This is a genomic window from Streptacidiphilus jeojiensis, assembly GCF_042510965.1.
Lineage (GTDB): Bacteria > Actinomycetota > Actinomycetes > Streptomycetales > Streptomycetaceae > Streptacidiphilus > Streptacidiphilus jeojiensis.
The window spans coordinates 115,344-229,299 of sequence record NZ_JBEUKS010000010.1 but is presented as its reverse complement, the minus strand read 5'-3'; the positions used below and the strand labels follow the sequence as shown (position 1 = coordinate 229,299).

Here is a 113,956-nt window from a genome sequence, read left to right as displayed (position 1 = left end):
AGGCCGAGGCGGCGGCGGGCCTGGAGGTCGGCGGTGAACTTGAAGACCGGCGCCGGCAGCAGGTGCACCTCGTCGTAGACGATCAGGCCCCAGTCGCGGGAGTCGAAGACCTCCAGGTGCGAGTAGACGCCTTTCCGCTTGGTCGTCATCACCTGGTAGGTGGCGATGGTGACCGGGCGGATCTCCTTCCTGGTCCCGCTGTACTCGCCGATCTCGTCCTCGGTCAGCGAGGTGCGCTTGACCAGCTCGTGCTTCCACTGGCGGGCCGAGACGGTGTTGGTGACCAGGATCAGCGTGGTCGCCTTGGCGGTGGCCATCGCCGCCGCGCCGACCAGGGTCTTGCCGGCCCCGCAGGGGAGCACCACCACGCCGGAGCCGCCGTGCCAGAAGCCCTCGACCGCCTGCTGCTGGTAGGGGCGCAGCGACCAGCCGCTCTGGTCCAGCTCGATCGGGTGCGCCTCGCCGTCCACGTAGCCGGCCAGGTCCTCGGCCGGCCAGCCGAGCTTCAGCAGCACCTGCTTGATCTGCCCGCGCTCGGAGGGGTGCACCGCGACGGTGTCCGGGTCCAGCCGCGCGCCGACCAGCGGGACGATCTTCTTGGAGCGCAGCACCTCCTCCAGCACCGGACGGTCGGTGCTGGTCAGCACCAGTCCGTGGACCGGGTGCTTGGACAGCGTGAGCCGTCCGTAGCGGGCCATGGTGTCGGCCACGTCCACCAGCAGCGCGTGCGGCACCGGGTAGCGCGAGTAGGTCACCAGCGCGTCCACGACCTGCTCGGCGTCGTGCCCGGCGGCCCGGGCGTTCCACAGCCCCAGCGGGGTGACCCGGTAGGTGTGGACGTGCTCGGGCGCCCGCTCCAGCTCGGCGAAGGGCGCGATCACCCGGCGGCACTCGTCGGCCAGCGGGTGGGCGGTCTCCAGCAGCAGGGTCTTGTCGGACTGGACGATGAGCGGGCCATCGGACACGGGTGGGCCTCCGGAGTACCGGGAAGAAGGGCAGACCCTCCAGTGTGCCAGGCCCGTGCGGTCGCCCGGGCGGGTCAGCCCGCGGTGGGCGGCAGCAGGTGCTGGGTGAAGAACTCCAGGGTCATCGGGATCACCTTCTTGAAGTCGGAGGTGAGGTGGTCGCCGTGCGGGAGCTCGTAGTAGCTGAGGTGCAGCGGCTTGTTCTTCCTGGCGACGTCCATGAAGGCGGCCACGACCTGCTTGCCGTAGGCCTCCTTGCTGCCGATGGTCACCAGCATGTCGATGTCGGCGGTGTTCCTGGCCACCATCAGCTGGGGGTCGTTGGCCTGCTGCTCCTTGCTGTGGCCGCGCCAGTAGTACGAGTCGGGGATGAAGTAGCCGTCGACCGGGACCGCGGCCCGGAAGGTCTGCGGGAACTGCAGGGCCAGCTTGGCGCTGCAGAAGCCGCCGGTGGAGGCGCCGGTGACGCCCCAGCCGTCGCGGCTGCGCAGGGTGCGGAAGTTGGCCCGGACGAAGGCCGGGATGTCCACGCCCATCCAGGTCCCCATCTTGGGCTGGCCGGGGATGTCGCTGCAGTCCTGGAGGTACCAGTCGCTGTCGTGGAAGTTCTGGATCGGCATGATCATGATGAAGGGGCTGGCCTTGCCCTGCTTCGCCAGTGCCACGTCCATCGCCTGGACGCCCAGCTGCCGCTGGTCGGTGTAGGTGTTGTAGCCGGCGCTGGAGCCGCCCGAGTAGAGGGTGATCACCGGGAAGCCGTAGTCCTTGTACTTCGGGTCGTTGTACTGCGGCGGCAGCCACACCCAGACCTTGCCGCTCACGCCGGACTTCGCGCCCTTGAGGGTGGTGACGTAGATCGGGCCGACCGAGGTCTGCTGGGAGACCGTCAGCTCGGTCCGCGGCCCGGTCGGCAGCGAGACGACCGTGCTGCTGGGGCTGGGGGCCGGGCTCGGCGGTGTGGACGCGGGAGCGGTGGCGGTCGCTGAGCCGGTGCCGGCGTCCTGCGAGCGGGAGGCGTCGTGGTGCGCGGAGGCACCGCAGCCGGTGAGCGCCGTGAGCGCGGCCGCTGCCAGAGCGGTGAGGGTGAGCAGGCGGCGGGTGGTGCGTGGGCGCATGGCGGGGCTTCTCCGGCGTCAGGGGGGCGCGAGTCCGTCGCCTCGCACCCCTGATGACATGAGAAAACCGTGAAAAGGTTGCAGGGGTGACGGCCGTGGTCCGATCAGGTCCCGGCTAGGAGCCCGCTGCGGCGTCCCGGGTGAGCTCCGCCACACCGGTGATCCGGTGCAGGCTGAACGTCCGCACCTCCTCGCGCAGGTGGTCGTAGGCGGTGACGAAGCCGCCGCCCACCTGCTTGGGCTCCACCACGCGCTGGCTGGCGGCGCCGTCCGCGTTGACGTAGCCGATCCAGACCCGGTCGCCGATCAGGGTGGCCGCCTGGAGCGCGGCCAGGGTCTCGGCGGCGGTGGTGCGCGGGAGTGCGGCTGGCGCGGGCGGGGCATCGGTCGGTGCGGAGGCCGGCTGCACCGCCGTGGCCGCCCGGTCGCCGGCCCTGACCGCCTTCACCGCCGCCGCCAGCAGCCCCTCCGGCACCGCCGGCGGCCCGTCGGTCACCGGGACCGGGGCGCTGCGCGGGGGTGTCCGCAGCGCGTCGGTGCGGGCGATCAGCACATCGCCCTCGGCGGACTCGGCCGCGGGCGCGAAGCCCATCGCCCGCAGCTGGGTGAGCAGCGTGCCGGGGTCGACCTGCGCCGCCAGCACGGTCGGGGCGAGCCGGCGCAGCCGCAGCTGGACCGCCCTGCGGTCGGCCAGCAGCTCGTTCAGCAGCGAGTCGTCGTCGCAGCGCAGGTAGGACGAGGCGGCGCCGACCCGGAGCACGCCGTGCCGCCGGGCCACGTCGTCGACCAGGTAGCTCAGCGGCTGCGGGACCGGGGTGCGGGAGTGCCGGGCCAGGAAGGCGTGCAGCTCGTCGGCGCTGCGGCCGGCGTCCAGGGCGCGGCGCACCGAGGCCGGGGTGAAGCGGTAGACGGTCGCGCCGCCCTTGGACTCGATGTCGGCGGCGACGGCGAGGGTCTGCGCCAGCGCGGTGTGCAGCGGGCCGGGGGCGATGGCGGTGAGGTCGGGCTGCAGGATGACGTGGTCCAGCGGCTCCGGCAGCAGCGGCGCCAGCTCCGGCAGCGGGTCGCCGCCGTCCAGCAGCCGGCGGGCGTGGCCGGCCAGCGCGCCGCGGCCGGTGAGGCCGAGCTGCTCGGCCTCGGGCAGGGTCCAGTCGACCAGCCGGTCCCGCAGCGAGGCCCCGCGCAGCGGGGAGCGCCAGCGCAGGTGCTCGCGCAGCGCGGCGGGGTCGGCCGCGGACCCGGCCGGGAGCCCGGCCAGCAGCTCCAGGACGGCCTGGCGCAGCTCGGGGGCGACCGGGCGGTCCAGGTCGTTGCCGAGGGCGGCCAGCACCTTGTCCTTGGCGTCGCGGCTGCCGACCAGGGCGGAGACCCGGGTGGACGCCAGCCAGGAGCGGACCAGCAGCAGCCAGCGCTCGGGGACGGGCTGCCGCAGCCACTCGTCGAAGAGCGGGGTGGGGGCCCAGCGCTCAGCGGTTTCGCCGTCGGCGGCGAGCAGCCCCGCGCCGTAGGCGAGTTCCAGCCAGAAGGCGGCCTCCTGCTCGGTGCGCTCCAGCGCGACCGCGGTGCGGCGCAGCTCGCGCACGCCCAGGCCGCCGGTGCGCAGCACGCCCGGGGCCTCGGTGCTCCACAGGTCGAGGACCTCCTCGACGGTGCGGACCGCGGTGAAGGCCTGGGCCGCGGCGGTGCGGTCGGTCTGCCCGGGGTCGTGGACCGTGGCGGCGGTGACCGCGGGCGGCAGCGGCTCGACGGCGCGGTGCGCGCGCCCGCCGCGCAGGTGGAGCGCCACCTCGCGCGGCAGCACCACGTTCTCGCGGCTGGCGGGGAGCAGGATGCCGCGCGCCTGCAGCCACTCCACCGGGGTGCGGGCGTCGGCGGCCCGGACCGGGCGCGGCGGTGACGCACCGTAGGGCGGGCCCCACATGAGTCGGCGCAGCACGTCCTTGACCCCGGGCGGGGCCCCGGCCAGCAGTGCGGTGGCCCGGGGGCGGTCCTGGAACAGCGCGGCGAGCGCCGCGACGGCGCTGACCGGGTCGTGGGTGGCCGGCAGTCCGGCGTCGGCGAGGATCTCCTGGAGCCGTCCGGGCGAGAGCGGGGCGCCGCCGCCCGAGGAGGCGGAGGTGGCCTCGGCGTAGGTCGGGCCGAGGCCGGTCGGTCCTGGCGCCCCGTTGGTCGGCGCGAGCACGTCGCGGGCGGTGCGCACCAGCCGCAGCTGGTCGGCGCCGCCCCAGACCAGCGCCTGGGCGCGCAGCGCGGCCAGCGCGCCGGGCAGGGCCGCGGTGACGGCCTGCACCGGGGTGTCCTGGTCGGCGGTGTCCCCGGCCGGGGTGTCGTGGTTCGGGACGGTGCCGGTGAGCAGGTCCAGCAGGGTGGCGTAGGAGCAGGCGTCGGGGGCGACCGCCAGGGCCTCGGCGGTCTGCAGGGTGAACTGGTCCAGCCGCTCCAGCGCCCGTACCACCGAGGCGCGGGTGGACAGCCGGGTCGACAGCTGGGTGAGGTCGCTGGGGACCGGGTGCAGCAGATCGGGCCGGGCCCGCAGCAGCTCGGCCAAGCCCTCGTCGGGCCGGGCCCGCAGCTCCTCGGCCAGGGTGCGCGGCACCGGTGCGGTTGCTCTGGCCCCGCCGTTCCTTCGACTGCTCATCCGACCCAGGCTAGTCGGTCCCGGCGACGGCGGGCACTGTCCGGCGGCCGGGAGGTGGATCCGCCGGCTCCGGCGGGCCCGGCCCGGGTGGGCGTGCCGGGGTGGTTCTCCGGGTACGGGAGTGGCAAGTATCTGGCCACCCCTAAGCTCTGAAGCGCGCGCAGTGGGTGTTCGACCGGGGAGGGCGACCGCAGGTATGGGCATCGAGAGCGAGCAGCTCGTCTACGACTACCTCAGCCGGGTCGGCGACCTGGCCCAGGCGACCGCGCTCACCGCCGCTGAGCGGGCCCGGCTGGTCTCCGGGCTGCGCGAGACCATCGACAGCAGGCGGCCGGGCAGCGGTACGGCGGCCACCCGGACCGGCAGCCGCGAGGCCGCGGCGATGAAGAAGGTGCTCGACGGGATCGGCCGTCCGGACGAGGTGGTGCGCAGGGCTGTGCACGCCGGAGTGCCGGAGGCGCGTGAGACGCAGGGAGGCGCGCGGAGGCGTACCGGGGCGGAAGCCGGCCCGGCCGCGCCCCCGGCGCCGTCCGTGCCGGTGCAGGGCGGACCCCCGGCCGCCGAGAGCGACTGGTGGCGCTTCGGACGCGGCAGCGCCGACCGGGGCGGCAGGGGCGCAGCGGGAGGAGGCGGCCGGGGCGAGAGCGTCTACGCGGACCGCGACCGCTACGACGACGGCTTCGAGGGCCTGGGCGGCGGGGCGGGCTTCGGTGGCGCGGCGCTGCCCGGGTCGGAGTACGGGGACCAGGGCGAGCTGCCGGGCTGGCGGGCCAGCTACGAGCCGGACTTCCTGGACCCCGACTACGTCGACCCCCGGACCGTGAAGGTGCCGGAGCAGCGCCGGCCGGAGCAGGCCGAGCCCGAGCCGGAGCCGCCCGCGCCCCCGCCGCGTCCCGGCCTGCTGCGCCGGGCGTTCGCCCGTCCGGCCCCGGCCCGGCCGGCCCCCGAGCCGGTCGAACCGGTGGCGGCGGCCCCACTAGGGCCGCTGCCGCTGGTGGAGTCGCTGGCGGTGCTGGTGCTGGCGAGCGGCGCGGTACTGGCGCTCTGGTACGTGGCCGTGCTCGGCTGGTTCCTGGCCTACTCGGCGCGTCGGCTGGGGCGCGGCGCCGCCCGGTTCGCCGGGCTGTGGGTGCCGGTGCTGGTCGCCGCGGTCTGCGGGTTCTGGTTCTACGGGCACACCCACGGCAGGCCGCCGGGACAGCAGTTGACGGACGCTCAGTTCAAGGCCGTGCTCAGGTCCACCATCGCGGTGTGGCTGCGCGCGGCCGCGGCCTGCTCGGCGCTGTTCCTGGCCTGGCGGATCGCGGTGTGGCGGCGGCGCTGAGCCCGGCCCTCATCCGGGCGCTCGGATCCGGCCCGCTCAGATCCTGGTCGCGGTGGTGTAGCGGATCGTCGAACGGCGGGTCAGGCCGCCGTCGCCGGAGAGGGACTCCAGCTCGGCGAAGGCCGCCTTCCTGGCGTCCTCGCGCCGCTCGGGCGGGATCAGCTCCAGCAGGGCGGCCCGGCGTCCGCTGTTCCAGATCGCGGTCCACCACTGCTCCGGGTCCCGGTAGCGGGCGGTGTCCTCCTCGTCCGCGATCTCGACGCCGCCGAAGCCGGCCTGCTCCAGCAGGGCGGCGATCTGCTCGGGGGTGTCCAGCAGGCCGTTGCCGCCCTTGTTGGTGGTCCACTCGCGGACCGACTGCTGCGGTTCGGCGAAGGCCAGGGCGGCGCGCACCGGCCCGTCCCAGGCCGGGTCGGCGGGGCCGAAGCTGCTCATCGCGAACCGGCCGCCCGGTGCCAGCAGCCGGTGCACGGAGGACAGGACGGCGGCCGGGTCCGGGGTGATGAACAGCATCAGGCCGGCCAGCACCGCCTCGAAGGAGCCGGTCGGGAAGCCGGGGTCCTCGGCGTCGTCGACCCTGACCACCAGGTTCCGCCAGCGCCGGGCGGCGATCTCGGCGGCGGTGGCCTGCACCATGGCCGGGGAGAGGTCGATCCCGACCGCGTAGCCGTCGGGTCCGACCGCCTCGGCCGCGGCGAACAGCACCGCGCCCCGGCCGCAGCCGAGGTCGAGCACCCGGTCCCCGGGGCGCAGCCGGGCGCGGCGGACCAGTTCCGCCCCCAGCCGGTGTACGGATCCGCCCGAGTCCGGGGTCCCGTACACCTCGGCGACCAGGTCGAATCCATGGGCGATGGCTGCCTTGCGCTTTGCTGACTGCTTGGCCTGCTCTGCTGTCGTCGGCATCCTGCCATGGTGGAACGGGGTGACGTGGGTCACAAGAGGCGTAACGCAATCAGCTCCTGAGGAACCGTTGGAGTTGCGAGAGCACCAGGTTGGCGCCGGTGTAGCCGCTGCCCTGGAACCACAGTTCGTCGTCGACGGCGAAGGCCCGGTGCGCCTTGACGGCTCCCAGGGCCTGCCAGGCACTGCTTCCCACCACCTTGGCGGTGCCGGCCTTCGCGGCGTCCCCGTAGGTGGCGTGGAAGATCGCGGTGCCGTCGAGGGCGCCGAGCTGGGCGGGGTCGGTGAGGGCGGTGTCGAAGACCGCGCCGGACTGCGCGGCGGGCCGCCCCAGGTCGAGGTCGGCGAGGACCACGCCGAGGAAGTTCCGGGTCGCGTAGAGCCGGGGGTCCTCGCCCTGGACGAAGCGCACCAGGCTGATCTGCTGCTTCTTCGCGGCGTCGGTGCCGCCCAGGGACTGGATCACCTGCGAGACGTGCTGGGCGTAGCCGGTGGTGACCGGGGCGACCGAGGCCTGCTGGTTGAGCGCGTCGGCGTGGGTGCGGAAGTTCTGCTTCCAGGGGTAGCCGGTGGTCTCGGTGAGCACCGTCGGTGCGATCGCGGACAGGCTCTCGTAGCGGGAGCCGTCCCTGGTCCGGTTGGAGAGGATCAGGTCGGGGTCGAGCCTGGAGATGGCCTCCAGGTCGGGGTCGCCGATGACGCCGGTCGAGGTGATGCCGGCGAGCCTGGCGCTGCCCCAGTAGTCGGGCAGCGAGGCGTCCGCGGCGGCCCGGGAGGCGCCGACCGGTGTGAAGCCCAGGGTCAGCACCGAGTCCAGCTCGGCGGTGTCCAGGACGACCACGCGCCGAGGGGCGGAGGGGACCTCGACGGTCCCGGTGGCGGTCTGCACCGAGCGGGTCGGGGTGGCCGAGGCACTGCCGGGGGCGGTGCCCGACGCGCTCCCCGAGGCGCTCCCCGAAGCGCCGCCGGAACCGCTGCCGCCGCTGCTGCAGCCGGTCAGGGCGCCCGCACCCACCAGGCCCATTCCGGCGAGCAGGCTGCGGCGCGGAATCTGACGGGGCATGACTTCCTCCGGTGATGGCTTTTGTCACCTTTGGGAAGTATGTCCCCATGCCGCGCCCCGTAGGGTGATCGACATGACTGGACGTAGCGCTCCCACCGTCGGCTTCGACCTCGACATGACCCTGATCGACTCCCGTCCCGGGATCAAGGCGGTCTACGACCTGCTCGCCGCCGAGACCGGCACCGACATCGACAGCGATCTCGTGGTCAGCCGGCTCGGGCCGCCGGTCGAGCAGGAGCTGGTCAACTGGTTCCCGGCCGAGGCCGTCCAGGCCGCCGCTGACCGGTACCGGGCGCTCTACGCCGAGCACGGGGTCCAGGACTGCCTGGCCCTGCCAGGCGCGTACGAGGCGCTCGCGGCGGTGCGCGCCCACGGCGGACGCTCGCTGGTGGTCACCGGCAAGCACACGCCCAACGCCAAGCTCAACCTGGACGCGCTCGGCCTGGTGGTGGACGGGCTGTACGGCTCGGTCTTCGGGGCGGAGAAGGGCACGGTGCTGCGCGAGGAGGGCGCCTCGGTCTACGTCGGCGACCACCTGGCCGACGTGGTCGGGGCGCGAGCCGCCGACGCCGTGGCGGTCGCCGTCGCCACCGGCCCCTACGGCGAGCGGGAACTCGCGGAGGCCGGCGCCGACATCGTGCTGGCCGACCTGACCGGCTTCCCGGCCTGGCTGGATTCCTACTGTCGCGCTTAGCGCCGTGTCAGGCGGCGCTGCGCCGCTGGGCGCGGGCCGCACGTAGCAGCCCCACCAGCGCGACGGCGAAGCCGACCGGCATCACCATGCTCACGAAGTACGCGGCCGAGGGCAGCGGCGTCAGGCCCAGGAACAGCGGGGCCACCGTGACGACCGTGGCCACCGCGCCGATGACGAACAGGATCGCGCCGACCCGGACCAGGGCGTCGCCGGGGTGCTGAGTTTCAGTAGTCACCCCTCAAGGGTATGCACGTCACGCACGGGGATTGCGCCGAGACCGTCCGGAAGCAGCCTCGTCGAGGGATCGGGGGTGTGTCATGGCAGCGGCGAAACCGTGGGAGAAACAGCCGGCGAGATCGCGCCGCCGGACCTCGGATCCCGGCAGGCCGTCAGCCGCATCCGGGGAATGGACTCGATCTGCACACGGCCGACCTGGAACAATGGCCCGGCACTGATGTGAACAGCCCAAGTGTCGACGGGGCTGCTTGACGCAGCGTCGGCACCACCCCCGCCACACCGTCTCCGCCGCAGGCACCGTCCTGCTCCCAGCTTCTGCCTGTTCTCTCCCTCAACCCATCTCTCACCAGCGACGAGGTCTCCGATGCCCACGGGCAAGGTCAAGTGGTTCAACACCGAGAAAGGCTTCGGCTTTCTCTCCAGCGACGACGGCGGCGACGTCTTTGTGCACTCCAAGGCGCTTCCCAGCGGGGTCGAGGCGCTGAAGCCGGGACAGCGGGTCGAGTTCGAGATCATCGCGGGACACCGCGGTGATCAGGCCCAGAAGGTGACCGTGCTGGACGACCTGCCCTCCCTCGCGGCCGCCAACCGGCGCAAGCCGGACGACCTCGCGCCCATCGTGCAGGACCTCACCACCCTGCTCGAACGCATCCTGCCCGGCCTGCAGCGCGGGCGGTACCCGGAGAAGCAGGCCGGACACCAGGTGGCGACCCTGCTGCGGGCGGTCGCCGACCAGCTGGACGTCTGAGCGGTCGTCAGCGAAGGCGAGTCGCGCCGGGGAAGGCCAGGGCCTCCGGCGCGACCGCCGGGACCAGGCCGGCCGCGGCGGCCCGGTCCAGCAGGCCGTGCACGGCGGCGTAGCCGGCCTCGCCGAGGTCGGCGGTGAACTCGTTGACGTAGAGCGCGATGTGCTGGTCGGCCACGGCCGGGTCCATCTCCTGGGAGTGCGCCAGCACATACTCCCGGCTGGCATCGGGGCTGGCCCAGGCGTACTCCACGCTGGCCCGGATCGCCGCGGCGAGCTCGGCCAGCTTCTCGGCGCCGAGCGAGCGGCGGGCGATGATCGCGCCCAGCGGGATCGGCAGACCGGTCGCGGCCTCCCACGCCTCGCCCATGTCGGCCAGGGAGCGCAGCCCGTACTGCTGGTAGGTGAACCGGGCCTCGTGGATCACCAGGCCGGCGTCCACCTTGCCGTCCCGCACCGCGGGCATGATCTCGTGGAACGGCAGCACCACGATCTCGCCGAGACCGCCGGGGACCGCCTCGGCCGCCCACAGCCGGAACAGCAGGTACGCGGTGGAGCGCTCGCTGGGGACGGCGACGGTCCTGCCGGCGAGGTCCGCCGGGTCGGCCGAGGCGTCGGGGCCGGTGAGGACGAGCGGGCCGCAGCCGCGGCCCAGCGCGCCGCCGCAGGGCAGCAGGGCGTACTCGTCCAGCACCCAGGGCAGCGCGGCGAAGGAGATCTTCAGCAGGTCCAGCTCGCCGCGCTCCGCCAGGCCGTTGGTGATGTCGATGTCGGCGAAGGTCACCTCGGGCGCGAACGGCGCCGGGACCAGGCCGTGGGCCAGGGCGTGGAAGACGAAGGTGTCGTTGGGGCAGGGCGAGTACGCGGTGGAGAGAGTCGCGGCGGTCATGCCTTCGACCTTAACCCTCGTGCTGTGCGCGGTGGTGAAGCCGGTCGTAGGGCAGCAGCGCGAAGGCCCGTTCCAGGGCGGCGAAGGCCTCGCCGATGCGCCAGGCGGCGCGGTCGCGCGGGCCGACGGCATTGGAGACGGTGCGCAGTTCCAGCACCGGGACGCCGTGCGCGGCGGCGGCCTCGGCCACGCCGAAGCCCTCCATGGCCTCGGCCACGGCGCCGGGGTGGCGGTCCGTCAGCTCGGCGGCGCGGGCGGCGCTGCCGGTGACGGTGGAGACGGTCAGCACCGGACCGACGGCGGTCGGCAGCCCGGCGGCCCGCAGCGCGGCGGCCACCGGCGCGGAGTGCGCGGTCCGGTGCCGCACCCGGCCGAAGCCCAGCTCGGTGACGGTGGCGAAGCCCTCGGGGGTCTCCGCGCCCAGGTCGGCGGCGACGATCAGCTCGGCGACCACGGCGCAGCCCAGCGGCGCGAGCGGGGCGAAGCCCCCGGCGATGCCGGCCGAGACGACCAGGTCGTAGTCGGCCAGGGTGAGTGCGGTGGCCGTTCCGGCAGCGGCGGCCGCGGGGCCGACCCCGGCGGCCAGGACGTCCACCGGGCCGCAGCGCTCCAGGGCGTAGCCGCCGGGCAGCTCGTGGGGTACAGGACCGCTGTGCGGGATCGCGGTCTGCACGCCGCGCAGCACCGCCGCCGCCTCGGGGGCGACGGCGGTGACGACGAGCAGGCGGGGGAGGGGGGCGCTCACCGGGTGGGTCGGGTCAGCTCTTGACGGCGACCTGGAACAGCCACTCCCCGTACACGGTGCTGGTGCCGTCGCCCTCGACGACGAGCACCGGGGCGCTGGTGGGGGTGGAGCCGGTGGTCGTGTCGGTGACCATCAGCGCGGACACCGACAGCGGGCCCTGGTACTGCTTCTTGGTCGGCGAGACCGGGGCGATGCTGGTGCTGCGGGCGAACCAGCCCTTGTCCTTGACGTCCTTGCCGACGTCGATCGCGTAGGTGCCGTTGGGGCTGACGTTCAGGGTGGGGATGTTGCCCTTGGTCAGCTGGGCCGTGATGACGGCGCCACAGGCGGTCTGCTGCGCCTTGGTCAGCGCCTTGCCGCCGTTGTAGCAGGAGTCGGCCGCGGGGGCGATCTGCTTCCAGGTCGAGCCGGACACCACCTGGATGCTGGGCACGGGCTTGCCCTGGCTGTGGGCGTACGGGATGGCGAAGCCGAGCGTGCCGACGCCCACGACGGCGACGGCTCCGAGGGCGAGGACGGCGCGGTTGATGCTCATGGTGCATGAGGCTACCGTCCGTCCGCTCGCCCGGTGCGTTGGGGGCGGCCAAGGCGGGTCCCCGCCTGCGGCTCCTGCCTGGTTCGTCGCGCAGTTCCCCGCGCCCCTGAGGGGCTGCAACTGGCTCAGTTGCAATCGCCAGGGGCCGCTACGCCAGGTGGGGACGGCCCACCCGGGTGGGGAGGCGGACCAGGCCGCGCAGGGCGAAGGCCAGGGACAGCAGCAGCAGGCCCGCGGCGGTGCCCATGCCGACCTGGCCGACCAGCGGCAGCACGATCCCCAGGCCGCCGCCGACCACCCAGGTGAGCTGCATCAGGGTCTCGGAGCGGGCGAAGGCGGAGGTCCTGACCTGTTCCGGGACGTCCCGCTGGATCAGTGCGTCCAGAGCGACCTTGCCCAGCGACTGGGTGATCCCGGCGGTGCCGGCCAGCAGGGTCACCGTCAGCATGCCGTAGGCGAGGGTGGCCGCCAGCGCCGCGGCGGCGGCGAAGGTGAGCATCAACGTGACGAGGATCTCAGGGGCGCGGGAGCGCAGCCAGGAGCCGAGCGCCGTCCCCAGCGCGTTGCCGATGCCCAGTGCCCCGGCGGCGATGCCCAGGGCCTCGGTGGGGTGCAGGCCGGCCAGCGGGTGCTCGCGGAGCAGGAAGGCCAGGAAGAAGGTCAGGAAGCCGGAGAGGCCGCGCAGGGTGCCCTCGGCGGACAGGGCCAGGACCACGGCGGGGCCGACGGTGCGCAGCCCGACCTTGGCGGCCGGTGCGGTGGTGACCCCCGGCGGTGGCTCCTCGGGCTCGGCGGCGGACCGGTCCCTGTGCAGCGACTCCTTGTCCAGCGACACGGGTTCCGGCCCGGCCGTTCCGGCAGCCGCGGGGCCGTGCAGCAGCGCCCGCGCCTCGCCCTTGGCCAGGTCCACCTGGTGCGGCAGCGAGAAGGCCAGGAAGGCCCCGCCCAGGTACACCAGGAAGGCCCCGCGCAGCGGCCAGGTGGGGCCGATCAGGTGCAGCCCGCCGCCGATCGCACCGGCCACACCGGTGGCCAGCAGCCCGGCGAGGGTCACCCGCGAGTTGGCCTTCACCAGCGTCACCCGCTCCGGCACCAGCCGGGGCACCACCACGCTGCGGACCACCCCGTAGGCCTTGGACGCCACCAGCACGCCCAGCGCCTCCGGGTAGACGGTGAGGCCGCCGCCCGCGATGGAGCTGGTCATCATCCACGCGATGGCGGCCCTGACCAGCATCGACAGCGCCATCGCGGAGCGCCGACCGCTGGGCAGCCGGTCCAGCAGCGGACCGATCACCGGGGCCAGCAGCACGAACGGCGCCATGGTGATCAGCAGGTAGAGGGCGACCCGGCCGCGGGCCTCGCCGGTGGGCACCGAGAAGAAGATGGTGGAGGCCAGCGCGACGGTGATCATCATGTCGCCGGCCGAGTTGACCGCGTGCAGCTCGATCAGCTTGGCCAGCCCGGACTCGCCCGCGCCCTCGGCCGAGGTGGCCCGGCGGATCCGCCGGCCCGTTCCGTGCAGGGCGTGGCCGAGGCCGCGGGCGGTGGCGGAGGCCCCGCGGTGCAGGGCGGCGGCGGTGCGGCGGGCGCGGCCGGGGTGACCGGGGTGATCAGCCGGGTGCGACCCCGTCGCCGTCGTCTGCCGTTCGCTCGGCCCGGACGGGGAGGGGCTGTCGGTGCCTCGGGGGGCGGAGGACCCCACGGGCGCGTCGTCGGCCACGTCGCCATCCTGCCCGACCGATCGGCTGTCATGCTGGCTTTCTGCTATGAGCCGATCAGTGTGGCGCGGACCCGAGTGGTCACAAGTGGTAAGGGACTGTCCCCTCCGGCCGCGCGACCGGTACCGTGCACCCAGTGGCATTCCGCCGTTTCCGGCGGGGACGCCGCGCCAATACCTTTTCGCACCGCCCAGCAGTACCGCGTGACCGTCCTGCGGCGGTCCGGCCGCGCCGCCCTCGGCGCAGCGGGACCGGCCCGCGGAGTCGCGCAGCAACGCAGAAATGGGGACGTCTGTCGACGCCCGCGGCAGGCGTACCACGCCATGCCGCCGGAGACGGTGGCGTACCGGAGACAGTCTTTGGGAGAGAATCGATCCTGTGATGAGTGCTGCGACGACGCGAAGCCGTACCCCTGACCGGCTCTGTGCGGAAGCTGTGGACTTCGCCCGGGCTGCCGCCGTGGAGGCGGCCGGCGAGGCCGCCGTCGGCGAGCACCTGGGCGTGGAGGTCGACGGCGAGCGCGTCGTTACGCACTACTTCGCGACCAACGAGTGGGCCTACCGGGGCTGGCGCTGGGCCGTCACGGTCACCCGCGCCTCCCGCAGCAAGCAGGTCACCCTTGACGAAACGGTGCTGCTGCCGGGTGCCGACGCGCTGATCGCGCCGCAGTGGGTGCCCTGGAGCGAGCGGCTGCGCCCGGGCGACATGGGCCCGGGCGACCTGCTGCCGACCGACGAGGACGACCTGCGGCTGGAGCCCGGCTGGTCCGGCGAGGACGAGCCGGCGCCCAACTCCGCCCTGGCCGACGCGGCCGCCGCGGAGGCGGCCGTCGCCGCGGACATGGAGCTGGCCACCCCGACCGAGCGCGGCTCCATCGCCTCGGTCGCGCTGGAGCTGGGCCTGGGCCGGGCCCGGGTGCTGTCCCGGCTGGGTCTGCACCTGGCCGCGGACCGCTGGGAGAAGCAGTTCGGCGCGCACACACCGATGGCCCAGGCCGCCCCGGCCAACTGCAACTCCTGCGGCTTCCTGATCCCGGTCGCCGGGACGCTCAGCCAGACCTTCGGCATCTGCGCCAACGAGTTCGGTCCGGCCGACGGCCATGTGGTGGCGCTGGACTTCGGCTGCGGGGGCCACTCCGAGGCCGCGGTGATGCCGGCCCCGCCGCAGCCTCCGCCGCCTGTTCTGGACGAGTTCAGCGTGGAGAGCTTCCCGCTGCACCCCGACCCGCACGGCGGTTCGGTCGGCGCCGACGACCCGGCCGAGGAGCTCGGCCACAGCTGATCCGCGGACACAGCTGATCCGCTGTCAGCCCACGCTGATGGCCTCCAGCTTGGCCCTGAGGTAGGCGGAGGAGTCCACCGGCTCGTACGCCACCGGGCCTCCGACCGGGGCGACGGTGGTGTGCGGGTCGCACTCGTAGAAGTAGACCAGCGACATCAGGTCCTCCTCCGGGGCCTCCGGCGACGGCGGCAGCACCTGGTGCCGGCCGGACTTCCAGCGGTCGCCGGTCCAGCGCGCCATCAGGTCGCCGATGTTCACCGTCAGCGCGTCCGGGTCGTACGGGGCGTCCTCCCAGCCCACGCCGCCGTCCGCCGGGTCGATGTAGACCTGCAGGCCTCCCTTGCCCTGCTGCCGGTCCAGCAGCGTGACCGTGCCGAAGTCGGTGTGCGGGCCGATCCGGAACTGGCCCGGCTGCGGTTCGCCGACGACGCCGGTGCCCGGGTACCAGTTGATGTTCAGGGTGTAGGTGGGGTGCGCGGTGTGGTCGGTGAAGAAGGTGGTCTGCTGCCCGAGCGCCGCGCCCAGCAGCCGCAGCACCTCGTCGGCGACCGAGCGCATCGTGGTCATGTACTCCTCGACGGTCTTCTGCAGCGCCGGGGCCTCGGCCTCCGGCCAGCGGTTCGGCTGGAACCAGAAGTCGTCGATCTCGGCGTCGCCGGAGGGGCGGTCGGCGCCGACCGTCCAGGACTCCTTGAGGTCCGGCGGGGTCTCGGTGCCCTCCGAGTAGCCGTTGGCCTCGGCGCCCTTCGCCAGCCAGCCCCGGCCGCCGACGCTCACCCCGTACCGCTGCTTGACTGCCGTCGGCAGCGCGAAGAACGCCCGGGCGGCCTCGCGCACGCCCTCGCGCTGCTCGCGGCTCACGCCGTGTCCGGTGATCAGCAGGAAGCCGGCCTGGCTCAGCGCGGCGTCCACGGCGGCCGCGGTACGGGCCCGGGCGTCGGGGTCGCCGGACAGCCAGGGGGCCAGGTCGATCACGGGGATACGGGGGGACATGCTGTACCTGCCTTCGTCTGTTCTCGTCATTCGCCGATGTCCTCGAACCAAAGCTCGGGCTTGGCCCCAATGAAGTCGCGCATCAGCGCCGTGCATTCCGGGTCGTCCAGCAGCACGACCTCGACACCGTGCTCGGCCAGCCAGTCGTGGCCGCCGTGGAAGGTGGCTGCCTCGCCGATGACGACCCGGCCGATGCCGAACTGCCGGACCAGGCCCGAGCAGTACCAGCACGGCGACAGCGTGGTCACCATCGTGGTCCGGCCGTAGCCGCGCAGCCGTCCCGCGTTGCGGAAGGCCGCGGTCTCCGCGTGCATCGACGGGTCGCCGTCCTGCACCCGGCGGTTGTGCCCGCGGCCCAGCAGTTCGCCGTCCGGGCCGAAGAGCGCGGCGCCGATCGGGATGCCGCCCTCGGCCAGGCCCGCCCTGGCCTCCTCGACGGCGACCGCCAGCAGATGTGAGGTGTCTGTCATGGGTCCACTTTCCCGTTCCCGAAACACCGGGGCAACGTGCGGAAAGTACGCTCCAGGCCACCTCGCCGCTGACGCCGTGTCGTCCCTGCCTTTCCCCTGTGAACGATCTGCCCCGGGAGTCGCCTTGGCCGCACTCACACTCCGCGAGATCCTCTCCTTCGACGTCCTCGGCGATGCCGCCCCCGAGATCCTGTGCGGCGGCAAGGGCCTGGACCGGCCGGTGCGCTGGGTGCACTCCAGCGAGATCTACGAGATCGGCCCGCTGCTGTCCGGCGGCGAACTGCTGCTCACCACCGGCCTCGGCCTGGCCGGGGCGGACGCCGGCGCGCGTCGCCACTACGTCCGCGAGCTGGCCGAGCGCGGGGTCGCCGGCATCGCCGTCGAACTCGGGCGCACCCTCACCGAGATGCCGTACGAGCTGGTGGACGAGAGCCGCAGGCGCGGTCTGCCGCTGGTCGCGCTGCGGGCGGTGGTGCCCTTCATCCGCATCGCTGAGGCCGCCAACACGGCCATCGTCACCCAGTCGCTGACGGACCGTCCGCACCCCGCCCACGACCGGGACGGACGGGTCTCCGCCCTGCTGGTGGAACTCGCCGAGGGCACGGCGCTGAGCCAGTCGGACGTACTGGCCCGGGCCAGGGCCCTGGACTTCGCCGTGGACCGGACGCACCGTCTGGTCGGCGCGGCGGCGACTGGGCCCGGCGCGGCGGCGGTCGCGGTGCTGGACCGTGCCGCCGAACTGCTCGGCGGACGGCTGCTGCGGGCCGCGGGGGCGGACGGTGTGGTCGCCGCGCTGGTGAGCGTTCCGGCGCGGGTGAGCGGCAGCGGCGACGCGGTCCGCGCGGTGCAGGGCGCGGTCGTCGCGGCGGCGGGGGAGGCTCCTGCGGGGGCGGCGCTGACGGTCGCGTTGGGGCCTGCGGCGCCGGGGGAGGCGGCGTGGAGCCGCTGGGGCGAGTCGCTGCGCGAGGCGCGCACCGCACTGACGCTGGCGCTGAGCGTTCCGGCCGCGGAGCCGCAGTGCTGCGACGGCGCGCTGGTGACCTCGTCCAGGGCGCTGGCTCTGGAGCGGCAGCTCGTCGGCGACGGGCTCACCCCGGCCTCACGGGACCGGCTCGCCCAGCTGGTCAGCCGGGCGCTGGGGCCACTGCTGGAATGGGAGGCGGCGCACCCCAGCGACCTGGTCCGCACCCTGGAGGTGCACCTGCGGAACGGCTGCAGTCCGACCCGTACGGCAGCGATTCTGCATGTGGGGCGGCAGTCGCTGTACCAGCGGTTGGAGCGGATCGAGTCCCTGCTGGGACTTCCCGTCGGCGAGGCCGACGCCCATGCGGAGCTGCTGCTGGCCTGCTGCGCGCAGAGGTTGCTGCGGGCGGGGGATTGACCGTGCGGGTGGGTGCATGGTTGGCAGCGCAGTTCCCCGCGCCCCTAGGGGTCTGCAACCGAGCCAGTTGCAACACCTCAGGGGCGCGGGGAACTGCGCGAACGGTAACCACCCGCGACGGAGGGGTTGCAACCGGGGCCAGTTGCACTTGCTAGGGGCGCGGGGAACTGCGCGGACAGGAACCGTCGCTGACGGTCAGGCTTCCGCCGGCTCCGGCGCCGACGCCGGGATGTCCTTGGTGGAGCCGGTGACCGGGCCGAGGCCCGGGACCAGGCGGAGGAGCAGGTACAGCGCGCCGGCGATGACGAACCCGCCGGCGAAGGCGATGTCGCCGAGTGCGGGGACGTGCTTGGGGAGGACGCCGGTGTAGTCGGTCTGGTTGGAGAAGAGCCAGACGCCGAGCCCGGTGCCGGCCGCCATCGCGATCGGCGCAGCCCAGTTGCTGAAGGCCTTGTTGCCCAGGACCGAGGCGATCTCCTCGTCGGACTGCCCGCGCCGCAGCACCCGGTCGGTGAAGACGATGGCCAGCCAGGGGCCGATCCAGTAGGTGATGACCAGCAGGAAGTTCTCGTACTTCGTGCCCGAGTCGTGCAGGCCGGACCAGGCGACCAGGGTGCCGGCCACGCCGAAGACCAGCGCCACCGTCGCACGGCGTACCGCCGCCGGGAGCTTGATGCCCATGGCGACGAAGGAGAGCGAGCCCGAGTAGATGTTGAGGGCGTTGGCGGCGATGCCGCCGACCGCGATGGCCAGCAGGGTGAGGTCCGCGAGCCAGGTCGGCAGGGCGTGGGTGAAGGCGGCGGTGGGGGAGAGGTCGGTGGGTGCGGCGATCGTCGCCGATGCCGCGCCGACGATCTCCAGCAGCACGCAGGAGAGGAAGACGCCCAACGCCGGCCACAGCCCGACCGCCCACTTGGGTGCGGACTTGGGCAGGTAGCGGGTGTAGTCGGAGCCGTACGGCGTCCACCCGGCGGCGTAGCCGAAGGTCGCGCCGGCGGTCAGCAGGAACGCGCCGGGGAAGGCGTGCGCACCGGTCGCCGCGGAGACGTCCGACTTGCTGAGGATGACCCCGGCGGCGATCAGGAAGACCACGGCCAGCAGCGGGAAGGTGTACTTCTCGGCGCTCTGGATGAAGTTGTGGCCGAAGTAGGCGATGCCGACCTGCAGCACCACCACGATGAACAGGCACAGCAGCGCGGGCCAGCCGAGCAGCGTGTTCAGCGCGTACGCCGCGCTGACGCTGTTGACGGCGAACCAGCCGATGCCCGCGGTGAGGGCGTTGAGGCCGGCCGGCAGGGCGTTGCCCCAGTAGCCGAAGGCGCTGCGGCCCGCGACCATCTGCGGCACACCGTGGCGCGGGCCGCTGAGGCCGAGGAAGCCGTGGGCGACGGCGCCCAGGCCGGTGCCCAGCACGATCGCCAGCACGGCCTGCCAGAAGCCGAGACCGAAGACGCCGACGGCCAGGACGCCGACGAAGACGGTGGCGAACTCCATGTTGGGGGAGGTCCAGGTCCAGAGCAGTCCGAGCGGTCGGCCGTGTCTGGCGGCCTCGGGCACGGGCTCTGCACCGGTGGGTTCGACGGCGAGTACGTGGTCGCCGTACTCGGATATCTCTGTGGGGGCGGCGGTCATAGGGTCAGTGTCGGCGCCCGTAAGGAACCCGTAAACGGTCGGAACGACGGGTCTACGCGGGGTTACTGCGTACGTTCTGTACGTCGGCCCGTGCGTTACCGGCGGTGTCCGTGCGGGGCAGCCTAGCCCGTGGACGATACTGGCACGTATGGCATACGACGATCTTCGGTCCTTTCTTCGGGCGCTGGAACGGGAGGGCGACCTCCGGCGGATCAAGGTGGAGGTCGACCCGTACCTGGAGATCGGGGAGATCGTCGACCGGGTGCAGAAGGCCAAGGGCCCCGCGCTGCTCTTCGAGAACGTCAAGGGCGCGGCGATGCCGCTGGCGATGAACGTCTTCGGGACCGAGCGGCGGCTGGCCAAGGCGCTGGGCCTGAAGTCGGCGGAGGACATCTCGGAGAAGATCGCCGGCCTGCTGAAGCCGGAACTGCCGCACGGCTTCACCGGGGTGCGGGACGCCTTCGGCAAGCTGGCCGGGATGACCCACGTCCCGCCGAGGAAGGTGAAGCAGGGCGACGCGCCGGTGCAGCAGGTGGTGCTGACCGGCGACCAGGTGGACCTGGACGCGCTGCCGGCGCTGTTCACCTGGCCCGGCGACGGCGGCTCCTTCTTCAACCTGGGCCTCACCCACACCAAGGACCCGGACAGCGGCATCCGCAATCTGGGCCTCTACCGGCTGCAGCGCCACGACCGGCGCACCATCGGCATGCACTGGCAGATCCACAAGGACAGCCGCAACCACGCCGCCGTCGCGGCCAGGCGCGGCGAGCGGCTGCCGGTCGCGATCGCCTTCGGCTGCCCGCCGGCGGTGACCTACGCGGCCACCGCGCCGCTGCCCGGTGACATCGACGAGTACCTGTTCGCCGGCTTCGTCGCGGGCGAGCGGGTGCGGATGGTGGACTGCAGGACCGTTCCGCTGCAGGTCCCGGCCGACGCCGAGGTGGTGCTCGAAGGCTGGCTGGAGCCCGGGGTGACGCTGCCGGAGGGCCCGTTCGGCGACCACACCGGCTTCTACACCCCGCAGGAGCCGTTCCCGGCGCTGACCATCGACTGCGTGACGATGCGGTCCCGACCGCTGCTGCAGTCGATCGTGGTCGGCCGGCCGCCGACCGAGGACGGCCCGCTGGGGAAGTTCACCGAGCGCTTCTTCCTGCCGCTGCTGAAGATCATCGTCCCGGACATCGTCGACTACGACCTGCCCGAGGCCGGCGGCTTCCACAACTGCGTGATCGTCTCGATCGACAAGAAGTACCCGAAGCACGCCCAGAAGGTGATGCACGCCATCTGGGGGGCGCACATGATGTCGCTCACCAAGCTGATCGTGGTGGTGGACGCGGACTGCGACGTCCACGACTACCAGGAGGTGGCCTGGCGGGCCCTGGGCAACGTCGACTACAGCCGCGACCTGAGCGTGGTCGAGGGTCCGGTGGACCATCTGGACCACGCCTCGTACCAGCAGTTCTGGGGTGGCAAGGCCGGGATCGACGCAACCCGTAAGCTCCCCGAGGAGGGGTACACCAGGGACGGGGGCTGGCCGGAGATGGTCGCCTCGGACCCTGAAACGGCCGCGACGGTCTCCCGTCGCTGGAAGGAGTACGGGCTGTGAGCGCCACCGCCGCCGTCCCGGTCGTCGAGACACCGGGCAGGACCAAGGCCTTTCTGCGGCTGGTGATGATCGAGCACTCGGTCTTCGCCCTGCCCTTCGCCTACATCGCCGCCCTCACCGCCATGTTCCTGGACAACGGGACGGTGCACTGGCTGCAACTGCTGCTGGTGACCCTGGCCATGGTCGGGCTGCGCACCTTCGCGATGGCCGCGAACCGAATCATCGACCGCGAGATCGACGCCCGCAATCCGCGCACCGCCGGGCGCGAACTGGTCACCGGCGCGGTGTCGCTGCGCACCGCCTACGCGGGCTCCGCGGTGGCGCTGGTGGTCTTCCTGGGCGCCGCCGCGCTGCTCAACCCGCTCTGCCTGGCGCTGGCCCCGATCGCGGTCATCCCGATGGTGGTCTACCCCTACGGCAAGCGGTTCACCGACTTCCCGCACGCCATCCTGGGCCTGGCCCAGGCCATGGGCCCGATCGGGGCCTGGTTGGCCGTCACCGGGGCCTGGTCCTGGGACGCATTGGTCCTCGGCCTGGCGGTGGGAGTCTGGATCGGCGGCTTCGACCTGATCTTCGGCTGCCAGGACGTCGCCGCCGACCGCGCGGACGGCGTGCGCTCGGTCCCGGCCCGCTTCGGCGTGGACGCCGCGCTCCGGGGTGCGCGCGGGGCGCACCTGGTGACGGTGCTGCTGCTGGGCTGGTTCGCGGTGCTCACCGACGCAGGGTGGGCCTTCTGGCTGGGCCTGGTCGTGGTCTGCTGCGCCTTCGTCTACGAGCACTCCATCGTCAAGCCCGGCGACCTGTCCCGGCTCAACCGGGCCTTCTTCCAGGTCAACGGCTTCGTCGGGATCTCGCTCTTCGCCTTCGCCCTGCTGGACCTGGTACTCCGCGGCCTCGGCGCCTGAGCGCAGCAGCAGCACCCGTGCCCCCGGGTAGGGTCGGACAGGTGGAACGACAGCGAGAGCCGTGGGTGGTCGGGGTTTCCGGGGCGTCCGGGACGGCGTACGCCGCGGCGGTGGTGCGTGGGCTGCTGGCGGCGGGGGAGGCCGTGGACCTGGTGGTGAGCCGGGCGGCGCGGCTGACGGTGCTGGACGAGACCGGGATCGCGTTCCGGGACGGGCACTGGCAGGAGGACCTCCGGGAGTGGCTGGAGCAGCCGCTCGACGCCGGGAAGCCGCAGCTGGGGAGCCTGGACGGGGTGCGCTACTGGGCCGCCGGCGATCTGGCGGCCGGGCCCTCCAGCGGGTCCTACCCGGCCCGGGGGATGCTGGTGGTGCCGTGCAGCACGGCCTCGGTGGCCGGGATCGCGCTGGGGCTGTCGAAGGACCTGCTGCAGCGCGCCGCGAGCGTCACGCTCAAGGAGCGGCGGCGGTTGGTGGTGTGCGTCCGGGAGACGCCGCTGAGCGGCCAGACGCTGCGTCAACTGGTGGCGCTGGACGACGCCGGGGCCGTGGTGCTGCCCGCCTCGCCCGGGTTCTACGCCGGGACGCGGAGCGCCCAGCAGCTGGTGGACTTCGTCGCGGGGCGGGTGCTGGACGCGGCCGGAGTGCCGCACGACCTCTACCGGCGCTGGGTCGGCGAGCTGGGTACGGCCAGGCGGGCCGATGCCTGAGTGAGGCAGCTCACGTTCCCGGGGTATTGTCGTTGGGATGTCAGGGTCGACAGCTCGGGAGTCTTCGATTCCGGATAATGTCGGCTGGTTGCCCAACGATCGGAAGGCGCGGGATTCCAGCATGGACGCGGTGGACAGACAGCTCATCCAGGCGCTGCGCGAGAACGGCCGGGCGTCCTACGCCGAGCTGGGGCGGCTGGTCGGCCTTTCCGGCCCCAGCGTCACCGACCGCATCAACCGCCTGGAGCAGGCGGGCATCATCACCGGCTACCGGGCGACGGTGAACCCAGCCTCGCTGGGGCTGGGCGTGACCGCGCTGATCGGCCTTCAGTTGTCGGACGCCGCCGACCACGAGGACGTGGCGCACCGGCTGCGCGACCTCTCCGAGGTCGAGGACTGCTGGTTCATCGCCGGCGACGACTCCTACATGCTCAAGGTGCGGATGCCGGACGTGGACGGGCTGGAGTCCATCGTGAAGCGGCTCTCCGGGACCAAGGGCGTCGCCAGGACCCGGACCACGGTGGTGCTGTCCACCAAGTGGGAGAACCGGGCGACCGAACTGCCCGACACCGATGCCCTGACCGACCGGAAGGCGTGAGCCGCAGATGGCCCTGGTGACCCTGGACGACCTCCGCGACGCGCAGAAGCGGATCGCCGGCGTGGCGGTGCGCACCCCGCTGATGCCCTGTCCGTGGGCGCAGACCGACACGCACACGCTGCACCTCAAGCCGGAGGGGCTGCAGCCGACCGGTGCCTTCAAGATCCGGGGCGCCTACAACCGGCTCGCCGCGCTGACCGCGGAGGAGCGGGCCCGCGGCGTGGTCGCGCAGTCCAGCGGCAACCACGCGCAGGCGGTCGCCTACGCGGCGCGGGAGCTGGGGATCAAGGCCGTCATCGTGATGCCGGACACCGCGCCGGCGGTGAAGGTCGAGAGCACCCTGTCGTTCGGCGCCGAGGTGGTCCTGGTCCACATGAGCGAGCGCGACACCACCCCGGCCGAGCTGGTCGCCGAGCACGGCTACGTGTGGGTGCCGCCGTACGACGACCCGTTCATCATCGCCGGTCAGGGCACGGTCGGCCTGGAGATCGCGGAGGACGCGACCGCGCTGGACCTGGACCTGCGCACGGTGCTGGTGCCGGTCAGCGGCGGCGGGCTGATCGGCGGGACCGCGGCCGCGCTGAAGCTGACCATGCCCGGGGTGCGGATCGTCGGCGTCGAGCCCGAACTGGCGGGGGACGCCGCCGAGAGCTTCCGCACCGGCGAGCGCAAGGTCTGGCCGTTCGAGCAGACCCACCGCACCATCGCCGACGGCCTGCGCACCAACTCGCTGGGGCTGCTGCCCTGGGAGCACGTCCAGGCCTATGTGGACGACATCATCACGGTGACCGAGGACGAGATCCGCTCGACCGTCGCGGTGCTGGCCCGGCGCGGGCGGCTGGTCGCCGAACCCTCGGGAGCGGTCAGCACGGCGGCGTACCTGCACCACGCGGATCAGCTGCCGCAGGGGCGGAGCATCGCGGCGGTGGTGAGCGGGGGGAACGTGGACCCGTCCCTGCTGGCGGATTTGCTGGCGTAGGCTCGTGCAGGTCGTACGTGGCGCAGTTATGCAGGTTGCGAAAGGGCTGAGGGCCGGATGGACGCAGGACTGAAGCGGGAGCTCGAGGCGAAGGTCTACGCCGGGGAGCGGCTGTCCCGCGAGGACGGCATCGCCCTCTACGAGACCGACGACCTGGCCTGGCTGGGCGGCCTCGCCCACCATGTGCGGACGCAGAAGAACGGCGACGTCGTCCACTTCAACGTCAACCGCCACCTCAACATGACCAATGTCTGCACGGCCTCGTGCGCCTACTGCTCGTTCCAGCGCAAGCCGGGTGAGAAGGACGCGTACACCATGCGCATCGAGGAGGCCGTGCGGCTGGCCAAGGCGATGGAGAACGACCAGCTCACCGAGCTGCACATCGTCAACGGCCTGCACCCGACGCTGCCCTGGCGCTACTACCCGAGGTCGCTGCGCGAGCTCAAGGCGGCGCTGCCGGACGTGGCGCTGAAGTGCTTCACCGCCACCGAGATCCACCACTTCGAGAAGATCTCCGGGCTGTCCGCCAGCGAGATCCTGGACGAGCTGATCGACGCCGGCCTGGAGTCGCTGACCGGCGGCGGCGCCGAGATCTTCGACTGGGAGGTGCGCCAGCACATCGTCGACCACGACACCCACTGGGAGGACTGGTCGCGGATCCACCGCCTGGCGCACGCCAAGGGCCTGAAGACCCCGTGCACCATGCTCTACGGGCACATCGAGGAGCCCAGGCACCGGGTGGACCACGTGCTGCGGCTGCGCGAGCTGCAGGACGAGACCGGCGGCTTCCAGGTCTTCATCCCGCTGCGCTACCAGCACGACTTCCACGACTCCAAGGACGGCATCGTCCGCAACCGGCTGCAGGCCCGGACCACCATGGCCACCGGCGCGGACATGATCAAGACCTTCGCGGTGTCGCGGCTGCTGTTCGACAACGTCCCGCACGTCAAGGTGTTCTGGGTGATGCACGGCCTGGACGGCGCGCAGCTGATGCTCAACCACGGCGCGGACGACATGGACGGCTCGGTGGTCGAGTACAAGATCACCCACGACGCGGACGGCTTCGGCACGCCCAACAAGCTCAGCCGCGACAACCTGCTCGACCTGATCCGCGACGCCGGCTTCCGCCCGGTGGAGCGCAACACCCGCTACGAGATCATCCGCGAGTACGACGGCCCGGTCGCCGACCGCCGCGAGACCCCGCAGCCGATGCGCTTCTAGTCACCCAGGAACCTCCCGCACCATGGCACTTGTCTTCACCCTCGACCCGGAGCTGACCCCGCGGCTCCGGGCCGGGATCATCGACCTCTGGACCGACGTCAGCAACGCCGGCGGGGCCGTCGGCTTCGTCGCGCCGGTCAGCACCGAGCGGGTCCGGCCCACCGCGGAGAAGCAGTTCGCGGGAGTCGCGGACGGTCCGGACCGGCTGCTGATCGCCCGTGAGGCGGACACCGGCGAGCTCGCCGCCTGCCTGTTCTTCGAGGACCAGCGCTTCGAGCTGATGACGCACTGGCAGCTGCTCAAGCGGGTCATGGTGCACCCCCGGTTCCAGGGCTCCGGCTACGGCGCCGAGCTGCTGGCCGAGGCCGAGCGGATCGCCAGGGGCTGGGGCCTGTCCGGGCTGAAGCTGACCCTGCGCGGGGGCCGCGGCCTGGAGACCTTCTACGGCCGCAGCGGCTACAAGGAGGTCGGCCGGGTGCCCGGCGCCATCCGGGTCGCGCCGGGCGAGGAGTACGACGACGTCCTGATGTGGCTCGACCTCAGGTGAAGCGGAGTGACGGCGGCCTCTTCAGGGGGGCGTTGAAGATCCGCCCCGACCGCGTGCTGTACTGGACAGGTCGTCCGGAATCGCTCGGAAGAGAGAACCCAGCGCCGTGAGCAGCAAGTCACACGCCACCCTCCGCTACACCTCCATGCGGTTCAGCATGTTCGGCGCCGTCTTCGTGGTCGTCCTGGTGCTGGCCCACTTCAAGCTGATGCCGGTGATGGCCGGAGCCTCCGGCGTCCTGCTGCTGCTGATCATCTCCCTGCTGGTGTCGGGGCTGCTCAGCTATGTGCTGCTGAGCCGTCAGCGGGACGAGGTGTCCGCGCAGATCACCGAGACCATCGAGGGACGCCGCAAGCGCGGCGCCGGGCTGAAGCAGCGCATCGCCGCGCAGACCGCCGCCGAGGACGCCCTCGACGACGCCGTCCGCGCGGACGCCCAGTAGCAGCAGCTCCTGAGGGACCGAGGGACACCCCGCTGAACACCCCCGCCGACCTGCCCCACCGCCCGACCGGGCGCGATGTGGCACGCCTCGCGGGGGTCTCCCAGGCGACCGTCTCGCTGGTCTTCTCGACCGGCGAGACCGCCCGGGCCAGGGTCTCCGCCGCCACCCGGGACCGGGTCAGGGCGGCCGCGGCCCAGCTCGGCTACCAGCCCCAGGCCGCCGGACGGCAGCTGCGCCTGGGCCGCACCGGGCTGGTCCACCTCGCCGTGCCCAATATGCTCGGCCCCTTCTTCGCCCGGGTCCTCGACGGCGCCCAGGGCGCGGCGACCGCGCACGGCCTCGCCGTGGTGGTCAGCTCCGGCTGGGACGGCGACACCCTGGCCCGCGCCTGCGGCACCGGGCAGTTCGACGGCCTGCTGCTGTGCTCACCGGACGACAGCCAGCTGGGCGAGCTGCCGGCCTCGCTCCCGGTGGTGTTCCTGGACGCCGACCCGGCCGGGGTCGCCGACTCGCCGCTGCGCCGGGCGCTGGAGCTGGACGTCGCCGGGGGCATGGCCGCCGCGGTGCGGCATCTGCGTGAGCTCGGACACAGCCGGATCGGGCACCTGCGCTCCACCGACTCCGCCTACACCTTCCGCTCCCGGCAGGCCGGGTTCGAGCGGGCGGCGCTGGGCGTCGAGGTGGTGGAGGCCGGGGTGTCCATCAACGGCGGCCTGGAGGCGGGGCGGGCGGCCGCCCGCACCCTGCTCGGCCGGGCCGACCGCCCGCACGCCCTGGTCTGCGACGACGACGTGGTGGCGGCCGCCGCCTACCACGTGGCCGCGGAGCTGGGGCTGCGGGTCCCTGACGACCTGTCGGTGGTCGGCATCGACAACATCCTGGCCGCCCAACTGCTGTCGCCGGGGCTCACCACGGTGGACCTGCCAGGCGAGCGGCTGGGCAGCGCCGGCCTGGACCTGCTGGCCGAGCTGATCAACGGCGGCCGGCCGCCGGGGCCGGCGCCGCTGCAGACCACGCTGCTGCTGCGGGGCTCGACGACAGCCGTCGAGAGGCGGCAGGTAGGCTCAGAGGGTGGACCCCAAGACTCGTAGCAGGATCGTGAGCGGCGCGCTGGTGCTGCTGCTGTTGGCCGTCGTGATCGGCGCCATCGCGCGCTGAGCCGGACGCGCACACGACGGAGGGCTGTCCCGCTCAGCGGGACAGCCCTCCGTCGTTCGTCCGCTCAGGTCAGAGCTTCTCGATGACGTAGTCGATGCACACCGTCAGCGCCTCGACGTCGGCCGGGTCGACGGCCGGGAACATCGCCACCCGCAGCTGGTTGCGGCCCAGCTTGCGGTAGGGCTCGGTGTCCACGATGCCGTTGGCCCGCAGCACCTTGGCGACGGCCGCGGCGTCGATCGACTCGTCGAAGTCGATGGTGCCGATCACCTGCGAGCGCTCGGCCGGCTCGGCGACGAACGGGTTGGCGTAGGAGGACTTCTCGGCCCAGGTGTAGAGCCGGGAGGAGGAGTCCGCGGTGCGGGCCACCGACCAGTCCAGGCCGCCGTTGCCGTTCAGCCACTCCAGTTGCTCGTTCAGCAGGAAGAGGGTGGACAGCGCGGGGGTGTTGTAGGTCTGGTCCTTCGACGAGTTGTCGATGGCCGTCGGCAGGTCGAAGAACGGCGGGATGTAGCGTCCCGAGCCGGCGATCTCGGCCGCGCGGGCCAGCGCGGCGGGGGAGAACAGGCCGATCCAGAGGCCGCCGTCGGAGGCGAAGCACTTCTGCGGGGCGAAGTAGTAGACGTCCGTCTCGGCGATGTCGACGGGCAGGCCGCCGGCACCGGAGGTGGCGTCCACCAGGACCAGCGAGCCCTCGTCGGCGCCGGCCACCCGCTTGATCGGCATGGCGACACCGGTGGAGGTCTCGTTGTGCGTCAGCGCGTAGACGTCCACGCCGGCCTCGGCGACCGGGAGCGGGTGGGTGCCCGGGTCGGACTTCACCACGGACGGGTCGGCGAGCCAGGGCGCGGCCTTGGTGGAGGCGGCGAACTTGGAGGAGAACTCACCGAAGCTCAGGTGCTGGGACTTCTCCCGCACCAGGCCGAAGGCGGCGATGTCCCAGAAGGCGGTGGAGCCGCCGTTGCCGAGCACCACCTGGTAGCCCTCGGGGAGCTGGAAGAGGCTGCTCACGCCCTCGCGGACGCGCCGGACCAGGTTCTTCACCGGGGCCTGGCGGTGGGAGGTGCCGAGCAGCGAACTACCGGTCGCGGCGAGGGCACTCAGCGCCTCGGGGCGAACCTTGGACGGACCTGCGCCGAAACGGCCGTCAGCGGGCCTGATGTCAGCGGGGATCTGGATCTCAGCCACAGCCGCATGCTACCGGCTGTTCTTGTTCGTCCAATGGCGGGTCCGCGAGATGAGACACCATCGGGTGACCATGCACTACCCAGGGGCGCGGGGAACTGCGCTGCCAACCATGCGCCTCCGTGGAGGGCTGGCAGCGCAGTTCCCCGCGCCCCGGAAAGCGGGCGTTCAGCGGGCGATGTCGTCGAACCCGTCGACCTCGTGCGGGCTGCGCGAAGCCGGGCCGATGTAGCGCGCCGCGGGCCGCACCAGGCGGCCGGTGCGCTTCTGCTCCAGGATGTGGGCGCTCCAGCCCGCCGTGCGGGCACAGGTGAACATGGAGGTGAACATGTGCGCCGGGACCTCGGCGAAGTCCAGGATGATCGCGGCCCAGAACTCCACGTTGGTGGCGAGCACGCGGTCGGGGCGGCGGGCGTGCAGCTCCTCCAGCGCGGCCTTCTCCAGCGCCGCGGCGACCTCGTAGCGGGGAGCGGAGAGCTCCATCGCGGTGCGCCGCAGCACGCGGGCGCGCGGGTCCTCCGCGCGGTAGACGCGGTGGCCGAAGCCCATCAGCCGCTCGCCCTTGTCGAGGGCGTTCTTGACCCACGCGGTGGCGTCCCCGGTGCGCTCGATCTCCTCGATCATGCCGAGGACGCGCGACGGCGCGCCGCCGTGCAGCGGCCCGGACATCGCGCCGACCGCACCGGACAGCGCCGCGGCGACGTCCGCGCCGGTGGAGGCGATGACCCGGGCGGTGAAGGTGGAGGCGTTCATGCCGTGCTCGGCGGCGGAGGTCCAGTAGGCGTCGATGGCCTTGACGTGCTTGGGGTCGGGCTCCCCGCGCCAGCGGATCATGAAGCGCTCGACGATGGTCTCGGCCTTGTCGATCTCGCTCTGCGGGACCATCGGCAGGCCCTGGCCGCGGGCGGACTGCGCCACGTAGGAGAGGGCCATCACGGCCGCCCGGGCGAGGTCGTCGCGGGCCTGCTCGGGGCTGATGTCCAGCAGCGGCTTGAGGCCCCAGGCCGGGGCCAGCATGGCCAGGGCGGACTGGACGTCGACGCGGATGTCGCCGGAGTGGATCGGCAGCGGGAACGGTTCGGCGGCCGGCAGTCCGGGGTTGAACTTGCCGTCGACGAGCAGGCCCCAGGTGTTCCCGAAGGACACGTGGCCGACCAGCTCCTCGATGTCGACCCCGCGGTAGCGGAGCGAGCCGCCCTCCTTGTCGGGTTCGGCGATCTCCGTCTCGAACGCGATGACTCCCTCGAGTCCGGGTACGAAATCGGACATCAGGCGGCTCCTCTTGATCGACGTCGGTGACTGTGGTGTGGCCAAGTCGTCGGCTGTGGTGACTGTGCTTCCGCGCGGTTGCGCGGCAGTACGGGTGCGGGCATGTGGCACGCAGTGTCAGGGTGGCAGGCACTGGGTGCATTGCGCCAGAGCCCACGACGGTAATGCCCCCCAGGGGGGTCCGAATCACACCCGGGTCGAACGGAATTCCAGCATCCGGACGATCCGGCGCCCGGACACCCTATCTCTCGACGTCGAGATTTTGTACTGGTGAAAGGAGTGCCGGTGCGCACGTGGGGGATGATGGCGGCGTGCAGCCTCAGGATGTCGCGGCGATGCGCCGCCAGTACCTAGCCGCCGGCCTCGACGAGTCGGAGCTGGCCGGGGAGCCCATGGACCAGTTCGACCGCTGGTTCGCGGACGCGGTGAAGTCGGGGGTCGACGAGCCCAACGCCATGGTCGTCACCACCGCGGGGACGGACGGGCAGCCGAGCGTGCGGACCGTCCTGCTCAAGGGGTACGACCGGCGCGGCTTCGTCTTCTACACCAACCACGGCTCCCGCAAGGGCACCGAGATGGACGCCAACCCCAGGGTCGCGCTGCTCTTCCCGTGGCACCCGCTGGGCCGCCAGGTGATCGTCACCGGCCTGGCCGAGCGGGTCGGCCGGGACGAGACGGCGGCCTACTTCCGCAGCCGTCCGCACGGCTCCCAACTCGGCGCCTGGGCCAGCGAGCAGTCCCGCCCGGTCGCCTCCCGGGCGGAGCTGGAGCAGCGCTACGCCGACCTGGCCGCCCGCTACCCGGAGGGCGAGGGCGTCCCGGTGCCCCCGTTCTGGGGCGGCTACCGGATCGCCCCGTTGACCGTCGAGTTCTGGCAGGGCCGCGAGAACCGGCTGCACGACCGGCTGCGCTACGCGGCGGCGGACGCCACAGGGTGGCGCGTCGAGCGGCTCCAGCCCTGAGCGGCACATCTCGGCCAGAACGCCGCTGCATACCGGACCATCGATTCATGCGGTCTTGCCCCGGCGGCTGGTATGGGTGACGCTAATTCAGAATCTATGCGCCCTGTCGAGCTTCGTGCTGGAACGGCCACGGAGGGGAGTCACTGACAAGGGGTACGACGGGGGCGTCACTGGAGTCGTGATTCAACAACTCGAAGGCTGGTCCTTGTGAATATGACTGCTCCCACCACCTCCGACGCAACGATCCCACCCCATGGGCCCGCCGGCGGCCCTGCACGTCGCTCCCTGGCAGAGCTTGCAGACACCCGGCCGTCCACCTCCACCGTCCTCCGGCGGGTACTCGGAGAGGACCACAGGAAGCAGGTCGAGGTCGCGGCATTCGGTTCCTCGATCTGAGACCTGGTCCTGAGGTCTCCGGACCGCGGAATTCCTGATTCCGGGCGAGCGACTGCCGCTCGCCCGGTCATGTCTGCCCGTATACGCCAAGCTCTTTCCGTCGAGTGAGCGCTTGCTGTCTGCTTTGCGCGATACCGTTGTCCTGAAACGCTCCTGATGGGGCGTCGGACAGTGGCGTGCCCGGGAGGACAGCGGTGACCGAACGTACGACGGGCGGGGCATCGGAGCCGCGGGGCGACGGGCCGTCCTTCTTCGTCAGCTATGCCCGGCCCCCGGGCTCACCATCGAGGGACGACCCTTCGCCGATAGGCGAACTGGTCCAGGACCTGAACTTCGAGATCGGCCAGCACGTCCGGCAGGGCACCCGCCAGGTCCGGCCCGGAGTGTCCGACCGTGAGATACCCATCGGTGACAACTGGCGCCGCTTCATCTCCCACATGCTCGCCGAGGCCCACGTCCTGATCGCCCTCGTGTCCACGCCCTACCTGGACAGCGACTGGTGCGGCAAGGAGTGGGCCGTCTTCAGCCGGCGCGCCGTCCACGCTCGACCGCCGCTGTCGCCGGAGACGTCGGCGATACTCCCGGTGGTCTGGGTGCCGGTGCCGCAGGACCGGCGGCACGCTGTGGTCCAGCGGCTCCAGTACACCAATGAGCGGATGCCCGGGAGTTACGCGCGGGACGGCCTGCTGGCGCTCAGCAGGCAGGCGGGGAAACGGGATTCGTACCACCAGGTGGTGAACCAGCTGGCGCGGCGTGTCAGCGACCTTCTGATGTACACAACGGTGGAACCCGGCAGAATGGTGGATGTGGAGACCGCCCCCAGCGCCTTCCACCAGTCCAAGCCCAACTGGGACGGTGTCACCTTCTTGCAGTCCAAAGCGGCGGGCTAGCTCTGACGGAGGGAAGGACGGTGGGATGAGCGGGTCTGCGAGGGAGTGGGAGTATCCGAAGTACTTCCTGAGTTACGCGCATCCGCGGGGCTCCTTCCAGGGCGATCCCTGGGTGGCGGAGTTCCACGCCGACCTCAACCGGGCCCTGGCCGAGCGTCCTTCCCGGCCGGCGGGCAAGGTCACCGGATACCTGGACGGACCCGGGGAGAACGACCAGCTGCGGCGGGCCCGGCGCAGTGAGGCGCTGGCCCGGAGCAAGGCCCTGGTCGTCCTCTGCTCCCCGGAGTACTTCCAGGACGCCGAGTGCCACAACGAGTGGCTCGCCTTCCACAAGCGGCTTTCCCCGGACGGGAGTTCGGACGCCGCTGTGATCACCGTGCTGTGGGAGCGGCTCTGGAGCAGTGCACCCGACGGGGTCGCCCTCGACGAGCAGGACCTGCGCTTACAGTTCGGCGAGAACGGACTGCGGCACCAGTTGGCGCAGCGTCGGGCCCAGTACCTGGTCGGAGTGCGGAGCGTGGCCGAGGCCATAGTGCACGCGGTGGAGAAGATCGACCTGGCTCCGGGCGCGGAAACGGGCCTGTCGCGCGAACCCCAGCCCTGGCCCGACCATCCGGCGGTGCGGAGCCTGCGCATCCTGGTGCTGGCCAGGACCACCGGCGAGAGCCTGCCGCCCGGCTGCGACCCCGCGGACTACAGCGAGCTCCCCGAGCTGTGGCAGCCCTACCGTGAGGAGGGCGCAAGGCCGTTGGCCGAGCTCGCCGCCGCGGTGGCCAGGGACAGCAATGTGCACGTGCGCTCGGTCGAGGACTTCGAGCGGGCCAGCCGGAGGGCCGCCGGCACCGTCGAGGACGTCGAACTCGTCCCGCAACTGCTGCTGCTGGACCGCTGGGCGCTGCAGAACGACACCATGCTGCGGCATCTGCTGGGGTACAACCAGCAGCGCCGGCGTCCGGTGGCGGTGATGGTCCCCTGGGTGCCCAGGTCCGACAGCATTCCCCGCCGGTCCAAACAGGAGATCGAGCAGCTCAGGCTGCTGACCTGGGACACCCTCAACGTCGCACTGGGGCAGCCCACGCCGGGCTACGAGCACCTGCGCGGCGGCATCCCCGACGCGGCCACGTTCGCCGCACTGGTGCCGGTCGCCCTGCGCCAGGCACGCAATGCCTTCATCCAGCTCCATGCCCTCCGTTCGTCCACATCCCAGAAGGGTCCGCAATGAACGCCGTCAGTCCGAGGAGTGCTCCGGAGGACCGCCAGGGGCGGGTCGTCACCTTCTACTCCTACAAGGGCGGCACCGGCCGGACCATGACCATGGCCAATGTCGCGTGGATCCTGGCCGCCAACGGCAAGAAGGTACTCACCGTGGACTGGGACCTGGAGGCCCCGGGCCTGTCCCGGTTCTTCCACCCGTTCCTCAACGAGGAGGCCCTCGCCACCACGGGCGGTGTCGTCAACATGGTGAACGACTACCTGGAGCGGTCCCTGGACAACCCCTCGGACGCAGCCGCCCGGTTGAGCGGCCACGCCGCGGTGCAGCAGCAGGCGATCAAGCTGAACTGGAACTTCCCCGACGGGGGCAGGATCGACTTCATCTCCGCGGGCAAGCAGAACAACGACTACGGGTCCATTCTCGACGGCCTCAACTGGGACCAGTTCTACGAGCGCTACTACGGCGGGGTGTTCCTCGACGCGCTGCGCGAGGAGATGGTCAGGAGCTACGACTACGCCTTCATCGACAGCCGTACCGGGCTCAGCGACACCTCCAGCATCTGCACCCAGCAGCTCCCGGACGACGTGGTGGTGTGCTTCACCCTCAGCGACCAGAGCATCAGGGGGGCCGCCCTGGTCGCCCGGCACATCCAGACCCGGGGCGTCATCGGCCACAGCACGGATCCGATCAGAATCCTTCCGGTGCCCATGCGCATCGACGAGGGCGAGAAGGACCGTGCCGAGCGCGGTCGGGCGGAGGCGCGCAGCAAGTTCGAAGGTCTGCCCAAGGCGCTCTACACCGTCAAGGACGACCAGTACTGGGGCTCCATCGAGATCCCCTACAAGCCCTACTACGCCTACGAGGAGATCCTGGCGGTCTTCGGCGACCAGACCGGTATCCCCAACACCGTGCTCGGCGCGTGCGAGCGGCTGACCCGCGAACTGACCAGGGGTGAGGTCTCCGCCCTGCCGCCCATGGCGGAGCCGCTGCGGCTGGCCACCGTCGCCAAGTTCGACCGCAAGCCGATCGGCGGCGGGGAGGACACCCGGTTCCACCTCTGGTACGCGGTGGAGGACCAGATGTGGCTCGACTGGACGAGCTACCTGCTGGAGGCAGCCGGCTACCGCTTCGCCGCCTCCCGCATCGACTCCGACGCGCCCGACGAGGCGAAGGGGGCGGCCAACGGCGGTTCGCCGGACCCCCTGGTGACCGTGCCGCTGCTCACGGTGCGCTTTCTCCAGGCGGCCAGGGCCAGTGAGTTCTGGGGCCCGGTCTCCAGCAGCAGCCTGGCCCTGACCCGGCCGCGGACGCTCGGCCTGCGCCTGGGTTCGGTCCCGCCGGGCGCGCCGAGCGGTCACAGCTTCCCGCTCGACCTGACCTCCCCGGCGCTGACTCCGGTCGTGGCGGCAGAACAGCTGATCAAGTACTTCGGCGGCGACGAGGCCGCCGTCCAGGCGGCCAGGACCGCCCTCGACGCGCCGGACGCCCCGCGCTACCCGGGCATCCGTCCCGAGTTCGTCGCCCTCCAGAGCCGCAACAGCGACTTCACCGGCCGTGCCAAGGAGCTGGCCGAGCTGCGGCGGACCCTCACCGGGCGGTCCGCCCAGGAGCCGACCAGTGGGACCCAGGCACTGCACGGCCTCGGCGGGGTGGGCAAGTCCCAGCTCGCCCGTGAGTACGCCTACCGCTTCATGTCGGACTACGACCTGGTCTGGTGGGTGCCGTCCGAGCAGACCTCCTCCATCACGACCGAGCTGGCGGCGATCGCCGACCGTCTCGGCATCCGCGGAACCCTCGGTGAGGCCGACGCCGCGATCCTGGTCAAGGACACCCTGGCCGCCGGAACGCGCATCGGCAGATGGCTGCTGATCTTCGACAACGCCGAGGACCCGGAGACCCTCACCGAGTTCCTGCCTGGCGGGGACGGCCATGTCATCATCACCTCCCGGAAACAGGTGTGGAGCCAGGAGGCGTCCGAGCTGGAGGTGGACGTCTTCACCCGGCAGGAGAGCGTCTCCCACCTGGAGCGCCGTGTCCCGGAGATGTCCGACACGGAGGCGGCCCAGCTGGCCGAGGAGCTGGGGGACCTGCCGCTCGCGGTCGAGCAGGCGGCAGCCTTCCTGCGGTTGAGCGGCATGCCCGTGGAGACCTACATGGACCTGCTCAAGCAGCACCCGGCGGACATCTTCGACCAGGCTCCGCTCGCGGCGGACTACCCCGTCCCGATCAGGACCACCTTCGCGGTGTCCCTGAACACCCTGGAGAAGGAGTGGCCGTCCGCCCGCCGGCTGATGCAGATGTCCGTCTTCCTGGGGCCCGAGCCGTTCTCGCAGAAGTTGCTGCACCGCAATCCGGCGATGCTGACCGCCCTCGCGGTGCAGGACCCGCGGGTACGCAAGGGCGGGGCGTCGGTGCTCGGCGGGATCAGCCGGGCGATCCGAAGCCTCTCGCTGGCCAAGGTGGACGGCAGGCGCGGCACCATCCAGGTGCACCGGGTGCTCCAGGCGCTGCTCCGGGCCCAGATGACCGAGGACGAGCGCGAGCAGATCCAGCGCGAGGTGCAGCTGGTGCTCGCCGAGTGCAGGCCACTGGACGGCGAGGTGGAGGACCCGGAGAACCGGCCGGACTTCGAACTCATCCGACCCCACCTCGCGGCCTGCGGGGCTGAGGAGTCGGAGATCTCCGAGGTGCGGCAGCTGATGATCGATCTGGTCCGGCTGCACTGGCGCAACGGCGACTACACCCTCGCCAAGAGCGAGGGGGAGCGGCTGGACGCGTTGTGGTGCTCCACCCTGGGCCCGGAGCATCCGCAGACCCTCGCCCTGCGCACCATCAGGGCCAACGTCCTGCGCGACCAGGGGCGTTACCGGGAGTCCCTGGAACTGGACCAGCGGACCTGGGAGCAGCAGTCCACCCTGCTGGGCGAGGACGACCTGAGCACCCTGGCCACCGCCCGCGGCCTGGCCGGCGGCCTGCGGGCGCTGGGCCGCTACCAGGAGGCGCTGGACCGCGACCTGCTCACCCACGCCAGCCTGGTCGAGCAGTTCCTGGAGGAGGACCGCCAGGTTCTGAACCTCACTCACAACCTGGCCATCGACTACCGGCTCCTCGGTGACGCCAAGAGCGCCCAGCAGTACGACGAGCGCACCGAGCGCCTGCGCCGGCAGGGGCTGGGACCGGACCACGCCCGGACCCTGGCATCCCAGCTCTACCTGGCCCGGGACAAGCGGGACGGCGGCGAGCTGAGGGACGCGGCAGCGGACCTGGAACGGCTCCACGAGGCGTTCCGTCGGCTCCAGGGCGACGACTCACCCGACACCCTGCGCGCCGCCAAGAGCCTCGCCGTGTCCCTGCGCGTGCTGGGTCAGTACGAGCGGGCCGCGGCCCTCACCGATGACACCCTGGCACGGTTCGTGGAGCGCTACGGCGAGGACGGCCCCGACACTCTTCAGTGCGCCCTGAACAAGGCGGCGGACGACTGGAGCCTCGGCCGTCCGGGGGACGCGCTGCGCCGGGCGCAGGACGTCTGGCAGCGCTACCGCCGCCTTCTCGGCGACGACCACCCCAATTCGCTGGCCTGCAGTGACAATGTGTCCGTCTACCTCCGGACGCCGGGAGCCAGCCGCCAGGACCGCCGACGTGCCGCCGGTCTGGGGGAGACCGCCACCACCCGGCTGACGGAGTTGCTGGGCGCGAGCCATCCCTTCACCCTGTGCGCTGAGGTGAACTGGGCCAATGCCCGGGCCGAGCTGGAGGAGCTGGCGGCGGCGGAGGCCAGCGAACGGTCCTGCCTGTCCCGGCTCGCCCTCCACCTGGGTGAGGACCACCCGGACACCCTCGCCTGCCGGTCCAACCTGGCGGTGACCCTCAAGGCCCTGGGCCGCACCGCGGAGGCACAGCGCCTGCACGACGAAGCGGTCGAGGCGTTCAACCACGACCGCAACTTCGGTGAGACCCACCCCGACACGGTCAGTGCCGAGGGGTGGGAACGGATCAATCACATCCTGGAGCTCCAGGCTTGGTGAGCAGGCTCAACACGTCGGGCAGGCGCGCGATGGCGTCGAAGTGGGCCGCCCCCGGCTCCATTCCCAGTTCGGAGCCGGGGAGGTGCTCGTGCAGCCACGAGGAGTGGCTGACCGGCGAGAAGACGTCGTCGGTGCCGTGCCACAGCAGGACCCTGGAGGTGATCTCGGAGAGCCGGAAGCCCCAGTCGTCGACGAAGGCGAGCGCGTCGTCGATCCACCCGTCGCCGTCCTGGCGCAGGGCCTCCCGGTAGCTGTCCTTGAGTATCCGGCGGATGCCGGCGTCGGCGATCACCTGGAGATCGGCTGCCCGCACCTCGGCCAGGAGTTGCGTGATCAGTTCCTCGGGAGCCTTGTGGATGGCCCTGGCGCGCTTCCGGAGGCTCTCGGTGAGGGCCTCCAGACCCTCCATCGCTCGGCCGTACTCCTCCCGGTTCCCCGGGCCCATGCCCTCGAACCAGGAGTCACGCATGCCGTCGTCGCCGATCCGGGGGGCCAGACTGACCAGGGCCGCGGTACCGATCACCCGGTCTCCGAGCTTGGCGGCGCAGGCAAGAGCGTGGGGGCCGCCGCCGGAGCGTCCGACGACGGCGAAGCGATCCACGTCCAGTTGGTTGGCGATGGCTTCCACATCTTCGGCCGCGTCGACGACACGACGCCCCAGGTGCCGGTCGGACCAGCCGTACCCGGGCCGGTCGTAGGCGATCAGCCTGATTCCCTGGCGGTAGAGCACGCCGTCGCGGGGGGCCACGCCGATCCTGCTGCCGGGGGTGCCGTGCAGCACGAAGACGGCGGTGCCGTTCTTCTTGCCCCACTCCTTCACGCACAGCTGTCGACCGTTCTTGGCACTCACCATGCGGGCGTCAGGGGGAGGGGAGAGCGGGGTGGAGAGCGCTGCCGGCTTCTCCGCGAGATGCTGCGGCATCAGTCGCCGACCTCCCAGCCGAGCTCGCGTCCCGGGCTGTGCCTGTGGCGCATGAAGTCACCCGTCATGCCGTCAGCCTTCAGCACTAACCCACGAAACACGAGCTCACCCCTCCGTTTTCACACGATTGGATCAAGGAGGGCACTCTCGTGCGATGCGACAGCGTGTCATGCCGGCCCCCAGCCCCCTGGGTCGCACTAGCGACGTGGACGTGATAATACGTCACATGAGCCCCAGAGAAAGGGTTCTGGCACATAATTACCTACCGAGCCCTCCCTGGCGACAGTGGGGCTTTCAGTATGGCCACGGTTGACGGGGCCGCGAAACCTGCTTGGACGAGTTTCGCCTTCTTTGGCCGAAGTAGCGCCCTCTTCCGGTACACCCTCTGGCGGGTTCGGACCGGATCCCCAATCATGGGTGTGCAGACCCGATCGAACAGGTCACCGCAGACCTGACGGGTGCTCCATCTCCGCCACACCAGGGATGTCGAGTTGGTGCCCTTCCGGCAGTTCGTCCTCAAGCTCCACAGCCGATGTGACCTCGCCTGCGACCACTGCTACGTCTACGAGCACGAGGACACGCAGTGGCGGGGCCGACCCATGGCCTCGCCCAGGCGGGTACTGGAGCAGACCGCCGTGAGGATCGCCGAGCACGCTGCCGCGCACCGGCTGTCGAGCGTCCGGGTCGTGCTGCACGGCGGTGAACCATTACTCGCCGGTCCGGAGACGATCGGATTCGCGGCGGAACAGCTCAGGGCCGCGCTGCCCGATTCGTGCGGGCTCGACCTGCGCATCCACACCAACGGGGTGCTGCTCGACCGGCGCTTCTGCGACCTCTTCCTGGAACACGACATCAGGGTCGGCATCTCCCTCGACGGGGACAGGGCGGCGAACGACCTGCACCGGCGCTACGCCGACGGGCGCAGCAGCCACAGCAAGGTCCTCAGCGCTGTCGCGCTGCTGCAGGAGCCCGGGTACCGACGACTCTTCGCCGGCATCCTGTGCACCATCGACGTACGCAACGACCCTCTGGCGGTGTACGAGGCGCTGACGGCACTCGACCCCCCGGGGATCGACTTCCTGCTCCCCCATGCGACCTGGGTGCACCCCCCGCTGCGGCCCGACGGCCCGGAGAGCACTCCCTACGCCGCCTGGCTCGGCGCGATCTACGAGCGCTGGGAGGCCGAGGGACGGCCGGTGCCGGTGCGCACCTTCGATTCGGTCCTGAGGACCCTGCACGGACTGAGCAGCCTGACCGAGAACCTCGGGCTGGAACCCGCCGACCTCGTGGTGATCGAGACGGACGGCACCCTGGAGCAGGCGGACTCGCTGCGCACCGCCTTCGACGGGGCGGCGGGGACCGGGTTCAACGTCTTCGACCACGACCTCGACCGGGCGGCACGGCACCCGGGCATGATCGACCGTCAGCTGGGCCTGGCCGGCCTCTGCGCCACCTGCCGGTCCTGCCCGGTGGTCAGCTCCTGCGGAGGCGGCCTCTACGCGCACCGGTACCGGGAGGAGAACGGCTTCGAGAATCCCTCGGTCTTCTGCGGAGACCTCAAGGAGTTCATCACCATGGTCGCGGCACGTGGGGAGGGGACGGATCCCGCGCGGACGGAGCCGACCGCCGGCACCGGACTGACGGACCGGCAGTGGGACGAACTGGCGGCCGGGCACGGCGGCACCGAGGCCGTGCGGGTCCTGGTCGGCCAGCAGTTGGAGATCGACCGCACCCTGCTGGCCCACGTCGCGACCTCGGCCTCCGCACCCTCGGCCTCGACCTCGGCCTCGTGGCGGCTGCTGACGGAGTTCGACGTCCAGGTGCCCGACGCATGCGACCAGGTCATGTCCCACCCGTACAACCGCACCTGGGCGACGGGGCGGTGGCAGCGCGGCGACGGCGGTGACAGCGGCGACGGGCTGGCGGAGTCGGCCGCAGCGGTCGCCCTGCGCGCCGGGTCCGAGGCGGAGGTGCGGGTGCCGCTGCGTGGCGGCGTACTGAGGCTTCCGGGCCTCGGACGGTTGCTGGTCGACGGGGACGCCGCCTTCGTATCGGTGCGGTCGCGCGAGGACGGGTTCACGGCCACGACCGACTCCGGGGCGACGGTCCGCATCGTCTGGGCACAGCAGGACCCGCGCTGGCAGCCGACGCGCACGGTGGCTGCCGACGCCGACTGGACCGTCCGTCTGGAGGACACCGACCCCTGTCGGGACGCCCACGGACATCCGGTGTCCGCGCGCCTCGGTCCGGAGGAGTTCGCCGCCTGGGAACGCGACCTGACCAGCGCCTGGGCGCTCATCAAGCGCATACTGCCGGGATACGCCGAGGGCATCGCCGCCGGCCTCTCGGTGATCACCCCGTTGCAGCGGCCCTCCGGGCGCCGTGACATCAGCTCGTCCGCGCGAAGCGCCTTCGGGGCGGTCGGCATCGCCCGGCCTGCGACTGCGGACACCCTGGCACTGCTGCTGGTCCATGAGTTCCAGCATGTGAAGCTCGGTGCGGTGCTGGACCTCGACGACCTCATCGACGGGAACGACGCCCGGGCGTTCCACGCACCGTGGCGGGAGGACCCGCGTCCGTTGGAGGGTCTGCTCCAGGGGACCTACGCCCACGTCGCGGTGACGGAGTACTGGCGCGCCCGCTGGCAGGACCTGCGGGGCCGGAACGGTTTCGGCACGGCGGCCGACCGTGCCCGGGACGAGTTCGCACGTTGTCTGGCCGACACCGCCCAGGCACTCGGGTCCCTGTCCGCATCGGGGTCGCTGACCGGGCTCGGCGGTCGCTTCGTCGCCGGCATGGAAGCCACCCTGCGGCCTTGGCTGGACGAACTCGACAGCGATGACGGCGACAGCGCCCGGCCGGTTGCCTCCCACGTAAGGTGATAGGCCGACGGCAGCTTGTCGACGACCTGGGCCGCATCGGTGTCCGTCCGGGCGGAGTGCTCTTCGTGCAGGCCTCGCTCCGCAGCATCGGCCAGGTCCGCGGCGGTGTCCGCACCGTCGTGGACGCGCTGCTGGAGGCCGTCGGCCCGATGGGCACGCTGGTGGTCTACACAGCCACCCCGGAGAACTCGCTGAGCTCTCCGGCGTACCTGGCGGACACCGCGGGAATGGTCCTGAGAAGCCAGAAGATCGCCTATCGGCGCGCCATGGAGCCCTTCGACATCGACCGCACCCCCAGCTCGCGGAGGACGGTCGGCATCGTCTCGGAGGCCGTCCGGACCACCCCGGGCGCACTGCGCAGCGCGCACCCGCAGACCTCCTTCGCGGCCATGGGGCCCAGGGCCGCGGAGATCGTGGCCGACCACCGGCTGGACTGCCACCTCGGTGAGGACTCCCCCGTGGGCCGGCTCTACGAGATGCAGGCCCAGGGACTGCTGCTCGGGGTGACCGACCGGACGTTCACCCCGTACCACCTCGCCGAGTACTACCCGCCGAACCCGCCGGTGCGGGTGCACGCCGCACTGGTCAGCACCGAGCACCGCCTGCGCTGCTGGAAGCTCTTCAACGCCGTCGACCTGGACGACGGGCACTTCCCGGAGATGGGGGAGCGGATCCGCAGAGAGGTCCCTTTCGGGGAGGGGCAGGTCGGTGCGGCCGACAGCCTGTTGGTTCCGCTGGTCCCAGCGGTGGACGCGGCCCGCCGCTGGATCATGGAGCGCTACCTCGCCGACCGGATGACGCCCCCCGCCTACGGCATCATCCGCAGGCTCCACACCTGCTGCATGCCGCCCGAACTCTGGTCCGAATCATGCACTTTCACCACCGTGGAGCGCGACAGCGGGGAGTTGCGTACCCTTTCCCTGAAGGAGTTCATGACGACACGTCAGGCTCTGTTGAGTGGGGGTGCCCGTTGAGTGTCCGCGGCGGGTGGGGTGGGCCGAGCGGATCGGCGAGGCCCTGGCGCACTGCCGACCCTGGGCGCCTTCGAGGCTGAGCTGCCGTAGGCCACCAGCGTGCCATCTTCGGCTTCACCGAGCGCGACCACTGACCGACGACGACTGACCCAGGGCCACTGCACCGACAGCAACGCGCTTCTGACAGCAGCGAACCGGATCCGGCGGAGGGAACCCATGGCCAGCGAGTACCAGGTGGAGGATCGGGGCGGCCGCATCATCACCTTCTACTCCGACAAGGGCGGAACCGGGCGCACCATGGCGCTGGCCAACACCGCCTGGATCCTGGCTGCCAACGGGTATCGGGTGCTGACGGTGGACTGGGACCTGGAGGCGCCGGGACTGGCGCACTTCTTCCGGCCCTTCCTGGACCAGGACGATCTCGCGGCCACCACGGGAGTGATCGACCTGATCATGGACTACCGGGATGAGGCCCTTCGGGAGCAATTCCACGAGGACGGCTGGCACCGGGAGTTCGCCAAGGTCCGGCGGCACGCCCTCTCGCTGAACTGGTCCATGTTCGAGGAGGGCGGCCGGCTGGACCTGCTGTCGGCGGGTCAGGTCCGCAGCGACTACGCGGCCACCGTCGCTGCCATCAACTGGGACCACTTCTACGCCGAGTTGGACGGCAGCCAGTTCTTCGAGGCGATGCGCGCCGACATGCGCGCCCACTACGACTACGTCCTGATCGACAGCCGGACCGGCCTTTCCGACATCGCCGACATCTGCACCGTGGAGATGCCCGACGACCTGGTGGTCTGCTTCACGCTCAGCGACCAGAGCATCGAGGGCGCCTCGACCATCGCCCGCACCATCAACGACCGCTACCGGACCAAGGGCATCCGCATCCTGCCGGTACCGATGCGGGTGGACGACTTCGAGAGGGGCAAGGCGGACGCCGGCCGGGCGCTGGCCCGGCAGCGCTTCGGCGGACTGCCCGAGGACATGAACGAGGCCCAGCTCGCCCAGTACTGGGGCGCGGTGGAGATCCCGTACCGGCCCTTCTACGCCTACGAGGAGATCCTGGCCGGCTTCGGGGATCAGCCGGGCTCGCCGACTTCGATGCTCTCCGCCTGCGAGCGGCTGACGGCGGCGCTGACCCGGGACCAGGTGGTGGGCCTGCCGCCGATGCCGGAGGACGTACGGCTGCGCTACGCCGACTCCTTCACCCGGCGCCGTCCGGCGATAAGGGAGGACATCTTCCTGTCCTACGCGCCCGAGGACCGGATGTGGGCGGACTGGATCGAGGCGCTGCTGACCCGCGCCGGGCTGCGGGTGCTGCCCAGGGAGGTGGGCGCCGACCCCAGGGCCGAGGCCGAGCGCGGGATGGACGCCGCGGCCCGCACCCTGGTGGTGCTGTCCCCGGCGTACGTGCGCTCGCCGCAGGCTCATGCGGTGTGGAACTCGGTGACCGATGCCGACCCGGCGGGCGTCCGGCGCGAGCTGATCCCGGTGCGGGTCGGCGACGTCCGCCTCACCGCTCCGTTCAACAACCGCAACCAAGTGGACGTGCTGCGCCTGGACGAGGCCCAGGCGGCGTCGGAGCTGTTGCGTGCCCTGCGCCGAGGCGAGCAGGACGTGCACAAGCTGCTGGTCACCGGCGGGCCCAGGTTCCCCGGCACCCGTCCGGCGATCTGGAACGTCAAGCCGCGCAACCCGGCCTTCACCGGCCGGTCGGCGATCCTGGACAGGCTGCGGGACCAGCTGCGCGGCGGCAACCCCGCCGTGGTGCTGCCGACACCGACCACGCTCTACGGCCTCGGCGGCGTCGGGAAGACCCAGGTGGCGCTGGAGTACGCGCACCGCTTCATGGCCGACTACGACCTGGTCTGGTGGGTCGACGCGGAGCAGCCCGACCAGGTGATGCTGTCCCTGGCCGAACTCGCCGTCAAACTCGACCTGCGTCCCGGCGACAACGCGGCCGAGGCGGCCGAGGCGGCCAGGGAGGCACTGCGGCAGGGCAGCAGGGTGGACCGTTGGCTGCTGATCTTCGACAACGCCGACCGTCCTTCGGAGATCGCCAGATTCCTTCCGGGCGGCCCCGGGCACGTCCTGATCACCTCCCGCAACCAGGCCTGGACCGGCCAGGCCGAACCGCTGCCGGTGGACGTGTTCACCCGCCAGGAGAGCGTCGAGCACCTGCGCCGACGCAACACCGGGATGTCCCGGGCCGACGCGGACCGGGTCGCCGAGGCCGTCGGCGACCTCCCGTTGGCCGTGGAGATCGCCGCAGCCTGGCTGGAGACCACCGGGACGCCGGTCAGCTCCTACATCGCCGAGCTCCAGGACGAAGCGGTCAAGGCGCTGACCACCACCCAGCAGGAGATCCCGGACTACCCCAGGCGGTTCAGCGCCACCTGGAACGTCTCCATCGCCAGGCTGCGGGACCAGTCCCCGGCCGCCAACCGGCTGCTCCAGCTGTGCGCCTACTTCTCCGCCGACCCCATCGCGATCAGCCTGATCTACAACGACCAGATGATGCGCTCGCTGGTGTCGCTGGACCCGGAGCTGCAGGAGAGTGTGATGCTCGGCAAGGTGGTCCAGGCGATCACCCGGTACGGGCTGGCCAAGGTCGACTCCAACAGCCGCACGTTCCAGGTGCACCGGATGGTTCAGGCGGTGATCCGCTCCGAGCTGACCAGCAGTCAGCAGGAGACGGCCATGCACGAGGTGCACCAGATCCTGGCCGGTGCCCGCCCCGGTTCGCTGGACGTCGACGACTGGGCGAGCTGGCCGGACTTCGAACGGATCTGGCCGCACCTCGGCCCCTCGCTGGCCCAGGACTGCGACGAGTCGGAGGTCCGCCAGCTGCTCATCGACCGCGTCCGCTACCTGTGGAAGCGCGGCGAGCTGGAGGCGGCCCAGGAGCTGGGCCACCGGCTGGAGGACGCCTGGACCGCCAAGCTCGGCCCCGACGACCGGCAGACCCTGCTGCTGCGGTTCCAGCTGGCCAACGTGGTCCGCTCGCAGGGCCGTTTCGAGGAGGCGCTGGAGCTGGACCAGAGCACCTGGGACCGGCAGCGAACCCTGCTCGGCCCCGACCACCTGCACACACTGATGACGGCCGGCAGCCTGGCGAGTGACCTGCGCGCCCTGGGCCGCTTCAAGGAGGCCCTGGAGCTGGACTTGGAGATCTACGGCAAGCTCAGGGATACCTATGGCGAACTGAATGTCAGAACCCTCTTGATAGCGAACAACCTCGCCCTGGATTCCCGCTTCACCGGCGACTACGAGGCCGCCCGCCAGCTGGACCAGGAGACCTACGACAAGCGCGACGCGGTGCTCGGTTCCAACCACCAGGACACCCTGGCGAGCAAGGCGGCGCTGGCCGAGGACCTGCGGGCACTCGGCGACTACGAGGGTTCGGTGCAGCTGCTGGAGGAGTTCCAGGAGGCCTACCGGGAGGTGCCGGTCACCGACCTGCCCAAGCTGCGCTACGCCAAGAGCTATGCGGTGGCGCTGCGCAGGGTCGGCCGCCAGGGCGAGGCCAGGCAGCTCACCAAGGACACCTACGACCGCTATCTGGAGCGCTATGGCGCCAACGCTCCCGACACCCTGGCATGCGCGCTCAACCTGGCGGCGGACTACTCGGCGGCCGGGGACAAGGAGGCCGCCAGGGATTTCGCCGCCGAGGTGTACGAGGGCTATCGACAGTTGCTGGGCAACGAGCACCCCTACACCCTGGCCTGCGCCAACAACGTGGGCATGTATCTTCGGGACAGCGGGCAGCTCACCGAAGCTACGGCGCTGGGCGAGTCCACTCTCGCCTCCATGCAGCGGGCCCTCGGGCCCGAGCATCCCTTCACTCTCTCGGTGATGGTGAACCTCGCCAACTGCTACGGCGACGGCGGAGACCTGGAACGGGCCGAGTACCTGGGGCGGACGGCTCTGCGTGGACTGGTCGAGCGCTACGGACCACAGCACCCCGACGTGGTGGTGTGCGAGGGCAACCTGGCCGTCACCCTGCGTGACTCCGGCCGTCGGGCCGAGGCCGTGGAACTGCGTGGCCAGGTGGTCGAGGAATTGATCCGGCAAGTGGGGGAGGAGCACCCGGCGACCCGCAACGTCAGGGGCTGGAAGCGGAACGGGCGCGACCTGGAGCTCCAACCGGTGTAGCCCCGTTCACGGGTCCTCGTCAGGGCGGCCTCACACCCGGTGCTGGCTGCGCGCCCGCCAGACGATGTGCTCGCGGGAGATGGCGTCCTCGGCCTCCCTGGCCAGGAGGGACCACTCGGCCTCGGCGCCCGGGCTGTCCGGGTCGAGGCGGCTCAGGCGGATGTCGATGCCGTCCAGCTCCCTGGCGGCGAGGCGGTAGGAGGCGCCCAGCGGGCGGTACTGCTTCAGCTGGATCCAGGCCGTCGTGGCCGCGGCGCAGGCGGAGACCATGCCCAGGGCCCGCAGTTGGGGCAGGGCGGTGGCCTCCAGGGCGGCGATGAGCATGCCGGCGGCGAAGACCGCGGCCATCCCCACGCCCCAGAGCTGGACCTTCTGGTCGCAGTCGTCGGCGCGGGCCAGGTACCAGACCCGCTGGGCCCGTACCCGCTCCGAGAGGTAGAGCTCGCGGCGCCGGCGCAGCGATTCGCCGCGGTGGAACCGCATCTCGGCGTTGATCTGCGAGTCGGGGCCCGGCGCCGGGCCGTCGCCGAAGGTGAAGGGGATGTCCCTGACCATCGCGTCGAACCGCTTGATCGCGTCCGCGTCCTCGGCGGGGCCGTCGAAGGGCTGGGCGCGGACCACGAACTTCCAGGTCAGCGCCTTGACCGACTCGGCCGCCGAACGGCCCTCGTACCACTGCTCCTGCGGGGCCCGGCGGTGCAGCCGCAGTGCGGTGCCCGCGGCGCCGGCGAAGCAGGCGATCGAGATCAGCGGCACGACGTTGATGCCGTTGATCCGGTGCTCGGGCAGCGCCCCGAAGAGGGCGGCCAGGATGGTCAGTCCCAACTGCCAGCGGTACCAGTGCAGGGCGAAGTCCTGGCCCCGGAGCGAGGCCAGGTCGGCAGCCCAGAACGGGTCCGGAAGCAGTTCCGCCTCACGGTTGCGCGGTGGGTCCTGATTCGGCATCCATGTCCCCCTAGGCTTTCCATCAGTCTGCCCAGTGGACCCGCTGCCGTACAGAACGCGAACATGTGCTTCAGACTCTGCGGTCGCGCCTGGCCCGCCAGATGGTGTGCTCCCGGGAGACCGCGTCCTCGGCGTCGCTGGAGAGCCGGGCCCAGACCGCCTCGGCGTGCTGGGCGGTGAGGTCGAGCCGGCTCAACTGGGCTTCGATGAGGTCGAGTTCACTGGCCGCCAGGCGGTAGGCGGCGGCCAGCGGGCGGAACTGCTTGAGCTGGATCCAGGCGGTGACCGCGGCGGCGATGGTGGTGCACACCCCGAGCAGGTGCAGGTCGAGGATGCCCAGGAACTGGGTCAGCGCCACCACCACGGCCAGGATGATGGTGCCGGTGGAGACCAACTGCCAGGTGGTGGTGGCGTTCTCGCAGCGTTCGGCCCGGGACAGGTACCAGACCCGCTGGGCCCTGATCCGCTCCTGGAGGTAGAGGTCGCGGCGCACGCTCAGCGGGGTCTGCCGCAGCCGGTGCATCTCGTCGGTGATCATCGGTTTGGCGCCGGGCGGGATCACCGGGCTCTTCTGGAACGCCGCGAAGACCTCGCTCATCTGCTCCAGGTAGGCGTTGTCGGAGTCCAGCGACTCGCCCTCGCCGGCGAACGGCCAGGCCCGCACCACGTACTTCCAGACCAGGGTCTTCACCGACTCGGCGGCGGCGCGGCCCTCGTACCAGAGCGACTGCGGCTTCTCGTGGCCCAGCCGCCACCAGAAGTAGCCGGCCCCGGCGAAGAAGGCGGCGGAGACGGCCTGGAACCAGTTGAGGTGGTTGTGCCGGACATCGGTGATCCCGGCCAGCGCGGCCAGCACCAGCATGAGTATCTGGCCCCGGTACCAGCGGATGGAGCGTTCCTGGCCCTGCAGCGACGCCTGGTCGGCCGTCCAGAAGGGCTCGGGGAGCAGTTGCCGCTCCCGGTGGCCAGGTGGATCCTTGTGGACCATCGACATCCCCCTTGTCTCGACCGTCCTCGCCAGTGTGACGGTGCCCAGGGGTGCGGCACAGCACACGTATCCGCCGAAGTTTCGATACGCCTGGCGGGAGTTGACCGACGGTCAGGCCCGGATGACCTGCACACCGGCCTGCTGGAACGGCTTGATCTGCTCGTCGCTCGCGCCGGAGTCGGTGACCAGGACGTCCACGGCGTCGATCCCGCAGATCCGGGCGAAGGCGCGGCGGCCCACCTTGCTGCTGTCGGCGACCACCACCACCCGCCGGGCCCGCTCCACCAGCAGCTTGTTGACGCCGGCCTCGGCCTCGTTCCGGGCGCTGGCGCCGTCCTGGGCGTCGATGCCGTTGACGCCCAGGACGGTCAGGTCCAGCGTCAGTCCGGCCAGCACCGGGGTGGCCAGCGGGCCGACCAGTTCGTAGGAGCGGGCCCTGGCCACGCCGCCGGTGAGGACGACCTTCACCTCCGGCCTGATGGTCAGCTCGTGCGCGATGTTCAGGGCGTTGGTCACCAGGGTCACCGCCTCGGTGTCGGCCGGCAGCGCCAGCGGGACCAGCCGCAGCGCGATGGCCCTGGCCGTCTCGGTGGTGGTGGTGCCGCCGTTGATCCCGACCATGGTGCCGAGCTCCACCAGGGCGGCGGCCGCGACGGCGATCCGCAGCTTCTCCTCGGCGTGGCTGGCCGCCTTGTAGCGCAGCGGCAGCTCGTAGGTGATCCCGCTGACCTTGGCCCCGCCCCGGGTGCGCACCAGCAGCTGCTGCTGGTCCAGCTCGTCGAAGTCGCGGCGGATGGTCGCCGGGGAGACGTCGAGGTGCTGTGCGGCCTGCTCCACCGAGAGTTGCTCGGAGCGGCCGAGGAGCTCCAGCAGGGCGGTGCGTCGGGCGTGCTTGTCCATACCTGCCATTCAAGCCCATCGTGCGGGCATGGGAACGGCCCCTGGGCCTGCTCCTGTCCCCTCGAGGAGGTGACAGGCGCCGGAGGACGGCCGGCGGGCCCAGGGGCCGGGTGACTGCTCTGGATTGCCCCGCCGCCCTTACGCGCACAGCGGGTAAGGGCTGCTAGGAAGCAGCCACCTCACGAGTCCCGGAAGTACTCATACTTTCGGATCACCTCCTTTCAGTGTGCCGACACTGTAGGCACGCTCCCGCAGCGGCGGCAACGGCATTATTCGGCGGTCCCTGCACCGGCGCCGCGCCGCCGGCCCCCAATAGCGCGAATCCTCCCGGTCGGGGGACATTTGGCGGAAACCTGTGTACACGGCGGGACAGGCGAGTTGAATGGCTTCGCCCAACGGATCGATCGAAGCCCGGTGGGGGAGGCGCCTCTCATCATGAACATTCCCGCCCAAGGCCCGGCGGCCCCGCCGCTGGACGCCGATGCCAGGCTGCTGTCGGCCCTGCTGGACGGCATGGAGGTCGGCCTCGCCGCGATGGACCGCGACGGCGTGCTGACGCACTGGAACCGCGAGGCCGCCAGGCTGCTCGGCTGGACCGCCCAGGAGGCCGTCGGCCGGGTCGGCCTGGAGGGCTGGGCGCTGCGCCCGGGGGACTCCGACGCCGTCCGCGCGCAGCTGCTCGGCGTGGCCGGAACGCCCCGGGTGCACGAGTTCGCGCTGCTCACCCGGGACGGCCGCCGGGTGCTGGTCCGCGCCCAGGCGCACCGGGTCACCGCCCCGGACAGCCGCCCGCTCGGCCTGTACTTCGCCTTCTCCGAGGCCGGCACCCAGGTCGAGCTGGAGCGCTCGCTGGCGCTGGCCGAGGCGATGATGGACGAGGCACCGACCGGGGTGGTCCTGGTCGACGCCGATCTGCGCCCCGCCGCGGTGGGCGAGTCCGCGGCCCGCTGGCTGGACTGCGACCGCAACGCGCTGCTCGGCCACCCGCTCGGCGAGGTGCTGGGCGACGGCGTCCAGGAGTTGGAGGCCGCGCTGCAGCACGTCCTCGCCACCGGGAAGCCGCTCAGCGGCGTCAAGCTGTGGGCCGCGCTGCGCACCGACCCGTCCCGGCGCCGCTGCTGGCGCAGCGAGTTCGTCCGGCTCGGCTCCCCGCTCGGGGAGGAGCCGGTGCCGCTGGGCGTGGCCTGGTTCTTCGAGGACGTCACCCTGCACGAGCAGGCCGAGCAGGAGGGGACGGTGCTGCGGTTCCGGGCCACCCAGCTGCGCCGGGCCGGGCAGGCGGCGGCGGAGTGCGAGGACCCGATGGAGGGCGCCGTCGGCTACCTGGACTTCGTCCTGGCCGGGTTCGCCGACTACGCGCTGCTGGACGTGCTGGCGCCGGCGGACACCGCTGCCACCGGTGCGGGCGGCACGGCCGACTCCGCCCCCGGCGGGGACCTGGTGCGCGCCGCGGTCTCCCCGGTCGGCGCGCCGGCCCAGGCGGCCGCCCTGGAGCCGACCGGCATCCCGGCCCGCTACGGCGAGGTCCACCCGGCGGTCCGGGCGCTGGAGCGGGCCGGAACGGTGATCGTCTCCGACTCCGGCGCGCCCACCGTGCCCACCACCCCGTCCCAGGGGCCCGGTCCGGTGCTGGACTGGGCCCTGCTGCGGCGCTGGCCGGCCGGCACCGTGCACGGCCTGTGCACGGCGCTGCGCAGCCGCGGCCGCACCGTCGGCGTGATCACCTTCCTGCGCGGCTCCGGGCGCCAGCGCTTCGACCGCGCCGACACCGCCTACGCCGAGGACATCGCGGCCAGGGTCGCCGCGGCGGTGGACCTGGCCGGGACGCCGCAGAAGGTGTAGCGGGCTCAGAAGGTGTAGAAGACCCGGTCCCGGTGCTCCGCCATCAGCTTGGCGTTCCAGTCCATCCCGCCGTCGACGTTGCCCGAGCGGAACAGCGGCGGGGTCAGGCCCTGGGCGGCCAGCTTGCCCACCGCCACCGCCACCACGGCCTGCATCAGCGCGATGGTGGTGATGCTGGAGACCGGCCCGAAGGTGGTGTCGGCCCCTTCGGCGGTGAGCTCGCCGTCACCCACCGCGATCTTGTTGTCCAGGACGATGTCGCACTCGTCCTTGAGGTAGTGGCCCGAGGGGTGCCGCGAGGAGACCGCCTGCGGATAGGCCAGTGATGTGACTCCGATCACAGTCAGCCCGCGCTCCCGGGCGTGCGCGGCCAGCTCCACCGGCATCACCTGCCGCCCGGACAGCGAGATCACGAACAGCAGGTCGCCGGGCCGGGCCGGGCCGGCGTCCAGGGTGGTGGTGGCCAGCCCGGCCACCCGCTCCAGCGAGCTGCCCAGATGCGCCGGCACCACGTTCACGCCGGTGACGCCGGGTACGTCCAGCAGGTTCATCAGCACCAGGCCACCGGCCCGGTAGACCACGTCCTGCGCCGCGAGCGAGGAGTGCCCGGCGCCGAAGGTGAAGATCCGGCCGCCGTCCCGCACCGTGTCGGCCAGCACCTGCGCGGCTCTCTCGATGCCCGCCGCCTCCTCGTCCCTGACCCGCTGCAGCAGGGAGACGGCGGCGTCGAAGTACTGCCCGGCAAGATCGCTCATCGGGTCTGTGCTCCCTTTCGTGGGGGTCATCCGCTGGCACGTTGACGCCTCCGCCGGTGCCCTGTCAACAGCCACCGGACGGACGCACAACGGGTTTGTCGGTGGGATGCGTCAGAATTGGTCTGCGACGACGCTGGACGACGAGGAACGGAGCCCGCGGCGATGAGCGGTCACCTGATCGATACGACTGAGATGTACCTGCGCACCATCTTCGAACTCGAGGAGGAGGGCGTCGTCCCCATGCGCGCCCGGATCGCGGAGCGCCTGGAGCAGAGCGGCCCCACCGTGAGCCAGACGGTGGCGCGGATGGAGCGGGACGGCCTGCTGGAGGTCGCCGACGACCGCCATCTGGAGCTGACCGAGGGCGGCCGGCAGCTGGCGACGCGGGTGATGCGCAAGCACCGCATCGCCGAGTGCCTGCTGGTGGACGTCATCGGGCTGGAGTGGGAGCAGGTCCACGCCGAGGCCTGCCGCTGGGAGCACGTGATGAGCGAGGCGGTGGAGCGCCGGGTGCTGGAACTGCTGCGGCACCCCACCCAGTCGCCGTACGGCAACCCGATCCCGGGCCTGGAGGAGCTGGGCGAGGTCCCGGCGGACGAGTCGGCACTGGAGACGCTGGTCACCCTGGACCTGCTGGCCCCGGGGTCCGAGGGCAAGAGCGTGGTGGTCCGCCGGATCGGCGAGCCGATCCAGACCGACGCGCAGCTGATGTACACCCTGCGCCGGGCCGGGGTGCAGCCGGGAGCGGTGGTCAGCGTGACCGACGCGCCCGGCGGGGTGCTGGTCAGCAGTGGCGGCGAGGCCGCCGAGCTGGACAAGGAGATCGCCGCCCACGTGTTCGTGGTCCGCGCCTGAGGCACCGGACACCGCCTGTACAGGACGGAAGGACCCGGCTCTTTCCCCGAGCGCCGGGTCCTTCCGTTCCCCCCGTCTCCCCCGCCGTTTCCCCCCGCCCGGCTTCCCCTCCGGGCTCCCCCTCGTGCCCCCGCACTCGCGGCCTCTCCTGCGGCGGCTCCTTCCGGACGGTTGATCCTTACGACCCCATTCCTCCCCTCGGCAGCAATCCGCAATCCTTGAGCGCTGTCACTCGAAAGTGGGGCTTTTTCACCCGCATGCATGGGTAGGGATGACATTCCGTCAGAAACTGTCGGGAACCCGGAGCGAACGGGCGCAGAGCTGTGCCCCCGCGGCCCGGAGGTGTCGGGCCGGTCGGGGGCACAGGGGGATGCCGGGCTGCGGCTGACGGTCGCTCAGGATCAGGAGACCGGCGACGACAGCGGCGCCTCTCGGCCGCATGCGTAGGCGATGGGGTTGATCAGCTCGGTGGCCTCGGGCAGCCAGCGGTTCAGGGTGGTGGGCTCCCTGGCCCACTGGGCGAAGCCGAAGGTGCCCACCCGGGTCGGCGGGGCCACGATCCAGTCGCCCTCGCCGTGCCCCATCAGGTCCAGCCGTCCCGGCCCCCAGCCGAGCCTGCGCAGCAGCTCCGGGAGCTTGGGCAGGGAGCCAGGCAGCACCAGGAAGACCAGCCGCCGGCCGCGGCCCGCGGTCCCCGCCCCGCCGCCGGGGACGGCCAGGACCGGGCCCAGCTGCAGGCCCATCCGCTCCATCCGGGCCAGTGCCAGGCAGCCGGCGATCTCGGGCACGTCGATGGCGTCGAAGGCGCGGCCGGTCGGCAGCAGCACCGAGGCCAGCGGGTTGTCCGTCCACCAGCGCCGGACCACGCCGGGGCCGGCGCTGGCCTTGCGGGCCCAGTCGCGGGTGGTCGGGTGCGCGCCGGGGGCGGGACAGCCGGGGTCGCCGCAGGAGCAGCGCAGCGGGCCGTCGTCCTCGATCAGCCAGCTCCCGGCGGCGACCTCCCAGTGCCGCTCCTCCGCGTAGCGGACGGCTGCCTCGATCAGCGGGTCACGGCCGGTGTCCTGACGGGGTGTGCGGTCCTGATGGACGGCGGCGTCGTGACGGACGACGTCGTGATCGATGGAGTTCGGCCGAGTGGCTCCCAGGGTGTCTTCCACGCCGTGCACAACTTGCGAGGACGGAGCGGGTTACGGGCGTTGCCACGAAAGTGGATCTGCGTCCTCCGGCGGGCGGGGGCGCGTCGGTGCACGGACGGGGCGCACAGGGGGCCCCGGGGCCGCCAACGGGTATCCCCTCGGGGAGACCTCTGGCTACCCTGGACGGAATGTCTCAATTGCCGTGCTGCGGCGAGCTTCTGACGGCGTCGTGCCGTCAATGCAGGGGATTGACGCCCGGACAGGCTTCACATGCCCCTTTGCGGGGAATGCTGATGACCTGTCGGGGTGACCATCACGCTCGAGGGGGAGGCACGTCCATGGCCGCCAGACCACTGGTCGCACGACAGCCCAACGAACGCCTCCAGGCGTTGATCCAGGAGGCGGGCTGCTCGAACGCCGGGCTGGCCCGGAGGGTGAACCTCTGCGGTGCCGAACACGCGCTCGACCTCCGCTACGACAAGACCTCGGTGGCCCGTTGGCTGCGCGGCCAGCAGCCGCGCGGGCAGGCTCCCGCGGTGATCGCCGAGGCCATCGGCCGCAAGCTCGGACGGTCCGTCACGGTCGAGGAGATCGGGATGGCGGACGGCCGCAACCTCTCCTCCAGCATCGGGCTGCACTTCTCGGCCACCCTGTCCGGAGCCGTCGAACAGGTCTGCGAGCTGTGGCGCAGCGACGTCGGCCGCCGCGACTTCCTGATCGGGACCTCGGTCGCCGCCTCGGCCCTGGTGGAGCCCAGCCGGGACTGGCTGATCACCCGCCCCGACGAGCAGGTGGCCCGCAACGGCGGCCCCCGGGTGGGCCTGGCGGACGTCGAGGCGGTGCGGGCGACCACCGAGATGCTGGTGGAACTGGACCACCGGTTCGGCAGCGGGCACGTCCGCCCGGTGGTGGTGCACTACCTCAACAGCGTGGTCTCCGGCCTGCTCTCCGGCTCCTACCGGGAGGAGACCGGGCGGGCGCTGTTCGCCGCGGTGGCCCGACTCACCGAGCTGGCCGGCTACATGGCCATCGACACCGGGCAGCCCGGCCTGGCCCAGCGGTACTACATCCAGGCGCTGCGGCTGGCCCAGGCGGCCGGGGACCGCGCCTACGGGGGCTACGTCCTGGCGGCCTCGATGAGCCATCTCGCGGCCACCCTGGGCAACCCCCGGGAGATCTCCCAACTCGCCCGCGCCGCACAGGAGGGCGCGCGCGGCGCGGCCACGCCCACCGCGATGGCGATGTTCTACGTCGCCGAGGCCCGTGGGCACGCGCTGCTCGGCGACGCCCGCTCCTGCGAGGCGGTGGCCGCGCGCGCGGCCGAGGCGATGGAGCACAGCCGCCCGGAGGAGGACCCGGCCTGGATCGGCCACTTCGACGGCGCCTACCTGGCCGACGAACTCGCGCACTGCCACCGGGACCTGGAGCAGCCCCGGCAGTCCGCCCGGAAGGCCGAGGAGGCGCTGCGCGGCCATCCGGAGACGCGGGTGCGCCGCCGCGCGGTGGACCTGGTGCTGCTGGCCACGGCGCAGTTGCAGCTGAAGGACGTGGAGCAGGCGTGCGAAACCGGCGCGCGCGCCGTGGACTTGCTCTCCGGGCTGCGTTCGGCGCGCGGCGCCGAGTACCTCGACGACTTCCGGCGCAGGCTGGAACCCTTCCGCGAGCAGCGCGTGGTACGGGAGTTCCAGGCGCGGTCGTTGGCGGAGGCCGCGGCCTGAGCGGCTGGTGCGAAGCCGGGGTGCCGTCAATACAGGAGGGTTCATAGCCACTCTTCCGGGCGAACCGGTAGCGTGGGGCTGTTCATGGCGCCGTCGTAGCAGCAGAGGTGTCCTGAGTCGGCCAGTGGTCCCGCCCCGGTGCCGGGGGCAGAGCAGCCCGCGCACCGGGCGAAGTGAGGAAGCGCGTTGAATCTCCGTCGCCCCAGCAACGACGAGCTGACCCCCGAGGACCTGTTCAGGCCCGAACCGGCCGGCGGCCCGGCGGGTGGCCGGCAGCCGGGGGCACCCATGCCGGGCGAGATCATCCGGTCCTCGCCGGACGGCCTGCCGTGGAACGCCCCGACCCAGGCACAGCCGGAGGGGCACCCGGAGTACTACGGCGAGCAGGCGTACGGGGAGCCCGGCTACGGCGAGGTCGGCTACGGGGAGCCCGGCTACGGCGGTGAGCCCGGCTACGGTCCCGCGGCGCAGCAGGCCGCTCCAGGGCAGGAGGCGTCGACGCAGTTCCTGCCGCCGTTCCCGCCGGCTCCGCAGCCGCAGCAGCCCTCCTACGGCAACGGCTACCAGCAGCCCGCCCAGCAGCAGGGCTACCCGCCGGCCCAGGGGTACGACCAGGGCGGCTACGCGACCCAGGCCCACCCGCAGGCCCAGGGCTACGGCCAGGGCGGCGGCTACGACGACCGTCCGGCCCGCCGCTTCAGCACCCGCACCATCGGCATCGCCGTGGTGGCCGGCTGCGCGGTCGTGGGCATCGTGGTGGCCGCCGCGTTGGCCGGCGGCGGCTCGCCCAAGGGCGCGACCGCGGCCGGCAGCACCGCCTCCACGGCCGCCAGTTCCGCGGCGAGCGGCAGCACCTCCGCGTCGGCGGCGATGACCCAGGCCAAGGCCATGTCCGACCTGCTGGCCACCGCCTCGCACAGCCGTGCGGCGGTGATCAGCGCGGTGAACGACATCACCCACTGCCAGAACCTGGACCAGGCCAAGGAGAACCTCACCACCGCGGCGGGGCTGCGCAAGCAGCTCGTCGACCAGCTGGGCAGCATGCAGACGGACCAGCTGAAGGACGGAGCCGCGCTGGTCGCAGCGCTGCAGCAGGGCTGGAAGGCCTCGGAGAGCGCCGACAGCCACTACGCCTCCTGGGCCGCCGAGTCCAAGGGCAGCTGTGCCAAGGACAACAAGCCCAGGAACGGCGGCCGCAACGCGGCCGACGCCGCCAGCGGCACGGCGAGCGCGGCCAAGGCGAAGGCGTCCCGACTGTGGAACGCCATCGCCGCGGACACCGGACTGCCGAAGCTGTCGGCGACCCAGCTCTGAGCCGGCCCGGAGCCCGCCCGCTCCGAGCCGGCCACCCGCCGCGCTACTGCTTCAGCAGCAGCGTCCGCACGTCCTGCAGCCCCGACGTGCTCTCGGCGAGCTGGCCCTTCTGCACGCTCAGGAAGGTCACCTTGGTGTTCACCAGCCGGGGTGCGGCGGCCAGCGGAAGCTGGTCGCCCATTCCCCAGGACAGCGGCGGGGTCTGGCCGCCGGTGTCGATCGGCCCGCTGGAGTCCAGGGCGATCCGCACCGACTTGGCGTCCACCGGTCCGGTCATCCCGGAGACCACCTTGCGCAGCACCTCGTAGGCGATCCAGGTGGTCTCCTCCCCCGGGTCGGCCGTGTTGATCCGGTTGTCGGTGAAGGCGTAGGCCTTGACCAGGGTGTGCAGCGAGTTCCAGACCGGGCTGCTGTCCGGCGGGTACCAGCCGGTGGCGAGCAGGGACTGCAGCGGGCCGCCGGCACCGCCGGTGGAGTCCACCAGGGACTGCTGGACGCTGCCGATGACCGAGGAGAGCTGGGTGTGCCGGGGGGCCTGCAGCCGGTAGTCGTCGAAGAAGGTCGCCGTGGAGGCGGGGTCCAGGGCGGTGGTGACGCAGTTGCCCGGCTGGTCGTCGCCGATGGCCTGCACCGCCGCCTTGGCGTAGCCGCTGAGCCCGGAGTCGACCGGGACGTCCACGGTGGTCACCTGGCCGGTGGAGAGTCCGGCCCTGAGGGAGCCCAGCATGGTGTCCCCGAGCTGGCTCTGCGGGCGGACCACGGCGACCCGGTGGCAGCCGGCCCTGACCAACTGCTCGCCGTTCCCGGCCAGCAGGGTCCGGTAGCCGCCGTTGACGGGGTAGGAGTAGATCGCGCTGAACTCCTCGGCGGACAGCCCGAACCCGCCGAGGTAGGGGATGTCGGCCGCCTCCAGCAGCGGCATGAAGTCGCCGCCGAACTGGCTGTAGGAGCCGACCACCGCCACCGCCCCCTCGGCGACCGCCTGGTTGGCGCAGGCCACGGCGCCGGCGCTGGTGTTGTGCTCGTCGCAGGTCAGCACCTTGAGCTTGCGCCCGCCGATCCCGCCGGTGGCGTTGAAGTCCTTGGCTATCGCGGTGGCCAGTGCCGGCATCCCGGCCTGGCTGCCCACGGTGCCCTCCTCGGGGGCCCAGGTCATCACCGTGACCGTGTCGTGCTCGGAGGCGTCGGCGTTGCCGCCGCAGCCCGCCAGGCCACCCAGGAGCAGGGCCGTGCCCGCGACCGCTGCGACGGTGCGGCTCGATCGTGCGGTGGACCTCATGGCACGCCGTTCCCTCCCTGGGGGGCGGGCTCCGGTCGGCCCGCCACGTAGCTCGGGGGAAAGCCTCGGGGCGGCTGGGGACAGTGGTGCGGCGCTCCGGGGAACGCCGGGCCAACGCCGTGGGAACAGCCGTGGCAATGGGAACGTAGGATCGATTCTCATGCAGGGTTCGCAGCGCAGTTCCGAAAAGCCTTCTCGAACGACCCCTCGCTCGGGGAGCATGGGCGCCATGCCGCTCACTGACATCCCCTGGTGGCGCTGGCGGGCCCGGGTCCGTTCAGCCCTGCACATGCTCGGAGACCCAGCGTTCCAGCAGGAATGCTGGGCCACCGGCCGGGAGGGCTACGGCGACGTCACCGACGCCGTGTACCGCCTGGTCGAGGACACCTGGCTGGACCGCTGGTCCGCGGAGAAGTACGTCGGGACGATCGTCCGGGACTCGGCCGAGGCCGCCCTGGTCGACACCGCCGTGCTGCGGGTGCTGCGGATCATGCACCAGGTCGGCCCGGACGCCCCCTCCGCCGCGTACCTGGCGCACCACGGCTGGCCCGAGGCGGTCCGCGCGTGCCACGACGCCCACGTCCGGCTGACCCTGAACGACGGCGAGGACCCGAACCTCCCGCCCCGCTCGCTGGAGGTGCTGTCCATCCTGACCCGCGTCGTCGCCTGAGGGTCGTCGCCTGAGGGCCGTCGGGTGAGACGGGTCGCCGGGCGCCGGGCGGTCTGTGGCACGCTGTCTGCTCAGCAGTCCGCACGAAAGGCAGTCTCCGGTGTCCCAGCAGCAGCCCGGCACGGGCCAGTACGTACTGACCCTCTCCTGCCCGGACAAGCAGGGCATCGTGCACGCGGTATCCAGCTACCTCTTCCTCACCGGCTGCAACATCGTGGACAGTCAGCAGTTCGGCGACGGCACCAGCGGGCTGTTCTTCATGCGGGTGCACTTCTCCGCCGAGGCCCCGGTGACCCTGGAGAAACTGCGGGCCAGCTTCGCCGCCACCGGCGACGCCTTCCGGATGGACTGGCAGATCCACCCCTCCGCCGAGCGCGCCCGGGTGCTGCTGCTGGTCAGCAAGTTCGGCCACTGCCTCAACGACCTGCTGTTCCGGGCGAGCACCGGGGCGCTTCCGGTGGACGTGGTCGGGGTGGTGTCCAACCACACCGACTTCCAGGACCTGGCCGCCTCCTACGGGGTCCCGTTCCACCACATCCCGGTGACCGCCGCGACCAAGTCCGAGGCCGAGGCGGCGCTGCTGGCGCTGGTCGACGCCGAGCAGGTGGACCTGGTGGTGCTGGCCCGCTACATGCAGGTGCTCTCGGACGACCTCTGCAAGGCCCTGACCGGGCGGGCGATCAACATCCACCACTCGTTCCTGCCGAGCTTCAAGGGCGCCAAGCCCTACCACCAGGCGCACGCCCGGGGCGTGAAGCTGATCGGCGCCACCGCGCACTATGTGACGGCCGAGCTGGACGAGGGCCCGATCATCGAGCAGGAGGTGGTCCGGGTCAGCCATGACGTCACCCCCGAGCAGCTGGTCGCGCTGGGCCGCGACGCCGAGTGCCAGGCGCTGGCCCGCGCGGTGAAGTGGCACGCCGAGCACCGCGTCCTGCTCAACGGCAGCCGCACCGTCGTCTTCGCCTGACGCCCAGGGCGGGCCTCAGGGCCGGGAGAGCAGCGGAGCGGCGTGCAGCAGGTCGCGCGCCGCGCTGCGGTCGCCGGTGATGCCGTGGGGTGTCCGGTCCGGGTCGCGGTGCGCCGCGCACAGGAAGCAGAACTCGACGCCGTCGATGGCGACGGTGGCCACCGGTTCGGTGTCGGCCGGCAGCGGCGGGGCGTCCGGAGGCGGGACGTCCAGCGGTACCAGCCACTCGCTCTCGCCGCGGCCCTCGATGATCAGCTTCACCGCCCGGGCACCCCGCGGATCGCCGTAGGACGAGTCCTGCCGGCCGGCCGGCGTGGCCGCCGCACCGGTCGCGCGCAGCGCGGCCAGGGCATGCGGCAGCAGCCGGGTCGCCAGCCCGACCATGGCCCGGATGTGCACCCCGCGCGGCGGTCCGTACGGCCAGCCCACCGCCTCGGCGATGTCCTCGGCGTGGACCCAGCACTCGAAGGCGCGGTCCACGAAGGCGTCCCGCAGCGGGAGCCGGAACGCGCCGTAGTCCACCAGCAGGTCCCCGGCCGGCGTGGCCCGTCCGGCCGCCTCGGCCAGCGCGGCGGTCTCCACCAGGGCCCGGGTCTGCTCGCGCCAGAAGGCCCGGACGGACTCGGGGCCGCGGCGCCGCTGCAGCGCGGTCAGCCGTTCGGTGCGCTCCACCAGGTCGATGCCGCCGTCGGGGGAGGGCACCGGGTCGGTCAGGCCCAGGGCCCGGGAGACCACGCCGTCCACGGCGGCGAGGTGGCAGAGCACCTCGGCCGGACGCCTCTGCTCGGTACCGCCGTGCCAGGGCAGCTCCGCGCGCTCCAGCCAGTCGAGTTCGCCGAGGTCGCGCAGCAGCGCGTCCAACCGGGCGGTCTCGGCGACGAAGGCGCCCGCGTAGTCGGGGACCCCGACCTCCGCCGGGCGCCGGGCCAGCGCCCGGGACAGCACCTGGGTGCGCAGGCTGGGCGCCGGATCCAGCGGTTCGTCGGCGGAGAGCCAGCCCGCGGCGTCCCGCAGCCGTCCGGCCTCCTCGGTGCAGCCTGGGCAGCCGGCCAGGTGCTGCTGGACCTGGGCGGCCTCCTCGGCCGGGCAGGCGTCCAGCGCCCAGGCGCCGAGCAGTCCGCGCAGGGTGTCGTGGTCGGGCGGCCCGCCCGGACGTATCGGGGCGCTCATGAGGTGTGCTCCGTGGAGAGGGCGGTGGCCAGGAGCTGGAGGCCGAGCCGCATCCGGTGCTTGGCGGTGGCCGCGCTGATGCCGAGCTCGCGCGCGGCCTGCTGGTAGGTGCGGCCGCCGAAGTAGGTGAGCACCAGGGTCTCCCTGAGCGCCTGCGGGAGCGAGGTCACCACGTGCTGGACCCGGGCCGCCGTCGCCTCGGCGAGGACCTGCTCCTCCATGCTGGAGGACTCCGGCGGGGCCGCCGGATCCTCCTTGCCGTTCCCCGGGCCGGCCGCCGGCGCCTGGTCCCGGCGCAGCCGCTCGACGGCGCGGCGGTGGGTGAAGGTGCCGATCCAGGACCGCATCGAGCCCTGGGCCGGGTCGAAGTCCGCAGGATGCTCCCAGACATGGGCGAAGACGTCCCGGACCACCTGCTCGGCGGCCTCGGAGTCGTCCAGGACGCGGTTGGCCAGTCCGAGCACCAGCGGGGCGAACTGGTCGTAGAGCTCACCCAGCGCGGACTCCTCGCCCCTGGCGAGGCGCCGCTGGATCTGGCGGTCCCACCGGATGGGGGCCGATGTCGCCATGGGCACCACCCTTCCTCGGGCCCCGGGGAGTTCGGAGTGCCCCTGCTCGGAATGTCCCTGCTTCGAACCTAGCGCTGCCGACCACGGTGGCAGGCTGCTTCGTGGAAAGTGCCGCGCCGCCGACCGTTTCGGATCGGACCGTTTCGGATCGTAACCCTGTACGGACTGTGATCCGGACTGTCGTCCGCCGTCGGCTCCCGATAGCCTGATGCTTCGTCAAGGACACTCGGTGACCGTTTTTCCCGGACTTTTGTCCCCTGTCGCCACCTCCGTCCCATCCACCGCCCCAACGACCCGAGAATCGCGGCACAGCGTGAGCACACTGACAGTGACAGCCGAGGCACTCGACAACTGGACCCTGCTGCGCGTGGCCGGAGAGATCGACCTGGCCACCGGGGCGGTGGTGCGCGACCAGGTGCACGACGCCGTCGCCGCCGGGCAGCGCCGGATCCTGCTGGACCTCAGCGAGGTCCGCTTCTGCGACTCCACCGGCGTCGGCGTGCTGATCGCCGCCCGCCGGCTGCTGCGCTCCTGCTCCGGGGAGCTGCGGCTGGTGCTGCCGGCCGCCCGGGACAACCGCGGGAGCAGTAACTCCTACAACAGTGAGGTGCACCGGGTGTTCAACGCCCTGGGGATCCGCCGGCTCTTCGACATCCACCCCGACCTGGTCTCCGCCAGCGGTCCGGCCAGTTGTCCGGTCGGGAGCGGGGGCCGGTCCGAGGTTTCTTCCAGGGTCGCCGAGTAGTCTCGGAGGGCTCGACCCCGGACCGGACCTGGAGTGAGAACCAACACGTGAACGCGCCCGCCACCGCTGTCTCCCTCTCCGTCGTGCTGCCGGTGTACCGGGTCGCCGACTACCTGCCGCGCTGCCTGGACTCCGTGCTCGCCGCCGACCTCCCCGGGCTGCAGGTCGTCGCGGTCGACGACTGCTCGCCCGACCGCAGCGGCGCGATCCTGGACGAGTACGCCGCCCGCGACCCCCGGCTCACCGTGCTGCACCTGGACGCCAACCGCGGCCTCGGCGGCGCCCGCGAGGCCGGCCTGGAGCAGGCGACCGGCGACTACGTCTGGTTCGTGGACAGCGACGACTGGCTGGCCGAGGGCGCGGTGCAGGCGGTCGTCGAGCGGCTGGCCGCGGACCGCCCCGACGTCCTGGTCACCGGCTTCGCCCGGGTCTACGCCGACGGCGGCGTGGAGCCCGACACCTGGCGCGGGGCGATGGCGGACGCCCCGGCCACGCTCACCCTGGCCGAGCGCCCGGCGCTGCTGAACATGATCCTCTCGGCCTGGAACAAGGTGGTCCGCCGCGACTTCCTGCGCGGCCTGGACGTCCGCTTCGGCGACGGCTTCTACGAGGACCTCTCGGTGACCTACCCGCTGCTGCTGGCCGCCGAGCGGATCAGCCTGCTCCCGCAGGAGCTCTACTTCTACCGGCGCGAGCGCGAGGGCGCGATCACCAACACCGCCTCGCCGCGGCACGCCGAGGTGTTCGCCCAGTACGACGCGGTCTTCGCGTTCCTGGACCGCCACCCGGAGATCCCCGCCGGGCTGCGCCGGCTGGTCTTCGACCGCACCGTGAAGCAGGCGGTGACCCTGCTGGACACCCCGGGCCTGGTCCCGGACGGACTGCGGGCGGAGTTCTTCCACCGCGCCTCGGCGCACTTCCGCCGGTACCGCCCTGAGGGCTACGGCTACCCCGGCGGGCTGCGCGGGGTCCAGTACCGGCTGGTCGACCGCGACGCCTGGGGCGCGTACCAGCGGCTGCGCCCGCTGCAGACGCTTCCGCGCACCGTCCGCCGGGGCGTGCGCCGCACGGCCCGCCGGGGACTGCCGATGGCCCGCCGGGCCGTGCGCAGCACCGCCAGGCGCACCCTGGCCACGGCCTACCGCCGGCTCCCGCTGGACGAGAACCTGGCCGTCTACGCCGCCTACTGGTACCGCGGCTACGCCTGCAACCCGGCCGCGATCTACCAGAAGGCTCGCGAACTCGCCCCCGACGTACGCGGGGTGTGGGTGGTGCAGACCCGGGCGCAGGGCGCGGCGATGCCCCCGGACGTGCCCTGGGTGCTGGAGAACACCCCGGCCTACCTCAAGCTGATGGCCACCGCGAAGTACCTGGTCAACAATGTCAACTTCCCGCACACCCAGGCCAAGCGGCCCGGTTCGGTGCACATCCAGACCCAGCACGGCACCCCGCTGAAGTACCTCGGCCTGGACCTGCGGGACCGCCCGGAGGCCGCCGCCGGGATGGACTTCGACCGGCTGCTGGAGCACGTGGCCCGCTGGGACTACCTGGTCTCGCCCAACCCGCACTCCACCGACGCCTTCGGGCGCGCCTACCCGGGCGGCTACCAGGTGCTGGAGACCGGCTACCCGCGCAACGACCGGCTGGTCGGGGCCACCCCCGAGGAGGTCGCCGCGATCCGGGACGGCCTCGGCATCCCGGCCGGCAGCACCGCGGTGCTCTACGCGCCCACCCACCGGGAGCAGCACTCGGAGTACGTCTCGGCGCTGGACCTGGAGGCGCTGGCGACCGCGCTCGGACCCGGTCACACGCTGCTGGTGCGCACCCACTACTTCTACGCCCGGCCGGACGGCGCCGACCCGGCCGGCGGCGCGGACGGGAGCGGGGCCGGGCGGGCCGGGATCCTGGACGTGTCCGGGCACTCCTCGGTGGAGGACCTCTACCTGGCCGCCGACGTCCTGGTCACCGACTACTCCTCGGTGATGTTCGACTACGCGGTGCTGGACCGCCCGATGGTGGTCTTCGCCCCGGACTGGGACGACTACCAGTGCATCCGCGGGGTGTACTTCGACCTGATGGAGCAGCCGCCCGGCCTGGTCACCACCACCCAGGAGGAACTGACCGCGGTCCTGGCCGACCGCTCGGCGAGCGGCTTCGCCGGCGCCGGTGCGGCCAAGCTGCGCGCGGCGTTCCGGGAGCGCTTCTGCCCCTGGGACGACGGCGGCGCCGCCGAACGCGTGGTCCGTGCGGTACTGCCGGTCGCCCCGGGGGCCCAGGACTGACGGACGGTCAGTTCTCCGGTCAGCGTCCGGTGATCTGTTTCGACATCCAGGTCAGCATCGGAGTCATCTCCTTGATGAAGGTCCTGGTGTCGTGGTCACCGCTGGAGAGCGTCAGCACCTGGCTGGTCCCCGGCTTGTGCAGGGCCCTGATCAGCGCCCTGGCGTCCTCGACGGTCGTGCCGTCGGTCCGCACCCCCTGGGCCATCAGCACGATGTCGGGCTGCTGCTTGGCCTTCTCCAGCAGCAGCAGCGGGTTGTTGGCGGCGGCCAGCGCCGGGTCCTTGAGCACCACGGCGGCGTCCGGGGCGTTGTAGCCGGACATGCTCACCCCGGCGTGGAAGACCTGCGGGTACTTCACCGTGAGGTTGGCCGCGCAGTAGCCGCCGGCCGAGTAGCCGGCGATGCCCCAGTTCTTCGGGTTCCCGGACACCCGGAAGTTGTGCTTCATCAGCGCCGGGACGTCCTTGGCCAGCCAGGTCGCGGTCTGGTAGCTCCCGGGCAGGTTGGCGCAGCCGGAGTCCCTGCTGCCGCCGAACATGTTGATCTTCGCCGAGACCAGGATCATCGGCTTGACCTTGCCCTCGCTCATCAGCGTCCGCATCGCCGAGTCCGCGTGCATGCTGCCGAACCAGGCCTTGGGTGTGCCGGGAGTGCCCGGCAGCAGTTCCAGCACCGGGAAGTCGGTGTGCGCGTACGCCGGCTCGTTGTACTGCGGGGGCAGCCACACGTAGATGTCGCCCTTGATCCGTGACTCGGGGCCGACCGCGTCCGCCGAGAGCACATCGCTGTTGTACTTGCCGAAACTGAGCTTCTGCGCCGAGACGTCGCTCGCCCCGGACGCGCCCCTGCCGTCGCCGCTCCCACCGGAGGCCGTCAGCTGCACGCTGGCGTCCTGGCCGAACAGCGAGCCCCAGGTGTCGTAGAACGGTCCCATCCGGTTGTTCACGAAGACCAGGACCATGAGCACGGCGGTGAACTGGCTGAAGACGATCAGGCCGACCCTCGCGGTGGTCTTCACCGGGGCCGGCCCCGGTATCCGGTTCCAGACCAGCACCAGGACCACCACGGTCAGTACGACCAGGAGGATGGTGACGACGAAGAACGGCGTACCTGTGAGACTCATCGCTGACCTTTCCGGATTCTCCCGCCGTCGTCGGCAGGGGCCGAGGGGCCCCGCTGGACGGAATCCGCAGGTGAAGACGCACGGCAAGGCCATCAGGTTGCTTGCAGGGGTCTTCTTCGCAGCCACATGGCGATTCCGGGACGCGAGCTTGCCTTGAGCCTACCTGGATGCCCGCTGTGAGCCTCATACCGTCGGATGACCTTCGTCCCGGACATCCGGCGGGGTAGCGGGGAGTACGTCCTCCGGGAAGTCCCGGATGGACAGGCGCAGGATCAGCCCTGCGGGTCCTGCCAGGGGAGCGCCGAGAACAGGTCGCGCAGTTGGTGCTTGAGCACCTTCCGCAGCGTCTCGTTGCGCGGGAGCGCGTCCACGACCTCCAGCTGTTCCGGGATCTTCTGGGCCATCAGCCCGGCCGAGCGCAGCCGTTCGGCGACCTCCGCCAGCGTCGGCGGCCGCACCCCGGGCCGGCGCTCGACCACCGCGCAGACCCGCTCGCCGCGCACCGGGTCGGGCAGTCCGATCACCGCGACGGCGCCCACCCGCGGGTCCTGGTAGAGCAGGTCCTCGATCTCCTTGGCCGAGATGTTTTCACCCTTGCGGATGATGATGTCCTTGAGCCGTCCGGTGAGCACCACATGCCCGTCGTCCCGGACACGGCCCAGGTCGCCGGTGCGGAGCCAGGGGCCGGCGGAGTCGACCACGGCGAAGCTCTCCTCGGTGAGGGCCGGATCGGTGTAGCCGCGGCAGACCATCGGCCCGCGCAGCCACACCTCCCCCTCCTCGCCGAGCGCGGCCTCGTCGCCGTCCCTGCGGACCACCCGCACCTCGCAGCCGGTGACCGGGTGGCCCTCGGTGTTGGCGAGCTGCTCCGGGGTGTCGGTGGGGGAGCCCATGCAGATCGCCGGGACCTCGGTCATCCCGTAGCCGTGCGCCAGCACGCAGCCCATCTCCTCCAGCACCTCCCGGTACATCTCCGGCGGGCGCGGCGCGCCGCCGCCGGAGATGATCCGCAGGTCGGCCAGCAGCCGTTCGCCGGGCGGCAGTCTGCGCTGCTCGGCGAGGAAGGCGGCGTAGAACGCGGTGCTGCCGCCGGCCATGGTGACGTGGTTGCGCCGGTAGGCGGGGAGCGCCTCGGGCAGCGCGAAGACCTCCACCAGCAGCGCGGGGAATCCGTGCACCAGCATGGTGACCAGGTAGTCGGGGCCGCCGATGTGGGCGTAGGGGAAGGCGATCGAACCGACGTCGGCGGGGCTCATGCCGAGCGCGTCGGCGAGTCCGGAGCCGCCCGCGATCAGGGTGCGGTCGGTGTGCTTGGCGCCCTTGGGGGCCGAGGTGATGCCGGAGGTGTAGTAGATCCAGCGGATCGGGGACCGCTCGTCGGAGAGGTCGGTCCGGGGCGCGGCCGGCAGTGCGGCCGGATCGCCGAGCGGGAGGTCGGACTCGGCGTAGGCGGTGACCACGCGCGGCGGTTGCGGCAGCGCGCTGCCGGTCTTCTCGGCGAAGGCGGTGTAGTCGAAGCCGCGCCAGCTGCCGGGGGTCAGGTACAGCTCGGGGCGGGCCTCCTGGAGGATCTGCGCCACCTCGGCGCCCCGGTAGATGGCGATGATCGGCGTCTGCACGGCGCCGAGCCGGGCCAGCGCCAGCGAGACCAGCACCGTCTCGACGCGGGTGGGCAGCTGCCAGGCGACGGGTGTGCCCTCGCCGACGCCGTACTCGGCGTGCAGCCCGGCGGCGACCCGCAGCGCCCGGTCGCGGACCTCGCGGAAGCTGAGCACCCGGTCGGTCCCGGCCTGCGCGTCGACCTCCTGGATCAGCATCGGGGCGTCCGGCGTCGCGGCGACCCGCCGCTCCAGCAGGTCCCAGAGGGTCCTGGCCTCGGCGACGCTGCCGGGCGTGGCGGTGCTGGGCATGGGGACCTCCCGTTGGACTGACCGACTACCTGACGAGCGGACCACCCAACTGACTGACCGTCAGATGTGTGACGAGGCTAACCGCGGCGGCGCGGCCCCTCAAGCCCTAGGTCCAGAGAGGACCTGAGGGGCGATCGGGGAGTCGGGCGACCAGCGGGCGACGACCGTGTCCGTGTCGGTCAGGCTCGCCACCAGTGCCAGGGTGTGCGTCAGCACCGCCTCGGCGTACTCGGGCGGAGTGCCCGCCACGGCGTCGCGGACGAGCACCACCTGGAAGCCCGCGTCCACCGCGCCGAACGCCAGCTCCAGCAGTGCGACATTGACCGAGACCCCGACGCAGACCAGGGTCCGCGCGCCCAGGTTGCGCAGCACCGAGGCCAGCCCGGTGTCCTGGAACGGGCCGAGGCCGTGCAGCCGGGGGAGCACCAGGTCCCGCTCCGGATCAGCGCCGATGCCGGGGTGCAGTCCGGCCGCCTCGCTGCCGGGGGTGAGCGCCGCGCCAGGCTGCGCCGTGGCGACCCGCGCCGCGGCCGCGAACAGCCGCGCATTGGCATTGGCGCCCAGCCCGTCCGGCCGGCGCACCGCCGTGCAGTGCAGCACCGGGACCCCGGCCGCGTGCGCGGCCCCGACCAGTGACCGGACCTGTCCGACCAGCCCGCCCTTCTCGGCGGCCGCCGCGAGCTCGGGGAAGACGGCCTGGTCCCCCAGTACCCCGTTCTGGCATTCGCAGGTCACCAGCGCGGTCCGGGTCGGGTCCAGCAGACGCTCCAAGCGCTCCCTGGCATCCGCCATGCCCGCCCCGCCTCTCACTCCGTCGGGCGCTTGCCGCCCGAACCCTGGCTCACTAGTCTGAATCTGACGGAGCGTCAGGTAAAGGGTCCGGGCAGCCGGACCTCGGAGGGAGACCCCCATGGACCACCCCGAGTCGCAGCCGGGCCTTGACGTGGTGACGACCGTGGCCGACGTGCCGATGGTGGTCAGCGTCGACGACCATGTGATCGAACCCGCGCACCTCTTCGAGACCTGGCTGCCCGCCAAGTACCGCGACCGCGGCCCCAAACCGCTGCGGGCGGGGATCGGCGAGCTCGCCTACGTGGGTGGCAAGTACCGGATCAGCATGGACCCGGACGGCCCGCCCACCGACTGGTGGATCTACGAGGACCTGCAGTTCCCGTACAAGCGGAACATCGCCGCCGTCGGCTTCGACCGCGACGAGATGACCCTGGAGGGCATCACCCGCGAGGAGATGCGCCGGGGCTGCTGGGACCCCAAGGCCCGGATCGACGACATGGAGAACAACCATGTCGAGGCCTCGCTCTGCTTCCCCACCTTCCCGCGCTTCTGCGGCCAGACCTTCGCCGAGGCCCACGACAAGGAGGTGGCGCTGGCCTGCGTCCGCGCCTACAACGACTGGATGGTGGACGAGTGGTGCGGTGACAGCGGCGGCCGGCTGATCCCGCTCTGCCTGATCCCGCTCTGGGACGTGCAGCTGGCCGTCGCCGAGATCCGCCGCAACGCCGCGCGCGGCGTACGGGCCGTCTGCTTCAGCGAGATCCCCACCTACCTGGGCCTGCCCTCGATCCACTCCGGCTACTGGGACCCCTTCTTCGCCGAGTGCGAGGCGACCGGGACGGTCGTCTGCATGCACATCGGCTCCTCCTCGCAGATGCCCGCAGCCTCCCCGGACGCCCCGCCGGCCGTCCAGGCCACGCTGAGCTTCAACAACGCCATGGCCTCGATGACGGACTACCTCTTCTCCGGCGTCCTGGTCCGCTTCCCGGCGCTGAAGCTCGCCTACAGCGAGGGCCAGATGGGCTGGATCCCCTACGCCCTGGAGCGCGCCGACGACGTCTGGCGCGAGCACCGGGCCTGGGGCGGCGTGCGCGACCTGATCCCGGAGCCGCCCTCGACGTACTACTACCGCCAGATCTACGCCTGCTTCTTCCGCGACAAGCACGGGATCGCCTCGCTGGACACGGTGGGCGTCGACAACGTGACCTTCGAGACCGACTACCCCCACGTCGACTCGACCTGGCCCGACACCGCGGCGGTCGCCCTGGACCATGTGCGCGGACTGCCGAAGGACGTGGTCTACAAGATCATGCGGGGGAACGCGATCCGGATGCTGGGGCTGGGGCTGGACGGGGCGGGCGGGGTGGCCTGATGGACCTCCAGGACACCCCCGCCGAGGCGGAGTTCCGCCGCGGGCTCCGGGACTGGCTCGGGAAGGTGCTGCCTGATGTCCCGTCACCGCCCGATCCGCTGGACTGGCCGGCCCGGCGGGTCCACGACACGGCCTGGCAGCGGCGGTTGTACGACGCCGGGTACGCGGGGGTGCACTGGCCCCGGGAGGCGGGGGGCCAGGGTGCGACCCCGGCCGAGTACCTGATCTTCCTGGAGGAGACCGAGCGGGCCGGGGCCCCGTACGTGGGGGCGAACTTCGTCGGGCTGCTGCACGCCGGGCCGACCATCGCCGCCGAGGGGACGCCCGAGCAGCGCCGTCGCTGGCTGCCGGGGATCCTCAGCGGCGCCGAGGTGTGGTGCCAGGGCTTCAGCGAGCCGGGCGCGGGATCCGACCTGGCGGCCCTGCGGACCAGGGCGGTCCGCGACGGCGACGACTACGTGGTGACCGGCAGCAAACTGTGGACCTCGCACGCCGAAGTGGCGGACTGGTGCGAACTGCTGGTCCGTACGGACACCACCGCGCCCAGGCACCGGGGCATCAGCTGGCTGGTGCTGCCGATGGACGCCCCGGGGGTGACCGTCCGTCCGCTGCGGACCCTGATCGGGACCACGGAGTTCGCCGAGCTGTTCCTGGACGAGGTGCGGGTGCCGGTGGCGAACCGGGTCGGCGCGGAGAACGACGGCTGGCGGGTGACCATGGTGACGCTGTCGTTCGAACGGGGCACCGCCTTCGCCGGCGAGGTGGTGGCCTGCCGCAGGGCGCTGGCGGAACTGGCCGGGCTGGCCCGGCGGAACGGCGCCTGGGAGGACTCCGGCCTGCGGCGCTCGCTCGGCGTCCTGTCGGCGCGGTTCGGCGCGCTGTGGCGGCTGGTGCAGTGGAACGTGTCCGAGGCGCAGGGCGGCGGGGTGCCCGGGCCCGGGGCGTCCGTCTTCAAGCTGTGCTTCTCGGAGGCGCGGCAGGAGTTGTACGACCTCGCGGCGGCGGTCCTCGGCTCCGGAGCGCTGGTGCTGGCGGACGGAGCGGACGGAGCGGACGGAGCGGGCGACGACTGGACGGCTCAGCGGCTGCAGGGCCTCTCCTACACCATCGCCGCGGGGACCTCGCAGATCCAGCGGAACATCGTGGCCCAACGGGTGCTCGGGCTGCCCAAACCCGGGAGGGCCTGATGGACTTTCGGCTGACGGACGACCAGATCGCCCTGCAGACCGGGCTCCGCGAGCTGCTGGAGGGCAGGTTCGGGCCTGAGCGGTTGCGTGCCGCCGTGGCCGGGGCGGGGAGCGGGGCGGATGACGACGGGCTCCCGCTGTGGTCCGAGCTCTCCGACGCCGGGCTGTTCTCGCTGCGGAAGCCGGAGCGATCGGGACAGCGGGAAGGCGGCCTCGGTCTGGGCCTCGCCGAGGCGGTGCTGGCGTTCGAGGAGGTCGGACGGGCCCTGGTGCCCGGCCCGTTGGTGGCGACCGAGCTCGCCACCGTGCACGCCTCGCTGCCGCCGCACCGGGCCGCGGGCCTGTGCCGGAGGCAGCCCGCCGGACGCGGCCCGCTGCTGGTGGAGCGGCTGCCCGCGCTGGCCGTGCTGCTGCTGCCGGACACTCTCACCGGCGAGGTGCGTTCGCTGAGCCCCTCCGCTCTCCGGGCCCGTGGCAGGCGCGGGGTGGATCCGTTGACGCCGCTGTGGGAGGTCCAAGGGCCGCTGCCGGACGGGGAACTGCTGCCGGGCGTCGACGCCGGACGGCTCTGGGCGGAGGGGACGTTGCTGACCGCGGCACTCCAGGTGGGTCTGGCGGGCCGGGCGGTCGCCACGGCCGTCGGCTACGCGAAGCAGCGTGAGCAGTTCGGCCAACCGATCGGGGCGTTCCAGGCGGTCCAGCACCTCTGCGCGGACATGCTGGCGCGGACCGAGCCGGCCAGGGCGGCGGTGCGGGCGGCCGCCGTGGGCGCGGACGCCGGGGTGCCGACGGCGGAGCTGTCCGTCGAGATCGCGGGGGCGAAGCTGCTCGCGGACCAGGCGGCGGTGCGCGGCGCCCGTGACTGCCTGCAAGTGCACGGAGGTATGGGCTTCACCTGGGAGGCGGACGTCCATCTGCTGCTGAAGCGGGCCTGGGTGTACGAGGGATCCTTCGCCGGGACGCCGGAGAGCGCGGAACTGCTGGCCGAGGGCCTGTCCGTGGCAGGTCTCGGTCATGGTGCCGGCCATGGCGTCGGACACTTGTAGGAAGGGTGGTGTCTCCGGGAACGTCCGCCGGTCTCCCAGGAATTCGGCGCGTTTCGGTTACGCTCCGGAGTGTGCGGACGGATCGATGTGCTGGGCCTGCTGAGCGGCCATGCCGCGTCCAGAACGTCCTGAACATCCAGGGTTGGGGACCAGCAGGGGCAGTATGCACCGCTGGACGGTCCCAATGTTGGAATATGCCCGAAGCGCTTGCTGGAATCGGTGCAGGCAAATCATCCTGGATCAGATGCGCATCGGTGCGCCGCCCGGGGAGCCGGACGGTTCCAGGGGCGCGACTGATCCCGCTAGTACGGGTGGTGTGAGCGGTGCAGGTGCTTCAGGTGCAGATCGCCGTCGAGGCGGATCCGGCCGAGGTCGGACGGGCTCGCAGGTGGACCAGATCACGGCTGACCGGATGCGGCTTCGACCCGGACGCGGCGCTGGCGGAGGCGCTGGTACTGGTGGTGTCCGAGCTGGTCACCAACGCCGTGGTGCACACCGGGAATCCGGCCGTGCTGTGCCTCCAGTTCCCGGTCGGCGGGGACGAGGCCGACCGGCGCCCGGTCCGGGTCGAGGTCGCCGACGCCAGCGAGCGTCCGCCCCGTCCCCGGCACGCCCCGGGTGAGGCGACCAACGGCCGCGGCCTGGAACTGGTGGAGAACCTCTGCGACCGTTGGGGTTGGTTCCCGGACGGCGGGGGCAAGCGGGTGTGGTGCGAGATCGAGCGCGAGCCCCGGGAGTGCGGGCCGCCGGCGCTGGACGCCGAGACCCTGCTGACGCTGCAACAACTGCTGGTCGGCTGACCGACCTGAGGATCGGGGGACAGTCGGCGGTGGGATCCGACACGGCGGGGGCGGCCCGGTCCTTCTGGGCGGCACCTCGGGTGGCCGCGGCCCTGGAGGGCGTCATCGACCTGGAGCACGGTCCGGACGGATCGTGGTTCATGCCGTGGCGGCTGCCGGTGGCGGACCTGGAACTGCACCACCCCGCGCTGGTGCTGCCCGCGATGAGCGCCTGCGGAGGCAGGATCAGGGTGCGCACGGCGGCCCGCGCACTTCGGCTGGACGCCGAGACGGTGCGGCTGGACGGTGGCCCGGACCTGCCCGGCGTCTGCGACCTGCTGATCGGGACCTCCCTCGGTGCCGACACCGCCCCGGCCCCCGGCGGCGACCGGTGGCGGCGGGCCGATCTCGGCGAGCACGGCGCGGTGTTCGCGGACCTGCCGCCCGGGGACAAACTGCTGGAGCTCTGGCTGCCGAGTCTGGCCCCGGTCCGGGTACGCGGGCTGCGGGCCCTGGACGGCCTGCCGCTGCTCCCGGCCGGGCCGGACCGCCGGCCCCGGTGGACGGTCTACGGCAGCAGCATCACCCACGGCTTCGCCCTTCCGCCCGCCTCGCCGGCGAGCACCTGGCCGGCCGTCGCCGGACGGCTGCTCGGGCGGAACGTCACCAATCTGGGCTTCGGCGGGGCCTGTCTGCTCGATCCGCTGGTGGCCCGGATGATCGGCGAGCGGACAACTGAGCACATCACCCTGGAAATCGGGATAAACATCCACAACACCGCCGGTCTACGCGAGCGCACCCTGGCTCCGTCGCTCCATGGATTCCTGGCCACAATCCGGTCGCACCAGCCCCGGGTTCCGGTCACCGTCCTCGGCCCGGTGCACGGTGGGGAGCGTGAGGACTCGGTGGTCGCCTGTCGCCGGAACGCGGACGGAAGCGGCATGGAGGTGGCGGGGGATCTGACACTGTGCCAGATGAGGCGGATTTTCGAAGACACCGTGGAGGTCCTGAAAAGGCGCGGTGACAGGGCTCTGACCTGGATGGATGGCCGAGAACTGTTCAGCGGGGAGGACGCCGCGGTGGGCGGTCTTTCGGACGGACTCCATCCGGATGTGCGCTCCCAGGGGCTGATGGGGGAGCGCTATGCGGCGCTCGAAGGCGCCCGCTGAGGCATGCGGACGCGGGTGTGCGGGTCGCGCGCCGGGGGCGTGCAGGGGGAGTGAAGTGCCGAAACGGCCAGTCGATCAGTCGTCCGAAAGCGTACGCAACCAATCCGAATTGCGGACAACCCATTGACGTGACGTATTCACCTGATCACTCTTGGGTTGAGCAATTCGTTGCGAGGGGACGTCGAGGGCACCGGTGACAGCAGTCGCATCCGGCTGTCCTTGGCGAGTGCGAATTGTGTCGGCGCTGGTCAGGGCCAATGCGTCGAGGCTGGGTGGCGAGACTCCGTATCGTGCTCGAGGCGAGTACGGCGTCTCGCCACCCATTCGTTCGCCCGGCGCTCCGCGGATCCGGCGGCGGTCTGGACCGCCCGGCTCCGGGTGTCACCTGAGCCGCTTGTCGGTTGAACCGATGAGCTGCCAACCGAGTTACCGAATGGCCACCGGGGCGACCGGCGCTCCCACCGCGCCCGTGAACGGCTCCGGCGGTGCCGCGAGCAGGAACTCGTACCTCCCGTCGTCGGCGCACTCCTGCGCCAACTGCTCCAGGTTCCAGTTCTGACCCTGCATCATCCCCATCTCCACCAGGTCCAGCGCGTGCACCGGGAGATAGAGGCCGTCCACCTCGGGCGGGAAGATCTCGAAGGTGAGGGTGTCGTTGGCGACCGCGGCGACGTCCCTCGCGTGGAACCACTCGGGGGTGCGCAGCGAGAGGCCGGGGGAGGGGAAGGCGTAGGAGTCGCGGTCGCCGCCCAGGTAGAGCTGGATCTGCCCGGTGCGGACCAGGACGATGTCCCCCGCCCGCACGGTGGTCCTGGCCAGCTCCTCGGCGGCCTCCAGGTCCTCGGGGGTGACCGCGTGGCCGCCGGCCAGCCGGTCCACGCCCCGGGCGCGGGCGACGTCCAGCAGCACACCGCGGCCGACCATCGGCGGGGCCTTCTCCACGCCGCTGTACTCGGCGCCCTCCTGGGCCGTGATGGTGCTCGCGGCGCGGTTGTTGTAGATCCGGCCGCCGTGGCTGACATGGCCCAGGCCGTCCCAGTGGGTGCCGGCCTGCAGGCCCATGGTCACCACGTCGTCGCTGGTGGCGATGGCGCCCGGCTCGAACATCTCCCAGTTGAGCGCGACCATGGTGTGCAGCGGGTTGACCCGGCCCTGGATCATGCCGGTCTGCACGCCGTACTGCTGCAACGGCAGGGCGAGCGGGACCCGGTGTCCGCTGCGTACCGTGGCCGCGGCCGCCCGGACCGTCTCCGGGGTGATCAGGTTGAGCGTGCCGATCTCGTCGGCGGCGCCCCAGCGGCCCCAGTTGTTGACGCGCTTGGCGATGTCGCGGAACTCGTCGAAGTCGGTGAGTGCGGGCATGTGCGGCCTCCCCTTGCCGTGTGATTCTGCTGCTGCCAATTCTGACGACCTGTCAGGACTGTTGCGCGGCGCGATCCGGTACCTAGAATCTAACGGTCCGTCAGATTCTTGAGGAGGGCTGCGACGTGGGCGAGTTCCTGCACGGCAAGGTGGTGGCGGTGACCGGCGCCGGGCGCGGCATCGGACGTGCGGTCGCCCTGGCCTGCGCGGCGGAGGGCGCCAGGGTCGTGGTGAACGACTACGGGGTCGGCATCGAGGGCGGCGACCCGACCAGCGAGGTCGCCGATGGCGTGGTGAAGGAGATCCAGGCGGCCGGCGGAGAGGCCGTGGCGGTCGCCGACGACGTGTCCACCATGGCCGGCGGCGAGCGGGTGGTCCGGGTCGCCGTGGACACCTGGGGCCGGCTGGACGGGGCGGTGTGCGTCGCCGGGATCCTGCGCGAACGGATGCTCTTCAACATGTCCGAGGAGGAGTGGGACCCGGTGCTGGCCACCCACCTCAAGGGCACCTTCACCGTGTTCCGGGCCGCCTCCGCACTGATGCGACGTCAGGGCGGCGGCAGGCTCGTCGGGTTCACCAGCGGCAACCACACCGGCAGCGTCAGCCAGGCCAACTACAGCGCCGCCAAGGGCGGCATCATCTCGCTGGTCCGCAGCGCCGCGCTCGGCCTGCACAAGTACGGGGTCACCGCCAACTGCGTGGCGCCGGTGGCCAGGACCCGGATGTCCGCCAACGTCCCGATGGAGCTCAAGGAGATCGGGGAGCCCGAGGACGTCGCCGCGCTGGTCGTCTACCTGCTCTCCGACCAGGCCGCCGACATCACCGGGCAGGTCTACACCGTCGCCGGACCCAAGATCGCGGTCTGGGCGCAGCCGCGCGAACTGCGCTCCGTGCACGCGGAGGGAGCCGGGGCCGACGGGATCTCCTGGACCCCGCGGCGCATCGCCGATGTGCTCCCCGGCGCGGTCGGCACCGACCCGATGCCGATGCTGGCCCAGCTGGAGGCCATGGCCAGGGCCGCGGCCGCGAACCAGCGCCCCAACGCCTGAGAGGCGCGCAGCCACCCATGGACTTCTCCTTCAGCGCCGCCGACGAGGCCTTCCGGGCCCGGGCCCGCGGCTGGCTCGCCGAACGCCTCGACGACGGCGGCCCCTTCGCCGATCTGCGCACCGCCCAGGGCTTCGACCCGGACCGCCGCCGCGCCTGGGAGCGGGAACTTGGCAGCGGCGGCTGGATCGGCCTCGGCTGGCCCGCCGAACCCGCGTCGGCCGGGTCCGAGCCCGAGGCCGAGGCCGCGTCGGAGCCCGGGTCCGAGCCCGAGGTGACCCCGCTCTCCCGTCAGGTCGTCTGGTCCGAGGAGTACGCCCGCGCCGCAGGACCGGCCCCGCTGGGCATCGTCGGCGAGCAGTTGCTCGCCCCCACCCTGATCCGGCACGGCACCGACGACCAGCGCAGCCGCTTCCTGCCGCCGATCGCGAGCGGCGAGGAGATCTGGTGCCAGGGCTACAGCGAACCCGGCGCCGGCTCCGACCTGGCCGCCGTCCGCACCACCGGAACCCGTTCCCCGGACGGGAGTTGGCGGGTCACCGGCCAGAAGACCTGGACCTCGCTGTCCCAGTGGGCCGACTGGTGCTTCGTGCTGGCCCGCACCGGGCCGGGGTCGCTCCGGCACCACGGTCTCAGCCTGCTGCTGCTCCCCATGGACCAGCCCGGACGGATCGAGGTGCGCCCGATCCGGCAGCTCGACGGCGACTCCGAGTTCAGCGAGGTCTTCTTCGACCTCGCCGAGGCCGCGGCCGAACACGTCCTCGGCGAGGTCGGCGACGGCTGGCGGGTCGCCATGGACCTGCTGTCCTTCGAGCGCGGCGTCGGCATGCTGGCCCGGCAGATCGGCTACGCCCGGGAACTGGACGGGGTGATCGCGCTGGCCCGGGCCTCGGGCGCGGTGCACGACCCGGTGCTACGGGAGCGGCTCACCCGTCAGTGGGCCGAGCTGCACGTCATGCGCTGCAACGCGCTGCGCACCCTGGGCACCGCCGAGCCGGGCACCGCCGCCGTGGCCAAGCTGGTCTGGGGCGGCTGGCACCAGCGGCTCGGCGAACTGTCGCTGCAGGTGCAGGGAGCAGCCGCGGCCCTGGGCCGCGGACCGCACGACGCCGGGACCCTCCGGTTGACGCAGAGTCAGCACCGGATGCTCTTCTCCCGCGCCGACACCATCTACGGCGGCAGCGACCAGATCCAGCGCAACCTCATCGCCGAGCGCGTCCTCGGCCTGCCCCGAGAAAGCAGGAGTCCGTCATGACCGCCACCTCCGAAGCACCGACCGCCGTGGCCGAAGTGCCGACCGCCCGACTGTTCGTCAACGGGGCCTGGCGCGAGGGCGGCGGCGGCAGCTACCCGGTCGTCGACCCCTCCACCGAGCAGCCGGTCGGCCGGGCCCCGGAGGCCTCGGCCGACGATGTGGCGGACGCCGTGGCCGCCGCCAGGGAGGCGTTCGAGGGCTGGTCCAGGACCAGCCCCGCCCAGCGCGCCGCGGTGCTGGACCGGATCGCCGATCTGCTGCTGGCCCGCAACGACGACTTCGTCCCGCTGCTGCAGGCCGAGACCGGGGCCACCATCAGGGTCGCCTCGGCGATGCAGGTCCCGGTGGCCGCCGAGCGCTTCCGCCGCTACGCCCGCGGCGCGCTGGAACCGGCCGTCAGCGCGCTGGCCCCGCAGCCGGTCGCCGCCACCCCGCTGGCCGCCGGCGGGCTGACCAGTGCGGTCGCGGCCCGGCGTCCGGTGGGCGTGGTCGGCTGCATCACCTCCTACAACTTCCCCATCGTCAACCTGGCCGGCAAGCTCGCCCCGGCGCTGGCGGCCGGCAACACCGTGGTGGCCAAGCCGGCCCCGCAGGACCCGCTGGGCTGCCTCAAGCTGGGCGAGGTCTTCGAGGAGGCCGGAGCTCCGCCCGGGATCTTCAACGTGGTCACCGGCTCCGGTGCGGCCACCGGCGCGGCGCTGGTCGCCTCGCCCGACGTCGACATGATCAGCTTCACCGGCTCGACCGCGGTCGGCCGCAGGATCGCCGCCGACGGCGGGCTCACCATGAAGCGGCTGCTGCTGGAACTCGGCGGCAAGGGCGCGGGGATCGTCCTGGAGGACGCCGACCTGCGCGCCGCGGTCTCCGCCGTCGGCTCGGCCTGGTCCTTCCACTCCGGGCAGATCTGCACCGCGCCCACCCGGGTGCTGGTGCACGAGTCCCGGCACGACGAGGTCGTGGCCGCCCTGGCCGCCTACGCCGCCGCGCTCACCGTCGGCGACCCGCTGTCGCCGGACACGGTCGTCGGCCCGGTCATCACCGCACAGCACCGCGACCGGGTCGAGGGCTACATCGCCGGGGCGCTGGCCGAGGGCGCCCGGCTGGTCTGCGGCGGCACCCGCAAGGAGCACGCCGACGGCTTCCCGGTCCTCCCCGACACCGGCTTCTACGTCGCCCCGACGCTGCTGGCCGACGTCACCCCGACCATGACCATCGCCCGCGAGGAGGTCTTCGGCCCGGTCGTGGTGGTGATCCCGTTCCGGGACGAGGAGGAGGCCGTCGCCATCGCCAACTCCACCGAGTTCGGCCTGTACGACTACGTCTTCACCGCCGACACCGCCCGCGCCTACGCCCTCGCGGCCCGGCTGCGGACCGGCCATGTCGGCATCAACACCGCCCAGCGCAACATGGAGGCCCCCTTCGGCGGCTTCAAGCAGAGCGGTGTCGGCCGCGACGGCGGCTCCTACGGGCTGCAGGCCTACAGCGAGGTCCAGGCCGTCATCTGGCAGTCGTGAGACATGATCTGAGGGGTATTCACATGAAGGGCATCATCTTCGACGGCAAGGCGGCCCAGGTGGTGGACGACCTGGAGGTCCGCGACCCCGGCATCGGCGAGGTGCTGGTGCGGATCGCCGCCGCCGGGCTCTGCCACAGCGACCTGTCCGTGATCGACGGCACCATCCCGTTCCCGGTCCCGGTGGTGCTCGGCCACGAGGGCGCCGGGACGGTGGAGGCGGTGGGCCCCGGCGTCACCCACGTCCAGCCGGGCGACCATGTCGCCCTGTCCACCCTCGCCAACTGCGGCACCTGCGTGGAGTGCGGCCGGGGACGGCCGACGATGTGCCGCAAGGCCATCGGCTTCCCCGGCAAGCCCTTCACCCGCCGCTCCGAACCCGGCACCCCGCTCTACAACTTCGCCTCCACCTCGGTGTTCGCCGAACGCACCGTGGTGAAAGCGGTCCAGGCGGTGCGGATCGACCCGGCCATCCCGTTCACCTCCGCGGCGCTGATCGGCTGCGGGGTGCTGACCGGGGTGGGCGCGGTGCTCAACCGGGCCAGGGTCGGCATCGGCGACACCGTCGCGGTCATCGGCTGCGGCGGGATCGGCCTCAACGTCATCCAGGGGGCGAGGCTGGCCGGCGCCTCCCGGATCGTCGCGGTGGACGCGGTCGCCGCGAAGGAGGCGGCGGCCCGCACCTTCGGGGCGACGGACTTCGTGGACGCGCGGGCGGTCACCGACTCGGTGGAGGCCGTCAAGGCGCTGCTCCCGGAGGGGGTGGACCACGCCTTCGAGTGCGTCGGAGCGGTGGCTCTGGTCCGCCAGGCCGTGGACCTGCTCAACCGTCACGGCCAGGCGGTGCTGCTGGGGATGACCCGTCCGGACGCGGAGGCGGCCTTCCGGCCGGCCGAGATGTTCCTGGACAAGTCCATCCTGGGCTGCCGCTACGGGTCGTCCCGACCCCAGGTGGACATCGCGCTCTACGCTGCGCTGTACGCCGAGGGGCGGCTGCTGCTGGACGAACTCGTCACTGAGGTCTTTCCTGTGGAGGAGTTCGAGGCCGCCGCAGAGGCCACGCACGGCGGGCGGGTGGCCCGGGCGGTACTCGCGAACAGCAACCGTGCACCACCTGCACCGTCAACTCGCGCCCACCGTCCGGAACGTACGCCGGTACGCACTGGGCGCCACCCCCAGCGACTCCCGAACGTGCGTCCGCATGCTCGCCGCTGTGCCGAACCCGACCTCCCGCGCGATCCGGTCCACCGTCATCTCGCTTCCTTCGAGCAACTCCCTTGCTCGATGCGCCCGCTGACGGATCAGCCACTGCCCCGGGCTGACCCCGGTCTCCTCCCGGAAGCGGCGGGTGAAGGTCCGCACGCTCATCCCCGACTTCGCGGCCAGGTCCCGCAGGGCCAGCGGTTCGCCCAGCCGCTCCAGCGCCCACGCCCGGGCCGCCGCCGTCCCCTCGCTGCCCTCGTCCGGGACCGGCAGGTCCACGTACTGGGCCTGGCCGCCCTCCCGCCACGGCGGAACGATGCAGCGGCGGGCCACCCGGTTGGCGACGGCCGACCCGTGGTCGCGGCGTACCAGGTGCAGGCACAGGTCGACCCCGGCGGCGACCCCGCCGGAGGTGAGCACGTCGCCGTCGTCCACGAACAGCACGTCCGGGTTGAGCTGCACCTTGGGGAACAGCCGGCGGAAGTTGTCGGTGTGCATCCAGTGGGTCGTGGCCGGGCGGCCGTCCAGCAGCCCGGCCGCCGCCAGGACGAAGGCGCCGGTGCAGATGGAGACCAGCCGGGTGCCGGGGCGGATCAGTGCCAGCGCGTCGGCGACCTCCTGCGGCAGCCGTCCCTCGGTCTCGGCCAGGTTCGACCCGTGGGTGGCCGGGATGACCACGGTGTCGGCGGTGGCCAGCAGTTCCGGTCCGTGCTCGACGGTGATGCCGAAGTCGGTACTGGTCCGGACCGGCTTCCCGTCCACCGTGCAGGTGGCCACCCGGTACAGCGGCGGGTCGCCGACCGCATGTGCGCACTCCAGGATGCGGGAGGGCGTCGCCAGCTCGAAGGCGATCACCCCGGGGAGGGCGAGGACGGCTACGCGGTGCGGTCGGGTCATGCGTCCATCCTGCGCCGTGGCCCGATCCTTGCGCAAGCTGTCCTTCCGGCCACTCGCAGCCGCGATGGGGCACTGGCGAGAATCCTGGTGTGACCGATCAGCAGACAGTCCCCGCCGCCACCCGGCCCGCGTCCGCCTCCGCGCCCGTGCCGCGCACGCCGCGCCTGCACTACGCCTGGATCGTCGCGGGCGTCTGCCTCCTCGTCCTGCTCGGCGCGGCCGGCTTCCGGTCCACGCCGGCGCTGCTGATGGAGCCGCTGAACACCGAGTTCGGCTGGTCGCACGGCGTCATCTCGGCCGCGGTCTCGGTCAACATGGTGCTCAACGGCCTGACCGCGCCCTTCGCCGCCGCGCTGATGGACCGCTTCGGCATCCGCAGGGTCGCCGCCGTCGCGCTGACCATGATGGCCGTCGGGGCCGGAGCCACCGTCTACATGGACGCGCCCTGGCAGATGATGCTGTGCTGGGGCGTCCTGGTCGGCATCGGCAGCGGGTCCATGGCGCTGGCCTTCACCGCGACCATCACCGGCCGCTGGTTCCTGGCCCGGCGCGGACTGGTCACCGGCGTGCTGACCGCCGCCAGCGCCGCCGGGAACCTGGTCTTCCTGCCCATCCTGGCCTGGCTGATCAGCGCCTACGGCTGGCGCAGCGCCTCGCTGACCGTCGGCCTCTGCTCGCTGGCGGTGGTCCCGATCGTGCTGATGCTGCTCCGCGAGCGTCCCGCCGACCTGGGCCTGCTGCCGTACGGGCAGACCGAGCCCGATCCGGAGCAGCCCGCCGACCCGGCAACGGAGGCGGCGGCCGAGCCCAAGGGCCTGCGGGCGCTGCGGCTGCTTCGCCAGGCCGCCGGGACCAGGCCGTTCTGGCTGCTGGCCGGATCCTTCGCGATCTGCGGGGCGACCACCAACGGCCTGGTCGGCACGCACTTCATCCCGGCGGCCGGCGACCACGGCATGGTGGAGACCACCGCCGCGAGCCTGCTCGCCCTGGTCGGGGTGTTCGACGTGGTCGGCACGGTCTTCTCGGGCTGGCTGACGGACCGGTGGGACTCCCGCAAGCTGCTCGGCGTCTACTACCTGCTGCGCGGCGCCTCGCTGCTGTTCCTGCCGGCGCTGTTCGCCCGGACCGTGCACCCCAGCATGGTGATCTTCATTGTCTTCTACGGACTGGACTGGGTCGCCACGGTGCCGCCGACCATCGCGCTGTGCCGGGAGTGGTTCGGCGAGGACGCGCCGATCGTCTTCGGCTGGGTGTTCTGCGGCCACCAGGTCGGTGCGGCCCTGGTCGCCTTCGGCGCCGGTATGGTCCGCGACCAGCTGGGCAGCTACGACGCCGCCTGGTACGGCGCCGGCGCGCTGTGCGTGATCGCGGCGAGCTGCGCCCTGCTGCTCCGGGCCAAGCCGACCGTCCCCCCGGTGGCAACCGTCCCGCTCACGGCGTGAGTTCGCCGAAGCCGCCGCGGTAGAAGAGCAGCGGCCCGGCGTCGGTCCGTCCCACCGACAGCTCGCAGACCCGGCCGAGCACGATCAGGTGGTCGCCGCCGACGTGCACCGCGTGGATGGTGCAGTCGATCCAGGCCAGCGCGTCGGCGATGCGCGGCGAACCGGTGCCGGGGGAGGGGCTCCAGCCCACGCCGGCGAACTTGTCCGCGCCGGAGGCGCTGCTCACCGCGAAGGTCCGGCAGAGGTCGCCCTGGTCGGCGGCGAGGACGCTGACGCAGAACCGTCCGGCGTGGGCGATCCTGGGCCAGGAGGCCGACGTCCGGGCGACGTTGAAGCTCACCAGCGGCGGGTCCAGGGACAGCGAGGAGAAGGACTGGCAGGCGAAGCCGGCCGGCGTCCCGTCCTGGTCCAGGGCGCTGATGACGGTGACGCCGGTGCAGAAGTGGCCCAGCACGGAGCGCATCAGCAGCGGGTCGGTGACCGCCCCGGGCAGGCGCTCGTCGGGCCCCACGGCGCGCAGCGGCGACACCACCGGCGCGTCCGGCTCCGCCTCCTGGGGCGGCGCGGCGGACGCGCGGAGGTACCGGATGGCGGCGACCGCCATGCCCTCGTGGCCCATTGCTGCCTCGCAGAGGTCTCGTCCCTGAAGGGTCCCGGAAGGGGTTCCGGACACCATTGAACCTGACGGATCGTCAGATGAGAAGGGCGTTTCTGCCCCTTGACGCCGATGATCAGGCGCTGCGTAGGGTGGACGTGCGGTTCTGGGGAGAACCGGGCGAGGGGGACGGCGATGGACCGGCGGGCCAAGCGGTGGATACAGGCGCTGGGCGCGGTGCTCGGGGTGCAGCTGCTCCTCGGCGCCGAGAACCTCTACGCCAGCGGTGCCTTCTCCCAGCCGGCGTTCAGCCCGGACGGGTCGTCCCAGGTGGTGCTCTGGAACCTGGTGGCGGACCAGGCGGTCCGCACCGCCGTGGAGACGGTCGTGCTGCTGGGCCTGCTCGCGCTGGCACGGCTGGTGAGCCGCCGGCTGCTGCACGGGCGCTTCGCGACGGCGGTGACGGCCCTGCTGCTCCTGCTGGGCTCGTACGTCGACGTCTTCGTCGAGTTCAAGGGCATGGCGCTGGGCGGACCGGCGCTGGCCTGGGGCCTGACCAATGATCTGCAGAGCGCCGCGGTGCCGGTGATCGCCGGGGCCTGGGTGCTCTGGGGCCGGCGGCCGGAGCCGAGGACCGGCCTGGTCGCGGCCGCGGTGCCCGGGGTCTGGGACGGCGGCGGCAGTGTGCTCCAGTTCGAGCCGGACGGGGTGTTCACCGTCACCAGCGGGGGCCTGGTGTCCGTCGCCGGGCTGTGGGAGCCGGGCCCGGACGGGCGGTCGCAGGTGGTGCTGAAGGTCGACTCACCCACCGACCTGGGCCACGGCTGGCAGGCGACGCTGCTCGACCTGGAGCTGACCGGGCACGCGGCGCGGCTGCACTCCGGCGCGGCGGTGTCCTATCTGCGCCGCGAGCCCGAACTGGTACTGCAGGAGACCGGCGGCTACATCGGCGCCGTCGAGGTGCTGGAGGCCTGACCGGTCCCGCCGCTCGTGGCCGGCCTGCTTGTCACGGGTCCGCTCGTCGCCGGCCCCCGCATCAGCGCCCCTGGAACCGCGGCGGCCGCCGCTCGACGAAGGCGCGCACCCCCTCCGGGGCGTCCTCCGTCGTCATATTGACCTCCTGGGCGATCGCCTCCGCGGCGAAGGCCGCGGCCCGGTCCGACTCCAGCGACGCGTTGACCAGCCGCTTGGTCATGGCCAGGGCCCGGGTCGGCCCGGCCGCCAGCCGCTCGGTCCACTCCCGCGCCGTCTTCTCCAACTCCTCGGCCGGGACCACCAGGTTGACCAGCCCCATCCGCTCCGCGTCCGCGGCCGACAGCTTGTCACCGAAGAACAGCAGCTCCTTGGCCCGCTGCGGACCGACCAGCCGCGGCAGCAGATACGCCCCGCCGCCGTCCGGGACCAGCCCGCGTCGTACGAACGCCGCCACGAAGCTGGCCTGATCGCTCGCCAGCACCAGGTCGCAGGCCAGCGCCAGGTGCACGCCGACCCCGGCGGCGGTGCCGTTCACCGCGGCCAGCACCGGCTTCTCGCAGTCCAGCACCGCGGCGACCATGCGCTGCACCCCGGTCCGCAGCATCCGCTCGACATCGCCGGGGACCGGCGGCCCGGCGGCGGGGGCGCCGGACCGCAGGTCCGCGCCGGAGCAGAAGCCGCGGCCCGAGCCGGTCAGCAGCACCGCGCGGACGGACGGGTCAGCCGAGGCGCCGGCCAGTTCGGTGATCAGCAGTTCGCGCAGCTCGGCGGTGATCGCGTTCAGGGTCTCCGGCCGGTGCAGCGTCAGCCGCAGCACCCCGCCGTCCCTGGCCACCAGCAGCGGCCCGGTCACCGGCACACCGCCAGCGCGTCCAGGGCGACCACGCCCTTGCCGCGCTCCAGCACCATCAGCGGGTTGATGTCCAGCTCGGCCAGCTCGCCGTCCAGTTCGACCGCCATCCGCTGCACTCGCAGCACGGCCTCCACCAGGGCGTCCAGATCCATCGGCGGGCCGCCGCGCACCCCGTCCAGCAGCGGCCGGCAGCGCAGCCGGTCCAGTGCGGCCCTGACGTCCAGGCAGTCGAACGGCGGCACCATCACGGCGGTGTCGGCCAGCACCTCCACCAGCACCCCGCCCATGCCCACGGTGACCGTCGGCCCGAAGCTGGGGTCCTGGGTGACGCCGATGACCATCTCCACCCCGGCCTCCACCATCTGGCACACCAGCACCCCCTCCAGCCGGGGGATTCCGGCGGCCCGGGCGTTGTCGGTGAGCTCGCGGAACGCCTCCCGCACCTGGCTGGCCGAGGTCAACCCGACGTGCACCAGACCGAGTTCGGTCTTGTGGGCGACCTCGGGCGCGGAGCCCTTCAGCACCACCGGGTAGCCCACCACCCCGGCCGCCCGCACCGCCCCGGCGGCGCTGGTGACCAGTTGCTCGCGCGGCACCCGCAGGCCGTAGGAGCGCAGCAGCTGCTTGGCGGCGACCTCGCTGAGCTGCTGCCCGGGCCGCAGCACCCGCTGCGCCTTGACCTTGCCCGCGCAGGGCGTCCGCGGCGCGTGCTCGAACGGGCTGCGGTAGCCGGCCACGAAGCGGTGGTGCTCCAGATAGGCGGCGACCGCCCGCACGCAGTTGCCGAAGGTGCGGAAGGTGGCGACCCGGGAGGAGCCGAGCAGGGTCTGCCGGTACGCGTCCTCGGTGCCGTCCGGCGAGCCCCAGACCACGCAGACCAGCTTGTCGGTGGTCTCGGCGACCTCGACCAGGTCCTGCGCCAGCTTGTCGCTCATCGGTGGGAACGGCCCGGTGATCGGGCAGATCAGCACGCCCACCGAGGGGTCGGCCAGGATCGCGTCCAGGATCCTCCGGCCGCGCCAGTCGCCGACCGGGTGGCCGCCGTTGTCGATCGGGTTGGCGACGCTGAGGTACTCGGGGATCCACTGGTGCAGCTCATCCTGCTTCTGCTCGGAGAGCCGGGGCATGGTCAGCCCGGCCATCGAGGCCAGGTCGGCCAGGTGCGCGCCGGTCCCGCCGGAGATGGAGTAGACGGCGACCCCGTCGGCCTGCGGCGGCCTGGCCCGGGCCAGCAGCGCGGCGGTGTCCTGGAGTTCGTCCAGGCCGTCCACCCGGATCACCCCGAACTGCCGGAAGGCCGCGTCCACCACGTCGTCCGCGCCGGTGAGCTTGCCGGTGTGGGAGGCGGCCATCCGTGCGCCCTCCCGGGTCCGGCCGACCTTGACGGCCACCACCGGGACGCCGCGCCGGGCGGCGTGGTCGGCGGCGAGCAGGAAGGCCCGGCCGTCCTTGAGCCCCTCGATGTAGGCGGCGATGGCGCCGACCTCGGGCTGGTCGGCGAACCAGCGGACGAAGTCGGCGACCTCCAGGTCGGCCTCGTTGCCGGTGGGGGCCCAGTGGCTGAGCCGGATGCCGAGGGACTGGAGAGAGAACAGCGGTCGGCCCTGGTGGCCGCTCTGGGTGATCAGCGCGATGGCCGGCCCGGTCAGGTCCTCGCGGAACCGCTCGAAGGCGTTGAGGTTGGTGTTGGGGCCGAGCAGCCGCAGCCCGGTCGGCGCCTCGGCGATCAGCCGGGCCAGCCGCCGCTGGGCCTCGGCGCCCTCGGCGCCGGTCTCGGCGAAGCCGGAGGCGAAGGCCACCGCGAACTTCACCTTGGCCTCGATCAGCTGGGGCACCACCGGCTCGGGGTCGGCGAGCAGGATCACGGCCAGGTCGACCGGCTCCCCGCCGGCGACCGGGACCGAGGCCAGGTCCGGGTAGCAGGGCCGGCCGTCCACCTCGGTCCGGCCCGGGTTGACCGGGTACATCCGGGCCCCGACCCGTTCGGCCCAGGCGGCCAGCTGCCGGGTGATGCCGGTATTGGGCCGCCCCGGGGTGTCCGAGGCGCCGATCACCGCCACGCTCGACGGGCGGAAGAAGGCGTCGAGGTCGACCGGGCGCGAGCGCACCGGGCGGCCGCCGACATCGGTCTCGTCGTCCGGGTCCAGCATGGCGTTGCCTCCGTTCCCTATATCTGACGTTCCATCAGATTACTGGCAGGAAACGCTTGCTGGAAGGGGTCGGCAGGCACCGCGGCTCTTGCGCCCAGCTCACCGCATGCGTTGAACTGACGGCACGTCAGAAATCAAGGAGAGGGATGAGGCCGTGACCCCGGCAGACCGCCCCGAGCCCGACGCCTTCACCCGCCCCTACTGGGAGGCGGCCGCGCAGGGCCGGCTGCTGCTGCGCCGCTGCGCCTCCTGCGGGCGGGCGCACCACTACCCCCGCGAGTTCTGCCCGTACTGCTGGAGCGAGGAGGTGGTCTGGGAGCAGGCCTCGGGTGACGCCGTCCTCTACACCTGGTCACTGGTTCAGGTGAACGACCTCCCGCCGTTCCGGGACCGGCTGCCCTATGTCGCCGCCGTGGTGGACCTCGCCGAGGGGCCCCGGATGATGACTGCGGTGGTCGGCTGCGACCCGGCCGAGCTGAGCGTCGGCATGGCGCTGCATGTGAGCTTGCCCACAGCTGAGCCCGGGGACGCGGTCGATCCGGCGCCGCTCGCCGCCCCCGTTTTCGGCCCGCTCCGGGATTGATGATTCAACGTCAGCGGGACGTAAGGCAGGGGGTGGGACTGCCGGTGAACGTGTGAGGGCCTCGTGACAACGACGCTGTGGCTCCTGTGTCACGTCACACGATGGGGGTACCGTGACGCTGGAGACGGCTGCGCAGACCGGTGCGGCCGACGACATCACCAGGAGTGACCGGAAGCCACCCGCCGAGGCCGCCCCTCAGGGCCCCCACCCGTATGCGCCCCCGATCCCGCGAGGAACAAACGTCCATGTCGAGTTACGCCCGCCCTGCCTCCGACCCGAACCGGCGCGGTTCCGGCGGAACCGCGCCAGGCACGGACAGTGACGGCGGATACGGCGTCAGCTACGACGGCTACTACGGGCAGCAGGACGGCTACGCACAGGGCGGGTACGCGCAGAACGGCTACGCGGACCCCGGCTACAGCGAACCGGCCTACCGGACGGACCCCTACTACGCCGAACGTGCGTACCCCGGTCCCGGCCACAGCGACGCCGGCTACCAGGGCTCCGGCTACCAGGGCTCCGGCTACTCCGACCCCGGCTACGCCGACGACTCCGACCACACCGACCCGCGGTTCGTCGACTCCGGCTACGGCGACTACGCGGCCCCGGCCGCCCCCCGCGCCGAGGCCCCCCGCGCCACCGGACCCCGCTCCGGCAGCCGGGTCGCGGCCCGCGCCGCCGCCCGGGCCCGGGCCCGCCGCAGGCGCCGGGTCCGCAACGGCTTCCTCGGCGTCGGCTCCGTCGCCGCCGTGGCGGTCATCGCCATGGCCGGGCTGGTGCACCCGAACACCGGCAAGACCGCGACCACCGCCACCGCCCGCACCAGCGCACCGGTGGCCACCGGCCAGCGCACCACCCCGGCCGACACCTCGCGCTCGACCGACCGGGCCACCCCGGCGGCCGCGCTCACCCAGCTCCCCGGCCTCGGCGCGGACTTCCGCAAGCAGATCCCCGCCAACACCCAGCAGGTCCTGCTGGTCTCCGGCACCGGCAAGAACGCCAACACCGGCACCGCCACCCTCTACACCCGCACCGCCGACGGCAGCTGGCTGGCCGGGACGGCCTGGCCCTCGCACAACGCCCTGGACGGCTGGACCACCCACCACATGGAGGGTGACCTGCACAGCCCGATCGGCGTCTACTCGCTGACCGACGCCGGCGGCCTGGACGCCAACCCGGGCACCAAGCTCCCGTACACCCACTCCTCCGCCTTCAAGGCGCTGGGCACCGGCTTCGAGGGCGAGTCGCTGGCCGACGCCTTCGACTACGTGGTCGCCATCAACTACAACCACGTCGCCGGGACCAGCCCGCTCTCCGCCGAGCGCCCGCTCGGCGCCAACCGCGGCGGCGGCATCTGGGTCCACGTGGACCACGGCGGCCCGACGCACGGCTGCGTCAGCCTGGCCAAGGCGGACATGGCGATACTGCTCAAGGACCTCGACCCGTCGAAGCACCCGGTGATCGTGATGGGCGACGCCGCCTCGCTCGCCGCGTGACCCCGCCGGGGCGAGGCCAGTCGCCGTACGGAAGTTGTCCGGCCCCTACAGCATCCCCCCTCGGATACTGTCCCAGGCAGTGCCCGATGACCCGCCGGTAACCGGCTTGAGTGGACACATGACTGGTTCCCGCATCGTCGCGCTCGGCCACTACCAGCCGCCGAAGGTCCTCACCAACGACGACCTCGCCAAGCTGGTGGACACCGACGACGAGTGGATCCGCAGCCGCGTCGGCATCCGCACCCGGCACATCGCCGAGGGTGAGAGCGTCGCCGACCTGGCCTTCCGTGCCGCCGAGAAGGCGCTGGCGACCAGCGGCTTCGACGCCTCCACGATCGACCTGGTCACCGTCGCCACCTGTACCGCCATCGACCGCAGCCCCAACACGGCCGCGCAGGTCGCCGCCCGGCTGGGCATCGCCGCCCCGGCGGCCTACGACATCAACACCGTCTGCTCCGGCTTCTCCTACGCCCTGGCCACCGCCGACCACGCGATCCGGGCCGGCGCCGCCACCCGCGCGCTGGTCATCGGTGCGGAGAAGATGACCGACGTCCTGGACTGGACCGACCGCAGCACCTGCGTGATCTTCGGTGACGGCGCCGGCGCCGCGGTGGTGGAGGCCTCCGAGGAGGCCGGCATCGGCCCGGTGGTCTGGGGCTCCGACCCGTCCAAGGGCGACGCGGTCCGCATCGACGGCTGGGACCCGACCATCAGCCAGCAGGGCCAGGCCGTGTTCCGCTGGGCCACCACCCAGATCGCCCCGCTGGCGCTGCAGGCCTGCGAGAAGGCCGGGATCGCCCCGGCCGACCTGGAGGGCTTCGTCCCGCACCAGGCCAACCTGCGCATCATCGACGCCATCGCCGCGAAGATCGGCGCCCCCGACGCGGTGGTCGCCCGCGACGTGGTCGACTCCGGCAACACCTCGGCCGCCTCCATCCCGCTGGCGCTCTCCAAGCTGGTCGAACGCGGCGAGCTGCGCTCCGGCGCCCCGGTCCTGCTGATCGGCTTCGGCGGCGGCCTCGCCTACGCCGGCCAGGTGGTCCGCTGCCCCTGAGCCGCCGCTGCGCTCCCGAGGTCGGTGCGGCCCCGGGTTTTTCGGTTGCCCGCCTGCTCAGGGCGTTGTTAGCGTCGGCGGAATGAAGGCAGCAAGTGAGCAGGACATCCGCGCGTCGTTCGTCAACTGCACCAAGGGCGAGGCCAAGCGCCTTCCGGTCCCCCGGGACCTGGCCGACCGTCCCTGGGGCGACCTGGACTTCCTCGGCTGGACCGACCTCTCCGCCCCCGACCGCAGCTACCTGGTCACCGAGCGGGACGGCGCGCTGGTCGGCCTGACCCTCCGTTACCCCTCCCAGCGGCGCGGCCTGGTCCGCCGCAGCATGTGCTCGCTCTGCCTCACCACGCACTCGGGCGACGGCGTCTCGCTGATGGTGGCCCGCAAGGCCGGCCCGGCCGGCCGCGAGGGCAACTCGGTCGGCATCTACCTCTGCACCGACCTGGCCTGCTCCCTCTACCTCCGCGGCCTCAAGAGCGCGACGGGCGTGGGCGCCCGCCTGCACGAGTCACTGACGCTGGAGCAGCAGGTCGAACGGACCCGGGGCAAGCTCCACGACTTCCTGGACGCGGTGGCGGCGTAGCCGCTGGTGCCGTCTTAGCCGCCCTCAGCCCCGGCCCAGCACCATCGTCGCCGAGGAGCAGAACCAGCCGCCGGTCCCGCTGACCAGGGCCAGCTCCGGCAGGCCGCCGCGCTTCAGCACCTGGCGCCCGGTCCCTGTGTAGTCGCCGCGGAGCTGGCGGACCGCCTCCACGATCAGGAACAGCCCGCGCATCCCCGGGTGGCAGGCGGAGAGCCCGCCGCCGTCGGTGTTGACCGGCAGTTCGCCGTCGCGGAGCAGGCGGCCGGCCTTGGCGTCGACGAAGGGGCCGCCCTCGCCCTTGGCGCAGAAGCCCAGGTCCTCCAGGGCGACCAGGGGCATGTAGGTGAAGGCGTCGTAGATCTCCGCCAGGTCGATGTCGTCCGCTGTGACGCCCGCCCGCTGGTAGGCAAGCCGGCCGGAGACCGCGGCGGGGGAGACGGTGAAGTCCTCCCACTCGGACATCAGGTTGTGGCTGAGGTGCTCGCCGGTGCCCAGGATCCACACCGGGTCGTGCAGCGTGTCGGGTACGTAGTCCTCGGCGGCGAGCAGCACCGCGCAGCCGCCGTCCGAGCGGATGCAGCAGTGCAGCTTGGTGAAGGGGGAGGCGATCTCCGGCCCGGCCAGCACCTGGTCCACCGTCAGCGGGGTCCGGTACATGGCGTCGGGGTTGTCGGCGGCGTTCGCCCTGGCCTGGACGGCGACGCCGGCGAGCTGTTCCAGGGTGGTCCCGTACTCGTGCATGTGGCGGCGGGCCGCCATCGCGTACTTGGAGATCAGGGTGTGTCCGTACGGGGCCTCGAACTGCTGGGGGCCGCGGGCGCCGAGGGCGATCCCGGCGGTGCGGCGGCCGGCCTTGAGGTCGGCGCGGGCGGTGGAGCCGTAGACCAGCAGGATCGCTTCGGCGTGGCCGGCGGCTATCGCGTCGGCGGCGTGGGCGGCCATAACCTCCCAGGTGGAGCCGCCGACGGAGGTCGAGTCGGTCCAGGTCGGACGCAGTCCCAGGTACTCGGAGACCTCCACCGGGGCGAGGATGCCCAGCCCGGCCGAGGCGACGCCGTCGACCAGTCCGCGCGGCAGCCCGGAGTCGGCGAGGGCCCGCCGCGCGGCCTGGGCGTGCAGCTGGAACGGGGTGGCCCGGTCCACCCGGCCGCAGTCGGCCAGCGCCGCGCCGACCACGGCGACCCGGCGACGGCGTGGCGAGCTGTCCGGGACGGGGGAGTGCAGTGACGGCTCGGGCACGGGCGATCAGCTCCCTCGGGCTTGGGCACAGGATCTGACGGTACATCAGATTCATGCCGCCGCGCCCCTGTGCCCTGTGCATCCGCGCTTCTAGTATGACGGATCGTCAGATCGGAAAGAGGAGGCGGCATGGACCCCGCGCTGACCCCGGAACAGGAAGCCGTCCGCCGCACCCTCAGGGAGCTGCTGGCCAAGCACTGCGGCCCCGACGAGGTGCGGGCGGCGGCCGCAGGACCGCTGGGCTACGACGCCGAGCTGTGGCACCGGCTCGCCGACCAGCTCGGCCTGCCCGGGCTCGCCCTCCCGGTGGCGTACGGCGGGGTCGGCCTGGGGCCGGTCGAGCTGGCCCTGGCCTGCGAGGAGAGCGGACGGGTGCTGCTGCCGTCGCCGCTGCTGGCCTCCTCGGTGCTGGCGGCCACCGCCGTCCACACCCTCGGCACCGAACAGCAGCGCGCCGACCTGCTGCCCGCGCTGGCCGGCGGCGCCCGTACCGGAGCCCTGGTCACCGCCGCGGCGCCGGCGCTCGCGCTCGGGCTGGTCCCGGCCGGCGCCGGCGACGGCCTGCCGGACGGTACGACGGCCGGTGGCGGCCGGGCCGGTGGCGTCCAGGCGCGGCCCGCCCCCGAGGGCGACGGCTGGCTGCTCTACGGCGAGGCCGGCCAGGTGCTGGACGGCGCCCGCGCCGACCTGCTGGTGGTCGCCGCCCACACCGGCGGCTTCCCGCGCAGCCGGACCGTGCTGTTCCTGGTGGAGGCCGGCTCACCCGGCCTCACCCGCACCCGGCTGGCCGCGATGGACGACACCCGGACCCTGGCCCGGGTCGAGCTGCGGGACACCCCGGCCGTTCCACTCGGCGACCCGGAGCGCGACGCGGGGCCCGCACTCGCCCGCACCGGGCGGTACGCCGCCCTCGCGGTGGCGGCGGAGGCGGTCGGCGCGGCCGAGCAGTGCCTGACCAGGACGGTGGAGTACGTGCAGGTCAGGAAGCAGTTCGGCCGCGCGGTCGGCTCCTTCCAGGCGGTGCAGCACCGCCTCGCCGATGTGTACGTCGCCGTGCAGACGGCCCGCTCGGCGGTCCATTACGCGGCCTGGACGCTGGAGCGGGACGAGAGCGAGAACGAGGGGGACGGCGAGGGCGAGGCGGGGGCCTCCGCCACCGCCGTACCACTCGCGCTTGCGCACGCACTGGAGTCGCTGCGCACGGCTGCGGCCGACGCCGTCCAGCTGCACGGCGGGATCGCCATCACCTGGGAGCACGACGCCCAGCTCTACTTCAAGCGGGCCGCCGCCGACGAACTGCTGTTCGGGCCGCCGCACCTGCTGCGTACCCGCGCCGCCGAGCGCGCGAACCTGTTCGGCCCGACGCCCGTTCCTGCCCGCATCCCCGTCCGCACCCCTGTCCGCCAGGAGGCCTGACATGGCGACACCCCCATCGACACCCGCCCCCGCGCCGGCACCGGAGCTGCGTCCGCCGAGCTCGCGGCTGGAGGCGGTGGTCCAGAAGGTCTCCTCCAGCCCGGTCTTCGCCAGGATCGCCCCCCGGGTGCTGCCGCCGATGGACAAGATGGTGCACCGGGTCACCGGCGGCAAGGTGATGATCAGCCAGTACATGCTGCCGTCGCTGTTCCTGACGACGACCGGCCGCCGCACCGGGCAGCCGAGGGTGGCCCCGATGGCCTGCCTGCCGGAGTCCGGCGGCACCTTCCTGGTGATCGGCAGCAACTTCGGCCGCCCCGCCCACCCGGCGTGGACCGGCAACCTGATCGCGGACGGCACGGCGCTGGTCGAGCACCGGGGCCGGACCGTGGAGGCGACCGCCGAACTGCTGGAGGGCGAGGCACGGGCCGAGGCCTGGGCGGCGCTGCTGCGGATGTGGCCGCCGTACGCGACCTACCAGGCGCGGATCGAACGGCAGATCCGGATCTTCCGGCTCACGCCGGTCGAGAAGTAACACGGCTGAGGACAAGCGAAGGGCGGTCGTCCCGTTTGACTGGGACGACCGCCCTTGAAGGGTTGTGTCGCGAAGCGACCCGAAACAAGGGTGGCGGTGGGCGACGGGTGGGCATGGGTGCGGGGCTCGAACCGGAGTACCTCCCCCGAGGCACGCCCGGCAGCTCGGCCCGACCGGACAGGCGGCCGGGGCCCGCGACCCAGGACGGTGCTGCTACTGCACTGCTTCGGCTACTTCGGCGGCTTCTTGCCGGTCATGCCGAGGTAGACCAGGAGCGCCAGGTTCGGCTTGAGCTCCTTGGCCTTGACGCCCCAGGAGTCGAAGCCCTTCTGGTGCTCGGCGACGGCGGCCAGCATGGCCACCAGGGAGCCGGCGACAGCCGGTGCGCTGATCGACTTGTCCGCCTTCCCGGTGTCCTGCATGGCCTTGAGGGAGTCCGTGAGCGAGTTGGTCACGGCGTTGAGGATCTTCATGCGGATCTTGAAGAACCGCTTGTCCCCTTCCGCCGATCCCAGCGTCACCACGCGGAGAATGGCCTCGTTGTCGCGCCAGAAGTTGAGGAAGCCTTCCACCAGCTCCTCAGCCGTCTGGTAGCCGGACTTGCCGGCCCACGACTTCTCGGCGACCAGGTCCTTCAGGGCGGCGCCTTCCCGGGCCATTCCATCCGCGATCTCGAGGACAGCGCCCTCGACGTCGGGGAAGTACTGGTAGAACGTTGCGGGGGAGGTACCGGCCATCCGGGCGACGTCGATGACCTTGACGTCCCGGTAGGGCGATGTGCTGAGCATCTCGCTAAGGCATTCGAGCAGCTTCTGCCGCGTCGCCTGCCCGCGTCGCCCGGCGACACGCCCGTCGACGGTGCGAACTTGTCCTGTCATGCCGTCAGTTTACCGTGGCAAGATCCCCGCGCTATTCGGCAGTGGCCCGAATGGTCCGTCAGGCTGACGGACCGCCGGACGGACCGCCGGCTCCGGGGTCTGAGGAGCCGTCCGTTTCCCGGGCCACGACCCGGTCCAGCCACTCCTCCCGGCTGGGCGGCAGGCCGCTGTCCCCGTCGGCCCCGGTGCGCACCGCGAGGATCTGGTTGACCCCGATCCGGTTCTCCTCGAACGCCAGCGCCGAGGCCGCCATGTACAGCCGCCAGACCCGGGCCCGGCCCAGGGTGGAGAGCTTGACCGCCCGGTCCCAGTCGGCCTCCAGATTGGTCACCCAGGCCCGCAGCGTCAGCGCGTAGTGCTCCCGCAGCGACTCCACGTCGCGGATCTCGAAGCCGGACTCCTCCAGCAGGCTGACGGTCTGCCCGACCGGGGCGAGGTCGCCGTCGGGGAAGACGTAGGCCGCGATGAAGGGGCTGATCCGGTAGCGCTCGCCGGGCAGGTTGGGGCGCCTGGCGATCTGGTGGTTCAACAGCCGCCCGCCGGGGCGCAGCAGCCCGTACAGCTGGGTGCCGTAGCGGCGGAACTGCTCGGAGCCGACGTGCTCGGCCATGCCGACGCTGGAGATGGCGTCGTAGGGCCCGTCGTCCACCTCGCGGTAGTCCTGCAGGCGGACCGTCAGCCGGTCGGAGAGGCCGGCCTCGTCGATCCGTTCCCGGGCGCCGCGGGCCTGCTCGGTGGAGAGGGTCACCCCGACGCCCTCGACGCCGTAGTGCTCGGCGGCGTGCAGCAGCAGCGAGCCCCAGCCGCAGCCGACGTCCAGCAGCCGCATCCCGGGGCGCAGGCCCAGCTTGCGGCAGATCAGGTCGAGCTTGGCCTCCTGGGCGGCCTCCAGGGTGTGCGTCCCGGTCGGCCAGTAGGCGCAGCTGTAGACCATGGACGGGCCCAGGACCAGCCGGTAGAAGTCGTTGCCGACGTCGTAGTGGTGGCTGATGGCCTTGCGGTCGCGCATCAGCGAGTGCCGGGTGCCGGCGACCTTGACCCGGGTCGCCTCCTCCGGCGGCAGCGGCGGGCGCAGGCCGACCGCCCCGGCGCCGATCGCGGTGCGGAGCAGCCGGCGGCCCTCCGGACCGAAGATCTCGCGGGCGCTGGGGCGCAGGCTGGCCGCGTTGGTCTGCTCGACCAGGCGCACCACCGCGTCGAGCACGTCGTAGAGGTCGCTGTCCTCGGCGATCTCCAGATCGCCGGACACATAGGCGCGGGCCAGCCCCAGCTCGTCCGGCCGCCAGATCAGGTGCCGCAGCGCCCGCCGGTTCCGCAGTTCCAGGGCGGGGGCGCCGGCCGGGCCGGCCTCGCCGCCGTCCCAGGTGCGCAGCCGGATCGGCAGTTCCGCGCCCAGCAGGTCCTCCAGCACCGGGACCAGCTGGCCGGCCGTTCCCTGGCCCGGCAGCGCTTTCCGCAGCGGTTTCGCCGGAGCCTGCTGCCGCCGGGCCTTCCGCTGGGTTTCTTGTTGTGTCTTTGTCACCTTGCCACCCATCCCGCGCCTCCCGTGCGCCTGCGCCTTCGTCCATCTAACGACGGCGTCCCGAATTCCCGATCGAGTCGTAGGACACACCCGAATGTGTCCACACGCATGGCCTACTGCCCCTCCTGGACCCCTGCCCATGCATGGCGCGGTGGCACCTCGTCAGGTCCGCGCGCAAAACCCGGCCGGAACGATTTTTCGGGGCTGGTTGGCTACAGCGGCGGTCGACGTTGGACAATCAGGCACAGCAACGACGGCACGGTGCGGCGACACCACGGTGCCGGCGTGGAACTAACGGGGAGGTGGCTGAGGACGTGGACCAGCTGACGGCGCACGATCCCAGGCGGATCGGCCCCTTCGAGGTGCTCGGGCGCCTCGGCGCGGGCGGAATGGGGCTGGTCTACCTGGCCAGGTCGTCCGCGGGCCGACGGGTGGCGATCAAGACCGTGCGCGCCGAGCTGGCCGAGGACCAGCTGTTCCGGGTGCGTTTCGCCCGCGAGATCGCGGCGGCCCGCACCGTCTCCGGCTTCTACACCGCGCCCGTGGTAGAGGCCGACGCCGACGCCCCGGTGCCCTGGCTGGCCACCGCCTACATCCCGGCGCCCTCGCTGGAGGACCTGGTCGCCGAGTGCGGTCCGATGCCGGTCGGCGCGGTGCGCTGGCTGGTCGCCGGGATCGCCGAGGCGCTGCAGTCGATCCACGCGGCCGGGCTGGTGCACCGCGACCTCAAGCCCTCGAACGTGCTGGTCACCGAGGACGGACCGCGGGTGATCGACTTCGGCATCGCGGCCGGGGTCTCGCACACCCGGCTGACCATGACCAACGTCGCCGTCGGCACCCCCGCCTACATGTCGCCCGAGCAGGCCAGGGACAGCCGCAGCGTGACCGGGGCCAGCGACGTGTTCTCGCTGGGCTCGATGCTGGTCTACGCGGCCACCGGGCACGCCCCGTACCACGGGGCCAACCCGGTGGAGACGGTGTTCATGCTGCTCCGGGAGTCCCCGGACCTGTCCGGTCTCGCCCCCGACCTGGCCCCGTTGGTGAAGGCCTGCATGCGCCCGGCGCCGGAGCGGCGGCTGACCCCGGCCCAGATCCAGTCCGAGCTGGCCCCGCACCTGTACTCCAACGGCGACGGGGACGACGACTCCCGCGACTGGCTGCCGCCGGCCGCCCTGGAGCTGATCGACCGCAAGCGGGGACGGCGCAACACGCCTCCGCCGCCCGTCCCGGTGCCCGTCCCCGCCCCGGTCCCCGCCCCGGTGCCGCTGGCGGCCCCGGTGGCCGCCCCGGTCGCGGCCCCGTCGGCCGGCTACGACCCCAGGACCGCGCACCCGGCGCCGGTGGCCCAGCCCTCGGCCCTGGACGAGCACGCGCCGACCAAGAAGGTCCAACCGGCCGCGGGCGGTGGCCGCAGGCACGCCGGCGCGCCCGATCCGGAGCCGGCACCGGCCGCCCAGGCCCAGGCAGCCGCCCAGGCGCCGGTGGCGGCTCCGGTACCGTCCACCACGCCCACCCCGGTGGTGCAGCTGCTCGGCGGCTCCGTGGCGATCGGCCCCGGGGTCAGGGCCGGCGAGACCGGCGGCCCCGGACCGGACGACTCGCTGCCGCCCGCCGCCACCGGCTGGGTGCGACGCGTCCCCGGACAGGGCCCCGGAGGACAGGGCCCCGGTTCGAACCGGGAGAACGCCACCCACCAGAACCACGGACGGCAGGCCGCGGCGACGTCCGAGCCCGCCGCCGCGGTCCCTGCGCCGCCCACCTCGGGCTCGCGCTGGCGGCCCTGGCGGTTCCGGATGTCCAACGACGTCTGGGGGGTGCCGCAGGTCAGCGACGGCGTCCTCTATGTGACCAGCTTCGAGGTGCACGCCCTGGACATCGCCACCGGGCGCCGCCGCTTCAAGACCCGTGACGTCGCCTGGGCGATGTCCGTGGCCGACGGCCAGGTCCACGCCGCGGACGGCCCGAGCCTGTTCACCCTCGCCGCGGCGGACGGCGAGGAGCGCTGGCGGGTCACCCTGGACGGCTGGACCTACTCCCTGGACGCCGGCGGCGGCGCGCTGGTGGCCGGCACCAGGGGCGGCGGCGTCCAGGTCCGCTCGGCGATCGACGGCAGCCAGATGTGGCAGGTGGGCGACGCGCAGCAGGAGTACGAGAGCCCGCAGTCGGGCCCCTGCGTGGTGGGCGACTCGGTCTACTACTACGGCGGCGGGATGCTCCGCGCCCTGGACCTGACGACGGGTCGGCCGCGCTGGGCGGTCCAGGTCGGCGAGGACGTCCCCTCGCGGCCGGTGCTGCGCCAGGGCGTGCTCTACCTGACCTCAGGGGCCCGGGTGCTGGCCCTGGACGAGGAGTCGGGGGAGGAGCGCTGGCGCTTCAAGGCCCCGGTGGTGCTGTTCACCCCGCCGACCCTGGACGACCAGGGCAGCCTCTTCGCCGCCGACTACCTCGGCGCGGTGTTCGCGCTGGACACCGGCACGGGTGCGCTGCGCTGGCAGGCCCGTACCGGCGGCCGGCAGGGGATCGACCCGGTGGTCCACGAGGACGGGACCGTCCTGGTGGGCAGCGGCGACACGGTCTACGCCTTCGCCGCGCGGGACGGGGAGGAGCGCTGGCGGCACACCGCGCGCGGCGAGCTCACCGGGGCGCCTGCGGCGTTCGGCGGGTTGGTGCACTTCGGCAGCAGGGACCACTCGCTCTACACCCTGGACCTGACCACCGGGCGGCTGCGCTGGAAGCTGGACACGGGCGGGGAGATCACCGGTTCCCCGGTGGCGGTGGACGGCCGTGTCTTCGCCTGCAGCAAGGACCGCTGCGTCTACGCCCTGGACGCAGCCCGCGGCACCGCGACGCGGGACTGACGACAACGGCGCTCAGCCAATGGGGGCGCGGGGCTCTGCTTGATTAACTGCGCGCGCGACCAGCCCGCTACGGAGGTGCATGGCTGGCAGCGCAGTTCCCCGCGCCCCTGGGTGGTTGCATGGTCGGCGCGCTGCACTGGTCCCCGCGCCCCTGAAAAACGAGGCCGTCAGGGGTTGCGCAGCTGCCAGCCGGACCAGGCGGAGGCGACCATCGCCTCCAGGTCGAACTGTGCGGACCAGTTGAGCTCGCAGGTGATCCGGTCCGCGGAGGCCACCACCCGGGCCGGGTCCCCCGGTCGGCGGGAGACCACTTCGCCGGTGGTGTCCAGCCCGGTGACCGTGCCGATCGTGTCCAGCATCTCGCGGACCGAGACCCCTTCGCCGCGGCCGATGTTGAGGACCAGTTCGGTTCCGTCCGGGTCGTCCTCCAGCCGCCGCACCGCGGCCACATGCGCGGTGGCCACGTCCGCCACGTGGATGTAGTCACGGATGCAGGTGCCGTCGGGGGTGGGGTAGTCGTCGCCGAAGACCAGCGGCGGCTTGCCCGCCGTGATCCGCTCGAAGACCATCGGCACCAGGTTGGTGGCCCCCGGGTCGCCCAGCTCGGCCGTGGCCGCCCCGGCGACGTTGAAGTAGCGCAGCGCGACCGTCCCGATGCCGTGGGCCCGGCCCACCGCGCGGACCAGCCACTCGCCGACCAGCTTGGTCTCGCCGTAGGGGCTCATCGGCGCGCACGGGGTGTCCTCGGTGACGACGTCCACGTCCGGCATGCCGTAGACGGCTGCCGAGGAGGACAGCAGGAACCGGCGGACCCTCGCGTCGGCCGCGGCCTCCAGCACCAGCCGCAGGCCCTCGACGTTCTCGTGGTAGTACCGCAGCGGCTGCTCGACCGACTCGCCGACCTGCTTCTTCGCGGCGATGTGGAGCACCCCGGTGACCTGGTGCTGCTTCATCACCCGGTCGAGCAGCGGGCGGTCCAGGGTGGAGCCCTCGACCAGCGGGACCCCGGCCGGCAGCCGCGCCGGGTCGCCGCTGCTCAGGTCGTCCAGGACGACGACCCCCAGCTCCGCCTCGACCATGGCCCGCACCACATGTGCACCGATGTAGCCCGCCCCACCCGTGATCAACCAAGTCATGGGACCGCATTCTATTTGTCCCGCCGGCGGCCCCGGCCGAGGATCAGGGAGTGGTCAGCGCCCATCGCGGAACTGCCACGCCGGGGGCGAGGATCTGGTAAACGGCCTGGACCGGGGCGCCGATCCGCAGCCGGGAGACCGGGACGGCGTTCCAGGGGGCGTCGGGGCGGCGCACCGAGGGGGTGAGCGTGCCGACCAGTCGGATCGTCGGGTCGTCGTCCAGTTCGACCACCGCGACGGGGTAGGGGGCCTGTTCCGCGTAGGCGGGCAGCAGCGGCGGGTGGGCGACGACGAACGACCAGATCCGTCCGCGTCCGGAGGTCGGCCGCCACTCGTCGGCGAAGCTGTGGCAGCGCGGGCAGGCGGGCCGGGGCGGGAAGCGCCGCAGCCCGCAGTCGGCGCAGGCCTGCACCCGCAGCTCGCCGCGCAGCGCGTACTGCCAGAAGGGTTCGCCGTCGGTGTCGGGCCAGGGCAGCAGCAGGCCGCCGGCCATGCCCCCGGCCGCGTGGACCGCTTCGGTGACCGATGTTCCGGTGACGGGTACCCCGGTGGCGGGTGTTCCGGTGACAGACATGGGACTCCCTCAGTTGCGCAGCAGCAGGGCCGAGGTGGGGACGCCCTCGCCGGCCGTGACCAGGCAGGTCGCGGCGTCGGGGACCTGGGAGGTGGAGCTGCCGCGCAGCTGCCTGACGCCCTCGTTGATCAGGTTGAAGCCGTGCACATAGCCCTCGGAGAGGCCGCCGCCCGCGGTGTTGATCGGCAGCCGCCCGCCCAGTTCCAGGGCGCCGCCCTCGGTGTAGGCCGCGCCCTCGCCGCGGCCGCAGAAGCCGTAGCCCTCCAGCGAGAGCGGGATCAGCGGGGTGAAGGCGTCGTAGATCTGGGCGGTGTCCACATCCTGTGGACCGAGGTCGGCGGTCTTCCACAGGTGGCGCGCGGCGGTCCAGGCCGGTCCGGTCAGCGGGTCGTCGTTCCAGTAGTTGACCATCCCGTGGTGCTGGGCCGGCAGGCCCTGCGCGGCGGAGTGGATGTACACCGCCCGCTGCGGGCAGTCGCGGGCCCGCTCGGCGCTGACCACCACGCAGGCGAGCGCGCCGTCGGTCTCCAGGCAGTTGTCGTAGAGGCAGAGCGGTTCCGAGATCCAGCGGGCGTCCATGTACATCTCCCGGGTCAGCGGCCGGTCGTACATCACCGCCGCCGGGTTCTGGTTGGCGCGGTTGCGGCAGGCCAGGGCGACGTTGAAGAGGTGGTCCCGGGTGGCGCCGTACTCGTGCATGTAGCGGCGGGCCAGCATGGCGATCTCGTCGGCGGGGCGCAGCAGGCCGAAGGGTCGGGTCCACTGGGCCGGGGTGGGCAGCTGCACGCTGGTGTTGGTCCAGGGCCGGACGCCGGAGCCGCGTTTGCGGGAGCGCCAGGCCACACCGACGCTGGCCTGCCCGGTGGCGACGGCCATGGCGAGGTGGGCGACGGTGGCGCAGGAGCCGCCGCCGCCGAAGCCGGTGCGGCTGAAGAAGGTGATGTCCCCGGCGCCGATGGACTTGGCGAGCTCGACCTCGTCGGTCTCCTCCATGGTGTAGGAGGCGAGGGCGTCGACCTCCGCGGGGTCGATCCCGGCGTCGTCCAGGGCGGCCAGCACGACCCGGCAGGCGAGGGTCTTCTCGGGCTCGTCGAGGGTCTTGGCGAAGCGGGTCTGGCCGATGCCGACGATCGCCGTACGGTCCTTGAGCATGGCTTCCCCCGTTGGCTCGGGCACGGGTCAGGTGCTGACCCGACATCGTCTCGGGATCTGACGTGGCGTCAGAATAGGTGTCCGGGGGTCTGGCCGGAAGGCCGTTGCCGATCTAATCTGACGTGGCGTCATGAGTGCTGCGCCGCTGGGATGCTCGGGTCGATACGGAGGGTGCCGTGCGAGGAGATCTGGAGTGGGGCACCGTTCCCCGGCTGGTCAGGGCCGCCGCCGACAGCCACGGTGAGCGCGAGGCCGTGGTCGGTCCGCGGACCCGGCTCAGCTACCGCGACCTCGGAGCACGGGTCGAGCGGGCCGCGGCCGCGGTGATGGCCGCCGGGGTGGGACCGGGCGAACGGGTCGCGATCTGGGCCCCGAACACCCCGGACTACGTGGTCGCGGCGCTCGGCGCGGTCAGCGCGGGCGCGGTGCTGGTCCCGCTGGGCACCAGGCTCAAGGGCGCCGAGGCGGTGGAACTGCTCCGGCGCACCCGGGCCCGGCTGCTGCTGGTCACCGACACTTTCCTCGGCGTCGGCTACGTCTCCGCGCTGCGCGCGGCCGCCGGGGGAGCGGCGCCGGCCGGCGCCCGCAACCGCGGCCCGCTGCGCGACCTGCCCGAACTGCGCACCGTGGTGGTGCTCGGCGACCGGGCCGAGGCGGGCGAGGGGTTCCAGCACTGGCGCGGCTTCCTCGCCGACGCGGCCGAGGTGCCCGCCCGGGCGGTCCGCGAGCGGGCCGACGCGGTGCAGCCGGACGACCCCGCCGACATCATGTTCACCTCCGGCACCACCGGACGCGCCAAGGGCGCCGTCACCACCCACGCCCAGTCCCTGCGGGCCTTCGCCACCTGGGCCGACATCGCCGGTCTGGTCGAGGGCGACCGCTATCTGGTGGTCAACCCGTTCACCCACACCTTCGGCTGGAAGGCCGGCGTGCTGGCCGCGCTGATGCGCGGGGCGACCGTGCTGCCGCAGCCGGTGTTCGACGCCGAGGCGGTGCTCGCCAAGGTCTCCAGCGAGCGGGTCACCGTGCTTCCGGGCGCGCCCACCGTCTACCAGTCGCTGCTGGACCACCCGGCCCGCGGCTCCTACGACCTGCGCACCCTGCGGCTGGCGGTGACCGGGGCCGCCGTGGTCCCGCTGGAACTGGTCACCCGGATCCGCGACGAGCTGGGCTTCCGCACCGTGCTCACCGCCTACGGGCTCACCGAGTCCTGCGGCCTGGTCACCATGGGCCGCCGCGGCGACGACCCCGGCCTGATCGCGGCCACCTCGGGACGCGCGGTCCCCGGCGTCACCGTCAGGGTCGCCGACGAGGAGTCCAAGGAGCAGCCCGCCGGCACACCCGGCGAGGTCCAGGTGCGCGGCTACACGGTGATGCGCGAGTACTTCGAGGACCCGGAGGAGACCGAGTCGGCCTTCACCCGCGACGGCTGGCTGCGCACCGGCGACATCGGCGTGCTGGACGACGAGGGCAATCTGCGGATCACCGACCGGCTCAAGGACATGTACACCGTCGGCGGGTTCAACGCCTACCCCGCGGAGATCGAACAGGTGCTGGCCCGGCATCCGCTCGTCGCCGACGTCGCGGTGGTCGGCGTCCCCGACCCCCGGCTCGGCGAGGTCGGCAAGGCCTTCGTCGTCCCGCGCGGAGAGCTGGCGCCGGACGCCGCCGCGGAGGCCGGAGCCGAGCTCATCGCCTGGTCCCGCCGGGAGATGGCCAACTACAAAGTGCCCCGGCAGGTCGAATTCATTTCCGAACTTCCCAGGAACGCCTCAGGCAAAATACTGAAGGGCCAGCTCAGGGGATGAATGACGGCTAACTGGTGCGGAACTCTCACCACCGCCCTATCCCAGCCACAGCTTCCGCACAGACCGGTGCCGAAGTCTGAAGTACATGAGCCAACCGACAGTGCTGGCGGCCCAGCCCGCCGCGGACCCGGAGCCGGCCCCGCAGTCCGGAGGCCGGGCCAGACTGGTTGAGATCGTCGTCCCCGTCTACAACGAGGAGCACGTCCTCGAGCACAGCGTCCGGCGTCTGTACGCCTACCTGGCGGAGAACTTCCCGTACCGCTTCACCATCACCGTCGCCGACAACGCCAGCACCGACGCCACCTGGCAGGTCGCGACCCGGCTGGCCGCCGAGATCCCCGAGGTGCGCGCCGTGCACCTGGACCAGAAGGGCCGGGGCCGGGCCCTGCGCCAGGTCTGGAGCAGCAGCGACGCCGACGTCGTCAGCTACATGGACGTGGACCTCTCCACCGGCCTCGACGCCTTCCTGCCCCTGGTCGCGCCACTGCTGTCGGGCCACAGCGACCTCGCCATCGGCAGCCGCCTGCACCGCGGCTCGGCCGTGGTCCGAGGTCCCAAGCGCGAGTTCATCTCCCGTACGTACAACCTGATGCTGCGCACCACCATGGCGGCCAAGTTCTCCGACGCCCAGTGCGGCTTCAAGGCCGCGCGGACCGACGTGGTCAAGGCGCTGCTCGACTCGGTCGAGGACCAGACCTGGTTCTTCGACACCGAACTGCTGCTGCTCGCCGAGCGCAGCGGTCTGCGCATCCACGAGGTCCCGGTGGACTGGGTCGACGACCCGGACAGCCGCGTCGACATCGTCCGCACGGTCAAGGACGACCTCAAGGGGATGTGGCGGGTGGCCAGGAAGACGCTCTCCGGAGCCACCAGGCTGCCGGTGCCGCCCCGGGTCCAGCAGGCCCAGTTGCCGCCCGCGATGCGCTGGCAGCTGTCCAGCTTCGCGGTGATCGGCGTCATCAGCACCGTCGCCTACCTGGCGCTCTACCTGATCCTGCGTCAACTCGCCCCGGCCGTCCTGGCCAACGCGGTCGCCCTGTTCGCCACCGCGATCGCCAACACCGCCGCCAACCGGCGCTTCACCTTCGGCGTCACCGGCACGGCCGACGCCCTCAAGCACCAGGTCGAGGGCGGTATCGCCTTCGTCATCGGGCTGGTGCTGAGCACCGCCACCCTCGCGGTCGTCAGGGTCGCCGCCCCGGGGGCCTCCCATGTCGTCGAACTCGCCGCACTGGTGGGGGCGAACGCACTGTCCACGGTCGTCCGCTTCCTGCTGATGCGGGTCTGGGTGTTCAACCCCAAGCGGCAGGCCCGCCGCCACGCGGCCTCCTCCTCGCACAACCAGGAGCTGAACCACTGATGAGCGCGCACGTAACCGCCCCTCCGGCGGCCGGCAGCGAGACTGCCCGCGGCCAGGGACGATCACTGCTGCAACGGATCTTCCTGGGCCGGGAGACCGCACCCCGCTGGGCCCGCCCCGCGCTGTGGGGGGTGCTGCTGCTCTCCACCGCGGTGTACGTCTACGGCCTCGGCGAGAACGGCGACGCCAACTCGTACTACGCCGCGGCGGTGCTCAGCGGCACCAAGAGCTGGTCCTCGATGTTCTTCGGCTCGCTGGACACCGGGAACTTCATCACCGTCGACAAGCCGCCGTTCGCGCTCTGGGTGATGGAGGCCTCCTGCCGGATCTTCGGCTTCGGCACCTGGCAGATGCTGCTGCCCATCGCGGCCTGCGGGATCGCCGCGGCCGGCGTGCTCTACAGCGCGGTCCGCCGGGTCTTCGGCCACACCGCGGCGACCGTCGCCGGACTGGTGCTGGCGCTCACCCCGATCACCGTGGCGATCACCCGGGACAACAACCCCGACCCGGTGCTGGTGCTGCTCACCGTCTCCGCCGCCTGGTGCTGCCTGGAGTCGATCCGCAGCGGCAAGCTGCAGCCGCTGGTCTGGTCCGCGGTACTGGTCGGCTTCGCCTTCAACACCAAGATGCTGCAGGCCTACATGGTGCTGCCGGCCTTCTTCCTGGCCTACGTCTGGGCGGCGAAGGGGAGCGTGCTCAAGCGGGTGCGCAACCTGCTGATCGCCGGAGTTGCGCTGGTGGTGTCCAGCGGCTGGTGGATGGTCATCGTCGACTCCATCCCCAAGAGCGACCGGCCCTTCGTCGGCTCCAGCACCAAGGACACCGTCTGGGACCTGGTCACCGGCTACAACGGCCTGGCGCGCATCACCGGTGACAGCGGTGGTTCCGGCGCCGGCGGCGCCTTCGGCGGCGGCGCCAACTTCGGTGGCACGGCCGGGATCGGACGCCTCTTCAACAGCATCCTCGGCGGCCAGATCTCCTGGCTGATCCCGTTCGCGGGGATCGCCCTGGTCGGCGCCCTGGTGCTGCGCGGCCGCAGGCGCCGCACCGACCTGCAGCGCGCCTCCTACCTGCTGTGGGGCGGCTGGCTGCTGACGCACTACGTGACCTTCAGCTTCGCCTCGGGGACCTTCCACCCGTACTACACGACCATGCTGGCCCCCGCGATCGCCGCCCTCACCGGGGCCGGCGGGACCGCGATCTTCCGGGCCTTCCGGGTCCGTTCGGCGGCCTGGGCCTGGGTGCTCCCGCTGGGCATCGTGGTGTCGGCGGTGTGGGCGATCGCGCTGCTGCGCCGTTCCACCAGCTTCGACAGCTGGCTGTGGCCGACGATCGCGGTGCTGGCGCTCGCAGCGGTGGTCTTCCTGCTGGTCGCCCGCTTCGGGCGGGTGGCCGGACCGCTCTTCACGGTGGGGGCGGCGGCTGCGCTGATCGCCCTGCTGGCCGGGCCCGCCGCCTACGCGGCCGACACGGCGACCGCCGGTGCGATCAACGGCACCAACCCGAGCAGCGGCCCCTCCTCGGGCGGTGGGTTCGGCGGCGGCGGTGCGCCCGGCGGTGGCGGCGGCTTCGGCGGTGGTGCGGGCGGAGGCATGCGCGGCGAGCGTCCGACCGGCACCACCGGCGGCCAGGGCTTCCCCGGCGGCGGCCAGGCCGGCGAGATGCCGGGCGGCGGTCAGGGTGCCCCGGGCGGCCAGACGGGTCAGACCGGCACCGGTACGGGTACCGGCACCGGTCAGACCGGTGACCTGCCCACCGGCGGCTTCCCGGGCGGCACCGACGGCGGTGCGCCGACCGGCGGCACCGGCGGAGCAGCCGGTGGTGGCTTCGGCGGCGGTGGCGGCGGTATGGGCGGCGGTGTCGACAGCCAGATGCTCAGCTACCTGGAGGCCCACCAGGACGGCGCCACCTGGCTGGTGGCCACGTCCAGCGCCCAGACCGCCGACGAGATCATCCTGCAGACCGGCGGCAAGGCCGCCATCGCCATGGGCGGCTTCACCGGTGACGACCCGGCGATGAGCCTGGCCCAGATCAAGGAGTACATCTCCTCGGGCAAGCTGCACTACGTCCTGGCGGGCGGCAGCGGTGGTCCCGGCGGCGGCCAGGCCAACTCCGCGGCGACCTCCTACGTCACCTCCACCTGCACCGTGGTCAGCGCCTCCGAGTACGGCGGCACCAGCTCCACGAGTTCCTCGTCCACGTCCACGTCGACCGCGGCCTCCAGTTCCACGGAGAAGCTGTACTACTGCAAGTCCTGACCACCGCGAGGTACCCGACGGCCCGCCGTCCCCTGCAGGGGACGGCGGGCCGTCCATTCGTGGGCCCGGGGCGTTCCGAAGGGCGGGCGCGTTCCGACGGGCAGGGAACCGGGGCCCGGCGGACAATCGTGTGAGTCAGTACAGGACGCCCCGCACAAGCCGGGGCATACGGGGTAGGCGCGCAGTGTTCCAAAGGCGGACACCCCCAGCGGCCGCAGCCCTTGACCGCCGCCACCGTCGGCGGGTGAGCGACCGGATACGCTCCGCATGCGAACGCGGCAAAATTGGCCAGCATACTGCAACTGCGGAGAAAAATCCTCACCTTGGGAATGATGTCCGGATTCTGATCGTTGCATCGTTATGAAAGGCAGCCACGAACGGGTCAGCCAGGCCCGTCACGTCCTCCGAGAGGGAGTAAGCATGGCCACCCGTGCCGTCGTCCGCGACAAGGCCGACCGGACCCGCAATGCGCGTCCGACCAGCGGTGAGGCCGACCGCGACCTCGTCGGCATGTATCTCGACGAGATCGCCCGGACCCCGCTGCTCGACGCCGCCCAGGAAGTCGAGCTCTCCACCCGCATCGAGGCGGGCGTCTTCGCCGAGCACCTGCTCGCGACCGGTGACACCGCCGGCGGCGCGAGCGAGGACGAGCTGCGTGCGATAGCCGCCGACGGTGCCCGCGCCAAGGATGTGTTCATCCGTTCCAACCTCCGGCTGGTCGTGGCGGTCGCCCGCCGCTACCCGCGCAGCGGACTTCCGCTGCTCGACCTCATCCAGGAGGGCAACGCCGGGCTGGTCCGCGCCGTCGAGAAGTTCGACTTCGGCAAGGGCTTCAAGTTCTCCACCTATGCCACCTGGTGGATCCGCCAGGCGATCACCCGTTCCATCGCCGACCAGTCCCGCACCATCCGCCTCCCGGTCCACCTGGTCGAGGAGCTCGGCCGGATCCGCCGGGTCCAGCGTGAGAAGTCCAAGGAACTGGGCCGCGACGCCGAGCACTCCGAGGTGGCCGCCGAGCTGGACACCACGGTCGAGCGGATCAAGGACGTGCTGGACTGGGCCCGTGACCCGGTCAGCCTCAACATGACCGTGGACGACGACGGGGAGACCCAGTTCGGCGACCTGGTCGAGGACACCGGGGCGACCTCGCCCGAGGACGCGGTCCTGGTGATGCTGCGCCGCGAGGAGCTGGAGGGCCTGATCGGCCGTCTGGACAACCGCACGGCGTCGATCATCCGCTCCCGCTACGGCATGGAGGACGGCCGCGAGCGGACCCTCACCGAGGTCGGCAAGCAGCACGGCCTCACCCGCGAGCGGATCCGGCAGATCGAGAAGCACGCGCTGGCCGAACTCCGCAAGATCGCGGACCACTCGGGCTTCGAAGCGGCCTGAGCATCCGACCTATCCTGAAGCCATGACAGACGACAGCGCTGCGACAGCAGCCGCGGAGCCGCCGGAGTCCCACCCTCAGCCGCAGGCGGAGCCGCCGCGGACCGGGCGGGCCCGGCTGGTCTTCGAGGATCCGCTGAGCCGGCCGAGCCGTGACGACACGGACACCGGCTGGGGCGGCGAGGAGTCCGGCGGCCGGGACGAGGCCTGGTACCGGCGGGAGACCCCGCCGCACCACGGCGACTGAACCGGACGGTGCGGGGAAGAGCACATTGCAGAGCGAAGGGCCGGGGCCGTGCGCCCCGGCCTTCTGCGTGTCTGCGTATCAGCGTGTCCGGACGCGATTCAGCGCTGGCGCACGAGCAGGTCGCGGATCTCGCCGAGCAGCTTCACCTCGGTGAGCTCGGCGGCCTTCAGCGCCTCCTCCTCGGCCTTCTTCTTGGCGATGTACTTGGCCATGAAGTGGTTGGCCGGCAGCACGATGCAGAAGTAGACCACCGCCGCGGTGATCACGAACTGCAGCACGGCCGCCAGCACCGAGCCCCACATGATGTAGATGCCGCCGCTGCTGCCCGGGGCGCTGGGGCAGTCCTTGATGCAGGACTTGTAGGCGTTCAGGGACGAGGTGCCGAACAGGCCGACGACCGGGTTGATGACGCCGTTGACGATCGAGTTGATGACGGCGGTGAAAGCTGCGCCGATGACGACCGCGACCGCGAGGTCGAGGACGTTTCCGCGCATCAGGAATGCCTTGAAGCCCTTCAAGGGATCTCTTCCTTCGCAAAGCTGTGATGGCCGATGGGTGCTCGGAACCTATGGCAGTCGGCGCGTGCCGCCGCGCGCGCCGGGTTCACCCGTACGGCCGACCGGGGGCCTCGGAGCGGCCTGGGGACCTCGGTTCCCACCTGCGGAAACGTCACGCCTCCGGAGGCCCGCCGGTGAGGGCTCGCGAATGGCGCGGTGCTCCGATTTCACCCGGGCACATCACTCCTGCGGGGGATCGTCGACCACCTCGATGTGCAGCGGCGCCCCGGCGGCGGCCGGGTGGCCGGCCGGCGGGACCGGGATGCCGCGCAGGGAGCCGGCGGCCAGCGTGGTCGCCGCGACCATCAGCCCGGCGGCGATCGGCCCGGGCCTTCGCCGCACCGCGGCCGGCAGCCGGTGCCGCCCGCCGCCGGCCCGGATCGGTGGGAACGGTCCGACGGTCCGCCGCGGCGGCACCGCGGGGGCCTCGCACGGCAGCGCGGCGGGACGGGGCGCGAGCGCGGGGGTGCGGGCCGTCATCGGGGTGGGTTCGGGGACGCTGCCCGCGGCGGCGGAGACTGTGCCCTCGTCGTCCCAGCCGGGATCGTCCCAGGCCTCCGGCTCCTGGAGCGCCTCGTGGACGGGCTGCGGGTGGTCGCGGCCGGGGCCCGGGCGCAGCGAGTGCGCGCGGTGCCGGTTCGCTCGGCGCACCGGGCCGCCGCCCAGCAGGGACTCGGTCATCAGGGACATAGGACACCGCCTGGGTTGGTTGGCAGGACGGTCGGGCTGCTCCCGACCGGCTGCCTCCACGATGTCCCTTCGCCCGACGTTCCGTGGCGGCCCGGACGCCTCCTGTGGACAACTCGGGGGGTGTGGAAAACGTCCTCACCCGCAGGGGTGAGGACAGGGGTGAGCACAGGGGTGAGGGCGCGTCAGAAACCCAGGCCGGTCTCCAGTCCGTCCAGCGCGTGCGAGCAGACGCACTCCCGGTCCTCGGTGGCCGGCAGTCCGGCGACGGCGCCGGTCAGCACCCCGCGCAGGCGGTCGATGCTGCCGGCGAAGACCCGCAGCACCTCGGTGTGGGTCACCCCCTCACCGGCCTCGACGCCCGCGTCCAGATCGGTGACCACCGCCACGGAGGTGTAGCAGAGCCCCAGTTCACGGGCCAGCACCGCCTCGGGGTGCCCGGTCATGCCGACCACCGACCAGCCCTGCGCCCCGTACCAGCGGGACTCGGCCCGGGTGGAGAAGCGCGGACCCTCGATCACCACCAGCGTCCCGCCGTCCACCGGCTCCCAGCCGGCCGCGCCGGCGGCCTTCAGGGCGGCGAGCCGTCCGGTCGGGCAGTAGGGGTCGGCCGCGGAGACGTGCACCACCTCGGGCAGCAGCCCGTCGCTGCGGCGTTCACCGTCGTAGAAGGTCTGCTTCCGCCCGGAGGTGCGGTCCACGAACTGGTCCGGGACCAACAGTGTCCCCGGGCCGTACTCGGGCCGCAGGCCGCCGGTGGCGCACGGTCCCAGCACCTGCCGGACGCCCAGCGAGCGCAGCGCCCACAGATTGGCCCGGTAGTCGATGCGGTGCGGGGGGATCCGGTGCTCGCGGCCGTGCCTGGGCAGGAACGCCACCCGGCGACCGCCGAAGGCTCCGACGAACAGCGAGTCGCTGGGCGGCCCGTAGGGGGTGTCGACGGAGACCTCGGCGAGGTCGTCCACCAGGGCGTAGAGACCGGTTCCGCCGATGATCCCGATATCGGCTGCGGATGCGTCGTGCTGAGCGATGGCCATGGACGGCAGCATACGAAGAGCGGAGGGCATGCCGTAGCCCCGAGCCCTTACGTTCTGCGGACGTCGGGTCCTCAGCCCATCAGCTTGATGACGACGACCAGCACGAGGATCACGCCGAGGACCCCGAACACCGCGAAGACGATGGTGCGGTCGTCCTTGCCGTCGTCGGACGCCCGGTGGGTACCCGACGGGGTCGGGAACACCGTCGACGGGGCCGCCAACGGGGCCGCCGGCAGGGCCGCCGACGGTGCCGAGGGCGGTGCCGAAGGCGGGGACGGAGGTGGTTCGCCGGTCGGCTCCTGCTGCGGAAGCGGCTGCGACCGGGCCGGGGACTGCGGCTGAGGCCGGGGTTCCGGCCGGTTCCCAGCCAGCCCCTTGAGCAGCTCCTGCCACACCTGCGGGGGAAGGTCCGGCGGTTGGCCGCGCCGTGGGGAGATCACCGTCAGCTCCAGGAAGTACTGCTGTGGGACCGTTGGTTGACGTGCCGTCAGAGTCAGGAGCTCGGCGATCGCGGGGCTGTGCCGCGGGTTTCGGGCGAAGGGTGCGACGGCCCAGACGAACAGGTCCGCAGCCCGCGCGGTCGCGGCGTCGTCCGTCCCCCCTTGCGGTACATGGCACAGGCCCAGCTCCAGTACCGTCTCGCACAGCCTGGAGGCGAGCTCCGGATCCCGCCCGTTGGTCCGCTGCTGCTCGCCGAGCTCCTGGAGCAACAGCTCCAGGGCCTGCTCGCGGTCGCGCAACGACCGGACCGCGCCGACCAGTTGCTCGTCCGAGCACTGCGCCAGATCCTGGACCAGCCGCAGGTCCTGGGCGGACGGCGGCTCCTCGTCCAGCCGCCGCAGGGCAGGGAAGACGCGCTGCGTCCAGCGGAGCGCGGAATCGTCCTGGACGGACGTCCGGGCAGGCGCCGGAGCAGGGGCCGGAGCAGGCGCAGGGGCGGGGTTCGACGCCGGGTCCGGCCCGGGGTCCGAGGGCGGGCGGATGTCCCCGTACAGGCCCTCCGCCGACTGCGACGGGTACGGCTGCTGCGGCTGCTGCGGGGGAATCGGCGGCCGTGACGCGGTCGCCGCCGCCGGGCTGCCGGCGCTGTCCTGTTCGACCAGCGCCAGCAGTGCCCGGAGCCGCTGTTCGGGGGGCATCCTGGCGCCGTCGGGGAGGCGCTTCAGCAGGTTGTCGCCGGCCTGCTGGGGCCAGCCCGCGGCGGCCTGACGTCTGATCAGGTGCGCGGCGACGGACTGTTCCGGTCCGAGGGTGGGCCGGCCGGGGTCGAGCCGCGCGAGCGGACCGGACTCGCCGGAGTCGAGCTGCCACTCGGGGACGAAGGTGATCCGGAGCGGATGCGCGTCGGTGGTGTCGAAGGTGGCGAAGGTCCAGGCGGTGCCGAGCCAGCGCCGGAAGATCAGGTACAGCCCGGTGAGCAGCACCGGCGACAGGTTGTCCTCCGGCCACCGGGGCAGCGCCGCGGCACGGATCGAGATCCGGTCCCCGGGGCTGGCGAGCCAGTGCGCGACCGCCACCGACAGTGGCCCGAGCACGCTCGGGTCGCCGAGTTCCTTCCTGGCCCGGTCCAGGGCGAGGTCCCAGTACGGCGCCAGCCGTTCGCCCCGGTGGACCCGCTCCAACTCGCCCTCCGCCTGCTTGGCGAACTCAGGGCCGCACCAGTTCCAGCCGTGCGACAGGACGGAGCCCAGCGGGCTCAGCGTCGCCTCCTCCCCGAGCAGGACATGGCACGCCGTGTTGGGGCGTCCCTGCCGGTCGCGCACCGGCCAGCGCTGGATCAGCGCCGCCTCGCCCAGCCTGGTGCGCACCCGCACCAGGCTGGGCCGGGTGTTCCGCCCCTCGACCCGCAGCAGCGGGCCGAGCTCCTCGGCCAACTCCTCGGCCCGGGCCGGACCGCAGGAGTGGGCGACCGCCGCCATGCCGGTGCCCTGCCGGCCCCGGTTGCCGGACCAGCGGAACACCAGCTGGTCGACCCACTGCTCCTTCGGCTCCCGCTGCCCGCCCCTGGCGGGGGCCCGGTACACCCCGTGCGGCTCGGCGCCGGGCCGGTCGTTCTCGTACATTCCGTACCCGCCCTCGGTAGTGGTCACGGCCCGTCACCGGCCCAGGTCGTAGCGGTCGTCGCCGGACTGCGCCGGCGCCTGCACCAGCCCGTGCATGGCCAGCAGCGACACCAGCGGTGCCAGCACCCGCTGCGGCTGGACCCCGCGCGGGTACCGGCCCCGGTCCTCGCGTCCGCCGGTCGCCGAGGCCACGTGCAGGGTGCACTGGCGGACCGCGTCGAAGGGGCGCAGCCAGGCGCGTCCGGCATGGCGGTGCAGCAGCGCGTAGACGTCCCTGCTCTCGGCCTGCACGGCGGCGCGCGACAGCGGCGCCTCGACGGCACGGCCGAGCCAGCGGTCCACCGGCGGTTCGAACCGC

General features: G+C 72.4%; 94 protein-coding genes and 1 pseudogene (2 of these 95 only partly in view). 52 read left to right on the top strand and 43 right to left on the bottom strand.

Annotated features, from left to right (window positions below; all coding sequences use genetic code 11):
- The 3 genes from ABUW04_RS26785 to ABUW04_RS26775 form a co-directional block, all read right to left on the bottom strand.
- Positions 1-965, bottom strand: the 5' portion of a protein-coding gene (locus ABUW04_RS26785) for a DNA repair helicase XPB (RefSeq protein WP_030255546.1). 688 nt of this gene lie to the left of the window's left edge; the window shows 965 of its 1,653 coding nt (coding positions 1-965); its start codon is at positions 963-965; its stop codon lies off the left edge, out of view.
- 74 nt (positions 966-1,039) lie between these two features.
- Entirely contained in the window at positions 1,040-2,080 is a 1,041-nt protein-coding gene (locus ABUW04_RS26780; RefSeq protein ID WP_380566874.1) for an alpha/beta hydrolase, read from the bottom strand.
- 115 nt (positions 2,081-2,195) lie between these two features.
- Positions 2,196-4,718, bottom strand: coding sequence for a helicase-associated domain-containing protein (locus tag ABUW04_RS26775; protein WP_380566873.1), 2,523 nt, complete (start codon positions 4,716-4,718; stop codon positions 2,196-2,198).
- 196 nt (positions 4,719-4,914) lie between these two features.
- Between ABUW04_RS26775 and ABUW04_RS26770 the strand changes: the two genes are divergently transcribed.
- The gene (locus tag ABUW04_RS26770; protein ID WP_380566872.1) at positions 4,915-6,042 is read left to right on the top strand and encodes a hypothetical protein; all 1,128 of its coding nucleotides are present in this window, start codon (positions 4,915-4,917) and stop codon (positions 6,040-6,042) included.
- Between the two features lie 36 nt (positions 6,043-6,078).
- Here the strand turns inward: ABUW04_RS26770 and ABUW04_RS26765 are convergent, their stop codons facing one another.
- Positions 6,079-6,945 (bottom strand): methyltransferase domain-containing protein, encoded by an 867-nt coding sequence (locus ABUW04_RS26765; RefSeq protein WP_380566871.1) that lies wholly within the window; start codon positions 6,943-6,945, stop codon positions 6,079-6,081.
- 49 nt (positions 6,946-6,994) lie between these two features.
- A complete protein-coding gene (locus ABUW04_RS26760) occupies positions 6,995-8,005 on the bottom strand; it encodes an ABC transporter substrate-binding protein (protein ID WP_380566870.1) in 1,011 nt (336 codons plus the stop codon).
- Between the two features lie 73 nt (positions 8,006-8,078).
- Between ABUW04_RS26760 and ABUW04_RS26755 the strand changes: the two genes are divergently transcribed.
- Positions 8,079-8,699 carry an HAD family hydrolase gene (locus tag ABUW04_RS26755; protein ID WP_030255531.1) on the top strand — a complete coding sequence of 207 codons (621 nt, stop codon included), beginning with the start codon at positions 8,079-8,081 and terminating at the stop codon, positions 8,697-8,699.
- 7 nt (positions 8,700-8,706) lie between these two features.
- Here ABUW04_RS26755 and ABUW04_RS26750 read toward each other — a convergent pair whose 3' ends face one another.
- Positions 8,707-8,934, bottom strand: coding sequence for a hypothetical protein (locus ABUW04_RS26750; protein WP_030255528.1), 228 nt, complete (start codon positions 8,932-8,934; stop codon positions 8,707-8,709).
- Positions 8,935-9,300: 366 nt separating this feature from the next.
- On the opposite strand from ABUW04_RS26750, the gene ABUW04_RS26745 reads away from it, so the two are divergent.
- Complete coding sequence (locus ABUW04_RS26745) at positions 9,301-9,684, top strand: cold-shock protein (RefSeq protein ID WP_030255525.1); 384 nt, start codon at positions 9,301-9,303, stop codon at positions 9,682-9,684.
- 7 nt (positions 9,685-9,691) lie between these two features.
- On the opposite strand, the gene ABUW04_RS26740 is transcribed toward ABUW04_RS26745, so the two are convergent.
- The 4 genes from ABUW04_RS26740 to ABUW04_RS26725 form a co-directional block, all read right to left on the bottom strand.
- The gene (locus tag ABUW04_RS26740) at positions 9,692-10,570 is read right to left on the bottom strand and encodes a 1,4-dihydroxy-6-naphthoate synthase (RefSeq protein ID WP_380566869.1); all 879 of its coding nucleotides are present in this window, start codon (positions 10,568-10,570) and stop codon (positions 9,692-9,694) included.
- Between the two features lie 10 nt (positions 10,571-10,580).
- Positions 10,581-11,315 (bottom strand): futalosine hydrolase, encoded by a 735-nt coding sequence (locus ABUW04_RS26735; RefSeq protein WP_380566868.1) that lies wholly within the window; start codon positions 11,313-11,315, stop codon positions 10,581-10,583.
- A gap of 13 nt (positions 11,316-11,328) precedes the next feature.
- Complete coding sequence (locus ABUW04_RS26730) at positions 11,329-11,850, bottom strand: hypothetical protein (protein ID WP_030255519.1); 522 nt, start codon at positions 11,848-11,850, stop codon at positions 11,329-11,331.
- 148 nt (positions 11,851-11,998) lie between these two features.
- The gene (locus tag ABUW04_RS26725; protein WP_030255516.1) at positions 11,999-13,417 is read right to left on the bottom strand and encodes an MFS transporter; all 1,419 of its coding nucleotides are present in this window, start codon (positions 13,415-13,417) and stop codon (positions 11,999-12,001) included.
- A gap of 532 nt (positions 13,418-13,949) precedes the next feature.
- Between ABUW04_RS26725 and ABUW04_RS26720 the strand changes: the two genes are divergently transcribed.
- Complete coding sequence (locus ABUW04_RS26720; RefSeq protein WP_030255514.1) at positions 13,950-14,849, top strand: DUF3027 domain-containing protein; 900 nt, start codon at positions 13,950-13,952, stop codon at positions 14,847-14,849.
- 24 nt (positions 14,850-14,873) lie between these two features.
- Here ABUW04_RS26720 and ABUW04_RS26715 read toward each other — a convergent pair whose 3' ends face one another.
- Together ABUW04_RS26715 and ABUW04_RS26710 are read right to left on the bottom strand one after the other, a co-directional pair.
- Positions 14,874-15,842 (bottom strand): isopenicillin N synthase family dioxygenase, encoded by a 969-nt coding sequence (locus ABUW04_RS26715; RefSeq protein WP_030255512.1) that lies wholly within the window; start codon positions 15,840-15,842, stop codon positions 14,874-14,876.
- Between the two features lie 26 nt (positions 15,843-15,868).
- Positions 15,869-16,312, bottom strand: coding sequence for a nucleoside deaminase (locus ABUW04_RS26710; RefSeq protein WP_030255510.1), 444 nt, complete (start codon positions 16,310-16,312; stop codon positions 15,869-15,871).
- A 124-nt stretch (positions 16,313-16,436) separates the two neighbouring features.
- On the opposite strand from ABUW04_RS26710, the gene ABUW04_RS26705 reads away from it, so the two are divergent.
- On the top strand, positions 16,437-17,693 hold the full coding sequence (locus ABUW04_RS26705; protein ID WP_380566867.1) for a PucR family transcriptional regulator: 1,257 nt from the start codon (positions 16,437-16,439) through the stop codon (positions 17,691-17,693).
- A gap of 195 nt (positions 17,694-17,888) precedes the next feature.
- On the opposite strand, the gene ABUW04_RS26700 is transcribed toward ABUW04_RS26705, so the two are convergent.
- A complete protein-coding gene (locus tag ABUW04_RS26700; protein WP_380566866.1) occupies positions 17,889-19,325 on the bottom strand; it encodes a purine-cytosine permease family protein in 1,437 nt (478 codons plus the stop codon).
- Between the two features lie 148 nt (positions 19,326-19,473).
- Here ABUW04_RS26700 and ABUW04_RS26695 point away from each other — a divergent pair, with 148 nt between their 5' ends.
- The 9 genes from ABUW04_RS26695 (at position 19,474) to ABUW04_RS26655 (ending at position 27,421) form a co-directional block, all read left to right on the top strand.
- On the top strand, positions 19,474-20,931 hold the full coding sequence (locus ABUW04_RS26695) for a menaquinone biosynthesis decarboxylase (protein WP_030255505.1): 1,458 nt from the start codon (positions 19,474-19,476) through the stop codon (positions 20,929-20,931).
- On the top strand, positions 20,928-21,836 hold the full coding sequence (mqnP, locus tag ABUW04_RS26690) for a menaquinone biosynthesis prenyltransferase MqnP (RefSeq protein WP_380566865.1): 909 nt from the start codon (positions 20,928-20,930) through the stop codon (positions 21,834-21,836). The genes ABUW04_RS26695 and mqnP overlap by 4 nt, the downstream gene beginning before the upstream one ends.
- 41 nt (positions 21,837-21,877) lie before the next feature.
- Positions 21,878-22,543, top strand: a complete 666-nt coding sequence (locus tag ABUW04_RS26685) for a UbiX family flavin prenyltransferase (RefSeq protein WP_030255500.1) — start codon at positions 21,878-21,880, stop codon at positions 22,541-22,543.
- Between the two features lie 121 nt (positions 22,544-22,664).
- Positions 22,665-23,141: an Lrp/AsnC family transcriptional regulator gene (locus tag ABUW04_RS26680; RefSeq protein WP_030255498.1), complete on the top strand. Its 477-nt coding sequence runs from the start codon at positions 22,665-22,667 to the stop codon at positions 23,139-23,141.
- Positions 23,142-23,148: 7 nt separating this feature from the next.
- On the top strand, positions 23,149-24,120 hold the full coding sequence (locus ABUW04_RS26675; protein WP_380566864.1) for a threonine ammonia-lyase: 972 nt from the start codon (positions 23,149-23,151) through the stop codon (positions 24,118-24,120).
- Positions 24,121-24,177: 57 nt separating this feature from the next.
- Positions 24,178-25,341 carry an aminofutalosine synthase MqnE gene (gene mqnE, locus ABUW04_RS26670; RefSeq protein ID WP_380566863.1) on the top strand — a complete coding sequence of 388 codons (1,164 nt, stop codon included), beginning with the start codon at positions 24,178-24,180 and terminating at the stop codon, positions 25,339-25,341.
- 22 nt (positions 25,342-25,363) lie between these two features.
- Positions 25,364-25,888, top strand: a complete 525-nt coding sequence (locus ABUW04_RS26665) for a GNAT family N-acetyltransferase (protein WP_380566862.1) — start codon at positions 25,364-25,366, stop codon at positions 25,886-25,888.
- A gap of 106 nt (positions 25,889-25,994) precedes the next feature.
- A complete protein-coding gene (locus ABUW04_RS26660; protein WP_030255493.1) occupies positions 25,995-26,330 on the top strand; it encodes a DUF4229 domain-containing protein in 336 nt (111 codons plus the stop codon).
- 77 nt (positions 26,331-26,407) lie between these two features.
- Entirely contained in the window at positions 26,408-27,421 is a 1,014-nt protein-coding gene (locus ABUW04_RS26655) for a LacI family DNA-binding transcriptional regulator (RefSeq protein WP_380566861.1), read from the top strand.
- Between the two features lie 136 nt (positions 27,422-27,557).
- Here ABUW04_RS26655 and serC read toward each other — a convergent pair whose 3' ends face one another.
- Together serC and ABUW04_RS26645 are read right to left on the bottom strand one after the other, a co-directional pair.
- Positions 27,558-28,676 carry a phosphoserine transaminase gene (gene serC / locus ABUW04_RS26650; RefSeq protein ID WP_380566860.1) on the bottom strand — a complete coding sequence of 373 codons (1,119 nt, stop codon included), beginning with the start codon at positions 28,674-28,676 and terminating at the stop codon, positions 27,558-27,560.
- Positions 28,677-28,841: 165 nt separating this feature from the next.
- Positions 28,842-29,942 carry a citrate synthase 2 gene (locus ABUW04_RS26645; RefSeq protein ID WP_030255489.1) on the bottom strand — a complete coding sequence of 367 codons (1,101 nt, stop codon included), beginning with the start codon at positions 29,940-29,942 and terminating at the stop codon, positions 28,842-28,844.
- A 335-nt stretch (positions 29,943-30,277) separates the two neighbouring features.
- On the opposite strand from ABUW04_RS26645, the gene pdxH reads away from it, so the two are divergent.
- The 4 genes from pdxH to fxsT (ABUW04_RS26625) all read left to right on the top strand — a co-directional run bounded on the left by pdxH (position 30,278) and on the right by fxsT (ABUW04_RS26625) (position 37,428).
- Positions 30,278-30,904, top strand: coding sequence for a pyridoxamine 5'-phosphate oxidase (gene pdxH, locus ABUW04_RS26640; protein WP_380566974.1), 627 nt, complete (start codon positions 30,278-30,280; stop codon positions 30,902-30,904).
- A 590-nt stretch (positions 30,905-31,494) separates the two neighbouring features.
- Complete coding sequence (locus ABUW04_RS26635; protein ID WP_380524590.1) at positions 31,495-32,190, top strand: TIR-like protein FxsC; 696 nt, start codon at positions 31,495-31,497, stop codon at positions 32,188-32,190.
- A gap of 25 nt (positions 32,191-32,215) precedes the next feature.
- Positions 32,216-33,412, top strand: a complete 1,197-nt coding sequence (fsxC, locus tag ABUW04_RS26630) for an FxsC protein (protein ID WP_030249443.1) — start codon at positions 32,216-32,218, stop codon at positions 33,410-33,412.
- Complete coding sequence (gene fxsT, locus ABUW04_RS26625; RefSeq protein WP_380566859.1) at positions 33,409-37,428, top strand: FxSxx-COOH system tetratricopeptide repeat protein; 4,020 nt, start codon at positions 33,409-33,411, stop codon at positions 37,426-37,428. Before fsxC ends, fxsT (ABUW04_RS26625) begins: the two co-directional genes overlap by 4 nt.
- On the opposite strand, the gene ABUW04_RS26620 is transcribed toward fxsT (ABUW04_RS26625), so the two are convergent.
- Positions 37,397-38,350, bottom strand: a complete 954-nt coding sequence (locus ABUW04_RS26620; RefSeq protein WP_380566858.1) for an alpha/beta fold hydrolase — start codon at positions 38,348-38,350, stop codon at positions 37,397-37,399. The genes fxsT (ABUW04_RS26625) and ABUW04_RS26620 overlap by 32 nt on opposite strands.
- Positions 38,351-38,808: 458 nt before the next feature.
- Between ABUW04_RS26620 and ABUW04_RS26615 the strand changes: the two genes are divergently transcribed.
- From ABUW04_RS26615 to fxsT (ABUW04_RS26605), 3 genes are all read left to right on the top strand, one after another.
- The gene (locus ABUW04_RS26615; protein ID WP_380566857.1) at positions 38,809-41,232 is read left to right on the top strand and encodes an FxsB family cyclophane-forming radical SAM/SPASM peptide maturase; all 2,424 of its coding nucleotides are present in this window, start codon (positions 38,809-38,811) and stop codon (positions 41,230-41,232) included.
- A 65-nt stretch (positions 41,233-41,297) separates the two neighbouring features.
- Complete coding sequence (locus ABUW04_RS26610) at positions 41,298-42,206, top strand: AAC(3) family N-acetyltransferase (RefSeq protein ID WP_063757421.1); 909 nt, start codon at positions 41,298-41,300, stop codon at positions 42,204-42,206.
- Positions 42,207-42,422: 216 nt separating this feature from the next.
- Positions 42,423-46,361: an FxSxx-COOH system tetratricopeptide repeat protein gene (gene fxsT / locus ABUW04_RS26605; protein ID WP_380566856.1), complete on the top strand. Its 3,939-nt coding sequence runs from the start codon at positions 42,423-42,425 to the stop codon at positions 46,359-46,361.
- A gap of 30 nt (positions 46,362-46,391) precedes the next feature.
- Here fxsT (ABUW04_RS26605) and ABUW04_RS26600 read toward each other — a convergent pair whose 3' ends face one another.
- The 3 genes from ABUW04_RS26600 to ABUW04_RS26590 form a co-directional block, all read right to left on the bottom strand.
- Positions 46,392-47,306 (bottom strand): DUF4231 domain-containing protein, encoded by a 915-nt coding sequence (locus ABUW04_RS26600; protein ID WP_380566855.1) that lies wholly within the window; start codon positions 47,304-47,306, stop codon positions 46,392-46,394.
- Between the two features lie 70 nt (positions 47,307-47,376).
- Positions 47,377-48,294, bottom strand: a complete 918-nt coding sequence (locus ABUW04_RS26595; RefSeq protein WP_198037274.1) for a DUF4231 domain-containing protein — start codon at positions 48,292-48,294, stop codon at positions 47,377-47,379.
- A 111-nt stretch (positions 48,295-48,405) separates the two neighbouring features.
- Positions 48,406-49,194 carry a DeoR/GlpR family DNA-binding transcription regulator gene (locus ABUW04_RS26590; RefSeq protein WP_030249467.1) on the bottom strand — a complete coding sequence of 263 codons (789 nt, stop codon included), beginning with the start codon at positions 49,192-49,194 and terminating at the stop codon, positions 48,406-48,408.
- 435 nt (positions 49,195-49,629) lie between these two features.
- Between ABUW04_RS26590 and ABUW04_RS26585 the strand changes: the two genes are divergently transcribed.
- The gene (locus ABUW04_RS26585) at positions 49,630-51,036 is read left to right on the top strand and encodes a PAS domain-containing protein (RefSeq protein ID WP_030249470.1); all 1,407 of its coding nucleotides are present in this window, start codon (positions 49,630-49,632) and stop codon (positions 51,034-51,036) included.
- A gap of 5 nt (positions 51,037-51,041) precedes the next feature.
- Here the strand turns inward: ABUW04_RS26585 and ABUW04_RS26580 are convergent, their stop codons facing one another.
- Positions 51,042-51,791 (bottom strand): sugar isomerase domain-containing protein, encoded by a 750-nt coding sequence (locus ABUW04_RS26580; protein ID WP_030249472.1) that lies wholly within the window; start codon positions 51,789-51,791, stop codon positions 51,042-51,044.
- A 162-nt stretch (positions 51,792-51,953) separates the two neighbouring features.
- Between ABUW04_RS26580 and ABUW04_RS26575 the strand changes: the two genes are divergently transcribed.
- Positions 51,954-52,646, top strand: a complete 693-nt coding sequence (locus tag ABUW04_RS26575) for a metal-dependent transcriptional regulator (protein WP_030249474.1) — start codon at positions 51,954-51,956, stop codon at positions 52,644-52,646.
- Between the two features lie 401 nt (positions 52,647-53,047).
- Here the strand turns inward: ABUW04_RS26575 and ABUW04_RS26570 are convergent, their stop codons facing one another.
- Positions 53,048-53,689 (bottom strand): bifunctional DNA primase/polymerase, encoded by a 642-nt coding sequence (locus ABUW04_RS26570; protein ID WP_051724893.1) that lies wholly within the window; start codon positions 53,687-53,689, stop codon positions 53,048-53,050.
- A 431-nt stretch (positions 53,690-54,120) separates the two neighbouring features.
- Between ABUW04_RS26570 and ABUW04_RS26565 the strand changes: the two genes are divergently transcribed.
- Positions 54,121-55,500, top strand: a complete 1,380-nt coding sequence (locus ABUW04_RS26565; RefSeq protein ID WP_030249481.1) for a hypothetical protein — start codon at positions 54,121-54,123, stop codon at positions 55,498-55,500.
- 186 nt (positions 55,501-55,686) lie between these two features.
- Complete coding sequence (locus ABUW04_RS26560; protein WP_051724853.1) at positions 55,687-56,814, top strand: hypothetical protein; 1,128 nt, start codon at positions 55,687-55,689, stop codon at positions 56,812-56,814.
- A gap of 43 nt (positions 56,815-56,857) precedes the next feature.
- Here ABUW04_RS26560 and ABUW04_RS26555 read toward each other — a convergent pair whose 3' ends face one another.
- Complete coding sequence (locus tag ABUW04_RS26555) at positions 56,858-58,093, bottom strand: ABC transporter substrate-binding protein (protein WP_037594286.1); 1,236 nt, start codon at positions 58,091-58,093, stop codon at positions 56,858-56,860.
- A gap of 220 nt (positions 58,094-58,313) precedes the next feature.
- Here ABUW04_RS26555 and ABUW04_RS26550 point away from each other — a divergent pair, with 220 nt between their 5' ends.
- On the top strand, positions 58,314-58,763 hold the full coding sequence (locus ABUW04_RS26550) for an SCO4402 family protein (protein ID WP_030249488.1): 450 nt from the start codon (positions 58,314-58,316) through the stop codon (positions 58,761-58,763).
- A 100-nt stretch (positions 58,764-58,863) separates the two neighbouring features.
- Positions 58,864-59,733, top strand: coding sequence for a formyltetrahydrofolate deformylase (gene purU / locus ABUW04_RS26545; protein ID WP_380566854.1), 870 nt, complete (start codon positions 58,864-58,866; stop codon positions 59,731-59,733).
- Between the two features lie 15 nt (positions 59,734-59,748).
- Here purU and ABUW04_RS26540 read toward each other — a convergent pair whose 3' ends face one another.
- Together ABUW04_RS26540 and ABUW04_RS26535 are read right to left on the bottom strand one after the other, a co-directional pair.
- Positions 59,749-60,903, bottom strand: coding sequence for an anti-sigma factor family protein (locus ABUW04_RS26540; protein WP_380566853.1), 1,155 nt, complete (start codon positions 60,901-60,903; stop codon positions 59,749-59,751).
- Positions 60,900-61,472 (bottom strand): sigma-70 family RNA polymerase sigma factor, encoded by a 573-nt coding sequence (locus ABUW04_RS26535; protein WP_380566852.1) that lies wholly within the window; start codon positions 61,470-61,472, stop codon positions 60,900-60,902. Before ABUW04_RS26535 ends, ABUW04_RS26540 begins: the two co-directional genes overlap by 4 nt.
- Before the next feature lie 313 nt (positions 61,473-61,785).
- Between ABUW04_RS26535 and ABUW04_RS26530 the strand changes: the two genes are divergently transcribed.
- Together ABUW04_RS26530 and ABUW04_RS26525 are read left to right on the top strand one after the other, a co-directional pair.
- On the top strand, positions 61,786-62,217 hold the full coding sequence (locus tag ABUW04_RS26530; RefSeq protein ID WP_051724854.1) for an STAS domain-containing protein: 432 nt from the start codon (positions 61,786-61,788) through the stop codon (positions 62,215-62,217).
- A gap of 47 nt (positions 62,218-62,264) precedes the next feature.
- A complete protein-coding gene (locus ABUW04_RS26525; protein ID WP_380566851.1) occupies positions 62,265-64,499 on the top strand; it encodes a bifunctional glycosyltransferase/CDP-glycerol:glycerophosphate glycerophosphotransferase in 2,235 nt (744 codons plus the stop codon).
- Positions 64,500-64,518: 19 nt separating this feature from the next.
- Here ABUW04_RS26525 and ABUW04_RS26520 read toward each other — a convergent pair whose 3' ends face one another.
- The 3 genes from ABUW04_RS26520 to ABUW04_RS26510 form a co-directional block, all read right to left on the bottom strand.
- Positions 64,519-65,622: an alpha/beta hydrolase gene (locus tag ABUW04_RS26520; RefSeq protein WP_030249502.1), complete on the bottom strand. Its 1,104-nt coding sequence runs from the start codon at positions 65,620-65,622 to the stop codon at positions 64,519-64,521.
- Positions 65,623-65,894: 272 nt separating this feature from the next.
- Positions 65,895-67,532 (bottom strand): class I adenylate-forming enzyme family protein, encoded by a 1,638-nt coding sequence (locus ABUW04_RS26515; protein WP_380566850.1) that lies wholly within the window; start codon positions 67,530-67,532, stop codon positions 65,895-65,897.
- 99 nt (positions 67,533-67,631) lie between these two features.
- The gene (locus ABUW04_RS26510; RefSeq protein ID WP_380566849.1) at positions 67,632-68,324 is read right to left on the bottom strand and encodes a cysteine hydrolase; all 693 of its coding nucleotides are present in this window, start codon (positions 68,322-68,324) and stop codon (positions 67,632-67,634) included.
- A gap of 178 nt (positions 68,325-68,502) precedes the next feature.
- On the opposite strand from ABUW04_RS26510, the gene ABUW04_RS26505 reads away from it, so the two are divergent.
- From ABUW04_RS26505 to ABUW04_RS26485, 5 genes are all read left to right on the top strand, one after another.
- Entirely contained in the window at positions 68,503-69,696 is a 1,194-nt protein-coding gene (locus ABUW04_RS26505) for an amidohydrolase family protein (RefSeq protein WP_037594339.1), read from the top strand.
- Complete coding sequence (locus ABUW04_RS26500) at positions 69,696-70,883, top strand: acyl-CoA dehydrogenase family protein (protein WP_380566848.1); 1,188 nt, start codon at positions 69,696-69,698, stop codon at positions 70,881-70,883. Before ABUW04_RS26505 ends, ABUW04_RS26500 begins: the two co-directional genes overlap by 1 nt.
- Complete coding sequence (locus ABUW04_RS26495; RefSeq protein ID WP_380566847.1) at positions 70,883-71,929, top strand: acyl-CoA dehydrogenase family protein; 1,047 nt, start codon at positions 70,883-70,885, stop codon at positions 71,927-71,929. The genes ABUW04_RS26500 and ABUW04_RS26495 overlap by 1 nt, the downstream gene beginning before the upstream one ends.
- 323 nt (positions 71,930-72,252) lie before the next feature.
- Positions 72,253-72,729, top strand: a complete 477-nt coding sequence (locus ABUW04_RS26490) for an ATP-binding protein (protein WP_051724858.1) — start codon at positions 72,253-72,255, stop codon at positions 72,727-72,729.
- Between the two features lie 29 nt (positions 72,730-72,758).
- A complete protein-coding gene (locus tag ABUW04_RS26485) occupies positions 72,759-73,877 on the top strand; it encodes an SGNH/GDSL hydrolase family protein (protein ID WP_380566846.1) in 1,119 nt (372 codons plus the stop codon).
- 426 nt (positions 73,878-74,303) lie between these two features.
- Here ABUW04_RS26485 and ABUW04_RS26480 read toward each other — a convergent pair whose 3' ends face one another.
- Complete coding sequence (locus tag ABUW04_RS26480; protein ID WP_380566845.1) at positions 74,304-75,239, bottom strand: cyclase family protein; 936 nt, start codon at positions 75,237-75,239, stop codon at positions 74,304-74,306.
- Positions 75,240-75,364: 125 nt separating this feature from the next.
- Here ABUW04_RS26480 and ABUW04_RS26475 point away from each other — a divergent pair, with 125 nt between their 5' ends.
- The 4 genes and pseudogenes from ABUW04_RS26475 to ABUW04_RS26460 all read left to right on the top strand — a co-directional run.
- Complete coding sequence (locus ABUW04_RS26475) at positions 75,365-76,288, top strand: SDR family oxidoreductase (protein ID WP_380566844.1); 924 nt, start codon at positions 75,365-75,367, stop codon at positions 76,286-76,288.
- Positions 76,289-76,305: 17 nt separating this feature from the next.
- Positions 76,306-77,541 carry an acyl-CoA dehydrogenase family protein gene (locus ABUW04_RS26470; RefSeq protein ID WP_380566843.1) on the top strand — a complete coding sequence of 412 codons (1,236 nt, stop codon included), beginning with the start codon at positions 76,306-76,308 and terminating at the stop codon, positions 77,539-77,541.
- Positions 77,538-79,055, top strand: coding sequence for an aldehyde dehydrogenase family protein (locus ABUW04_RS26465; protein ID WP_380566842.1), 1,518 nt, complete (start codon positions 77,538-77,540; stop codon positions 79,053-79,055). Before ABUW04_RS26470 ends, ABUW04_RS26465 begins: the two co-directional genes overlap by 4 nt.
- A 23-nt stretch (positions 79,056-79,078) precedes the next feature.
- Positions 79,079-80,146 (top strand): annotated as a pseudogene (locus ABUW04_RS26460) (alcohol dehydrogenase catalytic domain-containing protein); the annotation flags it as partial.
- A gap of 30 nt (positions 80,147-80,176) precedes the next feature.
- On the opposite strand, the gene ABUW04_RS26455 reads toward ABUW04_RS26460, so the two are convergent.
- The gene (locus ABUW04_RS26455) at positions 80,177-81,154 is read right to left on the bottom strand and encodes a GlxA family transcriptional regulator (RefSeq protein ID WP_380566841.1); all 978 of its coding nucleotides are present in this window, start codon (positions 81,152-81,154) and stop codon (positions 80,177-80,179) included.
- 89 nt (positions 81,155-81,243) lie between these two features.
- On the opposite strand from ABUW04_RS26455, the gene ABUW04_RS26450 reads away from it, so the two are divergent.
- Complete coding sequence (locus tag ABUW04_RS26450; RefSeq protein WP_380566840.1) at positions 81,244-82,596, top strand: MFS transporter; 1,353 nt, start codon at positions 81,244-81,246, stop codon at positions 82,594-82,596.
- On the opposite strand, the gene ABUW04_RS26445 is transcribed toward ABUW04_RS26450, so the two are convergent.
- Entirely contained in the window at positions 82,586-83,200 is a 615-nt protein-coding gene (locus ABUW04_RS26445) for a flavin reductase family protein (protein WP_380566839.1), read from the bottom strand. The genes ABUW04_RS26450 and ABUW04_RS26445 overlap by 11 nt on opposite strands.
- Positions 83,201-83,386: 186 nt before the next feature.
- Here ABUW04_RS26445 and ABUW04_RS26440 point away from each other — a divergent pair, with 186 nt between their 5' ends.
- Positions 83,387-84,166 (top strand): hypothetical protein, encoded by a 780-nt coding sequence (locus ABUW04_RS26440; protein WP_380566838.1) that lies wholly within the window; start codon positions 83,387-83,389, stop codon positions 84,164-84,166.
- A 61-nt stretch (positions 84,167-84,227) separates the two neighbouring features.
- Here ABUW04_RS26440 and ABUW04_RS26435 read toward each other — a convergent pair whose 3' ends face one another.
- The gene (locus ABUW04_RS26435) at positions 84,228-85,019 is read right to left on the bottom strand and encodes an enoyl-CoA hydratase/isomerase family protein (protein ID WP_157623579.1); all 792 of its coding nucleotides are present in this window, start codon (positions 85,017-85,019) and stop codon (positions 84,228-84,230) included.
- The gene (locus tag ABUW04_RS26430) at positions 85,016-87,169 is read right to left on the bottom strand and encodes an acetate--CoA ligase family protein (protein ID WP_030249547.1); all 2,154 of its coding nucleotides are present in this window, start codon (positions 87,167-87,169) and stop codon (positions 85,016-85,018) included. Before ABUW04_RS26430 ends, ABUW04_RS26435 begins: the two co-directional genes overlap by 4 nt.
- 154 nt (positions 87,170-87,323) lie before the next feature.
- Here ABUW04_RS26430 and ABUW04_RS26425 point away from each other — a divergent pair, with 154 nt between their 5' ends.
- The 4 genes from ABUW04_RS26425 to ABUW04_RS26410 all read left to right on the top strand — a co-directional run bounded on the left by ABUW04_RS26425 (position 87,324) and on the right by ABUW04_RS26410 (position 90,882).
- On the top strand, positions 87,324-87,752 hold the full coding sequence (locus ABUW04_RS26425) for a Zn-ribbon domain-containing OB-fold protein (RefSeq protein WP_037594289.1): 429 nt from the start codon (positions 87,324-87,326) through the stop codon (positions 87,750-87,752).
- A 245-nt stretch (positions 87,753-87,997) separates the two neighbouring features.
- On the top strand, positions 87,998-89,248 hold the full coding sequence (locus ABUW04_RS26420; RefSeq protein ID WP_380566837.1) for a hypothetical protein: 1,251 nt from the start codon (positions 87,998-88,000) through the stop codon (positions 89,246-89,248).
- Positions 89,249-89,366: 118 nt separating this feature from the next.
- The gene (locus ABUW04_RS26415) at positions 89,367-90,302 is read left to right on the top strand and encodes a beta-ketoacyl-ACP synthase III (protein WP_030249555.1); all 936 of its coding nucleotides are present in this window, start codon (positions 89,367-89,369) and stop codon (positions 90,300-90,302) included.
- An 82-nt stretch (positions 90,303-90,384) separates the two neighbouring features.
- A complete protein-coding gene (locus tag ABUW04_RS26410; protein WP_030249558.1) occupies positions 90,385-90,882 on the top strand; it encodes an FBP domain-containing protein in 498 nt (165 codons plus the stop codon).
- A 24-nt stretch (positions 90,883-90,906) separates the two neighbouring features.
- Here the strand turns inward: ABUW04_RS26410 and ABUW04_RS26405 are convergent, their stop codons facing one another.
- Positions 90,907-92,121 carry a thiolase C-terminal domain-containing protein gene (locus tag ABUW04_RS26405; protein WP_380566836.1) on the bottom strand — a complete coding sequence of 405 codons (1,215 nt, stop codon included), beginning with the start codon at positions 92,119-92,121 and terminating at the stop codon, positions 90,907-90,909.
- 129 nt (positions 92,122-92,250) lie between these two features.
- On the opposite strand from ABUW04_RS26405, the gene ABUW04_RS26400 reads away from it, so the two are divergent.
- Positions 92,251-93,537 carry an acyl-CoA dehydrogenase family protein gene (locus ABUW04_RS26400; RefSeq protein WP_380566835.1) on the top strand — a complete coding sequence of 429 codons (1,287 nt, stop codon included), beginning with the start codon at positions 92,251-92,253 and terminating at the stop codon, positions 93,535-93,537.
- A gap of 1 nt (position 93,538) precedes the next feature.
- On the top strand, positions 93,539-94,072 hold the full coding sequence (locus ABUW04_RS26395) for a nitroreductase family deazaflavin-dependent oxidoreductase (RefSeq protein WP_380566834.1): 534 nt from the start codon (positions 93,539-93,541) through the stop codon (positions 94,070-94,072).
- A gap of 230 nt (positions 94,073-94,302) precedes the next feature.
- On the opposite strand, the gene ABUW04_RS26390 is transcribed toward ABUW04_RS26395, so the two are convergent.
- On the bottom strand, positions 94,303-94,950 hold the full coding sequence (locus tag ABUW04_RS26390; RefSeq protein WP_030249568.1) for a TetR family transcriptional regulator: 648 nt from the start codon (positions 94,948-94,950) through the stop codon (positions 94,303-94,305).
- A 58-nt stretch (positions 94,951-95,008) separates the two neighbouring features.
- Entirely contained in the window at positions 95,009-96,397 is a 1,389-nt protein-coding gene (locus tag ABUW04_RS26385) for a class I SAM-dependent methyltransferase (protein ID WP_380566973.1), read from the bottom strand.
- Positions 96,398-96,774: 377 nt separating this feature from the next.
- Between ABUW04_RS26385 and ABUW04_RS26380 the strand changes: the two genes are divergently transcribed.
- A complete protein-coding gene (locus ABUW04_RS26380) occupies positions 96,775-99,330 on the top strand; it encodes an outer membrane protein assembly factor BamB family protein (protein WP_380566833.1) in 2,556 nt (851 codons plus the stop codon).
- Between the two features lie 167 nt (positions 99,331-99,497).
- Here ABUW04_RS26380 and galE read toward each other — a convergent pair whose 3' ends face one another.
- The 3 genes from galE to ABUW04_RS26365 form a co-directional block, all read right to left on the bottom strand.
- Positions 99,498-100,466: a UDP-glucose 4-epimerase GalE gene (galE, locus tag ABUW04_RS26375; RefSeq protein WP_380566832.1), complete on the bottom strand. Its 969-nt coding sequence runs from the start codon at positions 100,464-100,466 to the stop codon at positions 99,498-99,500.
- 43 nt (positions 100,467-100,509) lie between these two features.
- On the bottom strand, positions 100,510-100,959 hold the full coding sequence (locus ABUW04_RS26370; protein WP_051724894.1) for a Zn-ribbon domain-containing OB-fold protein: 450 nt from the start codon (positions 100,957-100,959) through the stop codon (positions 100,510-100,512).
- Between the two features lie 90 nt (positions 100,960-101,049).
- Positions 101,050-102,192: a lipid-transfer protein gene (locus ABUW04_RS26365; RefSeq protein WP_380566831.1), complete on the bottom strand. Its 1,143-nt coding sequence runs from the start codon at positions 102,190-102,192 to the stop codon at positions 101,050-101,052.
- Between the two features lie 176 nt (positions 102,193-102,368).
- On the opposite strand from ABUW04_RS26365, the gene ABUW04_RS26360 reads away from it, so the two are divergent.
- From ABUW04_RS26360 to ABUW04_RS26340, 5 genes are all read left to right on the top strand, one after another.
- A complete protein-coding gene (locus ABUW04_RS26360; protein ID WP_380566830.1) occupies positions 102,369-104,000 on the top strand; it encodes a FadD3 family acyl-CoA ligase in 1,632 nt (543 codons plus the stop codon).
- 85 nt (positions 104,001-104,085) lie between these two features.
- Positions 104,086-105,360 carry a bifunctional glycosyltransferase family 2/GtrA family protein gene (locus ABUW04_RS26355; protein ID WP_084713495.1) on the top strand — a complete coding sequence of 425 codons (1,275 nt, stop codon included), beginning with the start codon at positions 104,086-104,088 and terminating at the stop codon, positions 105,358-105,360.
- Positions 105,360-107,618 (top strand): glycosyltransferase family 39 protein, encoded by a 2,259-nt coding sequence (locus tag ABUW04_RS26350; protein WP_380566829.1) that lies wholly within the window; start codon positions 105,360-105,362, stop codon positions 107,616-107,618. Before ABUW04_RS26355 ends, ABUW04_RS26350 begins: the two co-directional genes overlap by 1 nt.
- 420 nt (positions 107,619-108,038) lie before the next feature.
- Positions 108,039-109,010, top strand: a complete 972-nt coding sequence (locus tag ABUW04_RS26345) for a sigma-70 family RNA polymerase sigma factor (RefSeq protein ID WP_380566828.1) — start codon at positions 108,039-108,041, stop codon at positions 109,008-109,010.
- A gap of 22 nt (positions 109,011-109,032) precedes the next feature.
- Complete coding sequence (locus tag ABUW04_RS26340; RefSeq protein WP_037594291.1) at positions 109,033-109,254, top strand: hypothetical protein; 222 nt, start codon at positions 109,033-109,035, stop codon at positions 109,252-109,254.
- Positions 109,255-109,352: 98 nt separating this feature from the next.
- Here ABUW04_RS26340 and mscL read toward each other — a convergent pair whose 3' ends face one another.
- The 5 genes from mscL to ABUW04_RS26315 all read right to left on the bottom strand — a co-directional run.
- Positions 109,353-109,772 (bottom strand): large conductance mechanosensitive channel protein MscL, encoded by a 420-nt coding sequence (gene mscL, locus ABUW04_RS26335; RefSeq protein WP_030249600.1) that lies wholly within the window; start codon positions 109,770-109,772, stop codon positions 109,353-109,355.
- A gap of 219 nt (positions 109,773-109,991) precedes the next feature.
- On the bottom strand, positions 109,992-110,492 hold the full coding sequence (locus ABUW04_RS26330) for a hypothetical protein (protein WP_380566827.1): 501 nt from the start codon (positions 110,490-110,492) through the stop codon (positions 109,992-109,994).
- Between the two features lie 191 nt (positions 110,493-110,683).
- Positions 110,684-111,535 (bottom strand): S-methyl-5'-thioadenosine phosphorylase, encoded by an 852-nt coding sequence (locus ABUW04_RS26325; protein ID WP_380566826.1) that lies wholly within the window; start codon positions 111,533-111,535, stop codon positions 110,684-110,686.
- A 71-nt stretch (positions 111,536-111,606) separates the two neighbouring features.
- On the bottom strand, positions 111,607-113,625 hold the full coding sequence (locus tag ABUW04_RS26320) for a hypothetical protein (protein WP_380566825.1): 2,019 nt from the start codon (positions 113,623-113,625) through the stop codon (positions 111,607-111,609).
- A gap of 6 nt (positions 113,626-113,631) precedes the next feature.
- Positions 113,632-113,956: the 3' end of a hypothetical protein gene (locus ABUW04_RS26315; protein ID WP_380566824.1), read on the bottom strand. The gene runs 1,694 nt beyond the window's last position; the window shows 325 of its 2,019 coding nt (coding positions 1,695-2,019); its start codon lies off the right edge, out of view; it ends in the stop codon at positions 113,632-113,634.

What these genes read in the sequence shown, in the direction of transcription:
- fsxC (WP_030249443.1), top strand. Translation starts at nt 32,216, where the DNA reads ATGAGCGGGTCTGCGAGGGAGTGGGAGTATCCGAAGTACTTCCTGAGT.
- ABUW04_RS26480 (WP_380566845.1), bottom strand. Translation starts at nt 75,239, where the DNA reads ATGCCCGCACTCACCGACTTCGACGAGTTCCGCGACATCGCCAAGCGC.
- ABUW04_RS26720 (WP_030255514.1), top strand. Translation starts at nt 13,950, where the DNA reads ATGAGTGCTGCGACGACGCGAAGCCGTACCCCTGACCGGCTCTGTGCG.
- ABUW04_RS26420 (WP_380566837.1), top strand. Translation starts at nt 87,998, where the DNA reads ATGTCGAGTTACGCCCGCCCTGCCTCCGACCCGAACCGGCGCGGTTCC.
- ABUW04_RS26595 (WP_198037274.1), bottom strand. Translation starts at nt 48,294, where the DNA reads ATGGTCCACAAGGATCCACCTGGCCACCGGGAGCGGCAACTGCTCCCC.
- ABUW04_RS26370 (WP_051724894.1), bottom strand. Translation starts at nt 100,959, where the DNA reads ATGGCCGGCGGCCTGCTGCTGCCCTGGCCCGACACCGACGGCGAACCC.
- ABUW04_RS26535 (WP_380566852.1), bottom strand. Translation starts at nt 61,472, where the DNA reads ATGGCGACATCGGCCCCCATCCGGTGGGACCGCCAGATCCAGCGGCGC.
- ABUW04_RS26775 (WP_380566873.1), bottom strand. Translation starts at nt 4,718, where the DNA reads ATGAGCAGTCGAAGGAACGGCGGGGCCAGAGCAACCGCACCGGTGCCG.
- ABUW04_RS26515 (WP_380566850.1), bottom strand. Translation starts at nt 67,532, where the DNA reads ATGCCCAGCACCGCCACGCCCGGCAGCGTCGCCGAGGCCAGGACCCTC.
- ABUW04_RS26760 (WP_380566870.1), bottom strand. Translation starts at nt 8,005, where the DNA reads ATGCCCCGTCAGATTCCGCGCCGCAGCCTGCTCGCCGGAATGGGCCTG.
- fxsT (WP_380566856.1), top strand. Translation starts at nt 42,423, where the DNA reads ATGGCCAGCGAGTACCAGGTGGAGGATCGGGGCGGCCGCATCATCACC.
- ABUW04_RS26505 (WP_037594339.1), top strand. Translation starts at nt 68,503, where the DNA reads ATGGTGGTCAGCGTCGACGACCATGTGATCGAACCCGCGCACCTCTTC.
- ABUW04_RS26355 (WP_084713495.1), top strand. Translation starts at nt 104,086, where the DNA reads ATGAGCCAACCGACAGTGCTGGCGGCCCAGCCCGCCGCGGACCCGGAG.
- ABUW04_RS26575 (WP_030249474.1), top strand. Translation starts at nt 51,954, where the DNA reads ATGAGCGGTCACCTGATCGATACGACTGAGATGTACCTGCGCACCATC.
- ABUW04_RS26550 (WP_030249488.1), top strand. Translation starts at nt 58,314, where the DNA reads ATGGGCGCCATGCCGCTCACTGACATCCCCTGGTGGCGCTGGCGGGCC.
- ABUW04_RS26590 (WP_030249467.1), bottom strand. Translation starts at nt 49,194, where the DNA reads ATGGACAAGCACGCCCGACGCACCGCCCTGCTGGAGCTCCTCGGCCGC.
- ABUW04_RS26600 (WP_380566855.1), bottom strand. Translation starts at nt 47,306, where the DNA reads ATGCCGAATCAGGACCCACCGCGCAACCGTGAGGCGGAACTGCTTCCG.
- ABUW04_RS26675 (WP_380566864.1), top strand. Translation starts at nt 23,149, where the DNA reads ATGGCCCTGGTGACCCTGGACGACCTCCGCGACGCGCAGAAGCGGATC.
- ABUW04_RS26365 (WP_380566831.1), bottom strand. Translation starts at nt 102,192, where the DNA reads ATGCTCAAGGACCGTACGGCGATCGTCGGCATCGGCCAGACCCGCTTC.
- ABUW04_RS26350 (WP_380566829.1), top strand. Translation starts at nt 105,360, where the DNA reads ATGAGCGCGCACGTAACCGCCCCTCCGGCGGCCGGCAGCGAGACTGCC.
- ABUW04_RS26555 (WP_037594286.1), bottom strand. Translation starts at nt 58,093, where the DNA reads ATGAGGTCCACCGCACGATCGAGCCGCACCGTCGCAGCGGTCGCGGGC.
- ABUW04_RS26580 (WP_030249472.1), bottom strand. Translation starts at nt 51,791, where the DNA reads ATGAGCGATCTTGCCGGGCAGTACTTCGACGCCGCCGTCTCCCTGCTG.
- ABUW04_RS26415 (WP_030249555.1), top strand. Translation starts at nt 89,367, where the DNA reads ATGACTGGTTCCCGCATCGTCGCGCTCGGCCACTACCAGCCGCCGAAG.
- galE (WP_380566832.1), bottom strand. Translation starts at nt 100,466, where the DNA reads ATGACTTGGTTGATCACGGGTGGGGCGGGCTACATCGGTGCACATGTG.
- ABUW04_RS26470 (WP_380566843.1), top strand. Translation starts at nt 76,306, where the DNA reads ATGGACTTCTCCTTCAGCGCCGCCGACGAGGCCTTCCGGGCCCGGGCC.
- ABUW04_RS26400 (WP_380566835.1), top strand. Translation starts at nt 92,251, where the DNA reads ATGGACCCCGCGCTGACCCCGGAACAGGAAGCCGTCCGCCGCACCCTC.
- ABUW04_RS26510 (WP_380566849.1), bottom strand. Translation starts at nt 68,324, where the DNA reads ATGGCGGATGCCAGGGAGCGCTTGGAGCGTCTGCTGGACCCGACCCGG.
- ABUW04_RS26500 (WP_380566848.1), top strand. Translation starts at nt 69,696, where the DNA reads ATGGACCTCCAGGACACCCCCGCCGAGGCGGAGTTCCGCCGCGGGCTC.
- ABUW04_RS26745 (WP_030255525.1), top strand. Translation starts at nt 9,301, where the DNA reads ATGCCCACGGGCAAGGTCAAGTGGTTCAACACCGAGAAAGGCTTCGGC.
- ABUW04_RS26755 (WP_030255531.1), top strand. Translation starts at nt 8,079, where the DNA reads ATGACTGGACGTAGCGCTCCCACCGTCGGCTTCGACCTCGACATGACC.
- ABUW04_RS26325 (WP_380566826.1), bottom strand. Translation starts at nt 111,535, where the DNA reads ATGGCCATCGCTCAGCACGACGCATCCGCAGCCGATATCGGGATCATC.
- ABUW04_RS26440 (WP_380566838.1), top strand. Translation starts at nt 83,387, where the DNA reads ATGGACCGGCGGGCCAAGCGGTGGATACAGGCGCTGGGCGCGGTGCTC.
- ABUW04_RS26715 (WP_030255512.1), bottom strand. Translation starts at nt 15,842, where the DNA reads ATGTCCCCCCGTATCCCCGTGATCGACCTGGCCCCCTGGCTGTCCGGC.
- ABUW04_RS26455 (WP_380566841.1), bottom strand. Translation starts at nt 81,154, where the DNA reads ATGACCCGACCGCACCGCGTAGCCGTCCTCGCCCTCCCCGGGGTGATC.
- ABUW04_RS26620 (WP_380566858.1), bottom strand. Translation starts at nt 38,350, where the DNA reads ATGCCGCAGCATCTCGCGGAGAAGCCGGCAGCGCTCTCCACCCCGCTC.
- ABUW04_RS26330 (WP_380566827.1), bottom strand. Translation starts at nt 110,492, where the DNA reads ATGACCGAGTCCCTGCTGGGCGGCGGCCCGGTGCGCCGAGCGAACCGG.
- ABUW04_RS26700 (WP_380566866.1), bottom strand. Translation starts at nt 19,325, where the DNA reads ATGACCGCCGCCCCCACAGAGATATCCGAGTACGGCGACCACGTACTC.
- pdxH (WP_380566974.1), top strand. Translation starts at nt 30,278, where the DNA reads ATGCGCCGCCAGTACCTAGCCGCCGGCCTCGACGAGTCGGAGCTGGCC.
- ABUW04_RS26520 (WP_030249502.1), bottom strand. Translation starts at nt 65,622, where the DNA reads ATGAGTCTCACAGGTACGCCGTTCTTCGTCGTCACCATCCTCCTGGTC.
- ABUW04_RS26340 (WP_037594291.1), top strand. Translation starts at nt 109,033, where the DNA reads ATGACAGACGACAGCGCTGCGACAGCAGCCGCGGAGCCGCCGGAGTCC.
- ABUW04_RS26390 (WP_030249568.1), bottom strand. Translation starts at nt 94,950, where the DNA reads ATGACAGGACAAGTTCGCACCGTCGACGGGCGTGTCGCCGGGCGACGC.
- ABUW04_RS26665 (WP_380566862.1), top strand. Translation starts at nt 25,364, where the DNA reads ATGGCACTTGTCTTCACCCTCGACCCGGAGCTGACCCCGCGGCTCCGG.
- ABUW04_RS26695 (WP_030255505.1), top strand. Translation starts at nt 19,474, where the DNA reads ATGGCATACGACGATCTTCGGTCCTTTCTTCGGGCGCTGGAACGGGAG.
- ABUW04_RS26770 (WP_380566872.1), top strand. Translation starts at nt 4,915, where the DNA reads ATGGGCATCGAGAGCGAGCAGCTCGTCTACGACTACCTCAGCCGGGTC.
- ABUW04_RS26740 (WP_380566869.1), bottom strand. Translation starts at nt 10,570, where the DNA reads ATGACCGCCGCGACTCTCTCCACCGCGTACTCGCCCTGCCCCAACGAC.
- ABUW04_RS26540 (WP_380566853.1), bottom strand. Translation starts at nt 60,903, where the DNA reads ATGAGCGCCCCGATACGTCCGGGCGGGCCGCCCGACCACGACACCCTG.
- ABUW04_RS26495 (WP_380566847.1), top strand. Translation starts at nt 70,883, where the DNA reads ATGGACTTTCGGCTGACGGACGACCAGATCGCCCTGCAGACCGGGCTC.
- ABUW04_RS26445 (WP_380566839.1), bottom strand. Translation starts at nt 83,200, where the DNA reads ATGGCGGTCGCCGCCATCCGGTACCTCCGCGCGTCCGCCGCGCCGCCC.
- ABUW04_RS26430 (WP_030249547.1), bottom strand. Translation starts at nt 87,169, where the DNA reads ATGCTGGACCCGGACGACGAGACCGATGTCGGCGGCCGCCCGGTGCGC.
- ABUW04_RS26780 (WP_380566874.1), bottom strand. Translation starts at nt 2,080, where the DNA reads ATGCGCCCACGCACCACCCGCCGCCTGCTCACCCTCACCGCTCTGGCA.
- fxsT (WP_380566859.1), top strand. Translation starts at nt 33,409, where the DNA reads ATGAACGCCGTCAGTCCGAGGAGTGCTCCGGAGGACCGCCAGGGGCGG.
- ABUW04_RS26345 (WP_380566828.1), top strand. Translation starts at nt 108,039, where the DNA reads ATGGCCACCCGTGCCGTCGTCCGCGACAAGGCCGACCGGACCCGCAAT.
- ABUW04_RS26410 (WP_030249558.1), top strand. Translation starts at nt 90,385, where the DNA reads ATGAAGGCAGCAAGTGAGCAGGACATCCGCGCGTCGTTCGTCAACTGC.
- ABUW04_RS26465 (WP_380566842.1), top strand. Translation starts at nt 77,538, where the DNA reads ATGACCGCCACCTCCGAAGCACCGACCGCCGTGGCCGAAGTGCCGACC.
- ABUW04_RS26765 (WP_380566871.1), bottom strand. Translation starts at nt 6,945, where the DNA reads ATGCCGACGACAGCAGAGCAGGCCAAGCAGTCAGCAAAGCGCAAGGCA.
- ABUW04_RS26645 (WP_030255489.1), bottom strand. Translation starts at nt 29,942, where the DNA reads ATGTCCGATTTCGTACCCGGACTCGAGGGAGTCATCGCGTTCGAGACG.
- ABUW04_RS26680 (WP_030255498.1), top strand. Translation starts at nt 22,665, where the DNA reads ATGGACGCGGTGGACAGACAGCTCATCCAGGCGCTGCGCGAGAACGGC.
- ABUW04_RS26730 (WP_030255519.1), bottom strand. Translation starts at nt 11,850, where the DNA reads ATGAGCATCAACCGCGCCGTCCTCGCCCTCGGAGCCGTCGCCGTCGTG.
- mqnE (WP_380566863.1), top strand. Translation starts at nt 24,178, where the DNA reads ATGGACGCAGGACTGAAGCGGGAGCTCGAGGCGAAGGTCTACGCCGGG.
- ABUW04_RS26710 (WP_030255510.1), bottom strand. Translation starts at nt 16,312, where the DNA reads ATGACAGACACCTCACATCTGCTGGCGGTCGCCGTCGAGGAGGCCAGG.
- ABUW04_RS26565 (WP_030249481.1), top strand. Translation starts at nt 54,121, where the DNA reads ATGGCCGCCAGACCACTGGTCGCACGACAGCCCAACGAACGCCTCCAG.
- ABUW04_RS26585 (WP_030249470.1), top strand. Translation starts at nt 49,630, where the DNA reads ATGAACATTCCCGCCCAAGGCCCGGCGGCCCCGCCGCTGGACGCCGAT.
- ABUW04_RS26395 (WP_380566834.1), top strand. Translation starts at nt 93,539, where the DNA reads ATGGCGACACCCCCATCGACACCCGCCCCCGCGCCGGCACCGGAGCTG.